The organism is Streptomyces sp. NPDC086549, from assembly GCF_044746205.1.
Classification (GTDB): Bacteria; Actinomycetota; Actinomycetes; order Streptomycetales; family Streptomycetaceae; genus Streptomyces.
Genome location: NZ_JBIVBS010000007.1, coordinates 229,047 through 342,216 on the forward strand (window position 1 = coordinate 229,047; position 113,170 = coordinate 342,216).

Here is a 113,170-nt window from a genome sequence, read left to right on the forward strand (position 1 = left end):
GCGTAGAAGGCCCGCAGGACGACGTACTGCACGGAGTACGGGATCAGGCCGAGGGCGAAGGCCATCAGCATGAAGCCCATGTTCGTGGCGGCCGAGGTGCCCGAGGAGCCGAAGATCAGCGTGCACATCGGGATGCCGAGGGACAGGAAGCCGAACGCGATGGGCACGATCGCCACGGCCGTCGTCCGCAGGCCCTGTGAGATGTCGTCACGGACGGCACCGCCGTCGCCCTCGGCGGCCGAGCGCGAGATGCGCGGCAGCAGGGCCGCCATCAGGGAGACGGTGATGATGGCCTGGGGCAGGCCCCAGATCAGCTGGGCGTTGGCGTAGGCGCTGAAGCCGGTGCCGGGGATATTCGTGTCCGTCACCGCGGCGGTGGCGAGCTGGGTGACCACGAGGGCGCCGGCCTGGTTGGCGAGGACGAACAGGATCGTCCACTTGGCGAGCATCGCCGCCTTGCCGAGGCCATGGCCCTTCCAGTCGAAGCGCAGCCGCAGCTTGAACCCGGTCTCACGCAGGTACGGGATCATCGCGAGCGCCTGGACGACGAGACCGAGGAGCACGCCGGCACCGAGCAGGCGCTGGCCCTCCGGGGGGATGTTCGTGACGTTCATGTGGGAGTCCGCGGAAGTGCCGTAGACCCACAGGAACATCCCGAGCGTCACGATGATGACGATGTTGTTGAGGACCGGGGTCCACATCATCGCGCCGAACTTGCCGCGGGCGTTGAGGATCTGACCCATCACCACGTGGATGCCCATGAAGAAGATGGAGGGCAGGAAGTACCGGGTGAAGGTGATGGCCACCTCGCCGGCGGCGTGGTCGTCCGCGACCTTGGTGGACAGGATCCGTACCAGGAGCGGCGCCGCGAACATGGTGAGGGCGGTGAGCACGCCCAGGGCCACCATGACCAGCGTCAGCAGCCGGTTGGCGAAAGCCTCGCCTCCGTCGTCGTCCTCCTTCATGGCGCGGACGAGCTGGGGCACGAAGACGGAGTTGAGGCCGCCGCCGACCGTGAGGATGTAGATCATCGTCGGCAGCTGGTACGCCACCTGGAACGTGTCACCGAGCAACGCCGTGCCCAGCGCCGAAACGATCAGGGCGGAGCGGACGAACCCGGTGAGGCGGGAGACCATCGTGCCCGCCGCCATCACGGCGCTGGACTTCAGCAGGCCGGAGGCGCGGCCGCCCTTCTTCGCGGCGGGAGCGGGAGCGGGAGCGGCCGGGGCCGGCTCGGGCTCGCGCGTCCGGGCGGAAGAAGCCTGGGCCGCGGGCGGGGCCGCCTGGTAGGGACCCGACGGGTACGGGGCCGCCGTGCCAGGTCCGGCGGCCTGGGAGTGCGCCTGGTACTGCCCCAGGGGCCCCTGCCCGGTCACCGGCGCGCCGGCCGGGCCGGGAACGGCAGGCGCGCCCGTCTGCGGGCGTCCGCCGCCCTGCTGCTGGTCCTGGAAGAGGTGTGCGAAGGCGTCCGGCTCGTGCTGTTCCTCACCGGAGTTCGTGACCAGGTCGTCCACACCCACGAACTGGGTCGTACGGGGGTCGTCGCCGTACGGCAGGTACTGCGTCGCAGGCCCCTCCGGCTCCGGCGCCGGGGTCTGGGCCCACACGTGCGGGTCTGGGGCGTACGGCGACTGGGCCGGCTGGGCGTACAGCGGCTGCTGCGGCTGGTACGTGCCGGGCGGGGGCGGGGGGTGCGAGGCGCGGTCGTAGAGCGCCTCGGCGACCGGGTCCTGGGCGGAGAGGTCGTGCGCCCGGTAGGGGTCCTGGTCGTAGGCGTCCTGGAGGTACATGTCAGCCGCGTGCTGCGGCGGCACCTGGCCGGGCTCGGGAGCCGGCTCGGGGTAGCCCGAGCCGGCCGCGGCCTGGCCGCGGTCACCGTCGTACGGCGCGTTCATGGTTACCCCACCTCATCGTCCCGGGCCCACCGGCCACGACATCGCTCAACGGTCCACTCTCTCACCCGTCCCGGACGGGTCGGTGTTTTCCGGTGCGGTGTCCGGTGTCGGGTCACTCGGCTGCTCCGGGTCGTCTGCCCGGGAGCGGGCGTCGGACTCCTCCTGAAGACGGTCGCCGGGCCCTTCCGGGTTCTCCGGGCCGTCGGAGTTCTCGTCCGCCTCCTCGGGGTCGTCCTCGCCCGCCTCCTCGGGGCCGTCCTCCGCGGCCTCCTTGGCGGCCGCACGCTTGCGCTGCGTGTACATCCGGAAGCCGGCGAGGACGAGCAACAGGACACCGCCGCCGATGACCAGCATCACGGTGGGAGTGACCTCGGTCACCTTCACGTCGAACTGGACCTGGCCGCCGTACTCCTGGCCGTCCTCGGTGTACAGCTGGGCGTACACCGTAACGGGGCCGTTGGCGTTGGCCGACGTGGTGAACTTCACGGACTGGCTGTGGCCCCCGTTGACCGCGACGCGCTGCTCCGAGTAGGCCTTGCCGCCGATCTTGAGGCGGGTGGGATTGCTCGAGGTGAGACGCAGGACCAGGTGGTCGACGCCCTGCACAAGGTTGTTCTGCACGGTCACCGGGATGGTGGCGCTGCGGCCGGAGAGCTTCGTCTCGGACTTGTCGATCAGCTTGACCTGGTCGGTGAGCTCGTCGAGCCAGGCCTCCACGCCCTGACGGAAGCTGTTCGCCTCACCTGCCCGGCCACGCCACGACGTGGACATCCCACGGTTCGTGGCCCGCCCGAAGGGGGTCGCCACCCGGGACTCGTCGGTCAGGATCACCTGGAAGTTGTCGAGCTTGTCCTGTGTCCGCGCGATCTGCCCGAAGGCGCCCCGGGGCATTTCCTGCTTGCGCAGCCAGGAGGGGTAGGCGGACGTCGACGGGATCCTCGTCGTGGCGTCCGGGTCGGGCTTGGCCTTGGCGGCTGACATGAGCTCCTGGGACTCGTCCCAGTTTCCTCCCTGGAGAGCCGTGATCGACTGGGCCATCGCCTGGGCCTGGCTCGAGGAGGGCATGCGCTGCGGCGCGACGACGATGTTCCGCTGCTTGGCCGTCTGGACGTTCAGCGCCAGGCTCTGGGCCAGGAACTCCTGGACGGCGAGCGTGGCCGAGTCCGCCTTCGTCAGGTCGCCCTGGAACGCCGTGGACAGCCTCGCGTCCGCGACCACCGCCGTCGTACCCCCGCCGATCGGGCGGGCCGCCGAGGGCGTGTAGGTCAGGCCGCCGGTCTCCTGGAGGCTGTCGCTGCGGGCGATCACCATGTCGGCGCCCGCGGAGGTGGCGACCTTGATGATCGACGGGTCGACGGCGCCGTTCACGGGCCAGGCGAAGTCCGTGGTCGGCTTCACATGGAGGATCGGCTCCACCGTGTTCGTGACGACGTCCGTGGCGTCCTTGAGGTGGCTCAGCGAGCCGGTGACGCTCGTGCCGTTGTGGGCGAGGGAGGCCAGGTCCGGGTCCGCGAAGGGCAGCGCGACGACCTCCCTGTCCGTCACGGCCTTCTGCAGGTCGGCGAGCCACTGCTTGGCGACCGCCTGGTGAGTGCCGGCCGTGGTGGTGCCGTCATGGCCCTGGATCCGGTAGCTGCGCGTCATCGCGTCCACGGAGGCCAGCAGGTCGGGGTCGATCACCCAGGTGACGTCGAGGTCCTTGCCCATGGCCAGCATCTGGGCCAGGCGGCCGCCCGGCGAGATGTCCTCGGCGAGGTCGTCGTTGAGGAAGACCGGGGTCTGCTGCTCACCGGCGCCCGTCTTGGCCGTCATGTGGACGGTGGAGATCAGCGGCCAGAGATATGTCGTCTTCGTCTTGGTGTCGGCCTCGTCCGGCTGCCACGGCAGGAACGTCCGCTGGATGCCCAGCACCTGCTCCCACGGCTGCGCGGTGGTCTGGCCGGAGAGCGCGACGCCGAATTCGTAGACGCCGTCCCGGCCGAGGTCGAGCTTGTCGACCGGCACGGAGACGCTGAAGTGCTGGGCGACGCCCGGAGAGAGCTTGGGGAACTTCTCGACGTAGTCGCCTCCGACCTCGGAGCCCACGGACGCCTGGAGGTCGTCGGACCGCTCGGCGACGGTGTCGATGGCCGAGCGGGTGGTCAGCAGAGGTCCCACACGCAGCCCCACGTGGGCGTCGGTGACCGCCTGCTTGCCGTTGTTCGTCACCGTGCCGGAGACGGTCAGGGTGTCCCCGTCCAGGGGGACACTGGGGCTGAGGGAGTCCAGGGAGACGGACACCGCGTCCGAGGAGGCGGCCTCCGCGGGGGTCGCCGAGGGCAGCTGGAGCAGACCGGCCAGCAGAGGCGCCCCGGCGAGCAGTGCCCCGGTGCGCCGCAGCCACCGACGGGCAGGTGAGGAACTCATCCCCTGGAAGTCTGCCGCCTCGGCCACGCGCTCGCCCGTCCCTCGTCGTCGTCAGTGGTCGTCGGAATGTGCGTCCCCGCATGGTAACGATGTGCGCTGAGGGGAAGTGCCACGGTCTGCTCCGCAAGATCGGAAGACCGGAGCCACCTGTCCCCTATTGTCGGCAGTGAGCGGAAAAAGGATATAAGTCTCCGGAGCGGTGCCTGCGCGGGTATGGGGGATGTGTTCGTGCGCATTTAATGGAGGCGCTCCCGGTCGTCCGGGCCACGTACCCTCTTTTGTTGTGCCGAACGCCAACGAAGACACTCCCACTGCCCTGAGCCAGGTGCAGCAGCGCGCGGTGAGCGAGCTGCTGCGGGTGGCTCCCGTCGCCGACGACCTCGCCCGCCGTTTCCAGGAGGCCGGGTTCTCGCTCGCCCTGGTCGGCGGCTCGGTCCGGGACGCGCTGCTCGGCCGGCTCGGGAACGACCTGGACTTCACCACTGACGCCCGACCCGAGGACGTACTGAAGATCGTGCGGCCCTGGGCGGACGCCGTGTGGGAGGTCGGGATCGCCTTCGGCACGGTGGGGGCGCAGAAGGACGGCTACCAGGTCGAGGTGACCACCTACCGGTCGGAGGCGTACGACCGCACCTCGCGCAAGCCCGAGGTGTCGTACGGCGACTCCATCGAGGAGGACCTCGTCCGGCGTGACTTCACGGTGAACGCGATGGCCGTGGCGCTGCCGGAGAAGGAATTCATCGACCCGTACGGCGGCCGTGAGGCCCTGGCGGCACGGGTGCTGCGCACTCCGGGCGCGCCGGAGGACTCCTTCTCGGACGACCCGCTGCGGATGATGCGCGCGGCGCGCTTCGCCGCCCAGCTGGACTTCGAGGTCGCCCCCGAGGTCGTCGGAGCGATGAAGGAGATGGGCGGGCGCCTGGAGATCGTCTCGGCGGAGCGGATCCGGGACGAGCTGAACAAGCTGATCCTTTCCGCGAACCCGCGCAAGGGCCTCACGCTCCTGGTGGACACCGGCCTGGCCGACTATGTCCTGCCCGAGCTGCCCGCGCTGCGCCTGGAGCGTGACGAGCACCACCGGCACAAGGACGTGTACGAGCACACGCTGATCGTCCTGGAACAGGCGATCGCCCTGGAGGAGGCCGGCCCTGACCTGACCCTCCGCCTGGCCGCTCTGCTGCACGACATCGGCAAGCCGCGCACACGCCGTTTCGAGAACGACGGCCGGGTCTCGTTCCATCACCACGAGGTGGTCGGGGCGAAGATGACCAAGAAGCGCATGACGGCCCTCAAGTACTCCAACGAGCTGGTGAAGGACGTCTCACGTCTGGTCGAACTGCACCTGCGATTTCACGGCTACGGCACCGGTGAGTGGACGGACTCCGCGGTCCGCCGCTACGTCCGTGACGGGGGACCGCTCCTCGACAGTCTCCACAAGCTGACCCGCTCCGACTGCACCACCCGGAACAAGCGCAGGGCCGCCGCGCTGTCCCGGGCGTATGACGGCCTGGAGGAGCGCATCGCTCAGCTCCAGGAGCAGGAGGAGCTGGACTCGATCCGCCCGGACCTCGACGGCAACCAGATCATGGAACTTCTGGGCATCGGTCCTGGACCCGTCATCGGTCGCGCCTACAAGCACATGCTGGAACTCCGTCTGGAGCACGGGCCGATGGAGCATGACGCGGCGGTGGCGGCGCTCAAGGAGTGGTGGGCCGAGCAAGGCTGAGTATGTGAAGCGGCGGCATGTTTCACGTGAAACATGCCGCCGCCCGGATGTGCCGAGGGGCGGTGTTTCACGTGAAACACCGCCCCTCGGCACGTCTGCCTTACTTCTTGTAGTCCTTCAGGCAGAGCAGGAAGTCACTGCCGTCACCGGTCTCGGTGTAGGTGTACTGGAAGTCCTTGGCCGCGGCCTCGCACTTGGCCGAGGCCGTGGCCTCGGTCTTGTACTCGCCCTTGACCTTGGCCAGTACCACGTACTGGGCCTTCGTCGACTTGCAGTCGACGACCTCGAGGTCCGGGTCGGTGTCGTTGGTGCTGCCGCGGTGCATGCAGTCGCCGACCTTGGCGGTGTTGGCGTCGTCCTGGCTCGATATGAAGCCGTAGATGGCGCCACCGATTGCGATCAGGATGACGATGATGAACCGGATCATCCGGAAGCTCATCTTGCGCTTGGGCTGCGGGGGCACCGCAGCGTACGGCGCGCCGGGCTGCGGCGGGTACGGGGCCTGGCCCTGCTGCGGCACGCCGTCCTGCGGCGGGTACGGAGCCTGGCCCTGGGGCGGCGGAGTCGTCACTTTGGGGTCCCCCCTAGAACGTGGGTGCGCATGGCAAACGTGGCTGCGCATGGCGCGATATAAGACGCACGTAAGTTAGCGGTTCCCACTGACAACCCTGAAACCCAGAGGGGCTCTGTGTCTTTGATGTGACACTTACCGGCGTTCAAAGCGGGCCATAGCGACAGCAACTGCTCCGTAGATAACGGCGACCGTGACCACCAGGACCGTCGAGCGTCCGTCCGGTGGGAGCATCAGTGCGGCCGCCCCCGCGGCGCCGACGAAGGCGACGTTGAACAGGACGTCGTACACGGAGAAGATCCGGCCCCGGAAACCGTCGTCGACGCAGGACTGAACGATCGTGTCCGTGGCGATCTTCGCGCCCTGCGTGATGAGCCCCAGGACGAAGGCCGCGACCAGCATGGGGCCGGTGGCGAAGGGCAGACCGAGGGCGGGTTCCAGGAGCGCGGCCGCCCCGGCGCACACGGCGATCCAGCGGCCCGGTCCGAGCCGGCCGGCCGCCCAGGGGGTCACCACGGCCGCAGTGAAGAAGCCGATCCCGGACACCCCCAACGCCAGCCCCAGCAGGCGCAGTCCTTCCTCCGGGGTCGTGGAGAGGGCGTACCGGCAGAGCATCAGCACCATGACCAGCAGCGCGCCGTAGCAGAAGCGCATCAGCGTCATAGAGAGCAGCGCCCAGACGGCTTCCCGGCGCTGGGGTTCGGCGAGATGCCGTACGGCCGCCCACAGGTCCCGCGCGGTGCCGACGAATGCGGTCCCCAGTCGTGGCTGCGTCGAGTCCCTGTCGGGACCCAGCAGTTCAGGCGCCATCGTCAGCGATGTGAGGGCCGAGCACAGGTACATCACGGCGCCGAGCAGCACCACCGCGGCGTCGGAGTCCGACACCACCAGCCGTACGACGAAGGCGAGGCCGCCGCCCGCGGTCGCGGCGAGTGTTCCGGCGGTCGGGGAGAGGGAGTTGGCCATCACCAGGCGTTCGGTGTCGACCACGCGCGGCAGGGAGGCGGAGAGGCCGGAGAGGACGAAACGGTTGACGGCGGTGACGCACAGCGCGGAGACGTAGAACAGCCAGTCCGGCACCTGGCTGACCATCAGGACGGCGGTGGCCGCCGCCAGCAGGGCACGCAGCAGGTTGCCGTACACGAGGACCTGCCGACGCCGCCAGCGGTCCAGCAGGACGCCCGCGAAGGGGCCGACCAGCGAGTACGGGAGCAGCAGCACGGCCATCGCCGAGGCGATCGAGGCGGCCGAGGTCTGCTTCTCCGGGGAGAAGACGACGTACGTGGCGAGCGCGACCTGATAGACACCGTCGGCCCCCTGGGAGAGCAGGCGTACGGCGAGCAGGCGGCGGAAGTCCCGGAAGCGGAGCAGGACGCGCAGGTCGCGAACGACGGGCATGGGGCACAGCCTCACACACGGGGAGGGTCCCCGGGTCGTGGAAACCCGGGGACCCTCTCAGCCCTGGCAGGAGCGTTCTCGTGCGAGCGGAAGGCGTCGGCCTCAGCGCTCGACGTCGCCGCGGATGAACTTCTCGACGTTCTCGCGGGCCTCGTCGTCGAAGTACTGGACCGGCGGGGACTTCATGAAGTAGGAGGACGCCGACAGGATCGGGCCGCCGATGCCGCGGTCCTTCGCGATCTTCGCGGCGCGCAGGGCGTCGATGATGATGCCGGCGGAGTTCGGGGAGTCCCAGACCTCGAGCTTGTACTCCAGGTTCAGCGGGACATCGCCGAAGGCGCGGCCCTCGAGGCGGACGTACGCCCACTTGCGGTCGTCCAGCCAGGCGACGTAGTCGGACGGGCCGATGTGGACGTTCTTCTCGCCGAGGTCCCGGTCGGGGATCTGGGAGGTGACGGCCTGCGTCTTGGAGATCTTCTTGGACTCCAGGCGGTCACGCTCGAGCATGTTCTTGAAGTCCATGTTGCCGCCGACGTTCAGCTGCATCGTGCGCTCCAGGCGCACACCACGGTCCTCGAACAGCTTAGCCATGACGCGGTGCGTGATGGTGGCGCCGACCTGGGACTTGATGTCGTCACCGACGATCGGGACGCCCGCCTCGGTGAACTTGTCCGCCCACTCCTTGGTGCCGGCGATGAAGACCGGAAGGGCGTTGACGAAGGCGACCTTGGCGTCGATGGCGCACTGGGCGTAGAACTTCGCCGCGTCCTCGGAACCGACGGGCAGGTAGCAGACGAGCACGTCGACCTGCTTGTCCTTCAGGACCTGGACGACGTCGACCGGCTCCTCGGCGGACTCCTCGATGGTGAGGCGGTAGTACTTGCCGAGGCCGTCGAGGGTGTGGCCGCGCTGGACCGTGACGCCGGTGTTCGGAACGTCGGTGATCTTGATGGTGTTGTTCTCGGAGGCACCGATCGCGTCCGCGAGGTCGAGGCCGACCTTCTTGGCGTCCACGTCGAAGGCGGCGACGAACTCGACGTCACCGACGTGGTAGTCGCCGAACTGCACGTGCATCAGGCCCGGCACCTTGGACGCCGGGTCGGCGTCCTTGTAGTACTCGACGCCCTGCACCAGCGACGCGGCACAGTTACCCACGCCGACGATGGCTACGCGAACCGAACCCATTTGGGTTGCTCCCTGTGTGTACGAGTGAGGCCCTGCGTGGGCTCTCACGTGGCGGTGTCGCCGGGCGTATCCGTGCCGGGGGCGTCCCCGGCACGGGGCAGGCCGCCCGTCGCTCCAGTTGTGGTGTTCTGCTGAGCGGACCCCCCTGAGGCGGAACCCTTCAGGTCCCGTCCGGCCCGCTCGCTCTCGATGAGCTCGTTCAGCCAGCGCACTTCGCGCTCCACGGACTCCATTCCGTGGCGCTGGAGCTCAAGCGTGTAGTCGTCGAGTCGCTCCCGCGTACGCACCAGCGAGGCGCGCATCTTCTCCAGGCGCTCCTCCAGCCGGCTGCGGCGGCCCTCCAGTACGCGCATGCGCACGTCGCGTGACGTCTGCCCGAAGAAGGCGAACCGGGCGGCGAAGTGCTCGTCCTCGTACGCGTCGGGGCCGGTCTGCGAGAGAAGTTCCTCGAAGTGCTCCTTACCTTCTGCCGTCAATCGGTAGACGATCTTGGCGCGGCGTCCGGCGAGGGGAGCGGCCAGGGCGTCCTCGTGGGTGCTGCCCGGTTCCTCGATCAACAAGCCGTTGGCGACCAGCGTCTTGAGGCAGGGGTAGAGCGTCCCGTAGCTGAACGCACGGAATACACCCAGTGACGTGTTGAGGCGTTTGCGCAGCTCATAGCCGTGCATCGGAGACTCGCGGAGCAGGCCGAGTACGGCGAACTCGAGGATGCCGGAACGTCGGCTCATCGTCGCCTCCTCTCGTCCTTATCTCGCGCTGATGTATCGACTCGATACATCACGACGATAGAACGGCGTTCCGCATGCGACAAGAGGGGGGACGGTGAACGGGATCACATCACCGATTCGTCGGAGGCGAGTTGCCCGATTTGGTACGAACTTCGGAGCTAGGAAGGTTTTGGCGGTGCGTAGTCTGTGCGGCATGCACACCACCGGGAACCAAGTGACGCTTGGGGACGTCATCGCCCTCGGTGCAGTACGGGTGAATGCTGAAACGACCGCATCCGTACTTCGGGGGGACCGGAAACCAGCCGCCGTTTCCAGGCGCGCAAGGGTGCGCCTGCCCGAGGAGTAATCGTTCGATGAGCGAGCACCGTCGCAAACCGCCGCAGCCGCAGGGAGGCGGACGTGCCGCGGGCCGACGCGGCCAGTCCGGCTCGTCCCCTGGCAGCCGTGCGGCACCGCGAGGCACCACCGGGTCGCCTTCCGACTCCTACGGGTCGGACTCCTATGGCTCGGGGGGTGAAGAGCGCCCCTACGGCAGCCGTACCGAGGCTCGTCGGGCGGCGCAGAGAAGCACAGGAGGCCGCCGCAGGGCGGCCGACGAGGGTCCCGGCGGCCGACGAGGCGGTCCGGGCGGGTCCACCGGTCCCGGGCGCGGCAGAGGCCGTGCGACCGCGCCGGCGAAGAAGCGGTTCATCGACTACCCGCGCTATGACAAGGACGGGTGGCACCGCTGGGTGCCCTCCTGGAAGCTTGTCACCGGGCTGTTCATCGGCTTCGTGGGCAGCCTCGTGGCCATGGTCGGCGTCGGCTACGCGATGGTCTCCATCCCCAGCGAGAACGACGCGGCCAAGTCCCAGAACAATGTCTACTACTGGGCCAACGGCGAGCGGATGGTCGCCACCGGCACGGGCGTCAACCGGCAGAACGTCACCATCGACCAGATCCCCGAGGCCATGCAGTGGGCGGTGATCTCGGCGGAGAACAAGAGCTTCTACCAGGACTCGGGCGTCGACCCCATGGGTATCGCCCGCGCCCTGGTCAACATGGCCCGCGGTGGTCAGACGCAGGGTGGTTCCACGATCACCCAGCAGTACGTCAAGAACACCTACCTGAGCCAGGACCAGACGCTCACCCGGAAGTTCACGGAGATGTTCATCTCCATAAAGGTGGGCACCAAGCTCACCAAGCAGCAGATCCTGCAGGGCTACCTGAACACCTCGTACTACGGCCGTGGCGCCTACGGCATCCAGGCCGCCGCGCAGACCTACTTCGGCGTGGACGCGGTCAAACTCAGCCCGAGCCAGTGTGCCTTCCTCGCCGCGCTGCTCAAGGGGCCGACATACTACGACCCGGCCGGTAACCAGGACATCGACAAGGCCGCGTCACCTGGGGCCAACCGGAAGCGTTCCGAGGAGCGCTGGTCCTGGATCCTCGGCGAGATGCACAAGGACAAGCGCATCACCGACCAGGAGTACCAGACAGCCATCAAGGCGTACCCGAAGCCTCAGGGCCGCAAGGCGACCAAGGGCATGACCGGCCAGATCAGCTACCTGGCCGACACTGCCAAGAAGTACGTGCTGGCCCACTCCGACATCAGCGAGACGCAGTTCGACCGGGGCGGCTACCAGATCTACACGACGTTCGACAAGAAGAACGTCGAAGCCCTGACCGCCGCGGTGAAGAAGATCCAGAAGCAGCGCCTCGACCCGAAGACCCGCGAGAAGGACAAGTACGTCCAGTTCGGTGCGGCCTCGGTGGTGCCCAACGACGGCGCGATCGTCGCGCTCTACGGTGGCGCGGGCTACGAGAACAACCACTTCACCAACAACGCCGACACCCAGGGTGTCCCCGTCGGTTCGACGTGGAAGCCGTTCGTGCTCGCGGCGGCCATGAAGTACGGCACGTACGAGACCAATCCAGAGGGTCTGTCGCCGCTGGCCAAGTACAACGGCGACGACAATCTCAAGGTCAGAAGGCCGGACGGCAGCTACTTCCTCAACAAGGACCAGTCGATCTTCCGGCAGCGCAACGAGAGCGACCACGCCTGGGGCTACATCACCCTGCGCAAGGCGATGGAGCAGTCCATCAACACGCCGTTCGTGCAGCTCGGCGTGGACGTGGGAATGACGCACGTGCGTGACGTCGCCAAGGCGGCCGGCATCCTGCCCAACACCATGTCGGTCGACCTCAACCCGTCGTTCGCCATCGGTACCTCGACCCCCAGCGCGATCCGCATGGCCGACGCTTACGCGACCTTCGCCGCCTCCGGCAAGCAGGCGGACCCGTACTCGGTCACCGGAGTCAAGAAGGACGGTCAGGACGTGCCCGGCTTCGCCAAGCCGAAGCGCACGCAGGCGATCCCGTCCGACGTGGCGAACAACGTCACGGACACGCTCGAGAACGTCATCCAGAACGGCACGGGCCAGAACGCCAAGGCCCTGGGCCGTACGGCGGCCGGCAAGACCGGTACCACCGACAGCAACAAGTCGGCCTGGTTCGTCGGCTACACCCCGCAGCTGTCGACGTCGGTCGCGATGTTCCGGGAGAACCCGAAGGACCACGAGCTGCTCTCCATGAACGGCACGGCCGGCGTGGAGTCCATCCACGGTGGTGACATTCCGACGCTGGTGTGGACCGAGTACATGAAGGCCGCGCTGAAGGGCAAGTCCGACAGCCCCTTCCCGCCCGCCGAGGACATCGGCAAGATCGCGGACGAGGCGGGTGCTCCCTCTCCCACCCCGTCGGCCGTCATCACGCCGAGCGAGACGCCGAGCGAGACGCCCAGCGCCTCGCCCAGCGAGACGGTCACCTCTCCGTCGCCGACCCCGAGTGATACCTGTAACAACCTGAACTGGAAGTGCGACACCACCGGAGGCCAGGACGGCGGTACGACCGACGGGGGCGTGACCACCAGTCCCACGCCCACTGATACCAGCGGTACCACCAGAGGCAACGGCAACGGAGGCAACAACATCTTCGGAGGCCAGACCGGCTAGCCGAGGATTCCGACCGGTTGGTGGTCATTTCACCCGCCAAGTGTGTTTCACGTGAAACACGGGCCGCCACACCCCACGAGGTGTGGCGGCCCTCGGCTTATTCCTAGACACGTACGGCAGGATGTGCCCCATGCCCAGTGCAGAAACGACGCCCACGAGCGTGCACGAGCCGGAGCCGGTACGGCCGACCAGGGAGGACGAGGTCGCCGCGGCCGGCAGTGAGCTGATCGGCGGCCCCATCGGACGGCGCGCCCTGCTGGGGACGTCCTGGTGGACGCCCGTAAGGGTGGTCGTGCTCGTGGCGATCGGCATGTTCGCCCTAGGTCTGGTCCAGAAGGCGCCCTGCTACAACAGCGCCTGGTTCTTCGGTGCCAGCTCCCAGTACACGCACGCGTGCTACTCGGACGTCCCGCACCTCTACCAGGGGCGCGGCTTCGCCGACGGGCTGGTGCCGTACTTCGACAAGCTCCAGGGCGACATGGAGTACCTCGAGTACCCGGTGCTGACCGGTGTGTTCATGGAGGTGGCCGCCTGGCTCACGCCCGGCAGCGGCAGCCTCCAGCACCAGGAGCAGGTGTACTGGTTCGTCAACGCCGGAATGCTGATGGTGTGCGCCGCCGTCATCGCCGTCTGCGTGAGCCGCACGCACGCCCGGCGCCCCTGGGACGGCCTCCTGGTCGCTCTGGCGCCCGCCTTCGCGCTGACGGCCACCATCAACTGGGACCTGCTGGCGGTCGCTCTGACGGCCGCGGCGATGCTGATGTGGTCCCGGGGCCGCTCCCTCGCGTTCGGCGCCCTGCTGGGCCTTGCCACGGCCGCCAAGCTCTATCCCGTCCTGCTGCTCGGCCCCCTGCTGTTGCTGTGCTGGCGCGCGGGCAAGTGGCGGGACTTCGGCAAGGCTTTGGGCGGTGCGGCGGTCGCCTGGCTCGCCGTGAACCTGCCGGTGATGATGTTCGCCTTCGAGGGCTGGTCGAAGTTCTACACGTTCAGTCAGGAGCGGGGCGTGGACTTCGGCTCGTTCTGGCTGATCTGGGCGCAGAACTCGACCAACCCGCCCACCACCGACACGGTCAACACGCTCGCCGCACTGCTGATGCTGCTGTGCTGCGCGGGTATCGCGGTGCTCACCTTCACCGCTCCGCGCCGCCCGCGCTTCGCCCAGCTCGCCTTCCTGATCGTGGCGGCCTTCATCCTGACCAACAAGGTCTACTCGCCGCAGTACGTGCTGTGGCTGGTTCCGCTGGCCGCGCTGGCCCGGCCGAAGTGGCGGGACTTCCTGATCTGGCAGGCGTGCGAGGTGGCGTACTTCCTGGGGATCTGGATGTACCTGGCGTACACGACCAGCGGAGAAGCCCACAAGGGGCTGCCGACCCAGGGCTACCACTGGGCGATCGCGTTGCACCTGCTGGGCACCCTGTACCTGTGCGCCATGGTCGTACGGGACATCCTCATGCCGGAGCGGGACGTGGTGCGCCGGTCGGGCGACGACGACCCTTCGGGCGGGGTGCTCGACGGCGCGGAGGACGTCGTCGTATTCGGCGCTGCGGCCCGCCGCCCGCGGCATGCCGCGCACTTCGACGCTCCTCAGGTGGAGTGGGGCGGCCAGGGGCCGACGTCCTCCACAGAGGGTTCGCTCTGAGCGAACAGGAGTGGCGCGGGCCAGGCCACAGGGCGTGGGCACCGCACGGAAAAGGCCGTACACGGGAGGACCGTGTACGGCCTTTCGGCTGTCGGGAGGCTTCTCAGCGGTCCACGATCCGGTCGAACTGCGTGGTGGTGTGCCGCAGATGGGCCACCAGCTCCTCACCGACCTGCGGCTCGGGCGCGTCCGCCGGCACGAACAGGATCGACACCTGCATGTGCGGCGGCTCCGCGAACCAGCGCTGCTTGCCGCCCCAGACGAACGGAGAAAGGTTCCGGTTGACCGTGGCCAGGCCGGCCCGTGCGACGCCCTTGGCGCGCGGCATGACGCCGTGCAGCGCCTTCGGGGCCTCCAGGCCCACCCCGTGCGACGTACCGCCCGCCACGACCACCAGGAAGCCGTCCGAGGCCGCCTTCTGCTGGCGGTAGCCGAAGCGGTCGCCCTTGGCGACCCGCGTGACGTCCAGGACCGCGCCGCGGTACTCGGTGGCATCGTGGTCCCCCAGCCACAGCCGCGTGCCGATGCGGGCGCGGAAGCGGGTCTGCGGGAACTGCTGCTGCAGCCGGGCGAGTTCGTCGGCCTTGAGGTGGCTGACGAACATCGTGTGCAGCGGCAGGCGGGCCGCACGCAGGCGGTCCATCCAGCCGATGACCTCCTCGACGGCGTCCGAGCCGTCGGTGCGGTCCAGCGGCAGGTGGATCGCGAAGCCCTCCAGCCGGACGTTCTCCGTGGCGGAGTGCAGCTGCGGCAGGTCCGCCTCGCTGATGCCGTGGCGCTTCATCGAGGACATCACCTCGATGACGACACGGGCACCGACGAGGCCGTACACGCCGTCGATGGACGACACCGAACGGATGACCCGGTCGGGCAGCGGCACGGGCTCCTCGCCGCGCCGGTACGGCGTCAGCACCAGCAGGTCGCCGCCGAACCAGTCCTTGATCCGTGCGGCCTCGTACGTCGTGCCGACGGCGAGGATGTCCGAGCCCAGCCGCGTGGCCTCCTCGGCCAGGCGTTCGTGCCCGAAGCCGTAGCCGTTGCCCTTGCAGACCGGGACGAGGCCCGGGAACTGATCCTGCACGTGCTTGTGGTGCGCACGCCAGCGCGCGGTGTCGACGTAGAGCGTGAGCGCCATGGCCGGACCTGGAACCTTTCTCGTGGCTGCGGTGTGTCGGTGGCTGCGGTGTATTCAGAGCTATGGAAGCACCGAACGTGACGTCAGCGACGCGACATGTAGATGTCGAGAGCCTTGTGGAGCAGCTTGTTCAGCGGGAAGTCCCATTCGCCGAGGTACTCGGCGGCCTGCCCGCCGGTGCCCACCTTGAACTGGATCAGGCCGAAGAGGTGATCGGTCTCGTCCAGCGAGTCGGAGATGCCGCGCAGGTCGTAGACCGTGGCGCCGAGTGCGTAGGCGTCGCGCAGCATCCGCCACTGCATCGCGTTCGAGGGCCGGACCTCACGGCCGATGTTGTCGGAGGCGCCGTAGGAGTACCAGACGTGCCCGCCGACGATCAGCATCGTCGCCGCCGAAAGGTTCACTCCGTTGTGCCGGGCGAAGTACAGCCGCATGCGGTTGGGGTCCTCGGTGTTGAGGGCCGTCCACATGCGCTGGAAGTACGACAGCGGGCGGGGCCGGAAGTGGTCGCGCACGGCCGTGATCTCGTACAGCCGCTGCCACTCGGCGAGGTCCTGGTAGCCGCCCTGGACGACCTCGACGCCGGCCTTCTCGGCCTTCTTGATGTTGCGGCGCCACAGCTGGTTGAAGTTCTTGTGGACCTCTTCCAGGGAACGGTTCGCGAGCGGCACCTGGTAGACGTAACGGGGCTGCACGTCGCCGAAGCCGGCGCCGCCGTCCTCGCCCTGCTGCCAGCCCATACGGCGAAGCTTGTCGGCGACTTCGAAGGCGCGCGGCTCGATGAAGTCGGCCTCGATGTCACGCAGGCGCTTCACGTCCGGGTCCTGGATGCCCTGCTTGATGGAGTTGGCCTCCCAGCGCCGGATGATCACCGGCGGGCCCATCTTCACCGAGAAGGCGCCCTGCTGCTTGAGGTGCGCCAGCATCGGCTGGATCCAGTCGTCCAGATTCGGCGCGAACCAGTTGATGACCGGGCCCTCGGGAAGGTAGGCGAGGTACCGCTTGATCTTGGGCAGCTGGCGGTAGAGGACCAGGCCGGCGCCGACCATCTCGCCGGTGCGGCCGTCGAACCAGCCGAGGTTCTCGGAGCGCCACTCCGCCTTGACGTCGGCCCAGGCCGGGACCTGCATGTGGCTCGCCGCTGGCAGGCTCTGGATGTATGCCAGATGCTGCTCGCGGCTGATGGTCCTCAGGGTCAGGCTCATGTCGGGGCGCTCCTCGGGCTGGTGTGTCCCCATGGGTACAGGGGCTCCGGCTCTCGCGCCGAAGCCTACTGCGCCTTGCGGGCGCCCCGACTGGGCGTACGGGTCCATCGCCCCGGCCTGTCGTGCACCGAGGTGGCCAGCGGTGTTCTACGGATGTTCGAGGGACGGTGTCCGGACGGTCATCCGCCGATCCCGCCGAACAGGCCGCCGTGCGCCATTCCGAGGTAGAAACCGACCGCCGAGGCACCGAGACCCAGGATCAGGCCGAGGCGCTCACGGGTGGTCTCCGAGATCCACTGCCCGTAGGCGCCGGTGAAGATCCCCACCAGGCCCGCCCAGGAGCTGATCAGGTGGAGGTTGTGGAACATCGCCGTGATGAAGGACGTCACCCCCAGAACCAGGGTCACCACGGTCAGCGCGTCCTGGAGGGGATGGGACCTGCCGTCCGTCGCGAGGAACGATCCGGCGGTGTTGGGTCGCAATGCCTGCTGTGCCATGGGGCACCTCCTGCGGAAGGCGGCGCATCGTAGCGCCATACACACCCGACGTGTACAGATTGACGGTCCCTACGGCCGGATTTCAACCGGAAGCAGGTGTGCGGGTACTCTGTACCGTCTGCACCGGTGTCTGCCCAGGCCATGGCAGGGACTCCCGACGGGAGCCCCGATTGTCAGTGGCGGCTGATTTACTGACAGACACTGTTGCGTACGCATCACAACCCTCCTGCCACGGAACGACCGTGGCCGCTGAGTCCAAAGGAGGTGGGTTCCACATGCGTCACTACGAGGTGATGGTCATCCTCGACCCCGATCTGGAGGAGCGCGCTGTCGCCCCCCTGATCGAGAACTTCCTCTCCGTCGTCCGTGAGGGCAACGGCAAGGTGGAGAAGGTCGACACCTGGGGCCGTCGTCGTCTCGCGTACGAGATCAAGAAGAAGCCCGAGGGCATCTACTCGGTCATCGACCTGCAGGCCGAGCCTGCGGTCGTCAAGGAGCTCGACCGCCAGATGAACCTGAACGAGTCGGTCCTCCGGACCAAGGTCCTCCGCCCCGAGACCCACTGAGCTCTCCAGCTCAGCTGATCCCGGGATTCGAGTAGCAGCAACCAAGCAGCCAGAGCAGCAAACCCGCCGAGAGGTTCCCCCATGGCAGGCGAGACCGTCATCACGGTCGTCGGCAATCTTGTCGACGACCCCGAGCTGCGCTTCACCCCGTCCGGTGCGGCGGTCGCGAAGTTCCGTGTCGCGTCCACTCCCCGCACCTTCGACCGTCAGACGAACGAGTGGAAGGACGGCGAAAGCCTCTTCCTCACCTGCTCTGTCTGGCGTCAGGCGGCGGAGAACGTCGCCGAGTCGCTCCAGCGAGGCATGCGCGTCATCGTGCAGGGCCGGCTGAAGCAGCGGTCCTACGAGGACCGCGAGGGCGTCAAGCGCACGGTCTACGAGCTGGACGTCGAGGAAGTCGGCGCCAGCCTGCGCAATGCCACGGCCAAGGTCACCAAGACCGCCGGTGGCGCTCGCGGTGGCCAGGGTGGTTACGGCGGCGGTGGCGGTGGCGGCCAGGGTGGCGGCGGCTGGGGCGGAGGCCCCGGTGGCGGCCAGCAGGGCGGCGCTCCTGCCGACGACCCGTGGGCGACCGGCGCTCCCGCCGGTGGCAACCAGGGCGGTGGCGGCGGCTGGGGTGGAAACTCCGGCGGCGGCGGTGGCGGCTACTCGGACGAGCCCCCCTTCTAGGTCTTCGGACCGAGGGTGGGTCGTACCCAAACTTCTTGATCACACAGGAGAATCACCATGGCGAAGCCGCCTGTGCGCAAGCCGAAGAAGAAGGTCTGCGCTTTCTGCAAGGACAAGGTCACGTACGTGGACTACAAGGACACGAACATGCTGCGGAAGTTCATTTCCGACCGCGGCAAGATCCGTGCCCGCCGCGTGACCGGCAACTGCACGCAGCACCAGCGTGACGTCGCCACGGCCGTCAAGAACAGCCGTGAGATGGCGCTGCTGCCCTACACGTCCACCGCGCGCTAAGGGAAGGGTGACCGACTAATGAAGATCATCCTCACCCACGAGGTCTCCGGCCTCGGTGCCGCCGGCGAAGTCGTCGACGTCAAGGACGGTTACGCTCGCAACTACCTCATCCCGCGGAAGTTCGCTATCCGCTGGACCAAGGGTGGCGAGAAGGACGTCGAGCAGATCCGTCGTGCTCGCAAGATCCACGAGATCCAGACCATCGAGCAGGCCAACGCTGTGAAGGCCCAGCTCGAGGGCGTCAAGGTCCGCTTGGCCGTTCGCTCCGGCGACTCCGGCCGTCTCTTCGGTTCCGTCACCCCGGCCGACATCGCTTTCGCGATCAAGGCTTCCGGTGGCCCCGAGGTCGACAAGCGTCGCATCGAGCTCGGTTCGCCGATCAAGACCCTGGGCGCCCACGAGACGTCCGTGCGTCTGCACCCCGAGGTTGCCGCCAAGGTCAACATCGAGGTCGTCGCGGCCTGATCGCCGCGTGATCACTGTGCTCGCTTGAGCCGGTGAAAGGGGCCGCATCCCTGAGGGGTGCGGCCCCTTTTCCATGCCCGCGGTCGGTTGCGGCACGTGCCCGGGGGCAGTTGCGGCACGCTCATGTTTCACGTGAAACGGTCAGCGCGTCGCACCCGTCACGATCCAGTGACCCGATCGGGCACGCAGCCAGAGGGTCAGCATCCTGACCGTCATCATGAGGGTCATGGCCGCCCAGAGCGCGGTGAGACCTCCGCCCAGCGTGGGGATGAGCAGCGCGACCGGGGCGAACACCGCCAAGGTCAGCACCATGGCCCAGGCCAGGTAGGGCCCGTCCCCGGCGCCCATCAGGACACCGTCCAGGACGAAGACGATCCCGCAGACGGGCTGTGAGAGGGCCACCATCAGCAGTGCGGGCAGTGCCGTGCTCTTGACCACGGAGTCGCTGGTGAACAGCGGGAGGAACAGCGGCCGGGCGGCCACCACGAGCAGGCCCAGTACGACACCGGTGGCGATGCCCCACTGGACCATGCGGCGGCAGGCCTCGCGGGCGCCCTGGGCGTCGTCCGCGCCCAGGTAGCGCCCGATGATGGCCTGACCCGCGATCGCGATGGCGTCCAGGGCGAAGGCCAGCAGGCTCCACAGGGACAGGATGATCTGGTGGGCGGCGATGTCGGCATCTCCGAGGCGGGCCGCGACGGCCGTGGCGATCATGAGGATCGCCCGGAGCGACATCGTGCGGACGAGCAGGGGGATCCCGGCCTGTGCGGAGGCCCTGATGCCGGCGGCGTCGGGCCGCAGTGACGTCCCGTGCGCACGGGCGCCCCGGACGACGACGGCGAGATAGACCAGCGCCATGCCGAACTGGGTGATGACGGTGCCCCAGGCGGAGCCGGCGATGCCGAGACCTGCGCCGTAGACGAGCCCGGCGTTGAGGGCGGCGTTGACGACGAAGCCCGCGACGGCGACGTACAGCGGGGTCCTGGTGTTCTGAAGCCCGCGCAGCACCCCGGTCGCGGCCAGCACGACCAGCATCGCCGGGATACCCAGTGCGGAGATGCGCAGATAGGTCGTCGCGTAGGGAGCGGCGGTGTGCGAGGCGCCGAAGAGAGACACGAGACCGTGGGCCAGGGGCAGCACGGCGGCGATGACTGCGGCTCCGAGCAGCAGCGCCAGCCAGATGCCGTCCATGCCCTGGCGTATGGCTGCCTGGAGGTCGCCCGCGCCGACGCGGCGGGCGACGGCGGCCGTGGTGGCGTAAGCGAGGAAGACGAACACGCTCACGGCGGTCGTGAGGAGGGCCGACGCCACGCCGAGACCGGCGAGCTGAGCCGTGCCGAGGTGGCCGACGATCGCGCTGTCGGCCATGACGAACAGCGGCTCGGCGACGAGTGCGCCGAAGGCCGGGACGGCCAGCCCGACGATCTCACGGTCGTGACGTCGCCGGGTGGTCCTGGGGATCGTGGGAGCCAATGGCATGAGCGCTAATCTAATCGTCCACAGGTAAGAGGTGCAAATGCCGACTGGTCCTTACTGTGTGTCTGACGTCGCGTGGCCTGGCGCGCCGTTCGAAGAGATCTTGATCCGACTGGGGAAGTTTTTCTTCTGCACAGACGGTGGACGGCAAAACTCCAGGTCAGGGCATTTTCCGCAAGGGAATCGAGGCCTTGTTCACAAGGCTGTCCACCGGGTCGTGCACAGGTTTTGCCGAGTTCTCCACAGCATCGGGGCCGCCGTCCACATGGCCTGTGGATAACCAGATTGGCTGACGGTGCCGACGGGCCTAACGTAGTCCGGCGCCCGCTCCGTCCACCGTGCTCGGAAAACGTCACAAATCCGACGCGTCAGCAACGGAGTTGGGCCTCTCAATTGTCAGTGCCGTGCCGTAGAAAAGAGAGGCACGGCGAGGTCCGCTGGGCGGACGGGAGGAGGTGGCTCGGTGAGTATTTCCGAGCCCTTGGACGACCCGTGGGCCGACAGCGGTCCCAGTGATCGTCTGCCCGTCTCCCGTCGGCGCGGCGACGGCGGCCGGAGCCGTGACGAGCAGCACGACCGGGGCCGGGAGAACGGGGAATGGGACGGCGGCGGCTCGGCCTTCGAGCGGGTGCCGCCACAGGATCTCGACGCCGAGCAGTCCGTTCTCGGCGGCATGCTGCTGTCCAAGGACGCCATCGCGGACGTCGTCGAGGTCCTCAAGGGCCATGACTTCTACAAGCCCGCCCACGAGACGATCTACCAGGCCATCCTCGACGTCTACGCGAAGGGCGATCCGGCCGACCCCATCACGATCGCCGCCGAGCTCACCAAGCGCGGCGAGATCAACAAGGTCGGCGGCGCTTCGTATCTGCATACCCTCGTCCAGACGGTGCCGACCGCGGCCAACGCGGAGTACTACGCCGAGATCGTCCACGAGCGGGCCGTACTGCGCCGCCTGGTCGAGGCCGGCACGCGCATCACACAAATGGGATACGCGGCCGACGACGACGTCGACGAGATCGTCAACCGGGCCCAGGCCGAGATCTACGCCGTCACCGAGCAGCGCACCAGCGAGGACTACCTTCCGCTCGGCGACATCATGGAAGGCGCCCTCGACGAGATCGAGGCGATCGGCTCACGCAGCGGTGAGATGACGGGCGTACCCACAGGGTTTACGGACTTCGACTCACTGACCAATGGTCTGCACCCCGGCCAGATGATCGTCATCGCGGCGCGTCCCGCCATGGGTAAGTCGACGCTCGCGCTGGACTTCGCGCGAGCCGCCTCGATCAAGCACAACCTGCCGAGCGTCATCTTCTCGCTCGAAATGGGCCGCAACGAGATCGCCATGCGCCTGCTGTCCGCCGAGGCACGCGTCGCCCTGCACCACATGCGCTCGGGCACGATGACCGACGAGGACTGGACGCGACTGGCCCGCCGTATGCCCGACGTCTCGGCCGCCCCGCTCTTCATCGACGACTCCCCGAACCTGTCGATGATGGAGATCCGCGCCAAGTGCCGCCGCCTCAAACAGCGCAACGACATCAGGCTGGTGGTCATCGACTATCTCCAGCTGATGCAGTCCGGCGGCTCCAAGCGTGCCGAGAGCCGTCAGCAGGAGGTCTCGGACATGTCCCGTAACCTCAAGCTGCTCGCCAAGGAGCTGGAGGTCCCGGTCATCGCGCTCTCCCAGCTGAACCGTGGCCCCGAGCAGCGCACCGACAAGAAGCCGATGGTCTCCGACCTGCGTGAGTCCGGCTCCATCGAGCAGGACGCCGACATGGTCATCCTGCTGCACCGCGAGGACGCGTACGAGAAGGAGTCCCCGCGTGCGGGCGAGGCCGACCTGATCGTCGCCAAGCACCGTAACGGTCCGACCGCGACGATCACGGTGGCCTTCCAGGGCCACTACTCGCGGTTCGTGGACATGGCGCAGACCTGAGAAATGAACTCGACGCATATCGCCGCAACGGGTGGACTGGGCTCATGACGACATCGCAGGAAGAGCTGCTTCCCGGTACGCGACGAGCGCTGCTGCACCGGATCGCCCTGGCGCAGGCCGAGGGACGGGCGCCGTCGCTGGTGGCGGCGGTGGTGAGGGACGGCAGGGCCGTGTGGCACGGGGCGCGGACGTCGGTGGACGGGCACGCCCCGGACGAGAACGTGCAGTACCGGATCGGCTCGATCACCAAGACCTTCACCGCCGTCCTTGTGCTCCGGCTGCGCGACGAGGGACTGCTCGACCTGGGTGACCCCCTGGAGAAACACCTGCCGGGAACCGGCGCGGGGGAGGCCACCGTCGCCGAACTGCTCGCGCACACCGGTGGGTTGGCGGCCGAGTCGCCCGGGCCGTGGTGGGAACGCACACCCGGGTCGCTGCGCCCCGAACTCGCCGACGTCCTCGGCGAGCAGCCCTTCCTGCACCCCGCCGGCCGCCGCCACCACTACTCGAACCCAGGCTTCACGCTGCTGGGTGCGCTGGTGGAGGAGCTGCGAGGGGCTCCCTGGGAGGCTGTCCTGCGGCGCGAGATCCTCGAGCCGCTGGGTCTGAGCCGCACGAGTGCTCAGCCGCAGGCGCCGCACGCGGGTGGCTGGGCCGTGCATCCCTGGGCCGATGTGATGCTGCCGGAGCCCGCCGAGGACCTTGGAAGGATGGCTCCCGCCGGTCAGCTCTGGTCCACCTCCGGTGACCTGGCCCGGTTCGCCGCCTTCCTGGCCAAGGGGGACGACCGGGTGCTGAGCGCGGAGTCCGTACAGGACATGCGGACGCCCGCTGCGCCGGCCGAGGCCGCGGATGTGGTGGACGGCGCCTCGTACGGACTCGGTATGCAGATCCAGAACCGGGACGGCCGCCTGTTGGTGGGGCACTCGGGTTCACTCCCGGGCTTCCTGGCGAACCTCGTCATCAGCGTGGTGGACGATGTCGCGGCCGTGGTGCTGGCCAACTGCACCTCAGGCCCGCTGTTGTCCGCGGTCGGCGCCGATCTCGTACGCATCGTCGCCGAGGCCGAGCCACGCATCCCGGAGCCATGGCGGCCACTGCGGGCAGCAGATTCCTCCGTGGTGGAGCTGGCGGGCCAGTGGTACTGGGGCACGCAAGCCTTCGCCCTGCGGGTGACTGCCGACGGACTCATCTCGCTGGGGCCGCTGTCCGGCAACGGCCGCCGGTCGCGTTTCCGGGCCAACGGTGACGGCAGCTGGACCGGCCTGGAGGGCTACTACGCCGGAGAGCTCCTGCGGCCCGTACGGCGCCCGGACGGGGCGCTGAGCCACCTGGACCTCGGGTCGTTCGTGTTCACGCGCCAGCCGTACGAGCAGGGGGCTCCGGTGCCCGGCGGGGTGGACCCCGAGGGGTGGCGCGGCATCGGCTAGACGGGTCCCGCACGGGAAGCGGCCTGTTTCACGTGAAACAGGCCGCTTGATGGGACCTGGATGGGACTCAGAGCTGGAGCTTGAAGCCCACATGAGAGGCCGTGAAGCCGAGCCGCTCGTAGAAGCGGCGGGCGTCGGTGCGCGAGGTGTCGGACGTCAGCTGCACCAACTGGCAGTTCTGGCGACGGGATTCCTCGATCGCCCACTCGATGAGCTGCGCGCCCAGGCCGCCGCCGCGCTCGTCCGCGTGGATGCGTACGCCCTCGATGATCGACCGGGTGGCACCGCGCCGTGACAGTCCGGGAATGATCGTGAGCTGGAGGGTGCCGACGATACGGCCCTCGCGTACTGCCACGACCACGTGCTGGTTCGGGTCGGCGGTGAGCCGTTCCAGCGCGGCCAGGTATGGAGTCAGGTCGTCCGGTGACTCGCGCTGAGCGCCCAGCGGATCGTCGGCGAGCATGCCGACGACGGCGGGGATGTCGGCGGCGACAACGGCGCGCACTTCAAGATCTCCCATGGCCTCACCCTACGCAGGTGCGTGCAGCGACTCCACGGCCCTTACCAGCGGTGCGAGTTCGGGGTTCCTGGCCGCTTCGTCGAGAGCCTCGCGCAGGGCGGCGTCATTGGTGGGGCGGGCATCGTCGAGCAGCTTGAGTCCCGCTTCGGTGACGTTCGTGTAGATGCCGCGGCGGTCGGTGGGGCACAGATAGCGCTCGAGCAGGCCGCGGTCCTCGAGACGGGTGACCAGCCGGGTGGTGGCGCTCTGGCTGAGGACGACCGCGTCGGCGACCTGCTTCATCTGCAGATGCCCCCCTTCGCCGTCGTGCTGGCGGCTGAGCACGTCGAGCAGGGAGTACTCGCGCACGCTCAGGTCGTGCTTCGCCTGCAGGGCCCGTTCTATGTGCGCCTCGATCCTCCCGTGCAGCAGGGAGAGGGCGCACCAGCCCTGGGAGAGGGCGGTGAGCGCGGGGTCCGTCGCTGTCATTGGCGTTTCCTCCGTTCCGGAGCGGCTGAAACCAGGATAGAGCAGGTTCGCAATATCCAGCTGTTGCATGTAGCCAGCGTCTGCAACTATTGTGGACGCACGCAAAGCGCTCCTGCAATCATCTGGGAAGGTGCACCCCCACATGCCTCTCGCGCTTCTGGCCCTCGCGATCGGGGCCTTCGGAATCGGAACCACAGAGTTCGTGATCATGGGCTTGCTGCCCGAGGTCGCGAGTGACTTCGGGGTCTCCATCCCCACCGCGGGCCTGCTCGTCACGGGCTACGCGCTAGGCGTGGTGATCGGCGCTCCGCTGATGACCGCGCTCGGCACCAAGGTCTCGCGCAAGCGGATGCTGATGCTGCTGATGGGCCTGTTCATCGCCGGAAACCTGCTGTCCGCCGTCGCCCCCGCCTTCGCGGTCATGCTGATCGGGCGTGTGATCGCATCTCTCGCCCATGGCGCCTTCTTCGGCATCGGCTCGGTCGTCGCGGCCGAACTGGTCGCCCCGGACAAGAAGGCCGGAGCCATCGCGATGATGTTCACCGGTCTGACCGTGGCCAACGTCGTCGGCGTCCCGCTGGGCACGCTCATCGGGCAGAACGTCGGCTGGCGCGTGACCTTCGGCATCGTCGCCGCCCTCGGGGTCGTCGGCCTGGCGGGTATCGCCAAGCTCGTCCCCGAGCTGCCCAGGCCGGAAGGTGTACACCTGCGCCACGAACTGGCCGCCTTCAAGAACGCCCAGGTCCTGCTCGCCATGGCGATGACCGTCCTCGGCTTCGGCGGCGTCTTCGCGGCCATCACCTACATCGTGCCGATGATGACTCACGTCGCCGGCTTCGCCGACGGCTCCGTGACCTGGCTGCTCGTGCTCTTCGGCCTCGGCATGGTCGGTGGGAACCTCGTCGGCGGCAAGTTCGCCGACCGCGCCCTGATGCCCATGCTGTACGTCTCCCTGGGTGCCCTGGCCGTCGTGCTCGCGCTCTTCACGCTCACCGCACACAACAAGATCGCTGCGGCCGTGACCATCGCTCTCATCGGAGCCCTCGGCTTCGCGACCGTCCCGCCGCTGCAGAAGCGCGTCCTCGACCAGGCGCACGGCGCACCCACCCTGGCCTCCGCCGTGAACATCGGCGCCTTCAACCTCGGCAACGCCCTCTCCGCCTGGCTCGGCGGCATCGTGATCACGGCCGGCCTCGGTTACACCGCCCCCAACTGGGTCGGCGCCGCTCTCGCCGCAGCCGCCCTCGTCCTTGCCGTCCTCTCGGCTGCCCTGGAGCGCCGCGACGGCGTCCCCAGCGCCGTGGTGGCGGGTGCCGCGCCCGCCGCGCGGCGGACGCCCGTGCGTCACTGAGCCCCGCCCCACCGAGTTCGACCTCCGCAGAACCTCAAGGCGAAACACCCATGAGCACCACCGCCGTCGCCCCGCTCACCACCCGCGACGCCGAGATTCTCGTCACGGAGGCCCGCCGTGCGGCCGAGGTTGCCGGAGTCATGGTCAGCGTCACCGTCCTGGACGCGGGCGGTCATCTGCTCGCCTTCCGGCGGGACGACCAGGCCGTGCTGATCTCAGGGGAGACCAGCACCCGCAAGGCCTACACGGCGCTCCAGCTGAACACTCCGACGGCAGACCTCGTCGACGCCGTCCAGCCGGGCGGACTCTTCCACACCCTGCCCACCGCGCTCGACCGGCCGCTGCTGTTCATCGCGGGCGGTGTCCCGGTCCATCGCGACGGTCGCCTGATCGGCGCGATCGGCGTCGGCGGCGGTGCACCGGAGCAGGACCACGGCTTCGCCCTCGCGGCCCTGGAGGCACTGGCCTGATCCCGTGCGTCCCCGGCCGGCAACGCCGGCTCCCGCCATGCGGTGGGAGCCGGCGTTCGTCCTACGGGTGAGCGTTCCTCAGCCCGCCGCAACCGTCACCGGTGCGAACCGCCTGGTCCAGTCCCCGGGCAACTCCGTGATGCCGTACGTCATGACGGCATTGGACGACACGGACTTCAGCCCGTGTTCCTGAGCCCAGGCCAGAAGCTCCTCGTGTCGTACGTCGATGTCGATGCGCAGTGGACGCTCGGTCCGGGGAGCGAACGAGGCCAGGAGAGCCTTCGCGGTCTCCGTGTCGCGGGCGATCAGCGGGCCGACGACATGGGTGTCCATGTTGGGCCAGGCGGCCGCGTAGCCGACGATCCGGCCGTTCTCCTCGGCGACGCGCAGCTGATCGGCGAAGGCGGGCAGCCGCGTGATGATGTGGGTGCGATCGGTGCCGAACACCTCCTCGTCGAGCCGGAGGATCGAGGTGAGGTCCTCGGCCGTGGCCGCACGCGTTTCCGTCCGGGGCTCCGCCCCTTCCGGGCTGAAGTGGCCACGGAGCATCTCGGCGCGCCCGGTGACCTTGAAGCCGAGCTCCTCGTACAGCGGCCGGCCGTACGGCGTCGCATGCAGGGTCAGCGGGGTGGTCCCCATCATCGAGACGACGTGCCGCATCAGTCGGCGTCCGACGCCCTGGCGGGCGTGCCGTTCGGCGACCAGGACCATACCGATGGCCCCCAGAGCCGGACGGTCCCGAGGGCCGTATTCCGTCACGACGCACGCGGCGACGAGGCCGCCGTCGGGGTCGTCGATGCCGTAGCCCTTCCCGGACGTGAGGAGGAAGCCCCACTTGTGCTCCTCGCGTGGCCACCCCCGATCCTCTGACAGGTCGGCGCAGGCGATGAGGTCGCGAGGCGTCAACCGGCGGATGGGCAGAGTGGCGAGAAAAGGAGTTGGCACGCAGGTCAGGCTGTCCGACCAGTACCCGTGGCGTCCACCTGTTTCGGGGTGGACGCACGTGCTTTTGGCCATGTCATAGCTATCCGACAGCGTGCGGACAGGGGCGGGGTGTTTCACGTGAAACATCCGGCCGCCGGTTAGCCTCAAGGCCCATGGCGAGACTTCACCTCTTCGATCTTGACGGCACTTTGCTGCACGGCACCTCCGCTCCCCTGGAGATTTCGCGCCAGCTGGGACTGGAAGCAGAGACAGTGGCGCTTGAGCGGGCGATCTCGGAGGGGCGGATAGGCCCACCGGAGTATGCGGCCCAGGTGCACGCTCTGTGGGCCGATCTGACCGAGGCGCATGTCGGTGCGGCCTTTGAAGGTGCTCCCTGGCTGGCGCGCATTCGTGACGTGTGGGCGGAGATCAGAAACTCGGGTGAGTACTGCGCCGTGGTGTCGCTCTCGCCGTCATTCTTCGTGGAACGGCTCCTGGACTGGGGGGCGCACGTGGCATTTGGATCTCGTTTCCCCGACCTGCCGTTCACCGAGCCCGTGGACCCGGCCGGAGTTCTCAACTCCGCGGCCAAGGTGCGGATCGCGGACCGGCTGTGCCGGGAGTTCGGACTGACACGAGTCGACTGCATCGCCTATGGCGACTCGATGTCGGACAGCGACCTGTTCGCTGCGGTCCCGGTATCCGTCGCGGTCAATGCGGACGGGTATCTGGCCGGTCTCGCGACGCACTCCTACACGGGACGGGATCTGTGGGATGCCTACGAATTGGCTTGTGGCGCCCGGTAATTGAAGGAATGGATGGGGCACCCCCTGCGTGACTCGTGGGGGAGCACAGGGGGACTTGTGTGTACGGCGACGGCCGGTATGGTCGACTCCGGTTCACGTCCGGGATGAGGCGCAGACTGTCCCGTGCGTGTCGAGATCAGGGGCAATGCAGCCTAACGGGACGGAGAGATCGAAGACCCGTATTTCCGGGTATGCGGCCGAGGTATCCGCTCGGGTGGGATGCTGCGGGTTGAATGCGGCCGCATTGGCCCTTTGGCCGGAACCGGAAAGGTGAACCGTCCGCGGGGGAAAGCAGGCACTTTCCGGACCAGGAAGTGCGCAGACCGACCGAGAGATGTTCGAGGCGAGGCACACCATGGACGCTCCGACCACCGCGTCGGCGGACAACGGCACGGCCGGCGGGGGCGGCTGGTTCATGCCGCGCAAGATGCCACCGGATGCACCGCCGACCGATGGCCGGGAGGCGCCCGAAGCCCGTCCGCCGACTGCGGTACGGCCGGTGGGGCGACCCGCGGCGGAGGGGGCTCCAGGCCCCTGGACGGACCCTTCCGGCCCTGCCGCCGGGAGCGACCGCCCCGCCCCCATGAGCGGGGCCCCGGCCGCTCAGGAGCGAATACCGCCGTCCGGACCGTCGGTCCCCGCGCCCGCGGCCGCGCACACGGCTTCCGCCGCACTGCCGTTCGAGCAGCGCGTGCCCGTCCAGCGTCCGGCTCCCGTGACCGAGGAAGCCTCCCCGGACGCCATCCTCGTCCGCCGCACCATGGCCGAGGTCGCTCCCGTGGCCGACAAGGTCACCTCGTACTTCTACGCACTCCTCTTCGTCCGCCACCCCGACCTGCGGTCCCTGTTCCCGGCCGCGATGGACACCCAGCGGGACCGGCTGCTCAGAGCACTGCTCACCGCGGCCGAACACATCGACAACACGCCCGTCCTCGTCGACTACCTGCAGAACCTGGGGCGCGGTCACCGCAAGTACGGCACGCGGGCCGAGCACTACCCGGCCGTCGGTGAGTGCCTCATCGGCGCGCTGAGCAGGTACGCCTCCGCCGTCTGGGACGCGGAGACGGAGGCGGCCTGGGTGCGGACGTACACGACGATCTCGCAGGTGATGATCGACGCGGCGGCCGCGGACGCACTGCGGGCCCCCGCCTGGTGGTACGCGGAAGTCGTCAGCCACGACCTCAGGACGCCGGACGTAGCCGTCATCACCGTCCGCCCCGACCAGCCCTACCCCTTCCTCGCCGGGCAGTACACGAGCGTGGAGACACCCTGGTGGCCGCGGATCTGGCGGCACTACTCCTTCGCCTCCACGCCCCGCCCGGACGGGCTGCTGACGTTCCATGTGAAGGCAGTCCCCGCCGGCTGGGTCTCGAACGCGCTGGTGCACCGTGCCCGCCCCGGGGACATCATCCGGCTCGGCCCGCCGACCGGTTCGATGACCGTCGACCACACCACCGACAGCGGTCTGCTCTGTCTGGGCGGCGGCACCGGCATCGCCCCCATCAAGGCGCTGGTCGAGGACGTCGCCGAGCATGGCGAGCGCCGCCCGGTCGAGGTGTTCTACGGCGCCCGCACCGACCACGACCTCTACGACATCCACACGATGCTCCAGCTCCAGCAGTCCCACCCGTGGCTCGCGGTCCGTGCGATCGTCGACCAGCAGGCGCACCTCCAACTCCCGGACGCCGTACGCGAGTATGGCCCCTGGAACGAGTACGACGCCTATCTCTCGGGCCCGCCCGGAATGATCCGCAGCGGTGTCGACGCGCTGCGGGACGCCGGCATCCCGTCCGAGCGCATATGGCACGACTCGGTCGAGGAACTCGTCGTGATCGGGAACTGACCCGTCAGCCGAGGTCGGGGGCGTGCATGGCGCGTACGCCCTCGATATTGCCGTCGAGGTAGTGGCGCAGCGACAGCGGTACGAGATGGACGGAGGCGATGCCGACCCGGGTGAACGGCACGCGGACGATTTCGTACTCGCCGGCCGGCTCCTCCATTTCGGGGCCATGGCGCAGGGCCGGGTCCATGGACTCCAGCCGGCAGACGAAGAAGTGCTGCACCTTCACTCCGGTCGCGCCGCCGTCCTCACCGATGTGCTCGACGGTGTCCACGAAGCAGGGCACCACGTCGGTGATCTTGGCGCCGAGTTCCTCGTGCACCTCGCGGTGCAGGGCGTCGACGACGGTCGTGTCCTCCGGTTCGACTCCGCCACCGGGAGTGACCCAGTAGGGATCGACGCCGGGCTTGGTGCGCTTGATCAGGACCAGGTCGTCTCCGTCCAGGAGGACGGCACGGGCGGTGCGCTTGACCACGGGTCGGACGGTCATGGATGAAATGTGGCCCGGCTGGTTCCACGTGAAACATCGCAAAGCGCCATCGGCCGACCGCATGGCGTGATCCGGACGAGGGGGCGCTCAGCACCAGCCCGCGGCCGCGCGCAGGAGCCATTCATGCGCCCGTGCCACATGGGGCATGGCGAGCGTGCCGGTGCGCACCACCAGGAAGTACGTCCGCAGGGGCGGCACCGCGGGGTCGTGCAGCGCGACGACCTCTCCGAGGCCCAGGGCGGGGGCGCACAGATAGCGGGGAAGCACCGCGAGTCCGGCGCCCGCGATCGCGCACGAGAGGACGGCACGCAGGTCGGGGACGATGACGGTGCCCGAGGCGGCCGGCCGCGAGTCGAACACGGAGGCCCAGTAGCGCGAGACGAACGGCAGCGACTCATGGACCTCGACGACGGGCAGGTTCTCCAGGGCGGGCGCGCCCTTGCGGCGCAGCATCCCGGAGCCGATCTCCTCGGCCCAGCGCGGGGCGGCGACCAGCACGTGCTCCTCGTCGCACAGTGCGGTCGCCGTGAGCAGGGCGCCGCGTGGACGGGCTGTGCTGATGGCCAGATCATGATGTCCGGCGGCCAGCCCCTCCAGGGTCTCCTCCGCGTTGCCGAAGGAGGCGCGCAGGGCGAAAACCTGGCCGTCGTCGCCGGTGAGCTCGGTGAGGACGGGCAGTGCGCGTTCGGCGGTGAACTCGGGTGGACCCGCGAGATGCAGGGTGCGTAACGAGGACTCGTCGTCGAGTCCGGTCTCGGTTATCTCCACCAGGGCGTCCAGGTGCGGCGCGGCCTTGTGGGCGAGCTCGTCGCCGATGGTCGTGGGAGTCACTCCCCGTGCCTGCCGCAGGAACAGCGGGCGGCCCAGCTGTCTTTCCAGGGTGCGGATCTGCGAGGTGACGGCCGGCTGCGAGAGGCCGAGCAGTGCGGCGGCGCGGGTGAAGGAGCCGGCCCGGTGCACGGTCACGAAGGTGCGCAGCAAGGCCAGATCCATGGCACGCCCTCCCCTTTCCCTGCCCTTCTCCGGCCCCAGGCAGGGACCAACTATAAATAAGTCGATAGGTCTCTGTCGCTACAGTGATTGGACACTGACACAGAGTCAACTAGCCTTGGTCGCGCGGTTCTTCGCGCGCGGAACCGGGGCGGTCCGAGCCACGAGGGGGGAGGCTCGGACCGTCCGTTGTACGTAGCCGGACCCCGATCCGGTGTCCGCAATCCGGTCAGTCCGCCGACTCGTCGAGCGCCCGGAGCACATCGGTCACCAGATCCTCGGCGTCCTCGGCACCGACGGACAGCCGAATGAAGCCCTCCGGCACTGCGTCGCCGCCCCAGCGGCGGCGCCGCTCGGCCGTGGAACGCACTCCGCCGAAACTGGTCGCGTCGTCCACGAGGCACAGCGCGTCGAGGAAACGCTCGGCACGCGCGCGCGTGGGCAGCGTGAAGGAGACCACGCATCCGTAGCGGTGCATCTGCTGCGAGGCGGTCTTGTGCGCCGGGTCGTCGGGCAGACCGGGGTACCGCAGCCCGCACACCTCGGGCCGCTCGCGCAGGGCCTGGGCGACCGCGAGGGCGGTGGCGTTCTGCCGGTCCACGCGCAGCTGGAGCGTGGCGATGGAGCGGTGTGCCAGCCACGCCTCCATGGGCCCGGAGATCGCCCCGACGATCTTGCGCCAGCGGCGTACGGCGGCCATGGTCCCCGCATCGCGGCCGACGACGTACCCCAGGAGGATGTCCCCGTGCCCGGTGAGCTGCTTGGTGCCGCTGGCCACGGAGAAGTCGGCGCCCAGTTCCAGCGGCCGCTGACCGAGCGGCGTCGCGAGGGTGTTGTCGACGGCGACCAGGGCTCCACGCGCGTGTGCCGCCTCGACCAGCCGCCGGATGTCGCACACGTCGAGCCCGGGGTTGGACGGGGACTCGATCCACAGCAGCCGCGCGCCGTCGAGGACCTCCAGCTGTGCGTCGCCGCCGGTCGGCGCGGTGCGGACCTCGATGCCGTACGCCTCCAGCTGGGCACGCACCATGGGCAGCACCTGGTAGCCGTCGCTCGGCAGCACCACCGCGTCCCCGGCGCGCAGCTGGGAGAACAGCACCGATGAGATGGCGGCCATGCCGGAGGCGAACACGAGCGTCTCGACGCCGTCCTGCCCGGGCGCCTCCAGCTCACCGATGGCCCGTTCCAGCAGGGTCCAGGTCGGGTTGTCGTCACGGCCGTAGGCGTACGGACCCGTCACCTCGCCCGGCAGATGGAAATGAGCGGCGAACACCGGACCGGGCAGGGTCGGTTCGTTCCTGACCGGCTCGGGCAGGCCGGCGCGCACCGCGCGCGTGCCCTCGCCCCTACGACCGTCGTTCTCGGCGGAATCACTCATGCCGCCTGTCCCTCCACGTGCTCGCGGACCGCGGCGAGCAGACCCGTGCTCGCCGCTTCCACCATCTCAAGACACTCCTCGAAGCCGTCCAGACCGCCGTAGTACGGGTCCGGTACGTCGAGGTCGTCGTCGGCGGCGGGGTCGTACGAACGAAGCAGCCGCACCTTCCGGGCGTCCTCCTCCGTGGGCGCCAGGCGGCGCAGGGCCTTGAGGTGGCCGGAGTCCAGGGCGATCACGAGGTCGAGGTGCGAGAACCACAACGCCTGGAACTGCCGGGCCGTGTGGTCGCCGTCGTAGCCGTGTTCCGCCAGGACGGACACGGTGCGCGGGTCGGCGTCGTCGCCCTCGTGCCAGTCGCCCGTACCGGCGCTGTCGACCTCGACCAGATCCTCCAGGTCCGCCTCCGCGACGCGGGCGCGGAAGACGGACTCGGCCATCGGGGAGCGGCAGATGTTGCCGGTGCAGACGAAGCAGACGCGGTACCTCATCGGGTCAGTCCTTGCCGTCGGGCAGGACGACGTTCAGCGCCCAGGAGACGATCGAGATGATCAGACCGCCGACGACGGCGGCCCAGAAGCCGTCCACGTGGAAGCTCAGGTCGAACTTGTCGCACAGCCACGAGGTCAGCAACAGCATCAGGGCGTTGACCACCAGGGTGATCAGGCCGAGGGTCAGGATGAACAGCGGGAAGGTCAGGACCTTCACGATCGGCTTGACCAGCGTGTTCACGAGGCCGAAGAGCAGGGCGACCAGTATCAGCGTGCCGACCTTCTTGCCCGTGCTGTCACCGGTCAGAGTGATCTTGTCGAGCAGCCACACGGCGACCGCCAGGGCGCCGGCGTTGGCGATCGTCTTGACTACGAAATTCTTCATGTGTCTGATCGTGGCAGACGTGACCGGATCTGAGCAGTGAGGCAAAGGCGGACAAGGGCGATGAAGGCATTCCGGCTGGACGAACTGGAGGCGGAGCGCGCCGCCAACGAGGGGGCTTACCTTCAGTTTCTGCGTGAGCGGAACATGTCGGTCGGTCTCTACGCCCTCAACGCGGGCGAGCACGATCCGCAGAAGCCCCACAGCCAGGACGAGGTGTACTTCGTCGTGAGCGGCCGCGCCTCGATCACCGTCGGCACGGAGACCACCCAGGTCGCGCGTGGCAGCGTGGTGTACGTGCCCGCCGGGGTCGCCCACAAGTTCCACCACATCAGCGAGGACCTGAGGGTCCTGGTGGTCTTCTCTCCGCCTGAGGCCTGATCCCGCGTCTCAGGGTTCCCTAGGGGAATGGTCAGGGGAGGACAAGGGACGCGAGACCTCCGCCGGGCCCCTGGGGGCCCTAGCATCGACTGCAGGACACAGAGAACGCACGAGACTGCAAAGGACAAGGGCAATGGGAGAGATCTTCGCGGGGCTGCCGTGGTGGGTGAAGTGGGTCGCGGTGCCGGTCATCGCCCTGGTCGTGTTCGGCGGCCTGATAGCCAGCGTGGTCGGGTTCGTGATCGGCCTGCTCTTCAAGGCGCTGGTCTTCGTGGCCCTGGTCGGCGGACTGATCTACATCGTGCGGAGGTTCATCTCGGGCTCCTCGTCGCGCAGCGACTGGTGAGCACCGCGGGAAACCGGTGACGGTAACAGGAATCACCGGTTCCCTCGCGCGAGGGAAGTTTTCCGGGCAGGTCGCCTGAGAGCGGTGACAGACGGTTAAAGTCCGGAATTCGACGCGGGGTCCAGCCCCGCGGGCGGCGCACACCCCACCCGTGTTCCTTCGCACGGGCTGCCCCCTCGCGCTTCGGGAGTTAACCCTTGGCCACGGCTGACACCGCACCCGCAGTACCGCTCGCGCCACCCGCGCAGCCGCGCTCCTCCGGGTCTCCCGGGCGGCGGCCGACCTCGGCGGCGGTTCCCGAGCAGCCGCACTCCGCCACCCTCATCGGCTCCGTGCAGCGGGCGATGCGCCTGCTGGAATCGGTTGCCGAGCACGAGTACGGCGCTCCCGCCAAGCAACTGGCCCGCGAGACCGGCCTCGCGCTCCCGACGGCGTACCACCTGCTGCGCACCCTTGTGCACGAGGGCTATCTACGCCGTGACAAGGGCCTGTTCTTCCTCGGCGAGGCGGCCGAGCGGCTGGGCAGCAGCGGGGCACAGCAGAAACGTCGCAGCACGGTCGTGGACACGCTCGCGCATTGGCGCGATTCCATCGGTGCACCGGTGTACTACGCGATGTACCGGGACGGCGAGATCGAGGTCCTGTGCGTCTCCGACACCCCCGGCAACCCGGCGGTCGAGGAGTGGGCCGACTTCCGCGAGACCGGGCACGCGCACGCCATCGGGCAGTGCCTTCTGTCCCAGATGGACGAAAGCGCCCGCCGCGACCACCTCGACCGCTACCCCGTGCAGTCCCTCACCCCGTACACGGTGCGTGACAGCCAGAGCCTGCTTCGGCGCCTGGACCGGATTCGCCGGATGGAGCCCGTCACGGAGCGCCAGGAGTACGCGCTGGGGACGGTGTGCGCGGCGATCCCGATCACGGTCGGCACCACGGCGGCCACCATGGCCATGTCCCTGCCCGCTCATCAGGAGCACCGGCTGCTGCCCGCGGCCCGGCAACTGCAGACCGAGGTCGGGCGGCATCTCGGAGCGCTCGCGATCTCTATCAGTATCTGAAAACTCACTCCTTGTGATCTCCCGTGTACTTTCAGCAAGATTTGACCAGTGTCAAAGGGATCAATCCCGGCCAGTCGGTGTCATAAGACGGGGTAGGCGATGCGTGAGTCCGTACAGGCAGAGGTCATGATGAGCTTTCTCGTGTCCGAGGAGCTCTCCTTCCGTATCCCAGTGGAGCTGCGATACGAGACCTGTGATCCCTATGCCGTGCGGCTGACCTTCCATTTGCCCGGAGACGCGCCGGTGACCTGGGCCTTCGGACGCGAGTTGCTGATCGACGGGGTGGGTCGACCCTGCGGGGACGGCGATGTGCACATCGCTCCCGCCGACGCGGACGTGCTGGGCGAGGTGCTGATCCGACTTCAGGTCGGTGGCGACCAGGCGGTGTTCCGCTCCTCGGCGCCGCCGCTGGTGGCCTTCCTCGACCGTACGGACAAGCTGGTGCCGCTCGGTCAGGAGGGAGCGCTCGCCGATTTCGACGCCCACCTCGACGAGGCCCTGGACCGCATCCTGGCCGAGGAGCAGAGCGCCGGCTGAAGCGTTACGGCGACGAGCGCAGGGTGTTCCACCGCGCCGCGTGGGGCGGCGCAGTAACGCTTCTCCTCGAATGCCACCCGTTCTGCCGGAACGTCACCTCTTGCGGCGCCGGCCTCTCCCGCCGCGCGCCGCGACCGGCTGGGCCCCGGCGGGCGTCGCCGTCTCCGGGGCCGGCCGGTCGGCCGACACCACCAGGGCGGCGAGGGCCGTGGTGACCGGCACCGAGGCGACGAGACCGATCGAGCCGACCAGGGTGCGCACGATCTCCTCCGACACGAGTTCGCTGTTCGCGACGGTCGCCACGCTGCTCTGAGCGATCGAGAAGAGCAACAGCAGCGGCAGCGCGGCACCGGCATAGGCGAGGACGAGCGTGTTGACGACGGACGCGATGTGGTCGCGGCCGATACGGATGCCCGCCCGGTACAGCCCGCGCCAGCCCATCGACGGATTGGCCTCGTGCAGTTCCCAGACGGCCGACGTCTGTGTGACCGTCACGTCGTCCAGAACGCCGAGTGAGCCGATGATGACGCCGGCCAGCAGCAGTCCGCTCATGTCGATCGACGGATACAGCCCGTGGATCAGACCGGTGCTGTCGTCCGTGTTGCCCGTCAGCGCCGCCCAGTCGATGAACTCCGAGCCCAGGATGCCGATCAGCACGAGCGAGACCAGCGTGCCGAGCACCGCGACCGATGTCCGGGCCGAGAGGCCGTGGCACATGTAGAGCGCGATCAGCATGATGGCACTCGCCCCGACCACCGCCACAACCAGCGGGTTCGAGCCCTGCAGGATCGCGGGCAGGATGAAGAGGGTCAGCACCAGGAAGCTGACGGCCAGCGCGACGAGCGCCATGATGCCGCGCAACCGGCCCACCACCACGACGGCGAGCGCGAAGATGCCGGCCAGCAGCGCCATCGGGAACTTCCGGTTCACGTCGGCGACCGAGTACTGCAGATCCTTCGGCGCCGAGGGCTCGTACGCGGCCACGACCTTCTCGCCCTGGTGCAACTGCCGCGGCTGGTCGGGCTGGACGATCTCCGTGAACGTACGGCCCTCGTCCTTGCCGGTGTCCACCCGGACGGTCGCCTTCTTGCAGGTACCGTTCGCCTCCTGCTGCGCGGAGTTGCCCTCGGCGGTGGAGGTGTCACCGGTCGGGGCCCCTCCCGAGGCGTTCACCGACTTGCAGCTCACCTCGACGACCTTGGTGACCGTGGCCTGCTGTGTCTGCCGGTCGAAGCCGACCCCCGTGCGCGCGTGGGACGGGGCTCCGCCGGGCCAGAGGACCACGAGCCCGACCACGACTGCCGCGGTGAACGGGATCAGGATCGCCGCGATGACCTTGCGCAGGTGCCTGGAGACGGGCGTTGCGGGGCCGTGACTGTGACTGTGCGAGTGGCCGTGTCCGCCGCTGCCGGATCCGGAGCCCTGACCGTGGTCGTGGCCGGGCCCCTCACTGTGCTCCGGCCTGTGCCCTTGGCCCTGCCCGTGGCCGTGGCCGTGCGGATCCTGCTGCATCGTGGTCACCGACCGATCATCGCAAGAACCACAGGGGCCCTCTGTTCACCGCGGCCGAATTGACGCTAGCGTGGAGGCACCTTTGCACACGCGGGAGCTCGGAGCACCGGGCTGAGAGGGCGCTGACCTCCGTATTCACGGTGTTTCACGTGGAACATGAGTTGTTTCACACGAAACACCGCCAGAGACGGAAACCGCTGCGTCGACCGCTGAACCTGTTACCGGGTAATGCCGGCGTAGGGAGTAGGTCTCATGACCAACAAGGACGCACGCACGCCTGCCTCCACGCAGAACGCGGCCAGTGGAAACGCGGCCGACGCAACCAGCGGGGAGGCCGGGAAGTCCATCGGCTGGCACAAGGGGTACATCGAGGGCTCACGCCCCGATCTGCGCGTGCCGGTCCGTCAGGTGCATCTCACCAACGGGCAGTCGGTCACGCTCTACGACACCTCCGGCCCGTACACCGATCCACTCGCCGAAACAGATGTCCGCAGGGGCTTGCCACCGCTGCGGGAGAACTGGATCATCGCCCGCGGCGACACCGAGGAGTACGCGGGACGTCCCGTCCGCCCCGAGGACGACGGGATCAAGCACACGTCTCCCCGCGGGGGCCTGCGCAACCTCGACGCGGTGTTCCCGGGCCGTCCCCGGCAGCCGCGCCGCAGCCGTGATGGCAAGGCGGTGACGCAGCTGGCCTATGCCCGCCGGGGCGAGATCACGCCGGAGATGGAGTTCGTGGCCGTCCGGGAGAACGTTTCTCCCGAGGTGGTCCGCGAGGAGATCGCGGCGGGCCGGGCCGTGCTGCCCGCCAACGTCAACCACCCGGAGATCGAGCCGATGATCATCGGCAAGCGGTTCCTGGTGAAGGTCAACGCCAACATCGGCAACTCCGCGGTGACGTCCTCCATCGAGGAGGAGGTCGAGAAGATGACCTGGGCGACCCGCTGGGGCGCCGACACGGTCATGGACCTGTCCACCGGTCGTAACATCCACACCACCCGCGAGTGGGTGCTGCGCAACTCCCCCGTCCCCATCGGCACGGTGCCGCTCTATCAGGCCCTGGAGAAGGTCGACGGCAGGGCCGAGGAGCTGACCTGGGACATCTACAGGGACACGGTCATAGAGCAGGCCGAGCAGGGCGTGGACTACATGACGGTCCACGCGGGCGTCCGCCTGTCGTACGTGCCGCTCACGGCGAACCGCAAGACCGGCATCGTCTCGCGCGGCGGCTCGATCATGGCGGCCTGGTGCCTCGCGCACCACAAGGAGTCGTTCCTGTACGAGAACTTCGAGGAGCTCTGCGAGATCCTCGCGGCCTACGACGTCACGTACTCGCTGGGGGACGGCCTGCGGCCGGGTTCGATCGCGGACGCGAACGACGAGGCGCAGTTCGCGGAGTTGCGGACGCTCGGGGAACTCAACCGGATCGCGAAGCGTTTCAATGTTCAGACCATGATCGAGGGCCCGGGACATGTCCCGATGCACAAGATCAAGGAGAACATCGACCTTCAGCAGGAGATCTGCGATGAAGCTCCGTTCTATACGCTCGGCCCGCTGACGACGGACGTCGCGCCGGCGTACGACCACATCACCTCCGGCATCGGTGCCGCGATGATCGCCTGGTGGGGCACGGCCATGCTCTGCTATGTCACGCCCAAGGAGCACTTGGGCCTGCCCAACCGTGACGACGTCAAGACCGGCGTCATCACCTACAAGATCGCCGCCCACGCAGCCGACCTCGCCAAGGGGCACCCAGGTGCGCAGGAATGGGACGACGCGCTGTCCGACGCTCGCTTCGAGTTCCGCTGGGAGGACCAGTTCAACCTCGCCCTGGACCCGGACACGGCACGGGAGTTCCATGACGAGACACTTCCGGCCGAACCCGCCAAGACGGCCCACTTCTGCTCCATGTGCGGGCCCAAGTTCTGCTCGATGAAGATCAGCCAAAGCATCGCGGAGCGGTTCGGCGGTGATGTGGCCGAGGGCGCCTCTGCCGAGGAGATCGCCGAGGGGATGCTCCAGAAGTCCAAGGAGTTCGCGGCCGGCGGGAACCGGGTGTACCTGCCGATGGCGGACTGACGCGCGGCCACTCAGGGCGCTGCCCCTGGATGGCGCATGGCTGTCCAAGGCAGCGCCTTGCGGCGTCTCCTTGCGATGACCCGTACTGCCCGACCGAAGGCAACTGCCCTACGCTCGGCCGGGTGATCACGTACCGAACGGAGGGGGTGGGCCGTGGTCCTTACGGATCTGGTCGAGGTGACGTCACACGAGCGGCTGGGCGAATTGCTCGGGGAGCCGACGCCGACAGCGGCGGACAAGGTGCGGACCAGTCTCCACGAATACGACAAGCAGTGGTTGGCCGCGTCGCCCTTCTGCCTGGTGTCGACGTCGGCGGCCGACGGCAGTTGCGACACGTCGCCGAAGGGCGATCCGGCCGGCTTCACTCTGGTCCTCGACGACACGACGATCGCCATACCGGACAGGCCCGGAAACCGGCGCGGCGACGGGCTCCGCAACATACTGAGCAATCCGCATGTCGGGCTGCTCTACCTGGTACCCGGCCGCGGCGACACCCTGCGCATCAACGGACGGGCACGCATCCTTGAGGACGCTCCGTTCTTCGGCCGGATGGCAGTGAAGGGAAGCCGCCCGAAGCTGGCTCTGCTGGTCGAGGTCGACGAGGTCTTCTACCACTGCCCGAAGGCTCTGCTGCGGGCCGGACTCTGGAAGGCGGACAGCTGGAACCCGGACGCGGCCCCGTCGCGCTCCCGGATCGCCAAGGTCCTGGAGCAGCGTCCGGAGAGCCTGGAGGAGCTCGACAGGTACTACGGGCCGCAGTACGGCGAGCGCCTGTACGGCTGACCTCCGCCTCACGTCACCACCGCGTTCCGGGACTCTCCGGCCCGCGCTTTCGGTGCTCGGGCCGGAGGGACCGGTGCCGCGGCCCGGTCGTGGTCAGGCGGCGGTGAGGACGGTCACGACCCGGTTCGTCATCTCCTCGGCGGCGTTCAGCGGAGTCGGGGTGTAGGACAGGACGAAGCGAGTGGTCAGATCGCGGGTGGCGAACAGACGGGCGCGGTAGCCGTAGTTCTCGCCGGTCTCGCCCCAGAACGCCACACCGTTCACCGTGGCCGTCTGCAGGCCCATGCTGTAGCGGGCCGGGCTGCCGTCCAGCATGCGCACCGTGTCCGGCGGCAGGGCGAACAGCTTCTCCGTCGCACGTGGTGGCAGCAACGCCCCGGAGAACAGAGCCTGTTGGAACCGGGAGAGGTCGTCGGCGGTCGAGACCAGGTCTCCAGGGCGCCCAAGGCACAGGCACCCGTCAGGGAACGTCGGGAGAGGGAAGTCATGGTCGTCGATGCTGCCCGTGCCGGAGCGCGCGGACATCCGGGATGGCCCCGGGGTGGCCCCGGGACGGCCCCCATGCGCACCCGGAGGGGGCCCGCAGCTTTCCGGAGCGCGGTTGCCGACCCGGCCGGAGACATGCCGAGAGGCCCCGTCCGCCGTGGGTGTGGGGTTGGTTGTCCGGCTTGCGCCCCCGCCGGGGGCGCAAGCCGGGGCTATTCCGGCTGGTGTTCCGGGCCTCCGAAGTCCGGGCTCGTGTAGTCCGGGCTGGTGAAGCTCGGGCGGGGGCCCGGGGTGGAGCCGTCGTCGGGGCTGCTGAAGCCGGGGCGGTCGTAGCCCAGGCGGGGCATGCGGCTGGTCGGCGCCGGCGGGGCCGTAGGGTGCAGTGCGGTCGTGCCCGGGTCGGCGAGCGCTTCCTTCAGGAACGGCAGAATGCCGCGCTCCAGCAGGGCCTCCCGCCAGGCTTCCCTGGCCCGGGACACCTCCCCGTGCGCCTCGCCGTAGGTTCCGGCGTCCAGCGCGGGGCTGTTGCGCAGGGCGGTGAGCAACAGCCCGACGGCGGCGACGAGGATCGCGGCCGCGGTCATGGCGCCGAACACCCATCCGGCGGTCAGCATGGTCTGGGCGAACGACGGCTGGGGGTCCAGCATCTTCAGTATGTAGCCGACGAGCAGGAAGATCGCCGCGGCGGTTCCGGCAAGGACGGGGGCGAGGACCGCGACGACGGCGACGGCGCCCGCGCCGGCGGTCTCGGCGGCCTCGCCGAGGGTGGTGGCGAGCCCCATCGCGCCCGCGCCCGGCTCCTCGGAGCCGGATTCACTGGTGGACGACGGGGTGGACGACGCCTGGTGGCGCAGTTCCTCGCGGACCTTCACGTAGTGCTGGTACTCGGTCGCCGCGGCCGCCGTGATGAGTGTGGTGGCGTTGAGCGCCATGGTGCGCAGCTGTTCGGTGTTCAGCCGCTGTCCCACGGCGGCCAGTTCCGGGCGGGTCGGTGCGGAGCGCAGCGCCTCATCGAGGATCCGCTCGTATTCCTGGCGGTCCTCGCTGTGCAGGTGCTGCGGAACGCTGTTCATGTGCATCCCCCGATGCTCCGTAGGGCTTGGGGCTCGCACGCCGGCGAGCCGTCGGGCAGAAACGGAGGGGAGCCTGCTACGGATAAGCCGATGGTAGAGCCGCGACGGCACGCGGTGACAGGGGGTTGCCAGAAATTGGGTGATGGCCCACTGGTACGCCGTCGGGGGGACGCCTGCCCGCTGAACGCTCAGATATCCAGCGGAAGTTGTTGGACCAGCAGTTTTCCGGCCATGGTCACCCCGCCGTCCATGCCGATGGCGAGGCCGTCGGCGTAGACGTGCGGTCCCTCGACCACGGGACCGCCGCTCTCCTCGCCGTCCTCGGACCCGGCCTCGCCCAGGAGGTACGGAATGGGGCTGTGGCCGTGAACGATGCGGGTCCCGCCGTACGTATCGAGGAGGGAGCGCACGGCGTCGGCGCCGCCCTCGTCGCGGAAGGAGAAGCGCTTGGTGAACTTGCGGAACAGATCCCACACCTCGTCCGCGTCGTTGCGGGTGAGGGTTTCGCGGACGGTGTCGTTCACCGCCTCGATCGAGTCGCCGTAGTCGAGGTAGGCGGTGGTGTCGGAGTGGACGAGCAGATAGCCGTCGACCTCCTCGATGGCGTCGAGCCGGGCCATCCACTGCAGATGATGGTCCTGGAGACGGTCCATGTCGGTCTTCTGGCCGCCGTTGAGCAGCCAGGCCGCCTGGAAGGTTGCGGTGCCCGCGCCGGAGTTGACGGGGGTGTCGCCGAACCGCTTGGCGCCGAGCAGCAGGAGCTCGTGGTTGCCCATGAGGGCCTTGCAGTAGCCGCCGGCCGCGGCGGCCTCGGCGGACAGCCGCATCACCAGGTCGATGACGCCGATGCCGTCCGGGCCGCGGTCGGTGAAGTCGCCGAGGAACCACAGCCGGGTGGTGCCCGCGCACCACTGGCCGGCGGAGTCGATCAGGTCCTTCTCCTGGAGGGCGGCGACCAGGTCGTCGAGGTAGCCGTGCACGTCCCCGACGACGAACAGCGGACCCGGGCCGGTGGCCGCCTGCGGGGCAGGTGCGGTCGCCGGTTCCACGGGCATCTGGAGCGTGTCACCCCGGTTGATGACGGGCAGGTCGCGCTGAGTGGGCGTGTACCCCTCCGGATAGCCCTCGGTCACGGGGGCGACGGTGTCGCCGGGGTGGGTGCTCTGGGCATACGGACCGGTCTCGTGGACATACGCGGGTACCCGGAAGTCGCGCACAGTCGCCGTCCGCTCCACCTCGGGTCCCCGACCGGCCCCCTGAGTCATCAGACCCCTCCACCATCGCGCCGCATCTGCACCTGATCGGACTGCCTGGTCGCAGCGGCCCGCGGTGTCGTGGGCCCATCATAGGAATGCGGATCGCGCCGTGTGATGACCCAGGGGTGGTGAATCAGAGCAAGACTCCGGTTCGACGCGGCTTTCGCCCCGTTTGGGCAGGGCTTTCACCGCCCGATGGCCGACTGGAGAACCCCTGGCACCGAGCGGACGACCTCCTGGCGTCAGGCTGACGACCCGCTGTCGCACGCCGAAAACCCGCTGTCGCCGCGCTGGACGGCCCCTCGTCGTCGAGCGCGTCAGTGCCGGCGTAAGGCTGTCGAGTCCTGCCCCCGAGGTGTGACGCACTTGTGACCGGCTGTCTCCGTTGTCGCCGCTGCCGCTGCCGCTGCCGCTGCCGCTGCCGCCGCCCCACCCGCGGTCCGGCCGGACGACCGGGGTGTCGGGCCGACGCCTCCCTCCGCAGGGACCCTCCGCCCCTCCGCCGCCGGACCCGCGCACGGCACCGGCCGGCGACCGCTGGGCTACTTCTCCTCCGGTACCCGTGGCGGGCTGACCGTCGTGCGCGGCGGACGGCGCTGGGACGACGTGCGCACGATCAGTTCGGTCGGTATCACCTGCTCGACGGGGTGGTCCGACTCGACTCCCTCGATAGCGTCGATGAGGAGCTGGACCACCGCCGTGCCGATGCGGCGGGGCTTCAGGGAGAGCGTGGTGATGGGCGGCTCGGTGTTGGCGTACACCGTGGATTCGCTGCAGCACACCAGCAGCAGGTCGTCCGGGACGCGCAGCCCGTAGCGGCGCGCGGCGGCCAGCAGGTCGGTGCCGTTGGGGTCGAAGAGGCCGTAGACGGCGTCAGGGCGGTCCGGGCGGGCCAGCAGCCGGTCGGCGGCGACGGCGCCCGCGCACGGATCGTGCGCCGGGTAGGCCTCGTACACCGGGTCCTGGCCGACCCGCTCGCACCAGTGCAGGTACGCGGTGGTCGACAGATGGGTGTACGTGTCCGTCGTCGTCCCCGTGAGCAGGCCGATCCGGCGGGCGCCCGCGGCGGCCAGATGGTCGAGGATGCCGAGTACGGCGGCCTCGTGGTCGTTGTCGACCCACGCGGTGACGGGGAGCGACCCGGCCGGGCGGCCGTCGGAGACGACCGGCAGACCCTGCCGGACCAACTCGCTGACCACCGGGTCCTGGTCGGAGGGGTCGATGACGACCGTGCCGTCCAGGGCGACGTTCGACCACACGTCGTGGCGGGAGGTCGCGGGCAGGATGACGAGGGCGTAGCCGCGGGCTAGCGCGGCCGAGGTAGCGGCGCGGGCCATTTCGGCGAAGTACGCGAACTCGGTGAAGGTGAAAGGTTCATCCCCGTACGTCGTCACCGTCAGGCCGATGAGTCCCGACTTGCCGGTACGGAGGGTGCGGGCGGCGGCCGAGGGACGGTACCCCAGCCGGTCGGCGACCTCGCGGACATGGCGCCGGGTGGCGTCCGGGAGCCGGCCCTTGCCGTTGAGGGCGTCGGAGACGGTCGTGATGGAGACCCCGGCGGCGGCGGCCACGTCTCTGATGCCCGCCCGACCCGGCCGGCTGCCTCGACGTGAGGTTTCCGCGCGGCTCACCTGGTGCTTCCCTGCTGCTGTCATGGCGAGCCGATAGTAGGGCTCATGCGGTGGGGTAGTGCGGACGCATATGCACGCGTTGGCAGGCACGTTTCTGCATGGTCATTACGGGTCAACTTCCTTAGAAAGAAAGTCAGTTGAACGATCCAATGGCAAGACGTGACTCGTCGGCGCGCATGGGCCTGCCAAGTGTCCGATGTTTCGAAGAGGTCTCAACTCACCTTCACGAGCGATGCGCGCCACGGCGTGAGCCACCGGCGCGTAGATATATGTGCGGCACGCCCCCCGTTTCGTGCGCCTTCATGCCGTGATGCCCCTGATGCGGGTGGGGCTGATGTGGTTTGCGCCTCACTGTTTTCCGCGGCTTTTGACCCGTACGCAGGCGCGCCGAATCCTCATAAGGTGAGCAGTATTGGAAGCCGGTGGCGCTGACGGTCCGCCGGTGGTCGCGAGGAGGACTGCGGTGAGCGAGACGAGCCCCAAGCTGCGCGCCGAGCTGGAGGGGATCCCCACCTACAAGCCGGGCAAGCCAGCCGCGGCCGACGGCCCGGTCGCCTACAAGCTGTCCTCCAACGAGAACCCCTATCCGCCGCTGCCCGGGATCATGGAGTCGGTGACCGCAGCCGCCTCGAACTTCAACCGCTACCCGGACATGGCGTGCACCGGGCTGATGAACGAGCTGTCCGAGCGCTTCGCCGTCCCGCTCTCCCACCTGGCGACCGGCACCGGTTCCGTCGGCGTCGCCCAGCAGCTGATCCAGGCCACCAGCGGGCCCGGCGACGAGGTCATCTACGCCTGGCGGTCCTTCGAGGCCTACCCGATCATCACGCAGATCAACGGCGCGCGGTCGGTGCAGGTGCCGCTCACCCCGGGCGATGTGCACGACCTGGACGCGATGGCGGACGCGATCACGGACCGGACCCGGCTGATTTTCGTCTGCAACCCCAACAACCCGACGGGCACGGTCGTACGGCGGCCCGAGCTCGAGCGGTTCCTCGACCGGGTGCCCGGCGATGTGCTGGTGGTGCTGGACGAGGCCTACCGGGAGTTCATCCGCGACCCGGAGGTGCCGGACGGGGTGACGCTCTACCGCGAGCGGCCGAACGTCTGTGTTCTGCGTACCTTCTCGAAGGCGTACGGACTCGCCGGGCTGCGCGTGGGATTCGCGATCGCGCATGAGCCGGTGGCGGCGGCGCTGCGTAAGACGGCCGTGCCGTTCGGCGTGAGCCAGCTCGCGCAGGAGGCGGCGATCGCTTCGCTGCGCGCCGAGGACGAACTGCTCGGCCGGGTGGGCTCGCTGGTGTGCCAGCGCACGCGCGTGGTGGACGCGCTGCGTGCCCAGGGCTGGACCGTGCCCGAGACTCAGGCCAATTTCGTCTGGCTGCGGCTGGGGGAGCGCACGGCGGCCTTCGCGGCGGCCTGCGAACAGCACGGTGTCGTGGTCCGGCCGTTCCCGGGCGAGGGTGTGCGGGTCACGGTCGGGGAGGACGAGGCGAACGACATCTTCCTGAAGGTGGCGGAAGGGTTCCGCAAGGAACTCTGAGGCGGCCCAGGACGGTGCACGACGGTCCCGTGAGGCGGCATGCGTCGCCTCACGGGACCAGTGGTGCGCGCCATGGGCCCATCGGTCCACACCCGCGCGGACCTGCTGGTTCGCCTTGGGGACCCCCACCCCTCCGGTGTCGAACGGCTATGCGTCATAATTGCTTGTGAATGTGAACGCGTTCACAAGCGTGTCCCGGTTGCTCCGCTGATGTGTGTGACATAAGGGGCAAATTGCCGCGTTACCACGGCACGGAAGGAGACTGACGTCGTGGAGTTGGCTTTGGCGCCGGAGACACTGGCGCGTTGGCAGTTCGGCATCACCACCGTCTACCACTTCCTGTTCGTCCCGCTGACGATCTCCCTGGCCGCCCTCACGGCCGGGCTGCAGACCGCCTGGGTACGCACGGAGAAGGAGAAGTACCTCAGAGCGACGAAGTTCTGGGGCAAGCTCTTCCTGATCAACATCGCGATGGGTGTCGCCACCGGCATCGTGCAGGAGTTCCAGTTCGGCATGAACTGGTCGGACTACTCGCGCTTCGTCGGCGACATCTTCGGTGCCCCGCTCGCCTTCGAGTCCCTGATCGCGTTCTTCTTCGAGTCCACCTTCATCGGCCTGTGGATCTTCGGCTGGGACAAGCTGCCCAAGAAGATCCACCTGGCCTGCATATGGATGGTCTCGATCGGCACGTTCCTGTCCGCGTACTTCATCCTCGCGGCCAACTCGTGGATGCAGCACCCCGTCGGCTACAGGATCAACAAGGCGAAGGGGCGGGCTGAGCTCACCGACTTCTGGCACGTCCTGACCCAGAACACCGCCCTGGCCCAGGCCTTCCACACCCTCTCCGCGGCCTTCCTGACCGGCGGCGCCTTCATGGTCGGCATCGCCGCCTACCACCTGTCCCGCAAGAAGCACATCACGGAGATGAAGACCTCGCTGCGGCTCGGTCTGATCACCGTGGTCATCGCCGGCCTGCTCACCGCGGTCAGCGGCGACACCCTCGGCAAGGTGATGTTCAAGCAGCAGCCGATGAAGATGGCCGCCGCCGAGGCCCTGTGGGACGGCCAGGACTCCGCTCCGTTCTCGATCTTCGCGTACGGCGACGTGGACAAGGGCCACAACACTGTCGCGGTCGAGATCCCCGGCCTGCTGTCCTTCCTGGCCGACGACGACTTCAGCTCGCACGTCCCCGGCATCAACGACGTCAACAAGGCCGAGCAGCAGAAGTTCGGGCCCGGCGACTACCGGCCCAACATCCCCGTCACCTTCTGGGCCTTCCGCTGGATGATCGGCTTCGGCATGGCGTCCTTCGCCATCGGCCTGGCCGGACTCTGGCTGACCCGGAAGAGGTTCATGCTTCCGCAGCACCTGCGGGTGGGCGACGACGAAGTGCCGCACCTGGTCCTCTTCAAGAACAAGGCGCTCAGCCCGAAGCTCACCACCTGGTACTGGCGCATCGCGATCTGGACCCTGGGCTTCCCGCTGATCGCCAACTCCTGGGGCTGGATCTTCACCGAGATGGGCCGTCAGCCCTGGGTCGTCTACGGCGTCCTGCAGACCCGGCACGCGGTCTCCCCCGGCGTCTCCCAGGCCGAGGTCCTCACCTCCATGAGCGTCTTCACCGCGCTGTACGCCATCCTCGCCGTCGTCGAGGTCAAGCTGCTGGTGAAGTACGTCAAGGTCGGCCCGCCCGAACTCACCGAGGCCGACCTCAACCCGCCCACGAAGATCGGCGGCGACTCCCGTGACGCCGACAAGCCGATGGCCTTCTCGTACTAGGCCGAGGGAGCTGCAGTCATGGAACTTCACGACGTCTGGTTCGTCCTGATCGCCGTCCTGTGGACCGGCTACTTCTTCCTGGAGGGTTTCGACTTCGGGGTCGGCATCCTCACCAAGCTCCTCGCCCGGAACCGGCCCGAGAAGCGGGTGTTGATCAACACCATCGGCCCCGTCTGGGACGGCAACGAGGTGTGGCTGCTCACGGCGGGCGGCGCGACCTTCGCCGCCTTCCCCGAGTGGTACGCCACCCTCTTCTCCGGCTTCTACCTGCCGCTGCTGGCCATCCTGGTCTGCTTGATCGTCCGGGGTGTCGCGTTCGAGTACCGGGCGAAGCGGCCCGAGGAGAACTGGCAGCGGAACTGGGAGACGGCGATCTTCTGGACCTCGCTGATCCCCGCGTTCCTGTGGGGTGTGGCCTTCGGCAACATCGTCCGGGGCGTGAAGATCGACCGGAACTTCGAGTACGTCGGCAACGTGGGGGACCTGCTCAACCCGTACGCGCTCCTCGGCGGTCTGGTGACGCTGACGCTGTTCACCTTCCACGGTGCGGTGTTCACCGCGCTCAAGACGGTGGGGGACATCCGGGAGCGGGCGCGGAGGCTGGCGTTGTGGGTCGGTCTCGTCACGGCCGTGTTCGCGGTGATCTTCCTGCTGTGGACGCAGGTCGACAGCGGTGACGGCAAGAGCCTCGTGGCCATGATCGTGGCGGTCCTCGCCCTGGTCGCCGCGCTCGTGGCCAACCAGGCGGGGCGCGAGGGCTGGTCGTTCGCCCTGTCCGGCGTCACCATCGTGGCCGCCGTGGCGATGCTCTTCCTGTCGCTCTTCCCGAACGTCATGCCGTCCTCGCTCAACAGCGACTGGAGCCTCACGGTCACCAACGCCTCGTCGACCCCGTACACCCTGAAGATCATGACCTGGTGCGCCGGGGTCGCCACGCCGATCGTGCTGCTCTACCAGGGGTGGACGTACTGGGTGTTCCGCAAGCGGATCGGCACGCAGCACATCGCCGAAGCCGCGCACTGAGTCCGGCAGGAGGGGTGTTCGCGATGTTTCACGTGAAACACCCCTCCTCAGGCCGAAGGGTATGTTTCACGTGAAACCCATCGATCCGCGCCTTCTGCGCTACGCACGCGCCACGCGTCTCTTCCTGGTGGCGGTCGTCGCCCTGGGTGCCCTCGGCGCCGGACTCGTCATCGCGCAGGCCATGCTCATCGCCGACGTGGTGGTCGGCGCCTTCCAGCACGGCCAGTCGGCCGGTGAACTGCACACTCCCCTGCTGCTGTTGGCGGCCGTCGCGGGCGGCCGCGCGCTGGTCTCCTGGCTCACCGAGCTGGCCGCGCACCGGGCGAGCGCGGCGGTGAAGTCCGAGCTGCGCGGACGGCTGCTGGAGCGGGCGGCGGCGCTCGGCCCCGGGTGGCTGAGCGGGCAGCGGACCGGTTCGCTGGTCACCCTCGCCACACGGGGAGTCGACGCCCTCGACGACTACTTCTCGCGCTACCTCCCGCAGTTGGGCCTCGCGGTGGTCGTGCCGGTCGCGGTGCTGGCGCGGATCGTCACCGAGGACTGGGTGTCGGCGGCGATCATCGTCTGCACCCTGCCGCTCATCCCTCTCTTCATGGTGCTGATCGGCTGGGCCACCCAGTCCCGGACCGACCGTCAGTGGCGGCTGCTGTCCCGGCTCTCGGGGCACTTCCTGGACGTCGTCGCGGGGCTGCCCACCCTGAAGGTGTTCGGACGTGCCAAGGCGCAGGCCGAGTCCATTCGCCGCATCACCGGCGAGTACCGGCAGGCGACCATGCGGACCCTGCGGATCGCCTTCCTCTCCTCCTTCGCGCTGGAACTGCTCGCGACGCTGTCCGTCGCCCTGGTCGCGGTGACGATCGGCATGCGGCTCGTGCACGGCGACATGGACCTGTACATCGGGCTGGTCATCCTGGTGCTGGCGCCCGAGGCGTATCTGCCGCTGCGCCAGGTCGGGGCGCAGTACCACGCGGCCGCGGAGGGGCTTGCCGCGGCCGAGGAGATCTTCGCCGTGCTGGAGACTCCGGTGCCGGAGTCCGGGACCGGAGCGGTGCCCTCGGGCGCGCTCGCCTTCGAGGGGGTGACGGTCCGGTACCCCGGGCGGTCCGGGGACGCCGTGACGGACGTGTCCTTCGCCGTCGAACCCGGTGAGACCGTCGCCCTGGTCGGGCCGAGCGGTGCGGGCAAGTCGACGCTGCTGACCGTCCTGCTGGGATTCGTACGGCCCGCCGAGGGTCGGGTGCGGATCGGGGGAGCCGATCTTGCCGACGTCGACCTGGAGCAGTGGCGGTCGCGCATCGCGTGGGTGCCGCAGCGGCCGCACCTGTACGCCGGGACGATCGCGGAGAACGTACGGCTGGCGCGCCCCGAAGCGGACGACGACGCCGTACGGCGGGCGCTGCGCGACGCGGGGGCGCTGGAGTTCGTGGACGCGCTGCCCGAGGGGCCCGGGACCGTGCTGGGCGAGGACGGAGCCGGTCTCTCCGCCGGGCAGCGGCAGCGGCTCGCGCTGGCCCGGGCGTTCCTCGCGGACCGGCCCGTACTGCTGCTGGACGAACCGACGGCCGCGCTCGACGGGGCGACCGAGGCCGAGGTCGTGGCGGCGGTGCGGCGGCTGGCGGTGGGGCGGACCGTGCTGCTGGTGGTGCACCGGCCGGCGTTGCTCGGCGTTGCCGACCGCGTGGTGCGGCTGGAGGCGGCCGAGTTCTCCGGCACCGCGGCCACCGCCTTCCCCGGTTCCGCCGTTGCCGGGTCCCAGGACGCGCGCTCCGTCGAGGCGGTGCCGGCCGACGGTGTTGCCGAGGACGGGCCCGAAGCGGGCCCCACGAAGCCCAAGGGGCGGATCCTCGCTCGTGTTCGCGTTCTCGCCGGCCCCCGGCGCGGACGCCTGGCCCTCGCGCTGCTGCTCGGGAGTCTGGCGCTCGGCTGTGCCGTCGGGCTGATGGCCACCTCCGGATGGCTCATCTCGCGGGCCTCGCAACAGCCGCCCGTGCTGTATCTGATGGTGGCCGTGACCGCAACGCGGGCCTTCGGGATCGGGCGCGCCGTGTTCCGGTACGCGGAGCGACTGGTGTCGCACGACGCCGTGCTGCGGATGCTGGCCGACACCCGGGTCGCCGTGTACCGGCGGCTGGAGCGGCTGGCCCCCGCCGGGCTCCGTACGGCCCGCAGGGGCGACCTGCTGTCCCGCCTCGTCGCGGACGTGGACGCGCTGCAGGACTACTGGCTGCGCTGGCTGCTGCCCGCCGGGGTCGCGGTGGCCGTCTCCGCCTGGTCGGTCGCGTTCACGGCATGGCTGCTGCCCGGGGCCGGCGCCGTGCTCGGCGCGGGACTGCTCGCGGCCGGGGTCGGCGTACCTCTGCTGACCGGTGCCGTGGCGCGGCGTGCCGAACGCAGGCTGGCCCCCGCCCGCGGAGTGCTCGCGACACGCGTGACCGACCTGCTCACCGGCACCGCCGAACTGACGGTCGCCGGCGCGCTGCCCGCCCGCACCGACGCCGCCCGGCGGGCCGACGGCACACTCACCCGGATCGCCTCGCGCGCCGCCACCGCCACAGCGCTCGGTGACGGGCTCACCGCGCTCGTCTCCGGCCTGACCGTGGCGGCCACCGCCCTGCTGGGCGCCCAGGCGGTCGCCGGGGGCCGGCTGGACGGTGTGGCGATGGCCGTGGTCGTCCTCACCCCGCTGGCCGCCTTCGAGGCGGTGCTCGGGCTGCCGGTCGCCGCGCGGTACCGGCAGCGGGTGCGCAGGAGCGCGGAGCGCGTGTACGAGGTACTGGACGCCCCCGAGCCGGTATGGGAGCCGGAGCGGCCTCGGCAGGCGCCCGCGGCACCGTTCCCGGTCGTCGTGAAGGGGCTGGGCGCCCGTCACCCCGGGCAGCACCGGGAGGCCCTTGCCGGGCTCGACCTGACGCTGGAGGAGGGGCGCCGGATCGCCGTGGTCGGGCCGTCCGGGGCCGGCAAGACGACCCTCGCCCAGGTACTGCTGCGCTTCCTCGACCCGGACGCCGGCTCCTACACGCTGGCCGGTGTGGACGCGTACGCGCTGGACGGCGACGACGTACGGCGGCTCGTCGGGCTGTGTGCCCAGGACGCGCACCTCTTCGACAGCTCCGTGCGCGAGAACCTGCTGCTCGCCAAGAAGGACGCGACCGAGGCCGACCTGCGGGACGCGCTGGCGCGGGCCCGGCTGCTCGACTGGGCGGACGGGCTGCCCGACGGGCTCGACACGCTCGTCGGCGAGCACGGAGCCATGCTGTCCGGCGGGCAGCGGCAGCGGCTGGCGCTCGCCCGCGCGCTGCTCGCCGACTTCCCGGTCCTCGTGCTCGACGAGCCCGCCGAACATCTGGACCTGCCCACGGCCGACGCGCTCACCGCCGATCTGCTGGCCGCCACCGAGGGCCGTACAACCCTGCTCATCACCCACCGCCTCGCCGGACTGGAAGCGGTGGACGAGGTGATCGTGCTGGACGGGGGACGCGTGGTGCAGCGGGGACCCTACGCCGAGCTGGCCGCCGTGGAGGGGCCGTTGCGGGGCATGGCGGAACGTGAGGCGGAGGCGGAGCTACTGGTGGGGCTCGGCTGACGGCCCGCCGAAGCCCCCGTACCCGCCGCGCCCGGGGCAGCTACGGCCGATCCGCCAGCAGCTGCTCGATGACGACGGCCACCCCGTCGTCGTTGTTGGCGACCGTACGTCCCGATGCCGCGGCGATCACGTCCGGGTGTGCGTTGCCCATGGCGTACGACCGGCCTGCCCAGGTCAGCATCTCCACGTCGTTGGGCATGTCCCCGAAGGCTACGACCTCCTCGTGCGAGATGCCGCGCTCGGCGCAGCACAGGGCGAGGGTGCTGGCCTTGGAGACATCGGGGCCGCTCAGCTCCAGCAGAGCGCTGGGGCTGGAGCGGGTGACGTTCGCGCGGTCGCCGACGGCGAGGCGGGCGAGGGTGAGGAAGGCGTCGGGATCGAGGTCCGGGTGATAGGCGAGGATCTTGAGCACGGGCTCGGTGGCACCCGGGCCGTCGGGGGCCAGGAGCTCCTCGGCGGGCGCCAGATTGTCCGGTATCTCCATGTGCAGCTTCGGGTACGCCGGTTCCTGGTGGAAGCCGTACGTCTGCTCCACCGCGTAGACCGTGCCCGGCACCGCGTCGCGCAGCAGGCGTACGGCGTCCAGGGCGTTCTCCCGGGCCAGTTCGCGCACCTTCACGAACCGATGGGTGCCCGGGCCGCCGTGCAGGTCGACCACGGCGGCGCCGTTGCCGCAGATCGCCAGGCCGTGTCCGTGGACGTGGGCACTGACGACGTCCATCCAGCGCGCCGGGCGGCCCGTCACGAAGAAGACCTCGATGCCCGCTTCCTCGGCGGCGGCCAGAGCTGCGACCGTACGCGGGGACACCGACTTGTCGTCACGCAGCAGCGTGCCGTCGAGATCAGTGGCGATCAGGCGCGGCTGGAGGATGGGGGAGGCCGGGGTCTCGGGCGTTCGGGTCGCTGAGGTCACCGCGCCATTCTCCCGCATATGCCAGCACGGCCATGCGGGAGTGCGCACAGATGAGACACAGATGACTCGTAGCCGATGCCGGCGTGGCCCGGTGATCGGGGGCCGGGTCAGCGCAGCTGTACCGGGGCCTCCATGGCGATCTGCTCGAAGACCTTCTCGTCCGCGGCGAAGTCCGAGTCGGGGATGGGCCAGTGGATCACGATCTCGGTGAAGCCCAGCTCCTGGTGGCGGCCCGCGAAGTCCACGAACGCGTCCAGGGACTCCAGCGGCCGGCCGCGGTCCGGGGTGAAGCCGGTGAGCAGGATCTTGTCGAGGCCGTCCACGTCCCGCCCGAGCGTGGCGCAGGCGTCGGCCAGCTTTTCGGTCTGGCCGCGCAGTGCCTGGACGGACTGCTCCGGCGTGCCGTTCTCGTACAGCTTGGGGTCGCCGGTGGTCACCCACGCCTGCCCGTACTGCGCGGCGAGCCTCAGCCCGCGCGGACCGGTGGCGGCCACGGCGAAGGGCAGCCGGGGGCGCTGTACGCAGCCCGGGATGTTGTGTGCCTCGTGCGCCGAGTAGAAGTCGCCCTGGTGCGACACCGAGTCCTCGGTGAGCAGCCGGTCCAGCAGCGGCACGAACTCGGCGAACCGGTCCGCGCGCTCGCGCGGGGTCCACGGGTCCTGACCGCTGCTCAGAAGAGCTGTGGCGTCGAAGCCGGTACCGCCCGCGCCGATGCCCAGCGTGACCCGGCCGCCGGAGATGTCGTCGAGGGAGATGAGTTCCTTGGCGAGGGTCACCGGGTGCCGGAAGTTCGGCGAGGTCACCAGCGTGCCCAGACGAAGCCGGTCGGTGGTGGCCGCGGCGGCGGTCAGCGTCGGAATCGCGCCGAACCATGGGCCGTCGCGGAAGCTGCGCCAGGACAGGTGGTCGTAGGTGTAGGCGGTGTGGAAGCCGAGCTGCTCGGCACGTGTCCAGGCCGAACGGCCGCCTTCGTGCCAGCGGCGGTACGGGAGGATCACGGTGCTCAGACGCAGACTCATGCGTCCGAGACTAAGGGGGCCCGCGCGCAACGGACGAAACGGTCACCGTACGAGGCCGCTCGGCCACGGGGCGCGGTGGCCGTGGGCGGGGCGCCGGACTCGGTGTACGCGGACCGGTTCGGCGTGCGTGGATCAGTGGGGCTCGGAGAACCGCAGGTAGCGGGGCGGTACGGCCTTCGTCAGCCATACCCCGTTGGCGCTGACGTGGAAGACGTGGCCGTCGCGGTGCATGGCGGCCGCGTCGACCGTGAGCACGACGGGGCGGCCGCGGCGTGCGCCGACCCGGGTGGCGGTCTCACGGTCGGCCGAAAGGTGCACGTCGTGCCTGTTCATGGGCTTGAGGCCCGCGGCGCGGATCGACTCCAGATTGCGGGCGACGGTCCCGTGGTACAGATACGGCGGCGGAGTCGCCGGGGGCAGTCCCAGGTCGACCTCGATGCTGTGGCCCTGGCTGGCGCGGATCCGCGTGCCCTCGATCGCGAACCGCTTCTTGTCGTTGGCGGCCACCACGTGGTCGAGCTCTGCGCGGCTGAACCGGAATCCGTGCGCGGCCGCCGCGGCGATCAAGGTGTCGATCTCGACCCAGCCGCCCTCGTCGAGGGTGAGGCCGATTCGTTCGGGCTGGTGGCGCAGGTGCTTCGAGAGGTACTTCGACACCTTCACGGTGCGCCTCTCGTCCATCTCTTCGTCCGTCTCTCTTTCGTTCACCCCTCCAGCGTGCCGGGAGAGACGCGGATCACGCAGCCAATTTTCGTCTGGAGGTTTGGTCCACAAGCAAGTCCCGTTATCCACAGGTGAATTGGCGAAGTTGTGGACAACTAGTGGGCGGTTCAGGGGGTTTCGTCAAGATCGGTAATGCTGCCGTGACTTGCTGGCAGGGCGTCCAAGGGCCTTGCGCGGACCTCGGGTTCACTCATGGGCCGTCAAGTCCCGTGTGGATGAAGGAAGATGAATCGGCCGTCTCACAGCCGCGGTTCCACCCGGGCGATCGCCCTCAACGCCCCCGGCAGGACACGGGACATGAGATGTGCACCCCGGGCCTCCGGGGTCACCGGTACCACCGCCTCATTGCGTGCCACCGCCCGCAGGATCGCCTTCGCCACCTTCTCCGGCGGATAGTTCCGCAGCCCGTACAGGCGAGCCGTCCGCTTCTGGCGGCGCCGTTCCTCCTCCGCGTCAACTCCCGTGAAGCGTGCGGTGGATGTGATGTTGGTGTTGACGAAGCCGGGGCAGATCGCCGTCACGCCGATGTCCCGTCCGGCGAGTTCGGCACGCAGGCACTCGGACAGCATCAGTACGGCCGCCTTGGAGGTGCTGTAGGCGGGCAGCGCCCTGGAGGGCTGGTAAGCGGCCGCCGACGCGATGTTGACGATGTGGCCGCCCTGGCCCCGCTCGGCCATCTGCCCGCCGAAGAAGAGGCAGCCGTGGATGACGCCCCACAGGTTGACGTCCAGAACCTTGCGCCAGTCGTCCGGTGTCGTGGCGAAGAAGGAGCCGGACAGCCCGATGCCCGCGTTGTTGACCAGCACGTCCACGACGCCGTACTCGGCGGCGACCTTCTCGGCCAGCTTCTCCATGGCCTGCTCGTCGGAGACGTCGACGGTCTCCGCCCAGGCCTTCGGGGCGCCGAGCAGCAGGGACAGCTCCGCGGTGCGGGCGGCGGACTCCGTGTCCCGGTCGACGGCCACCACGCGCGCGCCCGCCTCCGCGAAGGCGAACGCCGTCGCGCGGCCGATACCGCTGCCCGCGCCGGTGACCAGCACGAGCCGGCCGCCGAAACGGTCGGAGTAGCGCCCACCGGGCTTCACCACCGGGCGACCCTCCTCGACACCGGTGACGAACTCTTCGATCCAGGCGGCCAGTTGATCGGGGCGGGTGCGTGGCACCCAGTGTTTGGCGGGAAGCGTCCGCCGGGTCAACTGCGGCGCCCACCGCTCCAGTTCGTCGTACAGCCTCTCGGAGAGGAACGCGTCTCCCAGGGGCGTGATGAGCTGCACGGGCGCGTGCGCGTACGCGTCGGGACGAGGCCTGAGCAGCCGGGGCCGCACGTTGTCCCGGTACAGCCAGGCGCCGTGTGCGGCGTCCGTGGGGAGTGACGAGGTCGGGTAGTCGCCGCCGGGGACCTTTTCGACCCGTTCCAGGATCTTCGGCCAGCGTTTGCCGAGGGGGCCGCGCCAGGCCAGTTCGGGCAGGGCGGGGGTGTGCAGGAGGTAGACGTACCAGGACTTGGCACCCTGGCCGAGGAGCTGGCCCACACGGCGGGGCGTCGGGCGCTTCACGCGCGCGTTGATCCAGTGACCGAAGTGGTCGAGGGACGGGCCGGACATCGAGGTGAAGGAGGCGATGCGACCCTCGGTGTGCTTGACCGTGACGAACTCCCACGACTGCACCGAACCCCAGTCGTGCCCCACCAGGTGCACCGGCCGGTCCGGGCTGACCGCGTCCACGACGGCCAGGAAGTCGTCCGTGAGCTTCGCCAGCGTGAACCCGCCGCGCAGTGGCTTCGGTGCCGTCGAGCGGCCGTGGCCCCGGACGTCGTACAGCACGACGTGAAAGCGGTCGGCGAGGCGGACGGCGACCTCCGACCACACCTCCTTGCTGTCCGGGTAGCCGTGCACGAGAACCACCGTCGGCTGGGCCGGGTCCCCGAACTCCGCCACGCACAGCTCGACCCCGCCTGTGCGCACCCGGCGCTCCCGCGCGCCCTTCAGAGCCGTCACCTGTCCTCCGTCCAGCGCCGCACGTCTCAATGCCGTCGTCATGCCACCCGTCCCGTCGACTGCGGTACGTGTCCGGAACGTGACACTGGTGAATGTGGCAGTTGTTAGAGGAAGCGTCAATAGGGGGGATCAAGGGCTGTGGACAACGCCCGGTGTGCGGGTGCGGATAGCTCTCAGGCAGGGGATCCCTCAGGGTCCCGTAATACTCGAGTCTGATGCGAAGACGGCTCTGCGGTCTGACGACCGGCGTGTTCTGCGTCACTACCTTCGAAGACGTGACTGTGATCGCGACCGAAAGCCTGAGCAAGCGGTTCCCCCGGGTGACCGCACTTGACCGGCTCTCCGTGGACGTGGGGCCCGGTGTGACGGGGCTCGTGGGTGCCAATGGAGCCGGCAAGTCCACACTGATCAAGATCCTGCTGGGTCTGTCCCCCGCCTCCGAGGGCCGTGCCGAGGTGCTCGGCCTCGACGTCGCCACCGAGGGCGCCGCCATCCGCGAGCGGGTCGGCTACATGCCGGAGCACGACTGCCTGCCGCCCGACGTCTCGGCCACCGAGTTCGTCGTCCACATGGCCCGCATGTCCGGCCTGCCGCCGACCGCGGCACGTGAGCGCACCGCGGACACCCTGCGGCATGTCGGCCTGTACGAGGAGCGCTACCGCCCCATCGGCGGCTACTCGACCGGCATGAAGCAGCGGGTGAAGCTCGCCCAGGCACTCGTCCACGACCCGCAGCTGGTGTTCCTGGACGAGCCGACCAACGGCCTCGACCCGGTCGGCCGCGACGAGATGCTCGGCCTGATCCGCCGCATCCACACCGACTTCGGCATCTCGGTCCTGGTCACCTCGCACCTGCTGGGCGAACTGGAGCGCACCTGTGACCACGTCGTCGTCGTCGACGGCGGAAAGCTCCTGCGCTCCAGCTCCACCAGGGACTTCACCCAGATCACGACGACCCTCGCGCTCGAGGTCACCGACACCGACGAGCACCCGGACGGCACGCGCGCGATGCGCGAGGCGCTCCACGCGCGCGGGGTGACCGTCGAGGACGGCAGCGGCCTGCCGGGCGCCGGCCACATCCTGCTGCTGACCGCGGAGGGCGAGGAGACGTACGACCTGGTGCGGGACGTCGTCGCCGACCTGGGTCTCGGCCTGGTGCGCATGGAGCAGCGAAGGCACCACATCTCGGAGGTCTTCACGAACGAGGACGAGCAGCGGAAGGAGGCGGTCGGCCATGGCCGTTGAGCAGCCAGTGCGGACATCTGTCCCACCGTCGGGTGACCAGACCCGCATCCACAACATCGGCTACCGCACCTACGACGGCCCCCGCCTCGGCCGCTCCTACGCCACTCGCTCGCTCTACTCGCAGTCCCTGCGCGGCTCCTACGGCCTCGGCCGCTCGGTCAAGTCCAAGGTGCTGCCGATGCTGCTGTTCGTGGTGATGTGCGTGCCCGCGGCCATCATGGTCGCCGTCGCGGTCGCCACGAAGGCGAAGGACCTGCCTGTCGACTACACGCGTTACGCGATCATCATGCAGGCCGTCATCAGCCTGTACGTCGCCTCGCAGGCGCCCCAGTCCGTCTCGCGCGACCTGCGCTTCAAGACCGTGCCGCTGTACTTCTCGCGGCCGATCGAGACCGCGGACTACGTGCGCGCGAAGTACGCGGCGCTGGCCTCCGCGCTGTTCATCCTCACCGCGGCTCCGCTGCTCGTGCTCTACATCGGCGCGCTGCTGGCCAAGCTCGACTTCGCCGACCAGACCAAGGGATTCGCACAGGGACTCGTCTCCGTGACACTGCTCTCGTTGCTGTTCGCCGGTATCGGACTGGTCATCGCCTCGGTCACCCCGCGGCGGGGCTTCGGTATCGCGGCCGTCATCGCCGTCATGACGATCTCCTACGGCGCGGTCTCCACGCTCCAGGCCATCGCCCAGGCGCAGAACAGCACCAGCGCCATCCCCTGGATCGGCCTCTTCTCGCCCGTCACACTGATCGACGGAGTCCAGTCCGCGTTCCTCGGCGCCAGCTCGGCGTTTCCCGGCGGGATCGGTCCCACGAAGGGGGAGGGCGTGGTCTACGCGCTCGTCGTCCTGGGCCTCATCGCCGCGAGCTACGGCCTCCTCGTGCGCCGCTACAAGAAGGTGGGCCTGTGACCACGCCCAGCCCGTCGCCCGCCACCACCCTTCCAAGGAATGGGCTGCGCCCATGAGCACTCTTACCATCGACCACGTCTCCCGTTGGTTCGGCAATGTGGTCGCCGTCAACGACATCACCATGACCATCGGCCCCGGCGTCACCGGCCTGCTCGGCCCCAACGGCGCCGGGAAGTCCACCCTCATCAACATGATGGGCGGCTTCCTGGCCCCCTCCACCGGCACCGTCACCCTCGACGGGCAGCCGGTGTGGCGCAACGAGGCCATCTACAAGCACATCGGCATCGTCCCCGAGCGTGAGGCGATGTACGACTTCCTCACCGGCCGTGAATTCGTCGTCGCCAACGCCGAGTTGCACGGTCTCGGCGCCAAGGCCGCCGGGCGGGCCCTGGCCACGGTCGAGATGGAGTACGCGCAGGACCGGAAGATCTCCACGTACTCCAAGGGCATGCGGCAGCGCGTGAAGATGGCGAGCGCCCTCGTCCACGACCCGTCGCTGCTCCTGCTGGACGAGCCGTTCAACGGCATGGACCCGCGCCAGCGCATGCAACTCATGGAACTGCTGCGGCGGATGGGCGACGAAGGCCGCACGGTGCTGTTCTCGTCCCACATCCTCGAAGAGGTCGAGCAGCTTGCCCGGCACATCGAGGTCGTGGTCGCGGGACGGCACGCGGCCAGCGGTGACTTCCGCAGGATCCGCCGTCTGATGACCGACCGGCCGCACCGCTACCTGGTGCGCTCCAGCGACGACCGTGCCCTCGCGGCCGCGCTGATCGCCGATCCGTCAACGTCCGGCATCGAGGTCGACCTCGCGGAGGGCGCGCTGCGCGTCCAGGCCGTCGACTTCGGCCGGTTCACGGCCCTGCTGCCGAGGGTCGCCCGCGACCACGGCATCCGGCTGCTCACGGTCTCGCCCTCGGACGAGTCCCTGGAGTCCGTCTTCTCGTATCTGGTCGCGGCGTAGGAGGCCGAAGATGTACGACCCCACAGTCGCCCGGCTCACCTACCGGGCCCTGCTCGGCCGTCGCCGGGCCCTCATCCTCGGCGCGCTGCCGCTGCTGCTGATCGCGATCTCCGTGGTGGTGCGCGGCCTGGCCGGCGCCGACGACCAGACGGCGGCCGACCTGCTCGGCGGGCTGGCGCTCGCCACGATGGTGCCGATCATCGGCGTCATCGCGGGCACCGGCGCGATCGGCCCGGAGATCGACGACGGCTCGGTGGTGTACCTGCTGTCCAAGCCGATCAAGCGGCCCACGATCATCGTCACCAAGCTGATCGTGGCGATCGCGGTGACGATGGTGTTCTCCGCGGTGCCGACCCTGATCGCGGGCTTCGTCCTCAACGGCAACGGTCAGCAGATAGCCGTCGCCTACACGGTCGCGGCCCTGGTCGCCTCCATCGCCTACGCGGCCCTCTTCCTGCTCCTGGGCACGGTGTCGCGGCACGCGGTGGTCTTCGGGCTCGTCTACGCCCTCGTCTGGGAGGCACTGTTCGGTTCTCTCGTCTCGGGTGCGCGCACGCTCAGCGTCCAGCAGTGGTCGCTGGCGGTCGCCCACAAGGTGACGGGCGGGGACCTGGTCACCTCGGACGTCAGCCTGACGACGGCCACGGTGCTGCTGGTCTCGGTCACCGTCCTGGCCACCTGGTACGCGGGACAGAAGCTGCGGTCGCTGACGCTCGCGGGCGAGGAGTAGGCGACGCCGGTCCTGACGGGGGCTTCACCCCCGTCCGGGCACACTCGATCCAGGGGACGCACCGCTGGGAGGCATGGGAATGGCTGACGAGGCGCTGCCGTACGACGAGTGGGACGGGGTCGTCCTCGACGAGGCGTTCATACGCTCCGCCGGGACCACCGAGCCGTCCGCCCGTGCCCGGATGCTCGCCGCCCGCTGGCGCGCCGAGTCGCCCGAGCCGCAGCCCTGGCGGTCGGACGAGCCGCCGGCGGGATGGTTCTTCAGCAAGGCGCGTCGTCGCAGGTGGCGGCGCCGGTAGCGGCTCATAAATCAGTGGCGTCCAACTCGGCGTACCGGCACAGTGGTTGTGTTCGCACCGCCGGTCCGGGAACCGGCGCCACATTCTGGGAGAGGAGCCGGGCGATGTCCATGCACGACAGTACGTCCGGCTCCCGACAGGGCAGCCAGCGGCGGGCTCCGGAGTACTCGCTACCCCTCCGTTGAGTCCGCCCCGCACGGGGTGCTGCCCGGGGCGGCCGCTTCGAGCACGCGATGTGTCTCTCGCGTGGGTCGCCCACCCGGAGGATTGGCCGAGTGGTAAGGCACTGGCTTGCTAAGCCAAGGTCGGGGGAAACCCCCGCGCACGTTCGATCCGTGCATCCTCCGCAAGACGTTGTCACTGGGAAGACGTTGTCACTGGGACTTGGCCGAGGAACCGACAGGCCGTCGCACGGGTGCGGGAGCGCTGTGGCTGGTCGCGCCCATGCGGCGGAGCCGCACAGTGATACAGCCCCGCGCCCCTGATCGCCTGCGGCGATCGCGCGCCCCGGCCACCCGATCCGACAGGGCTCAATCCAGCAGTCGCTCCAGTACCGTTGCGATGCCGTCCTCCTCGTTGGAGGTTGTCACCTCGTGTGCCACGGCCTTCAGTTCCTCGTGGGCGTTGGCCATGGCCACGCCCCGGGATGCCCAGGCGAACATCGGGATGTCGTTGGGCATGTCGCCGAAGGCGATCGTGTCGGCGGCCTTCAGGCCCAGGCGGCGGGCCGCGAGGGAGAGCCCCGTCGCCTTGGACAGGCCCAGGGGCAGCAGCTCCACGATGCCCTCGCCCGCCAGGGCGACCGTGACGAAGCCGCCCGCGGCCCGGCGGGACGCCTCGGCCAGCTCGTCGTCCGAGAGCGTGGGGTGCTGTATGTAGATCTTGTTCAGCGGGGCGGCCCAGAGATCGGACACATCCGTGAGCGGGGTCGCCGGGAGGGTTCCGGTGACCGCGTACCCGGGGCCGACCAGCACCTCCCCGTCCAGGCCGTCACGGCTCGCCGCCAGGAACAGCGGGCCCACCTCGGCCTCGATCTTGGCCAGGGCCACACCCGCGAGCCGGCGGTCCAGGGTGACGGAGGTCAGCAGTCGGTGCTCGCCGGCGTCGTACACCTGCGCGCCCTGACCGCACACCGCGATGCCCCGGTAGCCGAGGTCGTCGAGGATGTGCCGGGTCCAGGGGACCCCGCGCCCCGTGACCACGATGTGCGCGGCGCCCGCCGCGGTGGCCGCGGCGAGCGCGTCACGGGTGCGCTGCGAGATCGACTCGTCGGAGCGCAGGAGCGTTCCGTCGAGGTCGGTGGCGACGAGTTCGTACGGGAAGCCGTCGCTCACCTGGCCAGCGGCTCCAGGACCTCCCGGCCGCCCAGGTAAGGACGCAGCACCTCGGGCACGCGGACCGAGCCGTCGGCCTGCTGGTGGTTCTCGAGGATCGCCACGATCGTGCGCGGTACGGCGCACAGCGTGCCGTTCAGCGTCGCCAGCGGGCGGACCTGCTTGCCCTCACGGACGCGGATCGACAGGCGGCGGGACTGGAACTCGGTGCAGTCCGAGGTCGACGTCAGCTCGCGGTACTTGCCCTGGGTCGGGATCCACGCCTCGCAGTCGAACTTGCGGGAGGCCGAGGCGCCCAGGTCACCGGTGGCGACGTCGATGACGCGGAACGGCAGCTCCAGCGAGGTCAGCCACTGCTTCTCCCAGTCCAGCAGGCGCTTGTGCTCAGCCTGCGAGTCCTCGGGCGTGACGTACGTGAACATCTCGACCTTGTCGAACTGGTGGACGCGGAAGATGCCCTTGGTGTCCTTGCCGTGCGAGCCGGCCTCGCGGCGGAAGCAGGGCGAGAAGCCCGCGTAGCGCAGCGGGAGGCGGTCCGCGTCGATGATCTCGTCCATGTGGTAGGCCGCCAGCGGCACCTCGGACGTGCCGACCAGGTAGAGGTCGTCCTTGTCGAGGTGGTAGACGTCCTGGGCCGCCTGGCCGAGGAAGCCGGTGCCCGCCATGGACTGAGGGCGGACCAGGGCCGGAGTCAGCATCGGCGTGAAGCCCGCGGCCGTCGCCTGGGCGATCGCCGCGTTCACCAGGGCCAGCTCCAGCAGGGCGCCGACACCGGTGAGGAAGTAGAAGCGCGAGCCGGAGACCTTGGCGCCGCGCTCGACGTCGATCGCGCCGAGCAGCTGGCCGAGCTCCAGGTGGTCCTTGGGCTCGAAGCCCTCGGCGCCGAAGTCGCGGATCGTGCCGTGCGTCTCCAGCGTGGCGAAGTCCTCCTCGCCGCCGACGGGCACGTCGGGGTGGACGAGGTTGCCGAGCCTGAGCAGAAGCTCCTGGGTCTCGGTGTCGGCCACGTCGCGCTCGGCGTCAGCGGCCTTGACGTCGGCCTTCAGCTGCTCGGCGCGCTTGAGCAGCTCGGCCTTCTCGTCCGCGGGGGCCTTGGGGATGAGCTTGCCGAGCTGCTTCTGCTCGGCGCGCAGTTCGTCGAAGCGGACGCCGGACGACCTGCGCCGCTCGTCGGCAGACAGGAGGGCGTCGACGAGCGCGACGTCCTCTCCACGGGCGCGCTGGGACGCGCGCACACGGTCGGGGTCCTCACGGAGCAGGCGAAGGTCAATCACGGGCTCAAGGCTACCGGTGCGGGGTGGCCGCCCACGAATCACTATCCCGACCCGTTCCGAATCGCGGCATACGTTGCGTTATGCGGTAATTGCCGAGCGTGTCAATAAAAAGTGTCTCACTCCCTGGGACGGAGCATGCGGCGGGCGCCGGGTTGACTCGATTTCCTTGCGGAGAGCGGGACTTGGCGGCTCGGTTGTCCACAGGAACCCACGCCCCGGGAGGAGTTATCCACAGGCTGTGCGAAGGATCTGTGGACTTCGGAATTGATCACTCCGGAAGCGTTCGACGGGCCGAAGAATTCCCGGTTCAAACCACCCTGACGCCTACTTTCGGGTGGAAATGGATCGCCCCAAAAGATGAACCAAAGGAAACGGGTGGACGAAGGGTGACGTGCGTGGCGGCGGCCCCATCTGGGGGCTGGAGGACGATTTGTCGACTGAGTGGTACTTCGTTGTCGACTTGTCCCCAGGTCGAGAGGGCAGCCTGTGGATAACTTCTGTGGATAACGAAGGTATGCAGGTAGGACTGGCTAGAAACGGCCGTCCTGGCACCGCGCGACCCAGTCCGCCGCCGCCACGAACTCCTCGTCGGACGTCCCCGGCAGGGCGGGCTGGACGTCGTCCGGCTGGATGTCGGCACGCGGGTACGAGCCGAGGAACCGTACCTGCAGACAGATTCGCTTCAGTCCCATGAGGGCCTCGGCCATCCGCCGGTCGGAGATATGCCCCTCGGCGTCGATGCAGAAGCAGTAGTTGCCGATGCCGGCGCCGGTGGGCCGGGACTGGAGCAGCATCAGGTTGATGCCCCGGCTGGCGAACTCGCCGAGGAGGTCGCGCAGCGCGCCCGGGTGGTCGTCGCGCTGCCACAGCACGATGGAGGTCTTGTCCGCACCGGCCGGGGCCGCGGGCCGGGCGGGCCGCCCCACCAGCACGAACCGCGTCTGCGCGTTCTCCGCGTCGTGGATTCCGGTCTCCAGGGGCACCAGGCCGTACCGGGCGGCCGCGAACTCACCGGCGAAGGCGGCGTCGTACCGGCCCTCCTGGACCAGGCGGGCGCCGTCCGCGTTCGAGGCGGCCGACTCCCAGGTGGCGTCGGGGAGGTTGGCCTTGAGCCAGTTGCGGACCTGCGGCTGGGCGGCCGGGTGGGCGGTGACCGTCTTGATGTCGGACAGCTTGGTGCCGGGCCGCACCAGCAGTGCGAACGTGATCGACAGCAGCACTTCGCGGTAGATCATCAGCGGCGCGCCCGCGACCAGCTCGTCGAGGGTGGTCGTGATGCCGCCCTCGACCGAGTTCTCGATCGGCACGAACGCGGCCTCGGCCTCACCGGCGCGCACCGCGTCGAGGGCGGACTGCACCGACACATACGGGATCAGCTCGCGGGTCGCCGCCTCCGGAAGCGTACGCAGGGCGACTTCGGTGAAGGTTCCCTCGGGGCCGAGATACGCATAGCTCGCTGGCATGCTCCTCACCCTAATCGCCCTGGGGCGACACGGCTGACGTGTCTCACGACAGCCCCACCCGGGGGTGAATCCGGGCGCTCTCAGCCCTCCAGCAGCCGCTGTCCCACGTACTCTCCGCGCACCGCCCCGCCCGGCACCGCGAACAGTCCGCTCGCCTCGTGCCGGATGTACGTCGACAGCGCGTCCCCGCGGTCGAGCTTGCGCTGCACGGGCACGAAGCCGCGCAGCGGGTCGGCCTGCCAGCAGACGAAGAGGAGCCCCGCGTCGGGCACCCCGTTCGTGTCGAAGCCGTCGTGGTACGAGAACGGGCGCCGCAGCATGGCCGCGCCCCCGTTGCGGTCGGGCCGTGTGATCCGGGCGTGCGCGTTTGCCGGGACGACGTAATTGCCCTTGGGGTCGGCCTTCTCCAGGTCCATGGCGGTGGTCTCGGTGCCCCCGGACAGCGGCGCCCCGTCGGACTTGCGCCGGCCGATGACGTCCTCCTGGGCCTTGAGCGACAGCTTCTCCCAGTCGTCGAGGAGCATGCGGATGCGGCGTACGACGGCGTAGGAGCCGTTCGCCATCCAGGCCGGGTCCTTCGAGCCGGATGCGGGGACGAAGATCCGCTTGTCGAAGTCGGAGTCGGCCGGCTTCGGATTGCGGGTGCCGTCGAGCTGGCCCATGAGGTTGCGGGCCGTCATGGGGTGGGCGGTGGCGCCCGGGGTGCGGTTGAAGCCGTTCATCTGCCAGCGGATGCGGGCCGCGCCGCCCGCGTCCTTCTGGACGGCGCGCAGGGCGTGGAAGGCGACCAGGGCGTCGTCGGCGCCGATCTGCACCCAGAGGTCGCCGTTGCTGCGCGTCTTGTCGAGGTGGTCGGAGGAGAAGTCGGGCAGCGGGTCGAGGGAGGCCGGGCGCTGCTTGTCCAGTCCGGTCCTGGCGAAGAAGCTGTTGCCGAAGCCGAAGGTGATCGTCAGCGAGGACGGGCCGGCGTCCCGGGCCACGGCCGTGTCGTCGTGCGCGGCCGTCTCGCCCGCCATCAGCCGCTCGGCCGTCGTGGACCAGCGGCGCAGCAGGGCGGCCGCCTCCTTGCGGCCCGCGCCCGCCGCGAGGTCGAAGGCGACGAGGTGGCCGCGGGCCTGGAGGCCCTCGGTGATGCCGGGTTGATGTTTCCCGTGAAACATCGCCCGGCCGGAGCCCAACGAGGTCAGCGGGGTGGCCTGGGCGGGCGCGGCCGCGTACCCCGCGGCCGTGCCCGCCCCGCCGAGCACGAGCCCGGTCGCACCGGCGGTGCCGAGCAGCTTCCGTCGCGATATCCCCGGTCCGGAGTCGCCGGTGTCGGAGGCGGTCGCCTCGGGGTTGATCACTTCGGAGGGGGTGGACTGGTCAGCCATGGTGCGGTTCAGCCGATCTGCGCGTTCTTGGAGACGGTCGCCTGGTCGATGTCGGAGGTCCGGACGGTCACGGCGATCTTCCATTCGCCGGCCATGGGGATCTGCACTCCGGTCGCCGTCCAGTGTCCGGTGGAGACATGGTCGGGGGTCACGGGAAGTGGCCCGATCTTCTTGGCTTCGAGGGTGAAGGCGACCTTCACCTCGGGGATGTCGAAGGCGCGGCCGTTGGGCCGCTGGACGTAGACCTGCATTTCGTTGCCGCCCACGCGCGCGGGGTCGAGGTCGAACCGTACGACGCCCTTGCCGTCCTTGCCGCCCGTGTCGAACGGCATGTCCAGGGTGAGCGCCCCGGAGGACGAGGTCGATGACGAGGACGAGGCGGCGGACGACGTGGCGGCCTTGGCCTCCTGCTCGGTGCGCCCCGGCTCGGTCTGTGTCAGCACGGTGGTGACGGCGAGCAGGACGACCGCCACGCCCGCCTCCGCGAGCACCGAGCGGCGCAGACCGAAGCGGTGGGGGTCGGCCTCCCGCAGCCGCTTCTGCCGTGCCGTGTCCACGGCGGCCTGCTGCCGGGAGAGCTGGGCGGCACGCTCGGAGTCGCCGGCCGCGGCCGGGGCCGTGACGTGCTCCTTGGCGGGCAGCTCGGCCTCGGCCTCGGCCTCCTCCGTGGCGACCGCCGTGTCCGCGAGCCGGGCCGTCCACCGGCGTGAGATCCAGGCGATGCCGACGAGCAGCAGGACGAGCCCGATCTTGACGAGCAGCAGCTGTCCGTACCGGGTGCCGGTGAATGCCGCCCAGGAGCCGAGCTGGCGCCAGGACTGGTAGGTGCCGGTGGCGACCAGCGCGAGCACGGAGCCGAAGGCGACGCGCGAGAAGCGGCGTACGGCGGCGGTCTCGACGGGGGTGTCGGCGGGCGCCCGGTAGAGCGCGACGAGCAGGGCGACGAGTCCGCCCAGCCAGGCGGCGACCGCCAGCAGGTGGATCACGTCGACCGGCATGGCGATGCCCGGCTGGAGCCCGGTCGAGGCGTGCTCGGCCATCGCCCAGCTCGCCGCGAGCCCGGCGGCGACGACGCTCCCGCCGATCGCGAGCCCGAAGGTCAGGTCGCGCTTCTCCTCGTCCTCGCTTGAATCAAGCTGTCGGCGCGTAGCGCCGTCGTTCAGGGGGGTGGTGGGAGACGGGCGGGCGTAGGCGCCGAAGAGCACGGCGATGAAGAGGGCGGCCGCGGCGAGCAGCAGCAGCCGGGAGACCAGTGCGGCGCCGGTCTTGGTCTGCAGCACCTGGCCGAGCAGGTTCAGGTCGAAGACGTCGCCGAACGAGCCCGAGGTCGTGTAGGAGCCGCGCAGGAGCAGCAGCCAGAGCGTGGCCGCGGTGAGGGTGAGCCAGCCGCCGACGACGAGGCGTTGCATGGCCCGTACCCCGGAGCCGCGCTGCCAGCAGGCGAGCACGAAGGCGGCGCCGCCCGCCAGCACGATGAATCCGGCGTACGACGCATACCGCCCGAATCCATACAGCCAGCCCACGGCTCCGCCGCCCGCGGTCTGGTCGGAGACCGAGACGGTGGTCAGGGAGGGAGCGCCGACGGAGAAGGTGTAGGCGCCGGCGACGGGATGGCTGTCCGCGGAGACGACCTGGTAGGTGACGGTGTACGTGCCCTTGGCCAGGCCGCTCTTGAGCTGCACGGCGTAGGTCGTCCCGCTCACCTCGGACGGCTTGCCGACGTCGACCCGCTTGCCCTTGGGGTCGAGGACGCGCAGCGAGTCGTCGTTCATCGCGACCTTCTCGGAGAAGGTGAGCGAGACCTGGTCGGGCGCCTTGTCGACCACCACCCCCTGCGCGGGGTCGCTGCCGGTCAGCGCGGCGTGCGCGGAGGCGGGCCCGGCACCGGCGAGGAGCGCGCAGGTGACGGCCAGGAACAGCAGCACCAGGGTCCGCAGGCGGGGGGTGATGGTCCGCGTCAAGGTTGGTCCCTCCCTCAGTGTCAGGTCGACGGGTTGTACGTGGCGGACCTCACCGGCATCTCGACGGTGACGGGTCCGGACTTGGCGAACTTCAGCTCGACGGTGACCGTGTCGCCCTGCTTCGGCTTGCGCTTCAGCTTCTCGAACATCAGATGGTTGCCGCCGCTTTTGAAGACGAGTTGACCGTGTGCGGGTACGGCGAAGGAGGTGACCTCCCGCATCGCTCCGCCGACCGTGTCGTGCATGGTGACCTCGCCGGCGACGTCGCTGGTGACCGAGGTCAGCTCGTCCTTGGTGCCGCCCTTGTTCGTTATCGTCAGGAAACCGGCCGCCATGTCGGCCGAGACGGGCTGGGGCATGTAGGAGGCCGCGACCGACAGTTCGGCGTCGGAGTCGTCGGAGCCGCCGCAGCCGGCGAGGGCGAGCGCGCCCGCCAGTGCGGCGGCGGGGACGGCGAGACGCCTCACGGGTTCGCTCCCTTGATGATCTTGGGGAGGTCCTTGGTGTAGTCGTCGACCGTGGTGTCCTCGCCGTAGATGAGGTAACCCCCGTCGGTCTTCGGCGAGAAGGCGACGACCTGGGTGCCGTGGACGGAGACGATCTTGCCCTTCTTGTCCTTCTTCGTCGGCTCGATTGAGATGCCGAGGGAGCGGGCGCCGGCCTGGATGGTGGAGAAGTCGCCGCTCAGGCCGATGAACTGGGTGTCGATGCCCTTGAGCCACTTGGCGAGCTCGGTCGGTGTGTCGCGGGCCGGGTCGGTGGTGACGAACACGACCCGCAGCTTGGCCTGCTCGGCCTCGGGCAGCGACTTCTTGGCGACCGCGATGTTGTTCATCGTCAGCGGGCAGATGTCCGGGCAGTGCGTGTAGCCGAAGTAGATCAGCGTCGGCCGGCCCTTGGTCTCCTGGCGGAGGTCGTACTTCTTGCCGTGCGTGTCGGTGAGAACCAGGTCCGGCTTCTCGAACGGCTGGTCGAGTACGGTCGCGGCCTTGGCCGAGCCGGACTCCTCGGAGACCACGGCGATGGGCGACTTGTCGTCGCCGCTGCCGCAGGCGGAGAGGGCCAGGGTGGCGGCGGCGAGCAGCGCGGCCGCGGCGAACGTCTTCTTGCGCATAGAAAAATGTCCCAGATGTGATTGCTCCGGCGCGCACCGGGGTCGTACGCAAGAGTCGCACGACCCCCTGTGCGCGGTGTGGGCGAGCGGGCCTCAGGCGTCGGACCGGCGGCGCCCGGCGAGCACGCCGTACGCGACTCCCGCCGCGCCGACGACGATGCCGACCACGCCGAGCACGCGGGCGGTGGTGTCGCTGCCGCCGGAGGAGTCGGACGCGGTCGTGGTCCCGGCCTTGGAGGTCTTGTCCGAGGCGTCCTTCGCGGTCGTGGAGCCGTGCCCGTGCTCATCGGTGGAGGCGGCGGACAACTCCAGTACCGGCGCCGGGTTCTCGGGCTCCTCCTGGCCGTCCTGCTGCACCTCGATCCAGCGCACGACCTCCTTGTCGGAGTACGTCTGGACCGCCTTGAAGACGAGTTCGTCGGTGTCCTCGGGCAGGGCGCCGACGGAGAGCGGGAACTTCTGGAAGTAGCCCGGCTCGATGCCCTTGCCGTCGGCCGTCCAGGTGACCTTGGTGACGGCCTCGGAGATCTTCTTGCCGTGCATCTCCAGCGGCTTGTCCAGCTTGGACTTGGTGACCTTCACGGTCCAGCCGTCGATCGGCTGCGGCATCACCGAGGCCAGCGGGTGGTCGGCCGGGAAGTTGACCTCCAGCTTGGTGGTCGAGGTGTTGTCGCGCTCGTTGGGGACCTTGAAGTCGACGACCGCGTAGCCGCCCTTGGCAGCCGTTCCCTCGGGCTGCACGGAGACGTGCGCGAACGCGGGGGCGGAGACGGCGAGGACGGCCGAGCCCGCGACGGCAGCGGCGGCGGCGATACGAGAAGCCTTCATGGCAGGAAGCACTCCACTCCGGGTGAGTTCCGGTGAGTTCCGGTGAAAGAAGATGAGGAAGAGGGGCGCGCACGAGGTGCACGCGTGCGTGCCGCACGACGGCGGCGCGGCCCCTCCCTCCCGGTCCGGGCGGAGTGGTGCGGTCGCGTCGCGTCAGGCGGCGAGGACGAGCGCGGCGGCGGGCGGGCCGCGCCGTGTCACCGCGTGCTGGAGCGCGGTGGTGTGCGGGGCGGGCGGTTCGTCGAAGGCGGTACGCCGCTGTCGCGGGCCCGCCTCGGCGGCGGCCGGGAGCCCGGCGCACAGGGCGCGCACCAGTGCGAGCGCCCCGCGCAGGGAACGTACGAGCGCTCCCTCGGCGACTCCGTGCGCCGACAGCTCGATCAGACGCAGCAGGGCGAGGTCGCCTCGGCGCATCAGCCAGCCGACGGTGACCGCGGCGAGGACGTGGGCGAGCAGCATCGGCAGGGACGGCAGCAGCGACTCCGAGGAGCCGGTGGCGTCCCCCGCGTGCTGCATGGCGCTCATGTCCGTGCCGGAGCCGGGGAGGAGGCGCGCGGCGGCGAGGAGCCGGTAGGCGTGGGCCGGGGTGATCGCCGTTGCGCCGGTGCCGCACACGAGCCGCGCGGCGCGTTCGACGAGCATGGCGTCGCTCATGGAGCCCATCGAGCCCATCGAGCCCGTCGAGCCCATGGTCATCGTGCCGGACGACATGGCGGCCATACCGTGCTGGCCCAGTCCGAACAGCGTGTGCAGCACGGTCTGGCCGAGCGCCAGCAGTGCCGCGATCCCCGGCAGTGAGCGCTCCCGCCCCGCGAGCGGTGCCACCAGCGCGAGGGCGCCCAGGAATCCGGCGCCGAGCGTCCACAGCGGGATGGTGCCGCAGGAGGCCAGTGTGTGCCCCGCCGCGGCCAGCACGACACAGACCGCGGCGAACACCGCGGCCCGCAGGATCCGGACCGGGTGTCCGGAGCGCGCCGTGCGCGGGTGGGGGGCAGTCATGGCGCGCTCATCATCGCACTGGGCGCGCCGGGGACCGACGGCAGGCCCGCAAAGTTCTGTAGCGACCGGAAGGTCGCACTCTGCCGCGAGCGCCCCCTCATACACCGATTTCCGCCCGCGCGCATCGTCCCTATGGGCGGCGTCACGCCAACGGAGTGCTTACACACGGGTACGGGCGGCAATAGGTAACGGTATGTCGAGCCGCGGCCAGGAGGCTGGAGCATGAGCATCTGGTGGTCACTCCATCTGCGGCGCGAGGCCGCGAGCGTGCCGCTCGCCCGGCGGCTGCTGCTCGGCACGATGGAGACCGCGGGCGTCGACCCCGACGTCTGCTACGACCTGTCGGTCGCCCTCAGCGAGGCCTGCGCGAACGCCGTCGAGCACGGCGGGGACGCGACACGGGGAGGCTCGTCGGAGGCGTACCGGGTGACCGCCTACCTCGACGGCGAGAAGTGCCGTATCGAAGTGGCCGACTCCGGACCGGGGTTCACCCGCGCCCAGGGGCTGCGGCCCCCGCGCGCGGACGCCGAGCACGGCCGCGGGCTGTGTCTGATCAGGGAACTCGCCGATCATGTCCACATCGGCAACAAGCCGGGCCGGGGCGGGACGGTGGTGAGCTTCGACAAGATTCTCAAGTGGAAGAAAGATCCTTCCCTGCTTACGGCATGACGGCTGCGCAGGGATAACGGCCGCGCTAGGGTGCGCGCATGAATATCGAAACCGAGAAAATATTCGGCGGTGTGATACTGCGGCCGCTCGTTCAGGAAGATGCTTCGGTGCTTTGTGCCGCATACGTCGAGAACCGGAAACATCTCGAACCGTGGGAGCCGTGCAGACCGGACTCCTTCTTCACCGTCGAGGGTCAGAGGGAGCGCCTGGACGGGCTGCTGCGGCAGTACGCGGAGGGCGGTCTCGTGCCCTGGGTCCTCCAGGCGGACGGCGGGCGGATCGTGGGGGCGATCACGCTGTCCGGGATCTCGATGGGACCCTTCTGCAGCGCCTATCTGGGTTACTGGGTCGCCGCCGACCAGCAGAACCGCGGGCTGGCCAGCGGTGCCGTGGAGCGGGTCTGCCGTATCGCGCGGGACACGGTCGGACTGCACCGGATCGAGGCGTCCACGATTATCGAGAACACCGGTTCCCAGCGTGTGCTGAAGAAATGCGGATTCGAATCCATCGGCATGGCTCAGAGCTATTTGCACATCAATGGAGAATGGCGTGACTGCCATCTTTTCCAGCGGGTCCTGCACAACGCGGATCCGGCCGGGTGACCGGGTGTTCTCGGCCGACTTCGGCTGACTGGGCCTTCACAGCTCGTTGAGAGCTCATGCTCATGCGCCTGACAAGCGGCGTTCCTAACTTCCTCGACCATGACGGGAAACCACAGAAACACCTCCATCACCCGGCGCCGCGCCATCGCGGTGACCGGGGGCACGGTCGCGGCCGGCGGCCTCGCGGTCGCCGGTTACCAGTCGGCCTTCGCCGACACGGTCACCGACACCGAGACGACCGCGTCGGCCTCGGCGACCTCGACCGGCAGCACCTGCATGACGCTGATGTCGAGCGTCACGGAAGGGCCGTACTACCTCGATGGCGCCTTGGTGCGCAAGGACATCACCGAGGGCAAGAGTGGCGTCCCGCTGACCCTGCGCCTGACCGTCGTCGACGCCACCGACGGCTGCACCCCGGTCTCCGGCGCCGCCGTCGAGATCTGGCACTGCGACGCCTGGGGCTACTACTCCGGCTACACCACCGCCAACCCCGGCGGCTCGGCCCCGGCGGAGAGCGAGGACGGCTCGACCGCGAACGACAAGACCTATCTGCGCGGCTACCAGATCGCCAACGCCAACGGGGTCGTCAAGTTCGAGACGATCTTCCCCGGCTGGTACACACCGCGCACCTGCCACATCCACGTGAAGGTGCACACGGGCGGCGAGAAGGAGGACGGCACCTACGAGGGCGGCAAGGTCAACTACACCGGCCAGCTGTTCTTCGACGACGACATCGCCGAGGCGATCTTCGCCCTCGAGCCGTACTCCAAGCACTCCGGCAGCTACACCGTCCTCGCCGACGACATGGTCTACGACGGCGGCGGCGCCTCCAGCGGCCTGCTGACCCTCAAGGCCGTCCACAAGAGCGACCCGTCGAAGGGCTACAAGGGCTCCCTCACCCTGGGCATCGACCCCGACGCCGAGAACACCGGCGCGGGCAGCGGCGGCGGAGGCACCCCTCCGAGCGGCGCCCCGACGGGCACACCGCCCAGTGACGCCCCCACGGGCACACCGCCCAGCGACAGCCCCTCCCCGTCGGCCTCGGCGTCCTCGTAAGGTACGGCCATGAGCAGCCGCGAGGACGACGCGCTGGCGCAGGCCGCAGTGGAAGCGCTTACCGGCCAGCTGGCGCTGGCCCCCAAACCGGGGCTGCCCGACCCGCGCGACCTGGACGCCCGTACCACCCGCCGGGACCACAGCTCCCTGCGCTGGTCGGCCAGGGCTCTTGCGCCCGGCCTCGCGGCGATGGCCGCCTCCGCCCGCCGCACCGGCGAACCCACCCAGGCGTTACGGGCGGAACTGGGAGCCATCGGGCGGTGCGCCGAGCACTCGGTGTACCTGGCGGGCGGCGGGCACCGCGGTGCCCTGTGGGCACTCGGCCTGCTGGTCGCCGCGACCGCCCTCGACCCCCGTGCCAAGCACCGGGAGATCGCCTCGACCGCCCGGAAGATCGCCGCGTTCACCGACCGCGGCGCCCCGCGGCGGGCGTCGCGCGGGTCCTCCATCTCGGCCAAGTACGGCGCGGCCGGCGCACGGGGCGAGGCCAGGGCCGGATTCCCGCACGTGCGGCGGGCGTTGGACGCGCTGGCAGTGGCCCGCTCGGCCGGCGCCACCGAGGCGCAGGCCCGCCTCGACGCCCTCCTCACCGTGATGTCCACCCTCCAGGACACCGAACTGCTGCACACCGCGGGCCCGCTCGGCCTGCGCCATGTGCAGACGGGCGCCCGCGAGATCCTGGAGGCGGGCGGTACCGCGACGGAGGCGGGCGCGGCGGCGCTGACCGCGTTCGACGCCGACCTGCACGCGCGCGCGTGGAGCCCTCGCGGCAGCGCGGGGCTGCTCGCGGGGGCCCTGTTCCTGGACTCGCTGCCGGTCAGCCCACGAGCACGGGCCGTGTGATCCCTTCGGGAGTACGGCCGGCGGCCCTCCGCGCCGTCGGCCCCGTCGCGTAAGCCGCCGGCGTGGCCCCGTCGCGTACGCCGCCTGCGTGGCGCCGTCCGGCAGCGGCCGGCCCGGGGTGCCCCGCTCCACCGGCAGGGACGTCAGCACCAGCGGGCCGAGCGTGCGCGCCACCGTGCCGCCGGTGCCGAAGAAGCCCTGCCACCAGGCCTTTCCACGGTCCGGTTCCACGGTCCGGTTCACACCCCGTCCAGCACCTTCGTCAGCACCTCCAGCGCCTCCGGATACACCCGCTCCCGAGGCGTGCCGTACCCGACGATCAGCCCCTGCTCCGGTCCCCCGCCGGGTGCGCCGGGTGTGTGCCAGTGGTCCCCCAGGCGGCCGAGGGCGAGCCCCTCCGCCTCCGCGCGCGCGAGCACCTCCGCCTCGTCGGCGACCTCCACCAGGGCGTGCAGCCCGGCCGCGATCCCGCGCACCCGCCGACGGGGGCCCAGCCGGTCCAGGAGCTGGTCCCGGCGGCGCCGGTATCTGAGGCGGCACGCGCGCACGTGGCGGTCGTACGCATGGCTGCCGATGAGCTCGGCGAGCGCCAACTGGCCGATGGACTCGGTGTGGTGGTCGCTGTGCAGCTTGGCGTCCGCGACCGCGTCGACCAGCTGGGGCGGCAGCACCATCCAGCCCAGCCGCAGCGCGGGGCCGAGGGTCTTGGAGGCGGTGCCCAGGTACGCCACCTGGCCCGGCGCCATGCCCTGCAGCGCGCCGACGGGCTGACGGTCGTAGCGGAACTCCCCGTCGTAGTCGTCCTCGACGATCAGGCCCCCACGCGCGCGTGCCCAGTCGCTGAGCGCCCGCCGCCGCTCCGGGTGGAGGGTCACGCCGGTCGGGTACTGGTGGGCGGGCGTGACGACCACGGCGGCCGCGTCGCCCAGCTCCTGCGCGCGGGCCCCGCGATCGTCGACCGGTACGGGCACCACGCGCCCGCCGTTGCGCCGCACCACCTCCCGGTGGAAGGGCAGTCCGGGATCCTCCATGGCGACGGCGGCGCCGTCCAGCACGCGCGTGAGGAGCGCGAGGCCCTGCACATACCCGGAGGTGATCACGATCCGCTCCGGCGGTGCGATCACCCCGCGCGCCCGCCCCAGATAGCCCGAGAGCGCCGTGCGCAGTTCGATCCGGCCGCGCGGATCGCCGTAGTCGTACGCCAGTGACGGCGCCGTCGCGATGGCGCGGCGCAGCGCCCGCAGCCAGGCGGCCGCCGGGAACGCCCCGACGTCCGGGCTGCCGGGCCGCAGATCGAAACGGGGCACACGCGCGCGTGCGGCCGCCTCCGGCGTGCCGGCGTCGACGGAGGGCAGCGAGGCCACCTGGGTGCCCGAGCCCTGTCGTGCCGTCAGATACCCCTCGGCGACCAGCTGGTCGTACGCCGCCTTGGCCGTGCCGCGTGAGATCCCGAGCTCGGAGGCGAGCCGCCGGGTCGCGGGCAGCCGGGTCCCGGGTGCCAGCCGGCCGTCGCGCACGGCGTCGCGCACCGCCCGTTCCAGCCCGACCCGGCGTCCGTCCGCCGCGTCGGGTTCCAGATGCAGGTCCACACCGACACCGGACCAGAAGTCGTCCACGAAAAGCCTCCCCCTAGGCACGTGAATGGCCGGGCACCTTCCCGGTGCCCGGCCATCAGTGTGACGTCAGCCCTTCAGCGAGGCCATCCACGCCTCGACCTCGTCGGACCGCCGGGGCAGTCCGTCCGAGAGATTCCGGTTCCCGTCCTCGGTGACCAGGATGTCGTCCTCGATCCGGACGCCGATGCCCCGGTACTCCTCCGGCACGGTCAGGTCGTCGGCCTGGAAGTACAGGCCCGGCTCGACCGTGAGCACCATGCCGGGCTCCAGCACGCCCTCGACGTACGTCTCCGTCCGCGCGGCCGCGCAGTCGTGGACGTCCATGCCGAGCATGTGCCCGGTGCCGTGCAGGGTCCAGCGGCGCTGCAGGCCGAGCTCCAGGACGCGCTCGACCGGGCCCTCGACCAGCCCCCACTCGACGAGCTTCTCGGCGAGCACGCGCTGGGCGGCGTCGTGGAAGTCGCGGTACTTCGCGCCCGGCTTCACGGCCGCGATGCCGGCCTCCTGCGCCTCGTACACGGCGTCGTAGATCTTCTTCTGGATCTCGCTGTACGTGCCGTTGACGGGCATCGTGCGCGTGACGTCGGCGGTGTACAGGGTGTGGGTCTCGACGCCCGCGTCCAGCAGGAGCAGGTCGCCGGAGCGGACCGGGCCGTCGTTGCGGACCCAGTGCAGCGTGCAGGCGTGCGGGCCGGACGCGCAGATGGAGCCGTAGCCGATGTCGTTGCCCTCCACGCGCGCGCGGAGGAAGAAGGTGCCCTCGATGTAGCGCTCGGAGGTCGCCTCGGCCTTGTCGAGGACCTTCACCACGTCCTCGAAGCCGCGCACGGTCGAGTCGACGGCCTTCTGCAGCTCGCCGATCTCGAACTCGTCCTTGATCAGCCGGGCCTCGGAGAGGAAGACGCGCAGCTCCTCGTCGCGCTCGGCGGTCACCTTGTCGGTGAGGGCCGCCTCGATCCCGGCGTCGTAGCCGCGCACCACGCGGACCGGGCCGGTGGCCTCCTTCAGCTTCTCGGGCAGCTCGCGCACATCGGCGGCGGGGATGCCGTACAGCGCCTCCGACTCGGTGAGCGAGTGCCGGCGGCCGACCCACAGCTCGCCCTGGCCGGAGAGCCAGAACTCGCCGTTCTCGCGGTCGGAGCGCGGCAGGAGGTAGATCGTCTCCTGGTGGCCGTCCGCGGTGGGCTCCAGGACGAGGACGCCGTCCTCCGTCTGGTTGCCGGTGAGGTACGCGTACTCGACCGACGACCGGAAGGGGTACTCGGTGTCGTTCGAGCGGGTCTTCAGGTTGCCCGCCGGGATCACCAGGCGCTCGCCCGGGAAGCGGGCGGACAGCGCGGCACGGCGGCGTGCGGTGTGCTCCGCCTGCTCGACCGGCTTCAGATCGTGCAGCTCCGTGTCGGCCCAGCCCGACTGCATGCTCTCGGCCAGCTCGTCGGAGACGCCTGGGTACAGGCCGTTCTTCCGCTGCTTGGGCTGCTCGGACTCAGTTTCCGGGGTCTCCGGAGTGAGCTCGTCGGCCACTGTCATCCTCCTCGATACGGCGCGGGACCCCTATCATCGTACGGTCGCACCGGGGAGGCCCTGGGCGGGAAGAGCTGTTATGCCCACTCATGCGAACCGTGGCGGCCGCCCGGCAGGAGCGGACAGTGCCGCCCGCTCAGTCGAAGCGCGCCGCCAGCAGGACGACGTCCTCCTCGCTGTCGGCCGCGTCCAGGCCGTCCGGGAGCACCGTGCGCAGCACGTGGTCGGCGACGGCTCCGGGGTCGCGGCGCAGGGCGCGCGGCACGCTCACGGCCGCCGCGTGCAGCCGGGCGAAGGCGCGGTCCGTGGGGTCGCCGGTGCGGTGCAGCAGCCCGTCGGTGTAGAGCAGAACCGTCTCTCCAGCCTCTGCCTGGAACTCCACGCTGGGCGCCTCCCAGCAGGCGAGCATGCCCAGGGGCGCGGACACGGAGGTCTCCGCGAACTCGGTGCGCCGCTCGCCGATCAGCAGCGGCGGGCTGTGTCCGGCGCCGGCCAGGGTGACCTTGCGCAGCGCGGGTTCGCAGTAGGCGAACAGGGCGGTGGCGGAGCGGGCGGGCTCGGTCAGGCGCAGCAGCAGTTCCAGGTCGGACAGGACGGCGACGGGGTCCTCGCCCTCCATCACGGCGTAGGCCCGCAGGGACGCTCTGAGCCGGCCCATGGCGGCAACCGCGCTGGGCCCTGATCCGGTCACCGAGCCGACCGCGAGGCCGAGCGCGGCGTCGGGCAGCGGCAGCGCGTCGTACCAGTCTCCGCCGCCGCGGGGGCCGCTGCGGTGCCGGGCGGCGAGCTGGACGCCGGCCACCCGGGGCAGCCGGGTCGGCAGCAGTTCTTCGGAGATGGTGGCCATGCACGCGCGCGTGCGCGCGACCTCCACCAGCCGGGCCAGGTGTTCGGTGGCGTAGCGGACGTACAGGCCGACGAGGTGGCGCTGGCGCTCGTTCGGCTCGGCGGGCTCGTCGTAGAGCCATGCCGTTGCGCCCAGGCGCCCTGCCGTCTCGGTGGACAGGGGGAGGGCGTAGCTGGCGGCGTAGCCGAGGCGGGAGGCCACCTCGCGGTGGCGGGGGTCGAGGCCCTCCTCGGCGAACAGGTCGGGGTGGCGGATCTCACCGACGCCGCCGGGGAGTCCGGCGGACGTGTCGAGCAGCCTGCCGTACGACGTGGCGCCGCGCGGCACGGTCTCGATGTGGCCGAGATCGGCGCGGCCGAGACCCAGGCCGATGGTGCTGTCGGGGCCGAGGCCGTCACCGGGTTCCAGAACGACGAGACCGCGCCGGGCGCCCACGAGGGCGGCTCCGGCGCGCAGCAGTTCCTGGAGCGCTCCGTCGAGTGAGTCCGTGCGGGCCAGACGTTCGGTGAGTTCGTGGAGGGTCGTGAGATCCGAGACCCAGGCGGCCAGCCGGTCCTGCAGGAGGGTTCCCGGCGCGGGGGCGTGGGGGGCTGGAACGGGAGTGCTGCCCGGGGCGGGGGGTGCGGGCGCGACAGTGTGTGCGGGCGTGGGAACCGTTGAATCGATTCCGGCCACTTTCGGAGGGTGGGGGGAGTTCATGGTGTCCGGCCTTCAGACCGGTGCGTATTGCTCAAAAGCATCGCAAACCCCCATGTCATTCTGCGCCGCTAGCGGTGTCTCCACATGTACACGCACTCGTGAGGGGATGTCCAGCATTGTCCTGCTGGGATTCCTGGTGTCCGTGGGCCTCTTGTGAGTTCCTGCCGGACCTCTTGCGCAAAGGCAAAGTTGGCTTAAAACTGCCTCGGGTATCGGTTCATTGCGGTCGACTGGGCTTGCTCCACAGAGCGTCACGACGGTCGAGATGGGTACGTACTCGGAGAAGGCCAGGGGTGGTTGGGAGCCACCCGGAACCTGGCAACGGACCCGGGCGTCTTAGCCACCGACGACCGTGCCCCATCCTCCCGTGGCGGAGGCGGAGAGAAATACGCGGAACGGCAAAACGCCAGACTTCGCCACCCCCACCCCGCGGCCGTGCTTTTGATAGACGCAGTATGGACGCGGGTGCGGCCAATGTTCGGCCCTTTGGGGTTCCCCCTGCTCAGGGCAGGGGTGTGATGCGCCAACAGGTACGCACAGTGAAGTGATCGACACATGATGTGATGTGGTCCACGGTGTTGCCAGCGGTGCAACGGAAAGGAACGAGCGCTCATGCGCGAGATCCTCGGAAGGCGACGCAGGCTCCTGTCCAGGCGGAACGGCGGGCGGCCTGAGATGATGCTCAGCGCGGCCCTGGCCTTCGCGACGGAATGGCAGTGGCCCGTACTCCCGGGTGTGGCCCCGGACCCGCAGGGGCGGGCCCGCTGCGCGTGCCCCGACCCGGAGTGCACGGTGCCCGGCGCGCACCCCTTCGACCCCGGCCTCCTCGCGGCCACCACCGACGAGCGCATGGTCCGCTGGTGGTGGACCAACCGGCCGAGCGCGCCCGTCGTCCTCGCCACCGGCGGCAAGGCCCCCTGCGCGGTCAGCCTGCCGGCCCTCGCGGCCTCCCGTGCCCTCGACGCGCTCGACCGTCGCGGCATGCGCCTCGGCCCGGTGATCGCCTCGCCTACACGCTGGGCGCTGCTCGTGAAGCCGTACTCGATGGAACAGCTGGGCGAACTGCTCTACGCGAAGGACTTCGTCCCCGGCTCCCTCCGCTTCCACGGCGAGGGCGGCTATCTCGCCCTGCCCCCGTCCGAGACCGGCCAGGGCGCCATCCGCTGGGAGCGCGCGCCGCTGCCCGGCTCGGCCTCGCCCTGGGTGCCGGACGTGGAGGCCGTGGTGGACGCCGTGGTCGACGCCCTCACTCGTACGGGTGTGAGCGCGCCCGAGTTGTAAGGGTGTCGGGCGCGCGTGGAACCGGCCGCCCGCTTTAGGTCGTTATCTTCCGGTACATGAACGTTCGTTTGCTCGCCCTCGCGGGCGTCGTGGCCTGCGCGGTCGCGCTGCCGCTGACCGTGGCGTCCGCGGGGCCGGTGGGCGACTCCGCGCGGCCGGTGCCCGACGAGGCGCGGGCGGCCGCACCGGCCTCTCCGCGCGGCGACGCCAAGGACCGCTCCGCCGTGACCGGCGGCTCCCCGCGGGTGCTCGGCCTGGGCCTGGCCACCGCCGCCCGCTGTGGTCCCGAACTCACCTCCCCCGACGGTGTCGAGGCCCAGACCTGCGTCATGACACAGGGTGAGGACACCTGGGCGCGCGCCTACTACCGCAACGTCACCGGCAAGGCCCTGGACTCCGCGCTGAGCCTCATGGGGCCCGGCGGCCGCACCGTGCGGATGCGCTGCGCCGGGGACGCCGACGACGAGCCCGCCACCTGCGAGACGCCCCGGGAGCACGCACGGGGCGGTCTGGACGCGTACACGGCCGTCGCGGAGTTCGCGGCGAGGGGCGAGGACGGACCGCTGCTGCTGCGCTCGATGAGCAACTCCGAAGAGTCCAACGGCAGTTGACGAACGCCTGCGTTCCGTACAGCGGCGCCGGACATGGAAAGACCCGGTTGCTGGCGACGGGGGATGCACCAGCAACCGGGCTATTGGAACGGTAACAAGAGATCGGCTGTTAGCAAATTCGATCTCGGCTATTCGGACACCGATTTGCCTGTCCCGTTCGGGAGTTGTGACAGGAGTCACCCGCTTCGGCGAGATGACAGCGGCTGACCGGTCGGTCAGCCGCGTCCCTGGGTGAACCCGGCGCGTCAGCTCAGCGTGACCTGCCGGTTGGTCAGGCCGCCGCGCGCTCGGCGCTCGTCGGCGGTGAGCGGTGCGTCCGAGGCCAGAGCGGCGGCGAAGCGCTCGGCGAACTCGGCGGCCGGCTTCTCCACGTCCTCCGCCGTGACACCGCTCGGCAGGTCCCAGACCGGCACGGTGAGCCCGTGAGCGCGGAAGGAGCCGACCAGCCGGGTGCCCTCGCCGAGGTTCGAACGGCCCGCCGCGTGCAGCCGTGCGAGGGCGTCCAGAAGCTGCTCCTCCGGATACGGCATGACCCAGCGGAGGTGGTTCTTCTCCGGGGTCTCGCACCAGTACGCGGAGTCCACGCCGGTCAGCTTCACCGTGGGGATGGCCGCGGCGTTGGCCCGCTCCAGGGAGGCGGTCACCTCCGGCGTGGCGTTCTCCGGGTCCGGGACCCAGAACTCGAAGCCGCTGTGCACAACTGGCTCGAACGCGCCTTCGGGGTCGAGCAGGTCCTGCAGCCGCGGACCGTCGGCCGGGGCACGCCGGCTCTGGACGGGCGTGCCCGGTTCCGCGGTGAGGGCGCGCTGGAGGGTGTCGGCCAGGTCGCGGCTGATGTCGCCGGAGGCCGTGTCGTTCTGCAGGCCCAGCAGGACCGAGCCGTCGTCGCGGCGCAGGGCCGGCCACGCCATCGGCAGCACCGTGGCGAGCGTGACCGACGGGACGTCCTCGGGGAGGCCGTCCTTCAGGGGCAGCTCGACCGTGGCGGCGGGCACCAGCTCGCGCAGCGCCACCCAGTCGCCCTCGCCCGGCAGGCCCTCGAAGGGGCGGTGCACCAGCTCGGTCGCGGCGTGCGCGGCGGCCCGGCCGTGGCATGCCTTGTAACGGCGGCCGCTGCCACAGGGGCAGGCCTCGCGGGCGCCGACCACCGGGATCTCTGCATCGCTGAGCTGCGGGCGCTCGGCCTTCGTCTGAGGTCGCTTCTTGGCCATCGTGGGTGTCTCCCGGTTACGGCTCGTCTCGTACGGGCGGGAGCCTAGCCGTTCGCGCCATGATCGACGGGGACCTGTGGACAACGGGCACGTGCGGTCGTCGCGCGGCTGTGGACGACGGGGCCCACGGCCGGTCCTCAGTCCAGGTCGTCGAACGCGTCTACGAAGTCCAGGCCGGAGACCGAGGGCGCCGTGACGCGCGTAGCGAAGTCGTCGCGGCGGTGCCCGGCATCGGGATCGTGAACGTCGTCGTGGACCACGACCCACACCGTGACCTCGCCCCGGGCGTCGTCCCGTACGCCCCAGTCGTCCGCCAGCGCCGTGACGATGTTCAGCCCGCGGCCGCCGTGCGCGGTGACCGACGGGGTGGCCGGAGCCGGGCGGGTCGGGCCGCCGCCGTCCGTCACCTCGACGACGAGCCGGCCGCGTGCGTCCACACGCCAGGCCGCCCGGATGTCGCCGTCCCCGACCGGCGCGTCGCCCAGGGGGCGCCCGTGCCTGCAAGCATTGCTCAACAGTTCGGAAAGGATCAGTACGGCATCGTCGATGACCGATTCCGATACGCCACCTATGCGCAGCTGATCGCGCATGCGATGTCTTGCTTCCCCCACGCCCGCAGGGCCATGGGGTACGGCCATGCTCGACGACGTGGGCACCTCCTGTGCCACCACCAACGCCACCCCCGAGACCTCCTTTGCCCCACGCCACGGTGTGAATGCCCCATTGGCCTGTACCGGAAACCGGCCAGTCCAGGCACGGTGACGCATTCGCAACGATCGAACACGGAACGAACGCGCCGGAGCACTCCCTGTAATGGTGTGGCTTGATTTCGCCGGTATGGCCGAGAATGGAGGATGGTGCAGGAGTCCGGCCGGGTCAAGGGGTGCGTACCGGTCCTTACGGGGCTCTTTACCGGCGCACCGGTTGCATCTGCGCACCGGCGGGCACGCTTCGCGTCAGAGGCCGAGCTGGCGCAGCACCGCGCGCGGGCGGTTGGTGATGATGGCGTCGATCCCCAGCTCGACGCAGAGGTCGACGTCCTCGGGCTCGTTCACGGTCCACACGTGCACCTGGTGGCCGGCCCGCTTCAGCCGCTCGATGTACGCCGGGTGGTTGCGCACGATCCGGATGGACGGACCCGCGATCCGGACGCCCGCGGGCAGCCGCCCGTCGCGCAGCCGGGGCGAGACGAACTGCATCAGGTAGACCGTCGGCAGAGTGGGCGAGCCGGCCCGCACCCGGTGCAGCGAGCGTGCCGAGAAGCTCATGACCCGCACCTGTGACTCGGCCGCCGAGGCCGGGGCGTCCAGTCCGAACCGCTTCAGGAGCAGCAGCAGCCGCTCCTCGACCTGTCCGGCCCAGCGTGTGGGGTGCTTCGTCTCGATGGCCAGCTCCACCCGCCGTCCCGCGTCCGCGACCAGCTCCAGCAGTCGCTCCAGGGTCAGTACGGAGGTGTCCGCGTGGTCCTCCGGGCGGTACTCCCAGTCGGGCTCCTCGTCCCGGCCGCGCCAGGTCTCGCGCTTCTTCCAGGAGCCGAAGTCCAGGGCGGCGAGTTCCGCCAGTTCCAGGGCGGACACCGCACCGCGGCCGTTGGACGTGCGGTTGACCCTCCGGTCGTGCACGCACACCAGGTGGCCGTCCGCGGTCAGCCGTACGTCGCACTCGAGAGCGTCCGCACCGTCCTCGATCGCCTTCCGGTATGCGGCGAGGGTGTGCTCGGGGGCGTCCTCGGAGGCTCCTCGGTGGGCGACGACCTGGATCTGGTGCTGGCGTGCGTGTGTCACCGCGTCATGGTGCCACCATGACGGGTTGCGCGGGGCGGCACGGGTGCGCACGTGCGGCGAACGGCGGCAGGGACCCTGCTCCGGAATGGAACTTTTGCCATAAAGGTCCTATATAAAGATTGACGCCGGACCCACAGCCACCGCTTATGGTGCTCTGACGGCCCGTGGGAAAAGCTGACAGCAGACAAAAGCACATGCACAGCTGAATCGCGCCGGAGACCGTCGACAAGCGTGAAAGAGCGTGACCGAGTGCGACCGAGACAAACAGCCGTGGACCGAGGAGAAGAGCTGTGAGCACCGAGAACGAGGGCACCGAGGTACCTCCGGCCCCCTCCGCGCCTCCCGTGCCGGTGGCATCTCCCGCTGCTTCCGCGCAGGCAGCCGCAGCCGACGGGGGCGCGCCGACCACTCCGCTCCCACCGGTGCATCCGGGCGCCCCCAGCGCGCCGGAGCAGGGCGTGGCCCCGGCCGCGTACGCCTCCGTGGGCGCGCCCGACGGGCATCAGGGCCCTGGCACCGCCGCGGACGGCTCGTGGCCGCCACCGCCCCCCGTCACACCCGCCTACGCGGACGGCGGCGCCGGAGGCGGCACCGGCTGGGGTGCGTCGTACCAGCAGCCCGCACCGAAGCCGCGCAGCGGGCGCGGCGGGCTGGTCGCCGCAGTCCTGGCCGCTGCACTGCTCGCGGGCGGCCTGGGAGGCGGCCTCGGCTACACCCTGGCCAAGAACAACGACGACTCCGGCTCCACCACCGTCTCCGCCTCCGACAGCAGCGCCACGCAGGTCAAGCGCGCCCCGGGCACCATCGCGGCGGTCGCCGCCAAGTCACTGCCCAGCACGGTCACCATCGAGGCGGAGAGCACCAGCGGCGAGGGCGGCACGGGTACCGGATTCGTCTTCGACAAGCAGGGCCACATCGTCACCAACAACCACGTGGTGGCGGACGCGGTGGACGGTGGCAAGCTGACCGCCACCTTCCCGAACGGCAAGAAGTACGACGCCGAGATCGTCGGCCACGCCCAGGGCTACGACGTGGCGGTCATCAAGCTCAAGAACGCCCCGTCGGACCTCCAGCCGCTCGCGCTCGGCGACTCCGACAAGGTGGCCGTCGGCGACGAGACGATCGCCATCGGCGCCCCCTTCGGCCTCTCCAACACGGTGACGACCGGCATCATCAGCGCCAAGAACCGCCCGGTCGCCTCCAGTGACGGCAGCGCCTCCAGCAAGGCGTCCTACATGAGCGCCCTGCAGACCGACGCCTCCATCAACCCGGGCAACTCCGGCGGCCCGCTGCTCGACGCGAGCGGGGCGGTCATCGGCATCAACTCCGCGATCCAGTCCAGCAGCAGCGGCGGTCTGGGCGGCTCCGGCCAGTCCGGTTCGATCGGTCTCGGCTTCGCCATCCCGATCAACCAGGCCAAGTACGTCGCCCAGCAGCTGATCAAGACCGGCAAGCCGGTCTACGCGAAGATCGGCGCGTCCGTCTCCCTGGAGGACTCCACGGGCGGGGCGAAGATCACCGACACGGGCGCCAGCGGCTCCTCCGCGGTCGAGTCGGGCGGTCCCGCGGACAAGGCGGGCCTCAAGCCCGGTGACGTCATCACCAAGCTCGACGACCACGTGATCGACAGCGGCCCGACCCTGATCGGCGAGATCTGGACCCACAAGCCCGGCGACAAGGTCACGATCACCTACCAGCGGGGCGGCCAGGAGCACACCGCCCAACTCACCCTGGGCTCGCGCAACGGCGACAACTGACCCACGCGCGCGTGACCAGACGTTACCCTTGTCCCCGCGCCGCACTGATCGGCGGCGCGGGGTGGGTTGCCCGAGCGGCCTAAGGGAACGGTCTTGAAAACCGTCGTGGCGCGAGTCACCGTGGGTTCAAATCCCACACCCACCGCGCAGGTGAACGGCCCCTGACCAGGCGAATTGGTCAGGGGCCGTTGCGTTGTGCGGTGCCCGCTCGGCACCGTGGTTCCCCGCGGTTCCCCATGCGATCGGGCACGGATGGGGCACGGGCACCGTCTGATCCGTAGCTCTCTGTGGATCGGTCGACGGCGTTCATCGCGGTCGCGTCGAAGTCTCCAAGGGACGCTACAGGCCATGGGCCATTGCTGGGGTTGCTGTACCGCAACCGAGCTCCGTCGACCCCCTTCGCGGGCCGCCGTCCACCGTTTCCAGCGGGAACCCTGCCGTCGTCACTCGACGCAGGCGGTCAGACACACCCTTCACCGAGACATCGCGACAAAATGCGCGAATATGAGTGAAGGGGCTGTATTGGTATGTGCCAGGGAGCCACTGGATGGACGCCTCGGACGAACTTCTTCGAAGGGCCGACCCGGCGGCTCTTCTGACGCCAGATGGCGCCATCCGCAGCCTCAACGCTGCGATGGCCACGGCGGTGGGCAGGTCGGCGGAGCAGTGCCTGGGCCGTAACTTCGGTGAGCTGTGGCCCGCAAGCCAGCGGACGTCGGCCGAGAGTCTTGTGGCCCACGCCGCCAAGATGAAAACGGTCGCGATGCGGGTGCTGGAGTTCCCCGGGCGCGGCGGAGCATCCGTTGCCTGCTTGTTCGAGGCGCAGCCGGTGACGGATCCCGCAGGTGACGAGCAACTGGTCTGGGTGCACGCCCTGGACGCGCGCAACGACCTGGCCAGCCTGCTGATCCCATTCCGGCTGGCCACCGAGGCCGCCGACCTCGGCCTGTGGATGTACTCGCGCGATGACCACCAGCTGGAGTGGCTCGGTGGCCTACCAGCCCTGGTCGCGCTCTACCCGGATCTCACCGCGCCGCTGTCCAGAGTGATCTCGGCAGTGCACCCCGACGACCGGGAGGCTTTCCGGCAGCTCCTGCGCTCGGGTTCCGCCCAGTCCCCCTCCCCCTGGGTGAGGTACCAGTACCTCACCCGGCACGACGGCTGGCACCGGCTGGCCGCCCAGACCCGTCGGGTCCAGCTGGGCTACGACGGCCCCGAACGGATCTTCGGGGTGGTCCGCGACGACACCAAACAGGAGAAGCGCAAGAAGAAGGCGCAGGCCGCACTGACTGCCGAACGACAGCGCGCCAAAGACACCGCCGACTTCTCCTCCGCCTTGATCGCCGCAGCCACGGAGCAGGAACTGCGGCAGGTCGTCCTGACCCGGCTCGCCGCGACGTTCGGCGCCACCGGCGCCCTGCTCGCCCTCGTCGACCACGGCCGGCTGCGCGTCTCCACCGACGCCGGGATATCCGTGGGGGAGGCGCAGGCCCTGCACGGCATGTCACTGGACCATCCCAGCGCGCTGCCCGAAGCGATTCGCACCGGCAAGCCGCAGTTCGTCCCCGACCAGGAGGACTACATCCGCCGCTGGCCGCACGGGACATCCTCGCCGTGGCTCGCTCGGCTCGGCTCCGACTACGCCGTCTCCATCACGCCCCTCAGCGAGACCGGCAATCCGCCACTCGGAGCATGGGAGATGACCCACGGCAGTGGATTCCGGCCGTCCCTGGACGAGCGGACCCTCATGGGCACGCTGGCCGACCTGGCAGGCCAGGCACTGAGGCGCATCAGGTTGCAGCAGGCACGCGTCGAGCTGGCCACGGCGCTGCAGCAGACCATGCTGCCCACGCTGCCCGAGCACCTCCCGGGTCTGCAGGTTGCCGCCCGCTACCGACCCAGCCGGGACGGGCTGGACATCGGCGGAGACTGGTACGACGCCTTCGTCACGCCCGACGGCGCGATCGCCCTGGAGATCGGCGACGTACAGGGGCACGACGTGGACGCCGCCGCCTTCATGGGACAGGTCCGCCTGTCCATGCGTGCGATCGCCGCCCAGGAACCGGATCCGGCAACCGTGCTGATGCGGACCAACGAGCTGCTCGTCACGATGGATCCGGCACGATTCGCCAGCTGCACCATCCTGCGTGTCGACCCGCACGACGGACGGGTCACCGGCACCAGTGCCGGCCATGTGCCGGTGCTCTGCGCGCACAGGGACGGCAGCCACGAGGTCCGTGAGCTGCCGGGCGGCCCGGTCCTGGGAGTCGTGCCCGGCACCGAGTACCGTGAGGAGACCTTCACCCTGGACGAGGACAGTGCGCTGGTCATGGTCACCGACGGCGTGGTCGAAGGACCGGGCCTCACGCTGGAAGCCGGACTGGAGCGAGCCGGAGAGCTGGCCGCCCAGGCCGTCCACGACGGGCTGAATGCCGAGGAGACCGCCGACCGCATCCTCGACGCCGCGGTCGCGGTCGACCACCTCGACGATGTGGCGCTGCTGGTCATACGACGTACGTGACTGCATCACGCTGGCGGGGCGCCATCAATCGGTCGATGACGACACCCACGCTGGCACAGGCTTTGAGATCCCTTCCGGTCTGGTCGTCGAACTGTCACGGGCGAAGGTCAAACCCGGCGCCGAGGCCGAGGCCGACAGGTGGATGCGCATGCTCAACGACCGTCTCGACGACTGCGTGGCCACTCTGGACCGCGAACGGATGGCCATCGAGATCGTGTTCCGGCTGCGGGAACACGACGAGGACTATCTGTTCTGGGTCACCGTGAGAGGTGAGGACGGGGCAGGCCTGGATCGCGATCTTCCCATCGATCGCGATCACATGGAGCAGGCCAGGCGGACGAAGGAACCCGGCTGGGTGGAGGCTGAGCCGCAGGTGCTCATGCTTCCGGAACCCGTGCGTCAAGCGGTGTTGAGCTGGGCGCTGCGAGCCCAGTAGCTGTTCGCTCACTCGTGCCGAGCTGCAGGGTCTCGAAGACGCGTACCTGTGTGTGCGGAGTTGTACGCGGATTTTGTGTGCGGACGCTCCTCGATATCGGCATGTCACATGATCCATGCCCTGTGACGGCATTGTCCCGAGTCGGTGACACGGGGCGCCGCGGTGGTGCGGCGGTGACCAGGGCGTTGTTACGGTCCGGATCCGGGTGCGGCCGGTCGGGCCGCCCGTGACCAGGGGGGACGTCCCAGATGAATGCCCATCGCCTCAGACCCGCCGTCGTCGTGCTCGCGGCCGTCGCGCTGGCCGCCGTGCTCACCGGATGCCAGGGGGGCGGCTCCGCCGCCGGAGCCGCCGGAGCCGCCGGCACACCGAGCACCGGCGCCACGGCGAGCTCGGCGCCCGGCACGTCCGGCGGCAAGGGCGGGGCCGCCGCGAGCGCGGATGCCACCGCCGGCGCGCATGCCACCGCGACCGTGTCGCCCGGCACGACAGGCGGCGGGACGGCCACGGCGAAGCCCGCCTCCAAGACCACCGCACCGGCCGCCGACTGCGTCAGTTCGGCGCCGGACCCGGACCATGTCGACCCCGACGAGATCGCCCTCTACCGCGTCGAGGAGCTTCCCGGCAGCACCGGCAAGGTGAACCTCGTCATCCAGCACGGGGCCTGGGGATGCCCCGACAAGGACACCGACGGCGCGCCGTTCGTCGTCACCGGTGAGGACGCCCGCTGGGCCATGGACCAGGCCGCGTACGTCACCGCGACCAACCCCATCACCAGCAGCAGCAAGAACCAGCGCATCGGCGTGGGCGAGCTGATCGACTGGGTCGACGCCCACCCCGACTCCGGTCTGGTGTTCAGGTACGAGACCGGCGCCGACGGCTCCATCGACCGACTGGAGCAGGTCTACACGCCGTAGTACGGCTCGACGGGCCACACCCTGGGGACGCGCGCGGTCGCCGTTCCCGGGGCCCGGGTGATTCACCGCCGCTGATGGCCCGTCATCCGCGCCGCCGACGCGATCGTCGCGCGTGCCTCGCGTTCGGTCAGGCCGGTGTCCAGGGCCGCGTCGATCAAAGGGGCGACGAGGGCGGAGCCGATGCCGTTCTCGTAGGCGCGGCAGGCGGCCCAGAACAGGCGGGTGTTGCGCTGGCCCTTGTGGGCGGCGAGGACGAACTGGACCAGGCCCTGGCCGCGGTCGCCGACCGAGGGGTGCGTCGCGGGGTGGGGTGGGCTCGGCGGCGGGAGCAGCAGGCGGAGCAGGGCGGGCGGGCAGGGGGCCGGGGCCAGGTGCGCGGTGCCGGGAGCGGTGCCGTAGACACCGTGGTCGGTGCGTGAGCCGGGTCCGACGAGGTAGCCGCCGGCGCCCCGGATGTCGATGCCGGGGGCGAGCCGGCCGGCCGAGTTGGGCACGGCGACGTCCGGCGGGCCGCTCAGCCAGAGGTGGCGGCCGCCGCTCGGGGTCAGTACGACGACGGTCTCGGGGATCGTGAACAGGTGCCGCAGGGCGAGTTCACGCAGGGCGGCCGAGGAGTCCGTGCCGGACTTGGTGTCGAGGTCGATGCCGATCAGATGGTGCGGTGGCAGTCCGCAGGCGATGCCGTAGCCGGTGGACCAGGGCGCGGCGGCGAACAGCTCGCGGATGCGTGCCGGGTCGGACGAGGCGTCGTACACGCCGTGGCCGAAGCGGCCGCACTCGCCGTGGCAGGGCGCGGGGGCGGGGTCGTCGCGGTGGGGGGAACGCAGGGCCGGGAGTTTCGTCCGGGTCAGGGGGATGACGGCCAGTCCGCGTTCGGCGGCTGACAGGGCGTGTGCGAGGGCCAGCGTCGTGGCCTGCCGGTCGGTGGTGGCCATGGCTCCATGTTCGTACGCATGTTCGAAAAAAGGAAGAGGGGCTGGCGGTGGCTCGCCGAGGTGGGGAGGTTGGCCGGAAATGCGCCGGAACGATTCCTCGCTTGCGGCACTTGAGGTGAAGTGCCCGAGCTGTGACTTGTTGGGGCTGAGATCACCAAAGATGGCGAAAAGGGTTTATCGACTTGTCCTCACGCTTGAGGGCGAATCACGGCTTCCGGGGTGGTTCGACGGGGATTCGATGGGCAACTCTGGATTCGCGACGTCGTGCACAACCGCCGGGGTGGTCGGCCAACTCCCCTGGTCATAGCCGTACTTGACGTACTCCGGGGCCTTGCGGCCGATGGGTACTCGTTCTGGAGGAACAACATGGCAAGCATCCGTACCGCCCGCGTTCTCGCCGCCGTCTCCGCGCTCCCGCTCGCGGCCGCCCTCTTCACCGGCGTCGCGGCCGCGGACAACGGCGGCTTCGCGGCCGACGGATCGAACGCGGGCGTGGCGAGCGTCGTCGGCAGCGGGGTCGGCCACAACAACAGCGGAAACTCGTCCACCACGCAGCAGAACGCGGTCGGCCACGGTGCCTCGAACCAGAGCAACACCGCGCAGGTCAACGGCTCCGCGTTCACGGCCATCAACCAGGGGAACGAGAACGTCCTGATCCACTTCACCAGGCTCTGGTGACCCGCGTCTGAAGTTCCTTGCGGGGTGTGCTCTTGGGGGTCGTAACGCGTCTGCGCGGCGGTGCTTCGGTACCGCCGCGCAGGCGTTTTCGCGTTCCCGGGCCGACCTTGACACCCGACGGAATCTGACGGACAGTCAGAAACGGTCATTCGTACGAGGTCGGGAGGCCCCCGCCGTGCACCTCGCCCCCACCGAGCGCCAGCAGCGGCTGCGTGCCGAACTCCGCTCCCACTTCCGGACCTTGATGGCGGGCGGCCCCTTCGACGCGGCACAACAGCGGGCGCTGCTGCGGCGCATCGGTGCCGACGGCCTGCTCGGGCTCGGCTGGCCGGTCGAGTACGGCGGACAGGGCCGGGGCGCGGACGAGCAGTTCGTGTTCTTCGACGAGGCGTACCGGGCAGGCGCACCCGTCTCGATGGTCACGTTGAACACGGTCGGGCCCACGCTCATGAAATACGGGAGCGAGCGGCAAAAGGAATACTTCCTGCCCCGGATCCTGCGCGGGGAGCTGGTCTTCGCGATCGGTTACAGCGAGCCGTCCGCCGGGACCGACCTGGCCTCGCTGCGGACGCGGGCGGTGCGGGAGGGCGACGGCTGGGTGGTGGACGGCCAGAAGATCTTCACCTCGGGCGCCCAGCACGCCGACTGGATCTGGCTCGCCTGCCGCACCGACCCCGAGGCGCCGAAGCACCGGGGCATCTCGATCGTCCTCGTCCCCACCGACGCGCCCGGGTTCTCCTGGACGCCCATCGAGACGGTGGGCGGACAGACCACGACGGCCACCTACTACGACGGCGTCCGGGTCCCCGCCGGGAACCTCGTCGGCACCGAGAACGACGGCTGGTCGCTCATCACCAACCAGCTGAACCACGAACGGGTCGCCCTCGCGGCCGTCGGGTTGCAGGCCGAGGACTACTACGCGGCCGCCCTCGCCGCCGCCCGCGCCCCCGATCCGGTGACGGGCAGGCGCCGGGTTGACGATCCGTGGGTGCGTTTTCGGCTGGCCGAGGCACATGCCCGGCTGGCGGCGAACCGCCTGCTCAGCTGGCGTTTGGTGGCGGACGCGGGGGCGGGCCGGCCGGCCCCTGGCGAGGCGAGCGGGGTGAAGTTCGCGGGAACGGAATCGACTGTCGCGACGTATCGCATGTGTCAGGAAATCGTCGGCGAGGCGGGACTGGTCCGCTCCGGCTCCCCGGGCGCGTTCGGGGACGGCGAACTGGAGCGGCTGAACAGGGCGGCACAGATCAACACGTTCGGGGGCGGGGTGAGCGAGGTGCAGCGGGAGATCGTCGCGACGATGCGGCTCGGGATGACGAGGGGGCGGCGGTGAGTGACGGGCCGGACGAGCTGTGGAAACGGCTCAAGGCGTACGAGGGTCAGGCGGCCGCCGTCGCCTGCGTGGGCAAGGACCCGGTCAACGCGCCGATGATCCGGCACTGGTGCGAGGCGATGGGCGACGCGAACCCGGCGTACGAGGGGCCGGACGCCGTGGCCCCGGCCACCATGCTCCAGGCGTGGACGATGGGCGGCCTCTCCGGCCACGAGGGGCGCACGGCGGCGTTCGACGAGCTGATGACCCTCCTCGACGAGGCGGGCTGCACCTCGGTGGTCGCCACCGACTCCGAGCAGGAGTATCTGCGGCCACTGCGGCCCGGGGACGAGGTCACGTTCGACACGGTGATCGAGTCGGTGTCGGAGCGGAAGACGACCAAGCTCGGCACGGGGTACTTCGTCACGACCCGCATGGACGTGCGGGTGGGCGAGGACCTCGCGGGCACACACCGCTTCCGCATCCTCAAGTACGCACCGTCACGCGGGAAGCAGAAGGCCCGGCGGGCCCGGCGCCCCCGCCCGGTGGTCAACCGGGACAACGCCGGCTTCTGGGAGGGCGTGGCCCGGCACCGGCTGCTCATCCAGCGCTGCACCGACTGCCGCACGCTGCGCCACCCCTGGCTGCCGGGCTGCAACTCCTGCGGCTGCCCGGAGTGGGACACGGTCGAGGCGAGCGGCGCGGGCACGGTCTATTCGTACGTGGTGATGCACCACCCGCCGTTCCCCGCCTTCACGGAATCCGATCATGCCGCTGACGCGGCGGGTCCCTACGCAGTCGGGCTGATCGAGCTCGCGGAGGGCGTGCGGATGGTGAGCAACGTGGTGGGGGTGCCGTACGACAAGGTGCGCATCGGGCTGCCGGTGCGGGTGGAGTTCCGGACTCACGAGGACGAGGAGGGCGCACTGGTCCTGCCGGTGTTCCGGGTCACCGAGGGCGAGGCCTGACATGGACTTCACGCCCACGGAGGAACAGGCCGAGGCTCGCGATCTCGCCGCACGGATCTTCGGTGACCTGGCGACGCACGAGCGGCTGGCGGCCGCCGGCACCGGCAGCGACCCTGAGCTGTGGAAGGCCCTGTGCGGGGCGGGTCTGGTGAGCGCGGTGGCGGACCTGGGCCTGCTCGGGTTGGTGCTGCTCCTGGAGGAACAGGGCCGCACGACGGCCCAGGTGCCGTACGCGGCGACCTGTGTCTACGGGCTCCTCGCCGTCACCGCCCACGGCACCCCGGAGCAACGGGAGCGGCTGCTGCCGGGCATCGGGGACGGCTCGGTCGTGGTGAGCGGGGCGTTTCCGGCGCAGGGAGGGGTACGGGCCTCGGCCCGGGGCGAGTTGACCGGCACCGTGCCCGTCGTCCCCTGGCTGCGGGACGCCACACACGTACTCGTCGCTGACGGCGGCCGACGGCTGTGGCTGACACCGCTCGCGGAGGGCATCACGGTCACTCCGGTCGAGCTGACCGCACCCTGGTCGGCCGGACGTCTCACGCTCGACGGCGCGCCCGCGGAACGGCTCGGCGATCCTGACGCCTACGCCTACGCCGACGTCCTGGCCGCCGCCCGCACCGCCTTCGCCGGTCTGCAGGCCGGGGTGTGTGCGGGATCGCTCGCGCGGGCGGTGGCGCACGTGAACGGCCGGGAGCAGTTCGGCCGGCCGCTCGCCACCCGGCAGGCGGTCCAACTCCGCGCCGCCGACGCACACATGGACACCGAGGCGATACGGGTGACGGCGTACGAGGCGGCCTGGCGGCGCGACACGGGGCTCCCTTGTGCCACGCACGCGCTGACCGCCGCGTGGTGGGCGTCCGAGGCGGGGCAGCGGGTCGTCCACACGGGCCAGCATCTGCACGGCGGTGCGGGTGCCGACCTCGGCCATCCGGTGCACCGGCACTTCCTGTGGGGGCGGCAGCTGGACGCCTATCTGGGATGCGGGAGCGAAGTGCTGCAGGAACTGGGGGAGTTGATCGCGAGTGCGGAGTGAGGGCATGACGGTGCCGACGGCGGGCGCGGAGCTGCCGCCGCTGGAGATCCCGATCACACGGACGCTGATCGTGGCCGGCGCGATCGCGTCCCGGGACTACCAGGACGTGCACCACGACGCGGAACTGGCCCGACAGAAGGGCTCCCCGGACGTCTTCATGAACATCCTGACGACGAACGGCCTGGTCGGCAGATACATCACGGACCACTTCGGCCCGACGGCCGTGCTCCGCAAGGTCGCCATACGGCTGGGGGCACCCAACTACCCGGGAGACACGATGGTGTTGACGGGCCGGATCGAGCGGGTGGACGGCGACACCGCCACCGTCCGGGTGACCGGGGCCAACGACATCGGCAGACACGTGACGGGCACGGTCACGGTCACCGTCCCGCCCGGGGGTGGTGCGCGATGAGCGTACGGACCCGGGACACGCTCGGCGGACGCGCGGCGATCGTCGGCATCGGGGCCACCGAGTTCTCCAAGGACTCGGGCCGCAGTGAGCTGCGGCTGGCGGTGGAGGCGGTGCGGGCCGCGCTCGACGACGCGGGGCTGACCCCCGGGGACGTGGACGGGCTTGTCACGTTCACGATGGACACCAGCCCGGAGATCACCGTGGCCCAGGCCTGCGGAATGGGCGAGCTGTCCTTTTTCTCCCGGGTCCACTACGGCGGCGGGGCGGCCTGCGCGACCGTCCAGCAGGCGGCGCTCGCCGTGGCCTCGGGCGTGGCGGAGGTGGTGGTCTGCTACCGGGCGTTCAACGAGCGGTCGGGGCGGAGATTCGGCTCGGGCGTGCAGCACCGGGAGCCGTCGGCGGAGGGCGTGGCGCTCGGCTGGTCGCTGCCGTTCGGGCTGCTCACCCCGGCGTCCTGGGTGGCCATGGCGGCACAGCGCTATCTGCACGCCTACGGGCTGACCCCGGAGGCGTTCGGGCACGTGGCGGTCGTGGACCGCGGGTACGCGGCGACCAACCCGGCGGCGTACTTCCACGGCCGTCCGATCACGCTCGCCGACCACGCGGCCTCGCGGTGGATAGTCGAACCGCTCCGGCTCCTCGACTGCTGTCAGGAGACGGACGGCGGACAGGCGCTCGTCGTCACGTCCGTGGAGCGGGCCCGTGACCTGCCGCATCCGCCCGCGGTGATCGCGGCCGCCGCCCAGGGCGCGGGCCGCGCCCAGGAGCAGATGACCAGCTTCTACCGCGACGACCTGACCGGCCTGCCGGAGATGGGCGTGGTGGCCCGGCAGCTGTGGCGCACCTCCGGGCTGGCCCCGGCCGACATCGACGTGGGGATCCTGTACGACCACTTCACCCCTTTTGTTCTGATGCAGTTGGAGGAGTTCGGGTTCTGTGGAAGAGGGGAGGCGGCGGACTTCGTGGCCGAGGAACGGCTGCCGGTCAACACACACGGGGGCCAGCTCGGGGAGGCGTACCTCCACGGTATGAACGGGGTGGCGGAAGGAGTGCGCCAGGTGCGGGGCACGGCCGTGAACCGGATAGCGGGGGCGGGCCGGATCCTGGTGACGGCGGGGACGGGGGTGCCGACGTCGGGGCTCGTCCTCGCCGCGGACGGCTGAGCCCGCAGGGGCGAACCCGTAGTACCGGTCTCCGGGTAGTCCACCTTCAGGAGGTGTAGGCCGCCCCCCTTCTACAACCTGAGGGGGACTCTGCTTCGGGACCTGGGGCCGATCCGCCGGAACAGGGTCGCTCATAGCGTGGGGCCATGACCACACTCGTCTGCACCAGCGCTTCGGACGCCGCCACATCGGCGAGGCAGACCCGTCCGTACCCGTCGTTTCCGTCGTTCTCGTCGTACGTGAGGGCCCGCCAGCCGGTGCTGCTGCGCACCGCACGGTCGCTGACCGCGAACCCGAGCGACGCGGAGGACCTGCTGCAGACCGCGCTCACCAAGACCTACGTGGCCTGGGAGCGGATCGAGGACCACCGGGCGCTCGACGGCTATGTGCGCCGGGCGCTGCTGAACACGCGGACCTCGCAGTGGCGCAAGCGCAAGGTCGACGAGTTCGTGTGCGACGAACTGCCCGAGCCCGAGCCCGTGCCCTGCGGGGGCGACCCGGCGGAGCGGCAGGCGCTGCACGACGCGATGTGGCGGGCGATCGGCAAGCTGCCCGCGCGGCAGCGGGCGATGGTCGTCCTGCGGTACTACGAAGATCTGAGCGAGGCCCAGACGGCCGAGGTGCTGGGGGTGTCGGTGGGGACGGTGAAGTCGGCGGTGTCGCGGGCGCTCGGCAAGCTGCGTGAGGATCCCGAGCTCGGCCTCGTTCGGTAGGCGCGCGCGGCCCCCGAAGCGGGCGAGTTTTCCTGCCCCTAGTGACATACCGAGCGGTATGTGCGCAGAATCAGCGCAGCCCTTACTACCGCGTAGGCAGTGTCGCCCCGGGAGGACGCCGTGCTGAGCACCATGCAGGACGTACCGCTGACCGTCACCCGCATCCTTGTGCACGGTGTGCTGGTGCACGGACGGTCCCAGATCACCACCTGGACCGGGGAGGGCGAGCCGCAGCGGCGCAGCTTCGCCGAGGCCGGGATCCGCGCGGTGCAGCTGGCCAACGCCCTGCGCGACGACCTCGGCGTCCGGGGCGACGACCGGGTCGCCACGCTGATGTGGAACAACGCCGAGCATGTCGAGGCGTACTTCGCGATCCCCTCCATGGGCGCGGTGCTGCACACGCTCAACCTCCGCCTGCCCGCCGAGCAGCTGGCCTGGATCGTCGACCACGCCGCCGACCGCGTGATCATCGTCAACGGTTCGTTGATCCCCCTGCTCGCCCCGCTGCTGCCCCGGCTGACGACGGTCGAGCACATCGTCGTCTCCGGCCCCGGCGACCGCTCCCCGCTCGCCGGCGCCACGGCGCAGGTGCACGAGTACGAGGAGCTGATCGCCGGCAAGCCGACGACGTTCGACTGGCCGGAGATCGACGAACGCCAGGCCGCCGCCATGTGCTACACCTCCGGCACCACCGGCGACCCCAAGGGCGTGGTCTACAGCCACCGTTCCATCTACCTGCACTCCATGCAGGTCAACATGACCGAGTCCATGGGCCTGACCGACCAGGACACCTCGCTCATCGTGGTCCCCCAGTTCCACGTCAACGCCTGGGGCCTGCCGCACGCCACCTTCATGACCGGCGTCAACATGCTGATGCCGGACCGCTTCCTGCAGCCGGCGCCGCTCGCCGAGATGATCGAGAGCGAGCGCCCGACCCACGCGGCCGCCGTCCCCACCATCTGGCAGGGCCTGCTCGGCGAGCTGACCGCCAAGCCCCGGGACGTCTCCAGCCTCACCCAGGTCACCATCGGCGGCGCGGCCTGTCCGCCCTCCCTCATGAAGGCGTTCGACAAGCTCGGCATGCGGGTCTGCCACGCCTGGGGCATGACGGAGACCTCCCCGCTCGGCACGGTCGCGCGCCCTCCGGCCCACGCGGTCGGCACGGAGGAGGAGTTCGCGTACCGCCTCATGCAGGGCCGCTTCCCGGCCGGCGTCGAGGCACGGCTCACCGGACCGGGCGGCGAGCGGCTCCCCTGGGACGGCGAGTCCGCGGGTGAGCTGGAGGTACGCGGCGCGTGGATCGCGGGCTCCTACTACAACGGCCCCGACGCCGAACCGCTGCGCCCCGCCGACAAGTTCAGCGAGGACGGCTGGCTGAAGACGGGTGACGTCGGCACCATCAGCCCCGACGGCTTCCTCACCCTCACGGACCGCGCCAAGGACGTCATCAAGTCCGGCGGAGAGTGGATCTCCTCGGTCGACCTGGAGAACGCCCTGATGTCCCACCCGGACGTCGCCGAGGCCGCCGTGGTCGCCGTCCCCGACGACAAGTGGGGCGAGCGCCCGCTGGCCACGGTCGTCCTCAAGGCGGGCGCCACCGCCGACTTCGAGACCCTGCGCACCTTCCTCGCCGAGGAGGCCAGGATCGCCAAGTGGCAGCTCCCGGAGCGCTGGACGGTCATCGAGGCGGTGCCGAAGACGAGCGTGGGCAAGTTCGACAAGAAGAAGATTCGTGAAGCGCATAGGTTGGGCCAGCTCGACGTGACCAAGCTCAGCTGACCTTGCTGAGCTGCGTAGAGCCCCTGGCACCCCGCCGGGGGCTCTCGCCGTTGCGGCTGCTCTCACCCCGACAGAGCCCTTCCAGTGGCTCACTCCGGAGCCGGGCCGCTGCTGCGCCCCTCTCCCGGCTAAGGCGAAAACGCGCATAGCCGCGAGTGCGCAAGGATGGCCGTGCATGGCCCTCGTACCGTCGCGCTCTGCGGTTCAACGAGGGCCGCACCACTTCCGCACCAGCCCGCACCAGCAAAATCACGATCTACGAGTGTTCCGTGAGCAACTCCGCCAGGCGGTCCGCGAATGCGGTGAGCCAGTCCAATCGTGGTCCGCTGCGGGCAATGCGGAATCCGTGGTGACGGCCCCAGGACGCAGCCTGGACGGCATGGAACTGGGCCCAACGCTGGACGCGTTCGCGATCGAGTTCCGCGGCCTCGGTGAAGACGTCCAGAGTGCGGTGGACGGCCTTGCGGAGGTCGTCCGCTTCGAGGAGCGCCAACGCGCGCGACTTGAGCAGCGTGCCGCCGTCGTACGCGGGGTCTCCTACGTACCCCTTGGGGTCGACGGCCAGCCATGGCTCACGGTCGGCGCGCAGGATGTTCCGGGCGTGAAGGTCACCATGAATGAGCATGTCCGGCTGGACACGGCCCAGCTCGCGGACGGTCGCCACGGCGGCGTCCACCACATAACGCGACAGCGTGTGCGTCAGCTCCTCAGCATCCTTGCGTAGCTGCTCCTCCCAGGCGTCGGCCTGCTCCCGCAGCCGAGGCAGGCCAGGCGGTGCGGGAACGGCCAGCCGGCGATTGATCCACCCTGCGACCGTCACAACCTCATCGCCGTCTGCGACCTCCGCCAGAGTCGACGTCTGGACCCGTTCGAGCAGCATCGCGAAACGCTCGTCGTCGCGCTCGCGCAGCAGAACAGCTCCGCGCCCACCCCACGCCGCGAATGCGTCCGGCTCATGAACGTTGCCGGGATGCGGAAACGACACCTTCAGCACAGCGGGCCCCTCGCCCCGCCGTCGCACCGGGACGATGACCCCGACACCACCGTGCATGACCTCACCGTCCGGCATGCACCCCCAGCGCCCCAGCAACTCGTCCACAATCCACGGCAGTTCGGCAAGCCACCCCGCTCCGGGCTCTCCTTCACGCTCGACAGTGCCCCGTGCGAAGACCTCTGGTACCCCGATCATTTCGGGCACCTTACGCGCCAGCCCAACGCCGCCACCAGGCCCGAGCCAGCCGCAGGAAGACCTCCCCTCATAAGGCCCCCTGCTCGACGAGCAAGGGGGCCTTTATCCGTGACAGGGCTCTCACGCGGCCCAAACGACTTCGCCGTCCTTGTCGAGACTGATCCGGGCGTACCCCCCGAGCCGCACAACCAGGTTCTTGAAGAAGGTGCCGCGCAGGCGGTACGCGGACGGGGAGCTGGACGTCACCAGGCTCTGAGCGACACGGGAGCGCCCAGGGGATGAACGGATATCAGGAGGCCCCCGCCGGGACGGTGTGGGAGATCGTCGTCAACGACACCGCTTATCAGGTGATGAAACTCGATGACGGGTCCTACGTGGTCCAGGGGGGCGAATGGGTCGTCGGCGGGTGCGTCAACGAGCTGGCCGCGATGGCGGCGATCATCGATCGTGAGGAAGCGCGCCAAGAGGGTCCGTAGAGGCCTTCGGCCGCAAGGTCCTGGAAGAGCGGGCCGGGGTGCCCTCGCACCCCGGCCCGGTGGTCTTCCGCGTCAGCCGCCGAGCACCTGCCCGAAGCTCTGGTCGTCCCAGGCCCGCCCGAGTTCGTGGGGGCCGAAGCTCTTGGCGCTGGTGCTGGTCAGACCGGTGGACGCGCCGCGCAGCCGCCACACGGCCCCGGAACGCACGCTGGTCCCGGCGGGCGCCTCGCCGATAGCGGCGGCGGTGAGGTCGGCCTTCCGGTTGCCGTCGATGTCGGACAGCAGGACGTAGGAGCCGAACTTGTCGCCGCTCTCCGCGGTGCCGGGGACGCCTGACGTGTTCTGGGTCAGGCTCTGGTTGCCGCTGGTGGCGATGCCGGTCGCCGAGCCCCGCAGCAGGACGATCGAACCCGCGTCGGACAGGCTGCCGAGGTTCTCGCCCGGCAGTCCGACCGCCAGGTCCGCCCGGCCGTCGCCGGTCACGTCGCCGAGGGAGAGCGAGGCTCCGAACTTGTCCCCGCTCTCCGAGGCGCCCGGAACTCCGGGCGAGTCCTGGGTGAGGACCGTCGACGCCCGGCCGGTGCCCGGACCCGCCGAGGCGCCGTACAGGACGGTCACGGCGCCGCCGAGGGCGGTCGTCTCGTAGGAGTCGGCGACCGCGATGTCGTCGTACCCGTCGCCGTCGATGTCCCCGACCGCGGAGGTGTGCGAGTTGGGCAGTACGGCCTTCTGGACCAGGCCCGCGCCGGAGGCCGACCCCTCGAAGTACCAGGCGCGCTCGGTGCCGCCGCGCCCCGCCCGGTACTGCACCACGAGGTCGTCCGCCGCGTCGCCGGAGACGTTCCCGGAGGACACGAACCCGGCGGCGTACTGCGAGGGCTCCGGCAGGGTCACGGTCGCGGCCGAACTCCAGGCGCCGGTGCGGGCGAACGGGCCCTTGAGCACGGAGACGGTGGACGTCAGGGAGTTGAAGGCGGCGAGGTCGGCGTGCCCGTCACCGTCGAAGTCGCCCGCGGTGAGCGCGCCGCCGAAGCTGTTGCCGTCCTTCGCCACCGGATCCTTCACCATCACGGCGGAGGACCCGAGCCCGCTCGGACCGCCCCAGTACAGGGTGACGGAGCCCTGGTAGGAGTTCGGGCTGTAGGTCTCGCCGGGCGCGCCGACCGCGAGGTCGCTGTAGCCGTCGCCGTCGAAGTCGGCCACGGACAGCCCGCCGCCGAACTTGTCGCTGCCCTCGGGCGCACCGGGGTTGACGCTCCCGGACTGCGTGAGGATCTTGCGCTTGGCCGGGTCGATACCGGCGGACGTGCCGTAGACGACGCCGACCCAGCCGGCCTCCCATTGGGTGTCCGTTCCCCCGGGCACACCGATCGCGACGTCGCGGTAGCCGTCACCGTTGAAGTCGCCCTGCAGGCCGTTGCCGACGGCGGCGGCCGGGGCCGCCGTCCCGACGGCGACCAGGCCGCCGGTCAGTGTCAGAGCGGCGGTCGTGGCGAGGGCGAGACTGATGCGTCTGTACATGCGGGCGTCCCCTGGGCATGCGCGGGATCCGGGGCATCCGGATCCGACGATGGGTGGTCCGTCGCGTTCATCCCGGGTTCACCCGGGTGTGGCGCGGAGGTTGGCGCAAAGTAGACCCCCGGGCCGGTGCAACGGTTGTACGAGTGACGGGTGATACCCGCGATCCCGCCGGCCGTCCGTCGACCGTGTGCCGGCCGTGTGCCGACCGTCACCGCCGTACGGCCGTGGTCACCCACCCCAGCGCCGGCCACACCCCCCGCGACGGCTGGTGGCCCGCCAGGGTCTGTCGCGACAGGCAAGGCCCTGCGACAGGCCCCAGGGCTTGCCCCAGGTCAAGCCGTGGGGCAAGCCCTGGTGGTGACTCAGTTGGTGCCGATGCGGGCGAGCAGGTCGACGATCAGGCTCTGCACCTCGGCGCTGGTCGACCGCTCCGCCAGGAACAGCACCGTCTCACCGGAGGCCAGCCGCGGCAGGTCGGCCTGGTCGACGGCGGCGGTGTAGACGACGAGCGGAGTGCGGCTGAGCTGCCCGTTCGCGCGCAGCCAGTCCACGATCCCGGTCTGACGCCGGTGCACCTGCAGCAGGTCCATCACGACCAGGTTCGGCCGCAGCTGCCCGGCCAGCGTCACCGCGTCGGCGTCGCTCGCCGCCCGTGCGACCTGCATTCCGCGACGCTCCAGCGTCGACGTCAGCGCCAGCGCGATCTCCGCGTGCTCCTCGATGAGCAGCACGCGCGGCGGGTGCTGCTCGCTGTCCCGCGGGGCGAGCGCCTTCAGCAGTACGGCGGGATCGGCGCCGTACGCCGCCTCGCGCGTCGCCTGCCCGAGCCCGGCCGTGACCAGGACCGGTACCTCCGCGGCCACGGCGGCCTGCCGCAGCGACTGCAGCGCGGTACGGGTGATCGGTCCGGTCAGCGGGTCCACGAACAGCGCGGCCGGGAAGGCGGCGATCTGCGCGTCGACCTCCTCGCGGGAGTTCACGATCACGGGACGGTAGCCGCGGTCGCTCAGCGCCTGCTGGGTGGTGATGTCCGGCGCGGGCCACACCAGCAGCCGCCGCGGGTTGTCCAGCGGCTCCGGCGGCAGCTCGTCGTCCATCGGCTGCGGGCGCGGGGGGTCCGCGACCTCGATCGCCCCGCCCGGACCGTCCAGCGGCTCGGGACCCTCGGCGGCGTTCTCGTCCGGGGCGCCTATGGCGTACGACCGTCCGGGGCCCTCGGCGGCCGGGGCGAGCCGGGACTGCCCGGCCAGGGACGGCTGTGCGGGCGGCTGCTCGGCCGGCGGATGCGGACGGGCCGCCTGCTCCGGGGGCTGCTCAGGGCGCGCGGCCGGGTCGGGCGGGGTGCCCAGCTTGCGGCGGCGGCCGGAACCGCCCGGCGCATGCGGGGGCGGGGTGGCCGTCGGCTGCTGCACCTGGGCCGCCTGCCGGCTGAACGGCACGCCCTGGCCCAGCGTCCGCACGCTGATCGCCCGTCCCTGGGTCGAGTTCGGGTCGACGGGCGCGGCCGCAGCGGCCGGGGCGGCCGCCTCGGCGGGCAGGGGCTGGGCGGCACGCGGCTGTGCGGCCGCGTGCTCCGGCGGGAGGGGGGTGCCGGGGGCCGGGGTGGCGGTGCCGTTCGGCGGCACGACGGCGGCCGCGGGCGTCGCGGGGGCCGGGAGACCCTGGGGCGGGACCGTCTGTGCGGGGGCAGCCAGTACGTCGGCCCTCTCCGCGGGGAGCGGCTGGGCGGCGGGGAGTAGGCCGGGGGCGACCGCCTGTGCCGGGACCGGCTGCTGCCCCGGGGCCACCATGCCCGTGGGGGCCACGATGCCGGACGGAACGGGCGCACCGGCCTGAGCCGCGGCGGCGGCCTGCGCGGGCACTCCGCCCACGGCGCTCGCCTGCGCCGGAACGCTCTGCGCGGGAATCCCGTGCGCGGGCGTCCCGGAAGCCTCGGCAGGCTGGGCCACGGCCCGTCGGCGTCGGCCGGTCGGCGCGCTGGTGGGGTGCGGCTGCGGCGGAGTGTGGTCCTCGGCCTGGTCGTGCGCCACGGCGTCATGCCGCCCGTCGTCGCCCGGGACCCCGCCCGGAACGGCGACCGCGGCACCCTCGCCCGGCATGGGAGCCTGCGCCTGAGCCGGGACCGCCACCTGCCCGCCCACACCCTCGGACACGGCCGCAGCCGCAGCCGCAGCCGCAGTCGCAGTCGCGGGCTCGGATTCGGGCGAACGATCGGCCTCGGCGGGCGGCAGCGCGAAGACCGTACGGCTCCCCGCCTCCTGTGCGGCGGCACGCTCAGCCGCGGCGGCCAGGGCGCGACGACGGCGCCCGGTGGGCTGGTCATCCTCGGCCAGGACGCCCTCCGGGCTGCCCTCCGGGGCAGCGGAGGCCGCGGGCAGCGCCGGCGGCAGCGCCTGCTGTTCGCCGCTGTCGCGCCGGGCGCGCCGTCCGGTCGGTGCGGGCACGCCCTGCGGCGGTACGGTCCCGCCGAGTCCCGTACCCGAGGCGGCGGTCCCCGCCGCGTGCTCGGCCGCCGTCATCACTGCACCCTCGGCCACGCCCTCGCCACCAGCCACGTCCTCGCCACCGGCCGCGCCGTCGGCCGGCCGGCCGCGCCGTCGCCCGGTGCCGCCGGAGGCATCCGTGCCCTCGGCAGCGGTCGGCTCCAGCTCCTCGGCCGCACGCCGCCTGCGCCGTCCGGTCGGTGCGGGCGCCCCCGCCTCGGCCTCGGCGGCGCCGGACTCGCCGGGAACCTCGCTCTCCAGGAAGGCGTCCACGGAGGACCGCCGGGCCCGCCGCCGCCCGCCGTTGCCCGAGGGCAGCGCGGGCAGGGCACCCGCGTCGGAGCCGCTCTCCTCCGCGGCCGCGGAGGAGTCGGGAACCGGAGCCGCGACGGCCCCGGCGCCACCCCCGAGCGGGACCTCGAGCACATACGCGCTGCCGCTCATGCCCGGCACCTCGTGCGTCTGCAGCACACCACCGTGCGCCCGCACGATCCCGCGCACGATCGGCTCGTGCACCGGGTCTCCCCCGGCGTACGGGCCGCGCACCTCGATGCGGACGACCTCGCCGCGCTGGGCGGCCGCCACGACGACCGTGTTGTCCATGTAACCGCCCGCCGACACGGGCGCGTTGCCGGTCGCGTCGACACCCGCCACGTCGGCGACGAGATGCGCGAGCGCAGTGGCGAGCCGCTGCTGGTCGACCTCGGCCTCGATGGGCGGCGCGTGCACGGCGAACTGCACCCGCCCCGGTCCGATGAGCTCGACGGCCCCCTCGACCCCGGCGGCGACGACGGCGTCGAGCATCACCTTCGTACGGGTGATGTCCTCCGTGCCCGCGTCCAGCCGCTGGTAGCCGAGGACGTTGTCGATGAGCTGGGTGATGCGTGAGTAACCGGCGGAGAGGTGGTGGAGCACCTGGTTGGCCTCGGGCCACAGCTGCCCGGCGTCGTCCGCGGCGAGGGCCGCCAGCTCGCGGCGCAGCTCGTCCAGCGGTCCGCGCAGCGAGCGCCCGAGCAGCGTGAGCAGCTGCTCGTGCCGCCCGGCCAGGGCCTCGTAGCGGTCCTTCTCCCGCTCGGCGAGCGCGGCGTACCGGTCCTCGCCGGCCGCCAGCTCCTCCTCGTGCTGCTCGCGCAGCTCCTCCAGCTCGGTCACGTGCTTCTGGCGCAGTGCGGTGAGGTCGGAGGCGTGCTCCTCGGAGAGCCGCTCCAGCTCGTCCGCGTGCCCCTTCTCCAGCGCCTCCTTCTCGTCGGCGAGGGTGTCGTACGGCCGCCGGTCGGCGAAGGTCATCACGGCGCCGACGAGCTGGTCGCCGTCGCGCACGGGCGCGGTCGTCAGGTCGACCGGCACCTTCTTGTCGCCCTTGGCCCACAGCACCTGCCCGCGCACCCGGTGCTTGCGCCCGGAGCGCAGGGTGTCGGCGAGCGGGGACTCCGCGTACGGGAAGGGGGAGCCGTCGGGGCGGGAGTGCACGACGAGGTTGTGCAGCTCCTTGCCGCCGAGCTCGCCGGCCCGGTAACCCAGGATCTGGGCGGCGGCCGGGTTCACGAGGACGATCCGCCCGTCGGTGTCCGTGCCGACGACGCCCTCGGACGCCGCCCGCAGGATCATCTCGGTCTGCCGCTGCGAACGGGCCAGCTCGGCCTCGGTGTCGACGGTGCCGGACAGGTCGCGCACGACGAGCATCAGCAGCTCGTCGCCGGTGTAGCCGTAACCGTCGTACGCCTGCTGCCCGTTCTCCAGGTTCGCGCTGGTGACCTCGACCGGGAACTCGGTGCCGTCGGTCCGCCGGGCGATCATCCGCGTCGGCTTGGTCCGTCCGCGCGGGTCCATGTGGTCGGGCCGTCGCATCGAGCCAGGGATCAGCTTGGAGTCGAACTCGGGCAGCAGATCGAGCAGCCCGCGCCCGACAAGAGCCGTACCCGGAGTCTCGAAGGCCTCCAGTGCGATCGTGTTGGCGTTGACGACCGTCCCATTGGCGTTCACCAGCACCAACGCGTCGGGAAGCGCGTCGAGTATGGCTGCGAGGCGAGCAGCGCCTCGGGATGGCCTGCTGCTCACGAGACGCTTCCTCCCTGTTACCGCACCTTGCCGACCGCTCGGGCCATCTTGCCAACCGGCCCGCAGCGTGTCACGCGAGCGAGTCTAAGGGCAGCGGTTGCGTTCGCGACGCCGGATGAGAGGGAGGTCGCACGACGAAGTGGCGGGGAACGTGTGACCACCTGCTCAGGCTTCGCGGGACCTTCGCGGGACTTTTACGGGACCGGGGATTCCGCCATGAAATGCCTATGAACGCCGAGTGGCGCCATCAGCCGACGGGCACCCGCGGGCCGCCGGACACCATGGGCCGCCGGACACCTATGGACCGACGGGCACCTACGAGCCGAGATCCGGCAGGAGCGGCACCATCCGGTTCCACCGCCCGATCTCGCAGCCGTTGCTGCGGTCGTACGTCGCGTCGACCGGGCGTCCGGCCCAGGTCCCGGTGACACGGGCGGTGGCCGGGCCGCCGTAGATCATCGTGCAGACGCTGCCCGGCGCCACCTGCGCGAAGGTCTCCCGGCCCCAGCGCGTGTTCCGGTCGACGGCACGGCAGGCGCCGCCCACGTCCGGGTGAGTGCCGGCGCCAGGGTGACAGGACAGCTCGTACGTCCCGTCGTGCCCGGCACCCGCGTGCCGGACGGTGACGGTCAGGTGGTCACCGGACCCGCCCGCCCGGTCCTCCTCCCGCACGGGCGGCGGTACGGCGGTGGAGGCGGCGGCGGGAACGGCGGCGACTGCGGACAGCGAGGCGATCACGGCGGCGGACGCCGCGACGGCTCGTGAGAAGACCAGCGACATGCCCTGATCAACGCCCGTGGCCCCCGGACGTTGCGCAGCCGCCCCGCCGAGCGCAAGGACTTTGCCCTGCGGCCCTGGTGCCTAGTACCGTGGGGGGCGATTGGTGACAGCACGCTCGACTGTGTCATCATCTGCACGCACCACTCACGCGCTCGCGGGAGAGGTTGTGCTGGAGGCGTCGCCTAGTCCGGTCTATGGCGCCGCACTGCTAATGCGGTTTGGGCCTTAAAGCCCATCGAGGGTTCAAATCCCTCCGCCTCCGCGCTTGATCACCGAAGCCCCGGTCCATCTGGACCGGGGCTTCGGTGTTCTCGTCCGTTCTGGACGTTTTCGCAGGTCACAAGGGGTGCGCCAAACGGATTTCACATGACGGCGGCAGTCATGTAATGTTCTTCCTGTCGCCGCGAGCGGGCCGGAAGGGCCGGGAGCGGGGACAAGAAAAAAGAAAAAAAACAAGCACTCGTAGCTTAACGGATAGAGCATCTGACTACGGATCAGAAGGTTGCAGGTTCGAATCCTGCCGAGTGCACACAGAGTAGAGGCCCCGGAGAGATCCGGGGCCTCTGGCGTTTGGCTCAGGGGAGGGGCTTCGGTGAGGGGTGGGGGTGCGGGGGTGCTCGCCGCGTTGGCGTTGGTCGGCGTGGCTGTGACGGGCTGCGGGGGTGAGGCCGGCTCCGGCTCCGGAACCGGCTCTGGAACCGGCTCCCGAGCGGGCGGCAAGGCGGAGGGGGACGCGAAGTCGCCGTCGGCCAGGTCGGAGGCGGTGCGGCTCTCCCCCGCCGAGCTCCAGAGCCGCTGGTGGACCTGGGCCGCGTCCGAACCCGAGGCGACGAATCCCGTGGCCGACGAGGACGGCGGCGACTGCGCGCGCAATCAGCCGGACGACGTCTGGTTCCTGGCGGGCACCTTCGGGACGACGGGAAACAGGCGCGCCTGCTCCGTGCCCGACGGTGTCCCCCTGGCCTTTCCGCTGGTGAACCTGATCGGCGATGAGGGGGACTGTGCGGACTTCATGAGCACGGCCGGGGGATCGGCGGTGCTGGACGGGAAGAAGGTCGCCGAGGTGACCCGTAAGGGGGACGCGATCACGGTGACGGCCGTCGACGGCAACCCCGTCACCCAGTCGAGCGGGACCTTCGCGACCACCGGGTGCGGACTGTGGGTCCAGGTGCCCGCGCCGGAACCCGGCCGGCACACGCTGACGATCCGCGGCCGGTCCGGGGACTTCGCCACGGGCGTGGACTACGTCCTGACGGTGAAGGGCTCCTGAGGCCGCGGCCCGCCGGTCAGCACTCCTCTTCCGGGTCGTTCCGGTTGAGCTCCTCCAGGTACTCGTGAGCCAGTGCGGTCGCGCGGGTGAACCAGTCCGTGAGGACGGCGATCTCCTCGGGGGAGTAGTCGGCGAACAGCTCCGTGAGGCGTCTGTGGTGGCCCGCGTGAACGGCCGTGACCCGTTCGACCGCCTCGGGGACGGGGGCCACGCGGACGCGGCGGCGGTCCGCCGGGTCGGGGCGGCGGGTGACGTAGCCCGCGCGTTCGAGACGGTTGAGGATCCCGGTGACCGCGCCGGTGGTGACATGCGCGCGGGCCGCCAGGTCGCCTGCGGTGAGCAGGTCCTCACCGGCCTCCAGGACGAAGCCGAAACAGGTGAGGTCGGTGACGTTCAGTCCCAGCCGCCGGGCCAGTTCCTGCTGCCCGATCAGGTGGGCGGCGATCAGGTGGTCCATCGCCGACAGTGCCTGGCCCGGAGTGGCGGCCGGTCGCGGCTTGCCGTGCATGCGTCTCAATTCTCTTAGTGCGTAAGAGACTTAGGGAGTAAATTCCTTCCGTGGTGAGGGAGTTTAGGCACCCTCACGCCGGACGCGGAGTTTTTCGGAGGCGGGTACGTGAGCGGTCATCTGTACGACGAGGGTCACACGGTCGCCGGCTGGACCGGTTTCTTCATCGCGACCATCGGGTCCGCGGTGGCGGGAGCGGGGGTGGTCATGGCCTCGGTACCTGTGACGGGTGGCGGTGTCGCCATCGTCGCCGTGAGTGTCCTGGTCACCTGGGCCCTCCACCTCAACGGCTGGGGCAAGCCGCCGGGGCGCCGGCCCAGGGGGGAGTGGGGGCTGCGGGTGCGGGACCGCGGTGCGCGCGAGGGGCATCCCGGGTGTGTCGGGTGCCGCCTGGCGGGGCGGGGGCGGGGCACGGCCGCCGTCGTCCGCTCTGCGTCCACCGCCGGGGATGCGGAGCCGGTCACCGCCGAGAGCGGGGGCTGATCCGGGGCGGGGTGCCCGTGCGCCCGAAGTGGGCAGAATCGATAAGTCTGTCACCTTTCGAGTGAACGTGCCTTCTGTAAACCCGAGTTGCGTGGGGGCGTCCCTAGTTTCCGGTGTGGAGGTGATGCTCGATGTACGAGCAGAACGACACGCCGCCGGAGCAGTCGGCGGTACGGAAGCTGGACGCGATCGAGATCAGTGACTTCGTGTACGCGGCGACAGGGGCGCGAGTACGGAGGCTGACCATGCCGGACGGGACGCACTGGTTCCCTGCCGTGGATGTGTGCAAGCACCTGGGGTACGCACACGTGGGTTCCACTCTGCGGAACATCGCGGATGCGACCAACTTCGCATCTGCCGAGAGGGTGCTTCAGACGCACGGTCTCGGCATTCCCGCAGGTCGAGAGTGGCGACGAGACATGAACCTGGTCAACCTCCAGGGGCTGATCAGGTTGGTCAACGGCTGTACGAAGCCGGAGGCCCAACCCTTCAAGGCTTGGGCCTCCGAGGTTCTTGCCACCATCCAGCGGGACGGTTTCTACAGCCTCGAACCGGCTCCCGTTCAGCCCGCGCCCAGCGGAGACACGGCGTATCTCATGCCGCAGCAGGTCGCCGACGCGATCGTCCGCCTCGAAGAGCGGAACATCCGGGCGGACGAGCGCTGGTGGCCGCGCAGGCTCGGAGGAGCGAGCAGCTGGACCGCGCCGTCGACCTGCTGACCGAGTCGGGCCGCGCCCAGAACTCCATGGCCCACGCCCTCCACCGCATCGCCGACAAGCTCGATCTCATCGCCGACCGGCTGAAGCCCGCCCCTCCGGCGGAGGAGTCCCCGGCCATGAGCCCCCAGGAGCTCCTCGCCACCTGGCGGGCGAAGAACCTGGTCGTCACGGACGACGTGCACGCGGTGGCCGCGTACCTCGCTCCCTCGCTGGTGCGGGGTCCGGTCCGGTGTCGGCTGGAGGAGGTCGCCACCCGTACGGGGCTCACGCTCGACCGTGTCCACGACTGTGTGCGCATGCTGCTCAAGCGGGGCTGCGTGCGGCAGACCGGGTGCGCTGCGGATGGCGCGCCGGTGTACGTGCTCCCGTAGCGGGCGACAGGAGAAGGCCCGAAGCCGCAAAACGAAGTTGCGGCTTCGGGCCTTTGCGTACCGTACCGCTCCCCCCGCCGCCCAGGGCACTGTCAGTGCCACGGCCTACCCTCAAGAGTGATGGCACAGGTGTGGAAGTGCACGGGACTGCGGTGGTCGGGGGACGGTCCCGCGCTGGTCTGGGACGGTGGGCGGCGTAGCGCGCTGCCTCGGGGGAAGCGGGTGGCCTTCGGGGTCGTGGACGGGGGCGTGCGGACGTGTGTGGGTGCGCGGGGGCATGCGTGTCCCGTGCGGGCGGTGGTGTCGGGGCGGAGCACCGGCGCGCGGTGCGAGGAGTGCGCACGGCTGGACCGGGCGCACTCCGTGGCCGCGGACACCATCGCCGACGACCCTCGGCCGTACCGCGTATACCTGGCCTGGTTCGGGCCCGGCATGGTCAAGGTCGGGATCACCGCCGTCGAGCGGGGATCCGCGCGGCTGCTTGAGCAGGGGGCCGTCTGTTTCAGCTGGCTCGGAGCCGGGCCGCTGATGGCCGCGCGCCGGACGGAGGAGCTGCTGCGGGCCGCGCTCCACGTGCCCGACCGGATCCCGTACGCCGAGAAGCGGGCCGTACGGTCCGCGCTGCCCGGGACGGAGGCGGAGCGGGCGGCCGAGATCGAGGAGCTGCACGCGCGGGCTCTCGCGCTCGACGGCTGGCCCGAGTCCCTTTCCCGCGAGCTGTGCCAACCGGTCGACCACGTGGGGGTGTTCGGGCTCCAGGGGCTGCCCGCCGCCGTCGGCGAAGTGGCCGAGCTGGTCCCGGGCGGGACCGTGAGCGGTGAACTGGTCGCGGCCGCCGGGCCCGACCTGCACATCGCGGCCGGGGCGCGCGGGGTCGTCGTCCTCGACACTCGGCTGATGACGGGGTGGGAGCTGTGCCCCGGCCCCGGTGCCGGTGGTGGATTCAGCGTTCCCGTAAGGGAGTTCAGGGAGGAGGCGGGCGTCCAGGACGGGCTGTTCTGAAGGTCAAGACTTGGATCCCTCACGGATCCCTTTCGGCAAGGTCCATGGACGCGAACTCCTCCGCGGCCGATCGTTGACGACATGAGCGATCAGCGAATTGCACCTGTCCCCGCCCATGAAACCCCTTACTATGCAGTCGTGTTCACCTCCGTTCGCACCGACGAGGACGACGACGGATACCGGCGCACCGCCGAGCGGCTGAGCGAGCTGGTCAAGGAGATCCCCGGCTTCCTCGGCGAGGACTCGGCCCGCACACCCGGCGGCCTCGCGATCTCCGTGGCCTACTTCCGGGACCTGGCCGGTATCGACGCGTGGCGGCGTGACGCGCGCCACCGGGCGGCCAAGGAGTACGGCCGGGAGCATTGGTACGAGCGCTACTCGATCCACATCGCCCGGGTCGAGCGGAGTCAC

Annotated in this window: 100 protein-coding genes, 4 tRNA genes, 1 pseudogene and 1 riboswitch (2 of these 106 only partly in view); of the genes and pseudogenes, 56 read left to right on the plus strand and 49 right to left on the minus strand. The window is 70.2% G+C overall.

What is annotated here, in order from left to right:
* Together murJ and ACIPSA_RS23605 are read right to left on the minus strand one after the other, a co-directional pair.
* Positions 1-1,895: the 5' portion of a murein biosynthesis integral membrane protein MurJ gene (gene murJ / locus ACIPSA_RS23600; RefSeq protein ID WP_402637946.1), read on the minus strand. It extends 442 nt beyond the left edge of the window; the window shows 1,895 of its 2,337 coding nt (coding positions 1-1,895); its start codon is at positions 1,893-1,895; its stop codon lies beyond the left edge, outside the window.
* A 45-nt stretch (positions 1,896-1,940) separates the two neighbouring features.
* On the minus strand, positions 1,941-4,328 hold the full coding sequence (locus ACIPSA_RS23605; RefSeq protein ID WP_402637947.1) for a DUF6049 family protein: 2,388 nt from the start codon (positions 4,326-4,328) through the stop codon (positions 1,941-1,943).
* A 256-nt stretch (positions 4,329-4,584) separates the two neighbouring features.
* Between ACIPSA_RS23605 and ACIPSA_RS23610 the strand changes: the two genes are divergently transcribed.
* Entirely contained in the window at positions 4,585-6,027 is a 1,443-nt protein-coding gene (locus ACIPSA_RS23610) for a CCA tRNA nucleotidyltransferase (protein WP_402637948.1), read from the plus strand.
* Positions 6,028-6,127: 100 nt separating this feature from the next.
* On the opposite strand, the gene ACIPSA_RS23615 is transcribed toward ACIPSA_RS23610, so the two are convergent.
* The 4 genes from ACIPSA_RS23615 to ACIPSA_RS23630 all read right to left on the minus strand — a co-directional run bounded on the left by ACIPSA_RS23615 (position 6,128) and on the right by ACIPSA_RS23630 (position 9,909).
* Positions 6,128-6,598 (minus strand): hypothetical protein, encoded by a 471-nt coding sequence (locus tag ACIPSA_RS23615; RefSeq protein ID WP_402637949.1) that lies wholly within the window; start codon positions 6,596-6,598, stop codon positions 6,128-6,130.
* A gap of 135 nt (positions 6,599-6,733) precedes the next feature.
* Complete coding sequence (locus tag ACIPSA_RS23620; RefSeq protein WP_402637950.1) at positions 6,734-7,996, minus strand: MFS transporter; 1,263 nt, start codon at positions 7,994-7,996, stop codon at positions 6,734-6,736.
* A 102-nt stretch (positions 7,997-8,098) separates the two neighbouring features.
* Entirely contained in the window at positions 8,099-9,181 is a 1,083-nt protein-coding gene (locus ACIPSA_RS23625; RefSeq protein ID WP_402637951.1) for an inositol-3-phosphate synthase, read from the minus strand.
* 44 nt (positions 9,182-9,225) lie between these two features.
* A complete protein-coding gene (locus ACIPSA_RS23630) occupies positions 9,226-9,909 on the minus strand; it encodes a PadR family transcriptional regulator (protein ID WP_402637952.1) in 684 nt (227 codons plus the stop codon).
* A gap of 353 nt (positions 9,910-10,262) precedes the next feature.
* Here ACIPSA_RS23630 and ACIPSA_RS23635 point away from each other — a divergent pair, with 353 nt between their 5' ends.
* A complete protein-coding gene (locus tag ACIPSA_RS23635; protein WP_402637953.1) occupies positions 10,263-12,902 on the plus strand; it encodes a transglycosylase domain-containing protein in 2,640 nt (879 codons plus the stop codon).
* 130 nt (positions 12,903-13,032) lie between these two features.
* Positions 13,033-14,541, plus strand: coding sequence for a glycosyltransferase family 87 protein (locus ACIPSA_RS23640; RefSeq protein WP_402637954.1), 1,509 nt, complete (start codon positions 13,033-13,035; stop codon positions 14,539-14,541).
* Between the two features lie 103 nt (positions 14,542-14,644).
* On the opposite strand, the gene ACIPSA_RS23645 is transcribed toward ACIPSA_RS23640, so the two are convergent.
* The 3 genes from ACIPSA_RS23645 to ACIPSA_RS23655 form a co-directional block, all read right to left on the minus strand.
* A complete protein-coding gene (locus ACIPSA_RS23645; RefSeq protein WP_402637955.1) occupies positions 14,645-15,676 on the minus strand; it encodes an alanine racemase in 1,032 nt (343 codons plus the stop codon).
* A gap of 83 nt (positions 15,677-15,759) precedes the next feature.
* A complete protein-coding gene (gene femX, locus ACIPSA_RS23650; RefSeq protein WP_402637956.1) occupies positions 15,760-16,881 on the minus strand; it encodes a peptidoglycan bridge formation glycyltransferase FemX in 1,122 nt (373 codons plus the stop codon).
* Between the two features lie 179 nt (positions 16,882-17,060).
* Positions 17,061-17,378 (minus strand): hypothetical protein, encoded by a 318-nt coding sequence (locus tag ACIPSA_RS23655; RefSeq protein ID WP_402637957.1) that lies wholly within the window; start codon positions 17,376-17,378, stop codon positions 17,061-17,063.
* A gap of 275 nt (positions 17,379-17,653) precedes the next feature.
* Here ACIPSA_RS23655 and rpsF point away from each other — a divergent pair, with 275 nt between their 5' ends.
* The 4 genes from rpsF to rplI all read left to right on the plus strand — a co-directional run bounded on the left by rpsF (position 17,654) and on the right by rplI (position 19,372).
* Positions 17,654-17,944: a 30S ribosomal protein S6 gene (gene rpsF, locus ACIPSA_RS23660; RefSeq protein WP_003956532.1), complete on the plus strand. Its 291-nt coding sequence runs from the start codon at positions 17,654-17,656 to the stop codon at positions 17,942-17,944.
* Positions 17,945-18,025: 81 nt separating this feature from the next.
* On the plus strand, positions 18,026-18,613 hold the full coding sequence (locus ACIPSA_RS23665) for a single-stranded DNA-binding protein (RefSeq protein WP_402637958.1): 588 nt from the start codon (positions 18,026-18,028) through the stop codon (positions 18,611-18,613).
* A gap of 57 nt (positions 18,614-18,670) precedes the next feature.
* Complete coding sequence (rpsR, locus tag ACIPSA_RS23670; protein ID WP_003949403.1) at positions 18,671-18,907, plus strand: 30S ribosomal protein S18; 237 nt, start codon at positions 18,671-18,673, stop codon at positions 18,905-18,907.
* A gap of 18 nt (positions 18,908-18,925) precedes the next feature.
* Positions 18,926-19,372 (plus strand): 50S ribosomal protein L9, encoded by a 447-nt coding sequence (rplI, locus tag ACIPSA_RS23675; RefSeq protein WP_402637959.1) that lies wholly within the window; start codon positions 18,926-18,928, stop codon positions 19,370-19,372.
* A 141-nt stretch (positions 19,373-19,513) separates the two neighbouring features.
* On the opposite strand, the gene ACIPSA_RS23680 is transcribed toward rplI, so the two are convergent.
* Entirely contained in the window at positions 19,514-20,851 is a 1,338-nt protein-coding gene (locus tag ACIPSA_RS23680) for an MATE family efflux transporter (RefSeq protein ID WP_402637960.1), read from the minus strand.
* Positions 20,852-21,311: 460 nt separating this feature from the next.
* Between ACIPSA_RS23680 and dnaB the strand changes: the two genes are divergently transcribed.
* Positions 21,312-22,790, plus strand: coding sequence for a replicative DNA helicase (gene dnaB / locus ACIPSA_RS23685; protein ID WP_402637961.1), 1,479 nt, complete (start codon positions 21,312-21,314; stop codon positions 22,788-22,790).
* 44 nt (positions 22,791-22,834) lie between these two features.
* Entirely contained in the window at positions 22,835-24,220 is a 1,386-nt protein-coding gene (locus ACIPSA_RS23690) for a serine hydrolase domain-containing protein (RefSeq protein ID WP_402637962.1), read from the plus strand.
* Between the two features lie 67 nt (positions 24,221-24,287).
* On the opposite strand, the gene ACIPSA_RS23695 is transcribed toward ACIPSA_RS23690, so the two are convergent.
* Positions 24,288-24,740 carry a GNAT family N-acetyltransferase gene (locus ACIPSA_RS23695; RefSeq protein ID WP_402637963.1) on the minus strand — a complete coding sequence of 151 codons (453 nt, stop codon included), beginning with the start codon at positions 24,738-24,740 and terminating at the stop codon, positions 24,288-24,290.
* Between the two features lie 9 nt (positions 24,741-24,749).
* Positions 24,750-25,208 carry a MarR family winged helix-turn-helix transcriptional regulator gene (locus ACIPSA_RS23700; protein WP_402637964.1) on the minus strand — a complete coding sequence of 153 codons (459 nt, stop codon included), beginning with the start codon at positions 25,206-25,208 and terminating at the stop codon, positions 24,750-24,752.
* Between the two features lie 142 nt (positions 25,209-25,350).
* On the opposite strand from ACIPSA_RS23700, the gene ACIPSA_RS23705 reads away from it, so the two are divergent.
* Positions 25,351-26,559 (plus strand): MFS transporter, encoded by a 1,209-nt coding sequence (locus ACIPSA_RS23705; protein WP_402637965.1) that lies wholly within the window; start codon positions 25,351-25,353, stop codon positions 26,557-26,559.
* A 50-nt stretch (positions 26,560-26,609) separates the two neighbouring features.
* Complete coding sequence (locus tag ACIPSA_RS23710) at positions 26,610-27,029, plus strand: heme-binding protein (RefSeq protein ID WP_402637966.1); 420 nt, start codon at positions 26,610-26,612, stop codon at positions 27,027-27,029.
* Positions 27,030-27,107: 78 nt separating this feature from the next.
* Here ACIPSA_RS23710 and ACIPSA_RS23715 read toward each other — a convergent pair whose 3' ends face one another.
* Positions 27,108-27,974 carry a GNAT family N-acetyltransferase gene (locus tag ACIPSA_RS23715; RefSeq protein ID WP_402637967.1) on the minus strand — a complete coding sequence of 289 codons (867 nt, stop codon included), beginning with the start codon at positions 27,972-27,974 and terminating at the stop codon, positions 27,108-27,110.
* Positions 27,975-28,126: 152 nt separating this feature from the next.
* On the opposite strand from ACIPSA_RS23715, the gene ACIPSA_RS23720 reads away from it, so the two are divergent.
* Together ACIPSA_RS23720 and ACIPSA_RS23725 are read left to right on the plus strand one after the other, a co-directional pair.
* Positions 28,127-28,759, plus strand: a complete 633-nt coding sequence (locus tag ACIPSA_RS23720; protein WP_402637968.1) for an HAD family hydrolase — start codon at positions 28,127-28,129, stop codon at positions 28,757-28,759.
* Between the two features lie 334 nt (positions 28,760-29,093).
* Positions 29,094-30,602 (plus strand): globin domain-containing protein, encoded by a 1,509-nt coding sequence (locus tag ACIPSA_RS23725; protein ID WP_402637969.1) that lies wholly within the window; start codon positions 29,094-29,096, stop codon positions 30,600-30,602.
* A gap of 4 nt (positions 30,603-30,606) precedes the next feature.
* Here the strand turns inward: ACIPSA_RS23725 and ACIPSA_RS23730 are convergent, their stop codons facing one another.
* From ACIPSA_RS23730 to ACIPSA_RS23750, 5 genes are all read right to left on the minus strand, one after another.
* Entirely contained in the window at positions 30,607-31,089 is a 483-nt protein-coding gene (locus tag ACIPSA_RS23730; RefSeq protein ID WP_402637970.1) for an NUDIX domain-containing protein, read from the minus strand.
* 87 nt (positions 31,090-31,176) lie between these two features.
* Complete coding sequence (locus ACIPSA_RS23735; protein WP_402637971.1) at positions 31,177-32,082, minus strand: LysR family transcriptional regulator; 906 nt, start codon at positions 32,080-32,082, stop codon at positions 31,177-31,179.
* A gap of 226 nt (positions 32,083-32,308) precedes the next feature.
* On the minus strand, positions 32,309-33,457 hold the full coding sequence (locus tag ACIPSA_RS23740) for a cystathionine gamma-lyase (protein ID WP_402637972.1): 1,149 nt from the start codon (positions 33,455-33,457) through the stop codon (positions 32,309-32,311).
* Positions 33,454-33,945, minus strand: a complete 492-nt coding sequence (locus ACIPSA_RS23745; RefSeq protein WP_402637973.1) for a low molecular weight protein-tyrosine-phosphatase — start codon at positions 33,943-33,945, stop codon at positions 33,454-33,456. Before ACIPSA_RS23745 ends, ACIPSA_RS23740 begins: the two co-directional genes overlap by 4 nt.
* A 4-nt stretch (positions 33,946-33,949) precedes the next feature.
* Positions 33,950-34,330: a phage holin family protein gene (locus ACIPSA_RS23750; protein WP_402637974.1), complete on the minus strand. Its 381-nt coding sequence runs from the start codon at positions 34,328-34,330 to the stop codon at positions 33,950-33,952.
* 60 nt (positions 34,331-34,390) lie between these two features.
* On the opposite strand from ACIPSA_RS23750, the gene ACIPSA_RS23755 reads away from it, so the two are divergent.
* The 4 genes from ACIPSA_RS23755 (at position 34,391) to ACIPSA_RS23770 (ending at position 36,649) form a co-directional block, all read left to right on the plus strand.
* Positions 34,391-34,708, plus strand: coding sequence for a cupin domain-containing protein (locus ACIPSA_RS23755; protein WP_402637975.1), 318 nt, complete (start codon positions 34,391-34,393; stop codon positions 34,706-34,708).
* A gap of 133 nt (positions 34,709-34,841) precedes the next feature.
* Positions 34,842-35,054, plus strand: coding sequence for a DUF5326 family protein (locus ACIPSA_RS23760; protein WP_402637976.1), 213 nt, complete (start codon positions 34,842-34,844; stop codon positions 35,052-35,054).
* A gap of 197 nt (positions 35,055-35,251) precedes the next feature.
* Positions 35,252-36,112, plus strand: a complete 861-nt coding sequence (locus ACIPSA_RS23765) for an IclR family transcriptional regulator (protein ID WP_402637977.1) — start codon at positions 35,252-35,254, stop codon at positions 36,110-36,112.
* Positions 36,113-36,211: 99 nt separating this feature from the next.
* Entirely contained in the window at positions 36,212-36,649 is a 438-nt protein-coding gene (locus ACIPSA_RS23770; protein ID WP_402637978.1) for an SsgA family sporulation/cell division regulator, read from the plus strand.
* A gap of 93 nt (positions 36,650-36,742) precedes the next feature.
* On the opposite strand, the gene ACIPSA_RS23775 is transcribed toward ACIPSA_RS23770, so the two are convergent.
* The gene (locus ACIPSA_RS23775) at positions 36,743-38,161 is read right to left on the minus strand and encodes a YibE/F family protein (RefSeq protein ID WP_402638134.1); all 1,419 of its coding nucleotides are present in this window, start codon (positions 38,159-38,161) and stop codon (positions 36,743-36,745) included.
* Positions 38,162-38,241: 80 nt separating this feature from the next.
* A riboswitch (TPP riboswitch) is annotated at positions 38,242-38,421 on the plus strand.
* Here ACIPSA_RS23775 and thiC point away from each other — a divergent pair.
* Both thiC and ACIPSA_RS23785 read left to right on the plus strand, forming a co-directional pair.
* On the plus strand, positions 38,414-40,240 hold the full coding sequence (gene thiC / locus ACIPSA_RS23780) for a phosphomethylpyrimidine synthase ThiC (protein ID WP_402637979.1): 1,827 nt from the start codon (positions 38,414-38,416) through the stop codon (positions 40,238-40,240). It overlaps the preceding riboswitch by 8 nt.
* A 153-nt stretch (positions 40,241-40,393) precedes the next feature.
* Positions 40,394-41,023 carry a pyridoxamine 5'-phosphate oxidase family protein gene (locus tag ACIPSA_RS23785; protein ID WP_402637980.1) on the plus strand — a complete coding sequence of 210 codons (630 nt, stop codon included), beginning with the start codon at positions 40,394-40,396 and terminating at the stop codon, positions 41,021-41,023.
* A gap of 93 nt (positions 41,024-41,116) precedes the next feature.
* On the opposite strand, the gene ACIPSA_RS23790 is transcribed toward ACIPSA_RS23785, so the two are convergent.
* The 4 genes from ACIPSA_RS23790 to ACIPSA_RS23805 form a co-directional block, all read right to left on the minus strand.
* The gene (locus ACIPSA_RS23790; protein WP_402637981.1) at positions 41,117-41,548 is read right to left on the minus strand and encodes a hypothetical protein; all 432 of its coding nucleotides are present in this window, start codon (positions 41,546-41,548) and stop codon (positions 41,117-41,119) included.
* Between the two features lie 173 nt (positions 41,549-41,721).
* On the minus strand, positions 41,722-42,588 hold the full coding sequence (locus ACIPSA_RS23795; RefSeq protein ID WP_402637982.1) for a hypothetical protein: 867 nt from the start codon (positions 42,586-42,588) through the stop codon (positions 41,722-41,724).
* 182 nt (positions 42,589-42,770) lie between these two features.
* Entirely contained in the window at positions 42,771-43,847 is a 1,077-nt protein-coding gene (locus tag ACIPSA_RS23800; RefSeq protein WP_402637983.1) for a metallophosphoesterase, read from the minus strand.
* Between the two features lie 533 nt (positions 43,848-44,380).
* The gene (locus tag ACIPSA_RS23805) at positions 44,381-45,493 is read right to left on the minus strand and encodes a LacI family DNA-binding transcriptional regulator (protein WP_402637984.1); all 1,113 of its coding nucleotides are present in this window, start codon (positions 45,491-45,493) and stop codon (positions 44,381-44,383) included.
* A 439-nt stretch (positions 45,494-45,932) separates the two neighbouring features.
* Here ACIPSA_RS23805 and hisC point away from each other — a divergent pair, with 439 nt between their 5' ends.
* From hisC to cydD, 4 genes are all read left to right on the plus strand, one after another.
* Positions 45,933-47,012: a histidinol-phosphate transaminase gene (gene hisC / locus ACIPSA_RS23810; protein WP_402637985.1), complete on the plus strand. Its 1,080-nt coding sequence runs from the start codon at positions 45,933-45,935 to the stop codon at positions 47,010-47,012.
* 270 nt (positions 47,013-47,282) lie between these two features.
* Positions 47,283-48,791: a cytochrome ubiquinol oxidase subunit I gene (locus ACIPSA_RS23815; RefSeq protein ID WP_402637986.1), complete on the plus strand. Its 1,509-nt coding sequence runs from the start codon at positions 47,283-47,285 to the stop codon at positions 48,789-48,791.
* Between the two features lie 18 nt (positions 48,792-48,809).
* Positions 48,810-49,814, plus strand: a complete 1,005-nt coding sequence (cydB, locus tag ACIPSA_RS23820; protein ID WP_402637987.1) for a cytochrome d ubiquinol oxidase subunit II — start codon at positions 48,810-48,812, stop codon at positions 49,812-49,814.
* A gap of 70 nt (positions 49,815-49,884) precedes the next feature.
* Positions 49,885-53,397: a thiol reductant ABC exporter subunit CydD gene (gene cydD / locus ACIPSA_RS23825; RefSeq protein WP_402637988.1), complete on the plus strand. Its 3,513-nt coding sequence runs from the start codon at positions 49,885-49,887 to the stop codon at positions 53,395-53,397.
* 40 nt (positions 53,398-53,437) lie between these two features.
* On the opposite strand, the gene ACIPSA_RS23830 is transcribed toward cydD, so the two are convergent.
* The 4 genes from ACIPSA_RS23830 to ACIPSA_RS23845 all read right to left on the minus strand — a co-directional run bounded on the left by ACIPSA_RS23830 (position 53,438) and on the right by ACIPSA_RS23845 (position 58,049).
* Complete coding sequence (locus ACIPSA_RS23830; protein ID WP_402637989.1) at positions 53,438-54,328, minus strand: HAD hydrolase family protein; 891 nt, start codon at positions 54,326-54,328, stop codon at positions 53,438-53,440.
* Positions 54,329-54,417: 89 nt separating this feature from the next.
* On the minus strand, positions 54,418-55,329 hold the full coding sequence (locus ACIPSA_RS23835) for an LLM class flavin-dependent oxidoreductase (protein WP_402637990.1): 912 nt from the start codon (positions 55,327-55,329) through the stop codon (positions 54,418-54,420).
* A 132-nt stretch (positions 55,330-55,461) separates the two neighbouring features.
* Positions 55,462-56,010 (minus strand): RNA 2'-phosphotransferase, encoded by a 549-nt coding sequence (locus ACIPSA_RS23840; protein WP_402638135.1) that lies wholly within the window; start codon positions 56,008-56,010, stop codon positions 55,462-55,464.
* Positions 56,011-56,291: 281 nt separating this feature from the next.
* On the minus strand, positions 56,292-58,049 hold the full coding sequence (locus ACIPSA_RS23845) for an SDR family oxidoreductase (RefSeq protein ID WP_402637991.1): 1,758 nt from the start codon (positions 58,047-58,049) through the stop codon (positions 56,292-56,294).
* A 281-nt stretch (positions 58,050-58,330) separates the two neighbouring features.
* Between ACIPSA_RS23845 and ACIPSA_RS23850 the strand changes: the two genes are divergently transcribed.
* The 6 genes from ACIPSA_RS23850 to ACIPSA_RS23875 all read left to right on the plus strand — a co-directional run bounded on the left by ACIPSA_RS23850 (position 58,331) and on the right by ACIPSA_RS23875 (position 62,539).
* Positions 58,331-59,293 carry an ABC transporter ATP-binding protein gene (locus tag ACIPSA_RS23850; RefSeq protein ID WP_402638136.1) on the plus strand — a complete coding sequence of 321 codons (963 nt, stop codon included), beginning with the start codon at positions 58,331-58,333 and terminating at the stop codon, positions 59,291-59,293.
* Complete coding sequence (locus ACIPSA_RS23855) at positions 59,283-60,200, plus strand: ABC transporter permease (protein ID WP_402637992.1); 918 nt, start codon at positions 59,283-59,285, stop codon at positions 60,198-60,200. Before ACIPSA_RS23850 ends, ACIPSA_RS23855 begins: the two co-directional genes overlap by 11 nt.
* A 52-nt stretch (positions 60,201-60,252) precedes the next feature.
* Positions 60,253-61,164 (plus strand): ABC transporter ATP-binding protein, encoded by a 912-nt coding sequence (locus tag ACIPSA_RS23860; RefSeq protein WP_402637993.1) that lies wholly within the window; start codon positions 60,253-60,255, stop codon positions 61,162-61,164.
* A gap of 10 nt (positions 61,165-61,174) precedes the next feature.
* Positions 61,175-61,894 (plus strand): ABC transporter permease subunit, encoded by a 720-nt coding sequence (locus tag ACIPSA_RS23865; protein ID WP_402637994.1) that lies wholly within the window; start codon positions 61,175-61,177, stop codon positions 61,892-61,894.
* 79 nt (positions 61,895-61,973) lie between these two features.
* On the plus strand, positions 61,974-62,192 hold the full coding sequence (locus ACIPSA_RS23870; protein WP_402637995.1) for a hypothetical protein: 219 nt from the start codon (positions 61,974-61,976) through the stop codon (positions 62,190-62,192).
* A gap of 261 nt (positions 62,193-62,453) precedes the next feature.
* Positions 62,454-62,539, plus strand: a tRNA-Ser gene (locus ACIPSA_RS23875).
* Positions 62,540-62,722: 183 nt separating this feature from the next.
* Here ACIPSA_RS23875 and ACIPSA_RS23880 read toward each other — a convergent pair.
* The 9 genes from ACIPSA_RS23880 to ACIPSA_RS23920 form a co-directional block, all read right to left on the minus strand.
* Complete coding sequence (locus tag ACIPSA_RS23880; RefSeq protein ID WP_402637996.1) at positions 62,723-63,526, minus strand: HAD family hydrolase; 804 nt, start codon at positions 63,524-63,526, stop codon at positions 62,723-62,725.
* Complete coding sequence (gene serS, locus ACIPSA_RS23885; RefSeq protein WP_402637997.1) at positions 63,523-64,800, minus strand: serine--tRNA ligase; 1,278 nt, start codon at positions 64,798-64,800, stop codon at positions 63,523-63,525. The genes ACIPSA_RS23880 and serS overlap by 4 nt, the downstream gene beginning before the upstream one ends.
* Positions 64,801-65,330: 530 nt before the next feature.
* Positions 65,331-66,263, minus strand: coding sequence for a prephenate dehydratase (gene pheA, locus ACIPSA_RS23890; protein WP_402637998.1), 933 nt, complete (start codon positions 66,261-66,263; stop codon positions 65,331-65,333).
* Between the two features lie 80 nt (positions 66,264-66,343).
* Positions 66,344-67,633 carry an iron uptake transporter deferrochelatase/peroxidase subunit gene (gene efeB, locus ACIPSA_RS23895; protein ID WP_402637999.1) on the minus strand — a complete coding sequence of 430 codons (1,290 nt, stop codon included), beginning with the start codon at positions 67,631-67,633 and terminating at the stop codon, positions 66,344-66,346.
* A gap of 8 nt (positions 67,634-67,641) precedes the next feature.
* Positions 67,642-69,594, minus strand: a complete 1,953-nt coding sequence (locus ACIPSA_RS23900) for a copper resistance CopC/CopD family protein (protein ID WP_402638000.1) — start codon at positions 69,592-69,594, stop codon at positions 67,642-67,644.
* Between the two features lie 20 nt (positions 69,595-69,614).
* Entirely contained in the window at positions 69,615-70,061 is a 447-nt protein-coding gene (locus ACIPSA_RS23905) for a copper chaperone PCu(A)C (protein WP_402638001.1), read from the minus strand.
* Positions 70,058-70,708 carry an SCO family protein gene (locus ACIPSA_RS23910; protein ID WP_402638002.1) on the minus strand — a complete coding sequence of 217 codons (651 nt, stop codon included), beginning with the start codon at positions 70,706-70,708 and terminating at the stop codon, positions 70,058-70,060. Before ACIPSA_RS23910 ends, ACIPSA_RS23905 begins: the two co-directional genes overlap by 4 nt.
* Positions 70,709-70,801: 93 nt before the next feature.
* Positions 70,802-71,536 carry a YcnI family protein gene (locus tag ACIPSA_RS23915; protein ID WP_402638003.1) on the minus strand — a complete coding sequence of 245 codons (735 nt, stop codon included), beginning with the start codon at positions 71,534-71,536 and terminating at the stop codon, positions 70,802-70,804.
* 153 nt (positions 71,537-71,689) lie between these two features.
* On the minus strand, positions 71,690-72,535 hold the full coding sequence (locus tag ACIPSA_RS23920; RefSeq protein WP_402638004.1) for a hypothetical protein: 846 nt from the start codon (positions 72,533-72,535) through the stop codon (positions 71,690-71,692).
* Positions 72,536-72,757: 222 nt separating this feature from the next.
* Between ACIPSA_RS23920 and ACIPSA_RS23925 the strand changes: the two genes are divergently transcribed.
* The 4 genes from ACIPSA_RS23925 (at position 72,758) to ACIPSA_RS23940 (ending at position 75,705) form a co-directional block, all read left to right on the plus strand.
* Entirely contained in the window at positions 72,758-73,204 is a 447-nt protein-coding gene (locus ACIPSA_RS23925) for an ATP-binding protein (protein WP_402638005.1), read from the plus strand.
* Between the two features lie 38 nt (positions 73,205-73,242).
* Positions 73,243-73,806 (plus strand): GNAT family N-acetyltransferase, encoded by a 564-nt coding sequence (locus ACIPSA_RS23930; protein ID WP_402638006.1) that lies wholly within the window; start codon positions 73,243-73,245, stop codon positions 73,804-73,806.
* A 99-nt stretch (positions 73,807-73,905) separates the two neighbouring features.
* Positions 73,906-74,862 (plus strand): intradiol ring-cleavage dioxygenase, encoded by a 957-nt coding sequence (locus ACIPSA_RS23935; protein ID WP_402638007.1) that lies wholly within the window; start codon positions 73,906-73,908, stop codon positions 74,860-74,862.
* Positions 74,863-74,871: 9 nt separating this feature from the next.
* A complete protein-coding gene (locus tag ACIPSA_RS23940) occupies positions 74,872-75,705 on the plus strand; it encodes a triphosphoribosyl-dephospho-CoA synthase (protein ID WP_402638008.1) in 834 nt (277 codons plus the stop codon).
* A 239-nt stretch (positions 75,706-75,944) separates the two neighbouring features.
* Here the strand turns inward: ACIPSA_RS23940 and ACIPSA_RS23945 are convergent, their stop codons facing one another.
* From ACIPSA_RS23945 to ACIPSA_RS23955, 3 genes are all read right to left on the minus strand, one after another.
* Positions 75,945-77,321 carry a PLP-dependent aminotransferase family protein gene (locus ACIPSA_RS23945; RefSeq protein WP_402638009.1) on the minus strand — a complete coding sequence of 459 codons (1,377 nt, stop codon included), beginning with the start codon at positions 77,319-77,321 and terminating at the stop codon, positions 75,945-75,947.
* Positions 77,322-77,387: 66 nt separating this feature from the next.
* Positions 77,388-78,851: an aminopeptidase P family protein gene (locus ACIPSA_RS23950; protein WP_402638010.1), complete on the minus strand. Its 1,464-nt coding sequence runs from the start codon at positions 78,849-78,851 to the stop codon at positions 77,388-77,390.
* A 130-nt stretch (positions 78,852-78,981) separates the two neighbouring features.
* A complete protein-coding gene (locus ACIPSA_RS23955) occupies positions 78,982-80,391 on the minus strand; it encodes a PP2C family protein-serine/threonine phosphatase (protein WP_402638011.1) in 1,410 nt (469 codons plus the stop codon).
* 612 nt (positions 80,392-81,003) lie between these two features.
* On the opposite strand from ACIPSA_RS23955, the gene ACIPSA_RS23960 reads away from it, so the two are divergent.
* Both ACIPSA_RS23960 and ACIPSA_RS23965 read left to right on the plus strand, forming a co-directional pair.
* Entirely contained in the window at positions 81,004-81,672 is a 669-nt protein-coding gene (locus ACIPSA_RS23960; RefSeq protein ID WP_402638012.1) for a bifunctional DNA primase/polymerase, read from the plus strand.
* Between the two features lie 56 nt (positions 81,673-81,728).
* Entirely contained in the window at positions 81,729-82,283 is a 555-nt protein-coding gene (locus tag ACIPSA_RS23965; protein ID WP_402638013.1) for a hypothetical protein, read from the plus strand.
* Positions 82,284-82,528: 245 nt separating this feature from the next.
* Here ACIPSA_RS23965 and ACIPSA_RS23970 read toward each other — a convergent pair whose 3' ends face one another.
* From ACIPSA_RS23970 to ACIPSA_RS23980, 3 genes are all read right to left on the minus strand, one after another.
* Complete coding sequence (locus tag ACIPSA_RS23970; protein ID WP_402638014.1) at positions 82,529-83,494, minus strand: DUF5926 family protein; 966 nt, start codon at positions 83,492-83,494, stop codon at positions 82,529-82,531.
* Between the two features lie 137 nt (positions 83,495-83,631).
* Positions 83,632-84,261 carry an ATP-binding protein gene (locus ACIPSA_RS23975; protein WP_402638015.1) on the minus strand — a complete coding sequence of 210 codons (630 nt, stop codon included), beginning with the start codon at positions 84,259-84,261 and terminating at the stop codon, positions 83,632-83,634.
* Between the two features lie 189 nt (positions 84,262-84,450).
* Positions 84,451-85,278, minus strand: a complete 828-nt coding sequence (locus ACIPSA_RS23980; protein ID WP_402638016.1) for a glycerophosphodiester phosphodiesterase — start codon at positions 85,276-85,278, stop codon at positions 84,451-84,453.
* Between the two features lie 290 nt (positions 85,279-85,568).
* Here ACIPSA_RS23980 and ACIPSA_RS23985 point away from each other — a divergent pair, with 290 nt between their 5' ends.
* From ACIPSA_RS23985 to ACIPSA_RS24005, 5 genes are all read left to right on the plus strand, one after another.
* A complete protein-coding gene (locus tag ACIPSA_RS23985; protein WP_402638017.1) occupies positions 85,569-87,035 on the plus strand; it encodes a S1C family serine protease in 1,467 nt (488 codons plus the stop codon).
* 60 nt (positions 87,036-87,095) lie between these two features.
* Positions 87,096-87,180 (plus strand) — tRNA-Ser (locus ACIPSA_RS23990).
* 402 nt (positions 87,181-87,582) lie between these two features.
* Entirely contained in the window at positions 87,583-89,556 is a 1,974-nt protein-coding gene (locus ACIPSA_RS23995; protein WP_402638018.1) for a SpoIIE family protein phosphatase, read from the plus strand.
* A complete protein-coding gene (locus tag ACIPSA_RS24000; RefSeq protein WP_402638019.1) occupies positions 89,525-89,992 on the plus strand; it encodes a DUF6176 family protein in 468 nt (155 codons plus the stop codon). The genes ACIPSA_RS23995 and ACIPSA_RS24000 overlap by 32 nt, the downstream gene beginning before the upstream one ends.
* Before the next feature lie 248 nt (positions 89,993-90,240).
* Complete coding sequence (locus tag ACIPSA_RS24005) at positions 90,241-90,909, plus strand: hypothetical protein (RefSeq protein WP_402638020.1); 669 nt, start codon at positions 90,241-90,243, stop codon at positions 90,907-90,909.
* Between the two features lie 62 nt (positions 90,910-90,971).
* Here the strand turns inward: ACIPSA_RS24005 and ACIPSA_RS24010 are convergent, their stop codons facing one another.
* A complete protein-coding gene (locus ACIPSA_RS24010; RefSeq protein WP_402638021.1) occupies positions 90,972-91,844 on the minus strand; it encodes a bifunctional DNA primase/polymerase in 873 nt (290 codons plus the stop codon).
* 366 nt (positions 91,845-92,210) lie between these two features.
* Between ACIPSA_RS24010 and ACIPSA_RS24015 the strand changes: the two genes are divergently transcribed.
* The 8 genes from ACIPSA_RS24015 (at position 92,211) to ACIPSA_RS24050 (ending at position 99,899) form a co-directional block, all read left to right on the plus strand.
* Complete coding sequence (locus ACIPSA_RS24015) at positions 92,211-92,522, plus strand: hypothetical protein (RefSeq protein ID WP_402638022.1); 312 nt, start codon at positions 92,211-92,213, stop codon at positions 92,520-92,522.
* A gap of 175 nt (positions 92,523-92,697) precedes the next feature.
* Positions 92,698-93,852: an acyl-CoA dehydrogenase family protein gene (locus tag ACIPSA_RS24020; RefSeq protein WP_402638023.1), complete on the plus strand. Its 1,155-nt coding sequence runs from the start codon at positions 92,698-92,700 to the stop codon at positions 93,850-93,852.
* On the plus strand, positions 93,849-94,799 hold the full coding sequence (locus ACIPSA_RS24025; protein WP_402638024.1) for a bifunctional MaoC family dehydratase N-terminal/OB-fold nucleic acid binding domain-containing protein: 951 nt from the start codon (positions 93,849-93,851) through the stop codon (positions 94,797-94,799). Before ACIPSA_RS24020 ends, ACIPSA_RS24025 begins: the two co-directional genes overlap by 4 nt.
* A gap of 1 nt (position 94,800) precedes the next feature.
* Positions 94,801-95,832 (plus strand): acyl-CoA dehydrogenase family protein, encoded by a 1,032-nt coding sequence (locus ACIPSA_RS24030; RefSeq protein WP_402638025.1) that lies wholly within the window; start codon positions 94,801-94,803, stop codon positions 95,830-95,832.
* 4 nt (positions 95,833-95,836) lie between these two features.
* On the plus strand, positions 95,837-96,244 hold the full coding sequence (locus tag ACIPSA_RS24035; RefSeq protein ID WP_402638026.1) for a MaoC/PaaZ C-terminal domain-containing protein: 408 nt from the start codon (positions 95,837-95,839) through the stop codon (positions 96,242-96,244).
* Complete coding sequence (locus ACIPSA_RS24040; RefSeq protein ID WP_402638027.1) at positions 96,241-97,407, plus strand: lipid-transfer protein; 1,167 nt, start codon at positions 96,241-96,243, stop codon at positions 97,405-97,407. Before ACIPSA_RS24035 ends, ACIPSA_RS24040 begins: the two co-directional genes overlap by 4 nt.
* A 146-nt stretch (positions 97,408-97,553) precedes the next feature.
* Positions 97,554-98,120, plus strand: a complete 567-nt coding sequence (locus ACIPSA_RS24045; protein ID WP_402638028.1) for a SigE family RNA polymerase sigma factor — start codon at positions 97,554-97,556, stop codon at positions 98,118-98,120.
* Between the two features lie 120 nt (positions 98,121-98,240).
* Positions 98,241-99,899 (plus strand): long-chain fatty acid--CoA ligase, encoded by a 1,659-nt coding sequence (locus ACIPSA_RS24050; RefSeq protein ID WP_402638029.1) that lies wholly within the window; start codon positions 98,241-98,243, stop codon positions 99,897-99,899.
* Between the two features lie 256 nt (positions 99,900-100,155).
* Here ACIPSA_RS24050 and ACIPSA_RS24055 read toward each other — a convergent pair whose 3' ends face one another.
* Both ACIPSA_RS24055 and ACIPSA_RS24060 read right to left on the minus strand, forming a co-directional pair.
* Complete coding sequence (locus ACIPSA_RS24055) at positions 100,156-101,088, minus strand: aminoglycoside phosphotransferase family protein (protein WP_402638030.1); 933 nt, start codon at positions 101,086-101,088, stop codon at positions 100,156-100,158.
* Between the two features lie 120 nt (positions 101,089-101,208).
* Positions 101,209-101,334, minus strand: a complete 126-nt coding sequence (locus ACIPSA_RS24060; protein WP_402638031.1) for a hypothetical protein — start codon at positions 101,332-101,334, stop codon at positions 101,209-101,211.
* Between the two features lie 32 nt (positions 101,335-101,366).
* Between ACIPSA_RS24060 and ACIPSA_RS24065 the strand changes: the two genes are divergently transcribed.
* Complete coding sequence (locus ACIPSA_RS24065) at positions 101,367-101,564, plus strand: hypothetical protein (protein ID WP_402638032.1); 198 nt, start codon at positions 101,367-101,369, stop codon at positions 101,562-101,564.
* A gap of 72 nt (positions 101,565-101,636) precedes the next feature.
* Here the strand turns inward: ACIPSA_RS24065 and ACIPSA_RS24070 are convergent, their stop codons facing one another.
* The 3 genes from ACIPSA_RS24070 to ACIPSA_RS24080 all read right to left on the minus strand — a co-directional run bounded on the left by ACIPSA_RS24070 (position 101,637) and on the right by ACIPSA_RS24080 (position 108,406).
* Positions 101,637-103,085, minus strand: coding sequence for an FG-GAP repeat protein (locus tag ACIPSA_RS24070; RefSeq protein WP_402638033.1), 1,449 nt, complete (start codon positions 103,083-103,085; stop codon positions 101,637-101,639).
* Between the two features lie 362 nt (positions 103,086-103,447).
* A complete protein-coding gene (locus ACIPSA_RS24075) occupies positions 103,448-107,626 on the minus strand; it encodes a PAS domain-containing protein (protein ID WP_402638034.1) in 4,179 nt (1,392 codons plus the stop codon).
* A gap of 315 nt (positions 107,627-107,941) precedes the next feature.
* Positions 107,942-108,406 carry an SSI family serine proteinase inhibitor gene (locus ACIPSA_RS24080; RefSeq protein WP_402638035.1) on the minus strand — a complete coding sequence of 155 codons (465 nt, stop codon included), beginning with the start codon at positions 108,404-108,406 and terminating at the stop codon, positions 107,942-107,944.
* Positions 108,407-108,577: 171 nt separating this feature from the next.
* Between ACIPSA_RS24080 and ACIPSA_RS24085 the strand changes: the two genes are divergently transcribed.
* The 3 genes from ACIPSA_RS24085 (at position 108,578) to ACIPSA_RS24095 (ending at position 109,676) form a co-directional block, all read left to right on the plus strand.
* Positions 108,578-108,668 (plus strand) — tRNA-Ser (locus ACIPSA_RS24085).
* A 194-nt stretch (positions 108,669-108,862) separates the two neighbouring features.
* Positions 108,863-108,935 (plus strand) — tRNA-Arg (locus tag ACIPSA_RS24090).
* Between the two features lie 63 nt (positions 108,936-108,998).
* The gene (locus ACIPSA_RS24095; RefSeq protein ID WP_402638036.1) at positions 108,999-109,676 is read left to right on the plus strand and encodes a signal protein; all 678 of its coding nucleotides are present in this window, start codon (positions 108,999-109,001) and stop codon (positions 109,674-109,676) included.
* A gap of 16 nt (positions 109,677-109,692) precedes the next feature.
* On the opposite strand, the gene ACIPSA_RS24100 is transcribed toward ACIPSA_RS24095, so the two are convergent.
* On the minus strand, positions 109,693-110,184 hold the full coding sequence (locus ACIPSA_RS24100; protein WP_402638037.1) for a MarR family winged helix-turn-helix transcriptional regulator: 492 nt from the start codon (positions 110,182-110,184) through the stop codon (positions 109,693-109,695).
* A gap of 108 nt (positions 110,185-110,292) precedes the next feature.
* Here ACIPSA_RS24100 and ACIPSA_RS24105 point away from each other — a divergent pair, with 108 nt between their 5' ends.
* The 4 genes and pseudogenes from ACIPSA_RS24105 to ACIPSA_RS24120 form a co-directional block, all read left to right on the plus strand.
* Positions 110,293-110,667 (plus strand): HGxxPAAW family protein, encoded by a 375-nt coding sequence (locus ACIPSA_RS24105; RefSeq protein ID WP_402638038.1) that lies wholly within the window; start codon positions 110,293-110,295, stop codon positions 110,665-110,667.
* Between the two features lie 131 nt (positions 110,668-110,798).
* Positions 110,799-111,757 (plus strand): annotated as a pseudogene (locus ACIPSA_RS24110) (Bro-N domain-containing protein).
* Positions 111,758-111,877: 120 nt separating this feature from the next.
* Positions 111,878-112,759 (plus strand): DUF2797 domain-containing protein, encoded by an 882-nt coding sequence (locus ACIPSA_RS24115; protein WP_402638039.1) that lies wholly within the window; start codon positions 111,878-111,880, stop codon positions 112,757-112,759.
* Positions 112,760-112,897: 138 nt separating this feature from the next.
* Positions 112,898-113,170 carry the 5' portion of an antibiotic biosynthesis monooxygenase family protein gene (locus tag ACIPSA_RS24120; protein ID WP_402638040.1) on the plus strand. It continues 18 nt past the right edge of the window, so only the first 273 of its 291 coding nucleotides appear in the window; its start codon is at positions 112,898-112,900; its stop codon lies off the right edge, out of view.

What these genes read in the sequence shown, in the direction of transcription:
- ACIPSA_RS23620 (WP_402637950.1), bottom strand. Translation starts at nt 7,996, where the DNA reads ATGCCCGTCGTTCGCGACCTGCGCGTCCTGCTCCGCTTCCGGGACTTC.
- ACIPSA_RS23625 (WP_402637951.1), bottom strand. Translation starts at nt 9,181, where the DNA reads ATGGGTTCGGTTCGCGTAGCCATCGTCGGCGTGGGTAACTGTGCCGCG.
- ACIPSA_RS23630 (WP_402637952.1), bottom strand. Translation starts at nt 9,909, where the DNA reads ATGAGCCGACGTTCCGGCATCCTCGAGTTCGCCGTACTCGGCCTGCTC.
- ACIPSA_RS23635 (WP_402637953.1), top strand. Translation starts at nt 10,263, where the DNA reads ATGAGCGAGCACCGTCGCAAACCGCCGCAGCCGCAGGGAGGCGGACGT.
- ACIPSA_RS23640 (WP_402637954.1), top strand. Translation starts at nt 13,033, where the DNA reads ATGCCCAGTGCAGAAACGACGCCCACGAGCGTGCACGAGCCGGAGCCG.
- ACIPSA_RS23645 (WP_402637955.1), bottom strand. Translation starts at nt 15,676, where the DNA reads ATGGCGCTCACGCTCTACGTCGACACCGCGCGCTGGCGTGCGCACCAC.
- femX (WP_402637956.1), bottom strand. Translation starts at nt 16,881, where the DNA reads ATGAGCCTGACCCTGAGGACCATCAGCCGCGAGCAGCATCTGGCATAC.
- ACIPSA_RS23655 (WP_402637957.1), bottom strand. Translation starts at nt 17,378, where the DNA reads ATGGCACAGCAGGCATTGCGACCCAACACCGCCGGATCGTTCCTCGCG.
- rpsF (WP_003956532.1), top strand. Translation starts at nt 17,654, where the DNA reads ATGCGTCACTACGAGGTGATGGTCATCCTCGACCCCGATCTGGAGGAG.
- ACIPSA_RS23665 (WP_402637958.1), top strand. Translation starts at nt 18,026, where the DNA reads ATGGCAGGCGAGACCGTCATCACGGTCGTCGGCAATCTTGTCGACGAC.
- rpsR (WP_003949403.1), top strand. Translation starts at nt 18,671, where the DNA reads ATGGCGAAGCCGCCTGTGCGCAAGCCGAAGAAGAAGGTCTGCGCTTTC.
- rplI (WP_402637959.1), top strand. Translation starts at nt 18,926, where the DNA reads ATGAAGATCATCCTCACCCACGAGGTCTCCGGCCTCGGTGCCGCCGGC.
- ACIPSA_RS23680 (WP_402637960.1), bottom strand. Translation starts at nt 20,851, where the DNA reads ATGCCATTGGCTCCCACGATCCCCAGGACCACCCGGCGACGTCACGAC.
- ACIPSA_RS23690 (WP_402637962.1), top strand. Translation starts at nt 22,835, where the DNA reads ATGACGACATCGCAGGAAGAGCTGCTTCCCGGTACGCGACGAGCGCTG.
- ACIPSA_RS23695 (WP_402637963.1), bottom strand. Translation starts at nt 24,740, where the DNA reads ATGGGAGATCTTGAAGTGCGCGCCGTTGTCGCCGCCGACATCCCCGCC.
- ACIPSA_RS23700 (WP_402637964.1), bottom strand. Translation starts at nt 25,208, where the DNA reads ATGACAGCGACGGACCCCGCGCTCACCGCCCTCTCCCAGGGCTGGTGC.
- ACIPSA_RS23705 (WP_402637965.1), top strand. Translation starts at nt 25,351, where the DNA reads ATGCCTCTCGCGCTTCTGGCCCTCGCGATCGGGGCCTTCGGAATCGGA.
- ACIPSA_RS23710 (WP_402637966.1), top strand. Translation starts at nt 26,610, where the DNA reads ATGAGCACCACCGCCGTCGCCCCGCTCACCACCCGCGACGCCGAGATT.
- ACIPSA_RS23720 (WP_402637968.1), top strand. Translation starts at nt 28,127, where the DNA reads ATGGCGAGACTTCACCTCTTCGATCTTGACGGCACTTTGCTGCACGGC.
- ACIPSA_RS23725 (WP_402637969.1), top strand. Translation starts at nt 29,094, where the DNA reads ATGTTCGAGGCGAGGCACACCATGGACGCTCCGACCACCGCGTCGGCG.
- ACIPSA_RS23730 (WP_402637970.1), bottom strand. Translation starts at nt 31,089, where the DNA reads ATGACCGTCCGACCCGTGGTCAAGCGCACCGCCCGTGCCGTCCTCCTG.
- ACIPSA_RS23735 (WP_402637971.1), bottom strand. Translation starts at nt 32,082, where the DNA reads ATGGATCTGGCCTTGCTGCGCACCTTCGTGACCGTGCACCGGGCCGGC.
- ACIPSA_RS23740 (WP_402637972.1), bottom strand. Translation starts at nt 33,457, where the DNA reads ATGAGTGATTCCGCCGAGAACGACGGTCGTAGGGGCGAGGGCACGCGC.
- ACIPSA_RS23745 (WP_402637973.1), bottom strand. Translation starts at nt 33,945, where the DNA reads ATGAGGTACCGCGTCTGCTTCGTCTGCACCGGCAACATCTGCCGCTCC.
- ACIPSA_RS23750 (WP_402637974.1), bottom strand. Translation starts at nt 34,330, where the DNA reads ATGAAGAATTTCGTAGTCAAGACGATCGCCAACGCCGGCGCCCTGGCG.
- ACIPSA_RS23755 (WP_402637975.1), top strand. Translation starts at nt 34,391, where the DNA reads ATGAAGGCATTCCGGCTGGACGAACTGGAGGCGGAGCGCGCCGCCAAC.
- ACIPSA_RS23760 (WP_402637976.1), top strand. Translation starts at nt 34,842, where the DNA reads ATGGGAGAGATCTTCGCGGGGCTGCCGTGGTGGGTGAAGTGGGTCGCG.
- ACIPSA_RS23770 (WP_402637978.1), top strand. Translation starts at nt 36,212, where the DNA reads ATGCGTGAGTCCGTACAGGCAGAGGTCATGATGAGCTTTCTCGTGTCC.
- ACIPSA_RS23775 (WP_402638134.1), bottom strand. Translation starts at nt 38,161, where the DNA reads ATGCAGCAGGATCCGCACGGCCACGGCCACGGGCAGGGCCAAGGGCAC.
- thiC (WP_402637979.1), top strand. Translation starts at nt 38,414, where the DNA reads ATGACCAACAAGGACGCACGCACGCCTGCCTCCACGCAGAACGCGGCC.
- ACIPSA_RS23790 (WP_402637981.1), bottom strand. Translation starts at nt 41,548, where the DNA reads ATGTCCGCGCGCTCCGGCACGGGCAGCATCGACGACCATGACTTCCCT.
- ACIPSA_RS23795 (WP_402637982.1), bottom strand. Translation starts at nt 42,588, where the DNA reads ATGCACATGAACAGCGTTCCGCAGCACCTGCACAGCGAGGACCGCCAG.
- ACIPSA_RS23800 (WP_402637983.1), bottom strand. Translation starts at nt 43,847, where the DNA reads ATGACTCAGGGGGCCGGTCGGGGACCCGAGGTGGAGCGGACGGCGACT.
- ACIPSA_RS23805 (WP_402637984.1), bottom strand. Translation starts at nt 45,493, where the DNA reads ATGACAGCAGCAGGGAAGCACCAGGTGAGCCGCGCGGAAACCTCACGT.
- cydB (WP_402637987.1), top strand. Translation starts at nt 48,810, where the DNA reads ATGGAACTTCACGACGTCTGGTTCGTCCTGATCGCCGTCCTGTGGACC.
- ACIPSA_RS23830 (WP_402637989.1), bottom strand. Translation starts at nt 54,328, where the DNA reads ATGCGGGAGAATGGCGCGGTGACCTCAGCGACCCGAACGCCCGAGACC.
- ACIPSA_RS23835 (WP_402637990.1), bottom strand. Translation starts at nt 55,329, where the DNA reads ATGAGTCTGCGTCTGAGCACCGTGATCCTCCCGTACCGCCGCTGGCAC.
- ACIPSA_RS23840 (WP_402638135.1), bottom strand. Translation starts at nt 56,010, where the DNA reads ATGGACGAGAGGCGCACCGTGAAGGTGTCGAAGTACCTCTCGAAGCAC.
- ACIPSA_RS23855 (WP_402637992.1), top strand. Translation starts at nt 59,283, where the DNA reads ATGGCCGTTGAGCAGCCAGTGCGGACATCTGTCCCACCGTCGGGTGAC.
- ACIPSA_RS23860 (WP_402637993.1), top strand. Translation starts at nt 60,253, where the DNA reads ATGAGCACTCTTACCATCGACCACGTCTCCCGTTGGTTCGGCAATGTG.
- ACIPSA_RS23865 (WP_402637994.1), top strand. Translation starts at nt 61,175, where the DNA reads ATGTACGACCCCACAGTCGCCCGGCTCACCTACCGGGCCCTGCTCGGC.
- ACIPSA_RS23870 (WP_402637995.1), top strand. Translation starts at nt 61,974, where the DNA reads ATGGCTGACGAGGCGCTGCCGTACGACGAGTGGGACGGGGTCGTCCTC.
- pheA (WP_402637998.1), bottom strand. Translation starts at nt 66,263, where the DNA reads ATGCCAGCGAGCTATGCGTATCTCGGCCCCGAGGGAACCTTCACCGAA.
- efeB (WP_402637999.1), bottom strand. Translation starts at nt 67,633, where the DNA reads ATGGCTGACCAGTCCACCCCCTCCGAAGTGATCAACCCCGAGGCGACC.
- ACIPSA_RS23910 (WP_402638002.1), bottom strand. Translation starts at nt 70,708, where the DNA reads ATGCGCAAGAAGACGTTCGCCGCGGCCGCGCTGCTCGCCGCCGCCACC.
- ACIPSA_RS23915 (WP_402638003.1), bottom strand. Translation starts at nt 71,536, where the DNA reads ATGAAGGCTTCTCGTATCGCCGCCGCCGCTGCCGTCGCGGGCTCGGCC.
- ACIPSA_RS23920 (WP_402638004.1), bottom strand. Translation starts at nt 72,535, where the DNA reads ATGACTGCCCCCCACCCGCGCACGGCGCGCTCCGGACACCCGGTCCGG.
- ACIPSA_RS23925 (WP_402638005.1), top strand. Translation starts at nt 72,758, where the DNA reads ATGAGCATCTGGTGGTCACTCCATCTGCGGCGCGAGGCCGCGAGCGTG.
- ACIPSA_RS23930 (WP_402638006.1), top strand. Translation starts at nt 73,243, where the DNA reads ATGAATATCGAAACCGAGAAAATATTCGGCGGTGTGATACTGCGGCCG.
- ACIPSA_RS23935 (WP_402638007.1), top strand. Translation starts at nt 73,906, where the DNA reads ATGACGGGAAACCACAGAAACACCTCCATCACCCGGCGCCGCGCCATC.
- ACIPSA_RS23940 (WP_402638008.1), top strand. Translation starts at nt 74,872, where the DNA reads ATGAGCAGCCGCGAGGACGACGCGCTGGCGCAGGCCGCAGTGGAAGCG.
- ACIPSA_RS23950 (WP_402638010.1), bottom strand. Translation starts at nt 78,851, where the DNA reads ATGACAGTGGCCGACGAGCTCACTCCGGAGACCCCGGAAACTGAGTCC.
- ACIPSA_RS23955 (WP_402638011.1), bottom strand. Translation starts at nt 80,391, where the DNA reads ATGAACTCCCCCCACCCTCCGAAAGTGGCCGGAATCGATTCAACGGTT.
- ACIPSA_RS23960 (WP_402638012.1), top strand. Translation starts at nt 81,004, where the DNA reads ATGCGCGAGATCCTCGGAAGGCGACGCAGGCTCCTGTCCAGGCGGAAC.
- ACIPSA_RS23965 (WP_402638013.1), top strand. Translation starts at nt 81,729, where the DNA reads ATGAACGTTCGTTTGCTCGCCCTCGCGGGCGTCGTGGCCTGCGCGGTC.
- ACIPSA_RS23970 (WP_402638014.1), bottom strand. Translation starts at nt 83,494, where the DNA reads ATGGCCAAGAAGCGACCTCAGACGAAGGCCGAGCGCCCGCAGCTCAGC.
- ACIPSA_RS23975 (WP_402638015.1), bottom strand. Translation starts at nt 84,261, where the DNA reads ATGCGTCACCGTGCCTGGACTGGCCGGTTTCCGGTACAGGCCAATGGG.
- ACIPSA_RS23995 (WP_402638018.1), top strand. Translation starts at nt 87,583, where the DNA reads ATGGACGCCTCGGACGAACTTCTTCGAAGGGCCGACCCGGCGGCTCTT.
- ACIPSA_RS24000 (WP_402638019.1), top strand. Translation starts at nt 89,525, where the DNA reads ATGTGGCGCTGCTGGTCATACGACGTACGTGACTGCATCACGCTGGCG.
- ACIPSA_RS24005 (WP_402638020.1), top strand. Translation starts at nt 90,241, where the DNA reads ATGAATGCCCATCGCCTCAGACCCGCCGTCGTCGTGCTCGCGGCCGTC.
- ACIPSA_RS24010 (WP_402638021.1), bottom strand. Translation starts at nt 91,844, where the DNA reads ATGGCCACCACCGACCGGCAGGCCACGACGCTGGCCCTCGCACACGCC.
- ACIPSA_RS24015 (WP_402638022.1), top strand. Translation starts at nt 92,211, where the DNA reads ATGGCAAGCATCCGTACCGCCCGCGTTCTCGCCGCCGTCTCCGCGCTC.
- ACIPSA_RS24030 (WP_402638025.1), top strand. Translation starts at nt 94,801, where the DNA reads ATGGACTTCACGCCCACGGAGGAACAGGCCGAGGCTCGCGATCTCGCC.
- ACIPSA_RS24035 (WP_402638026.1), top strand. Translation starts at nt 95,837, where the DNA reads ATGACGGTGCCGACGGCGGGCGCGGAGCTGCCGCCGCTGGAGATCCCG.
- ACIPSA_RS24040 (WP_402638027.1), top strand. Translation starts at nt 96,241, where the DNA reads ATGAGCGTACGGACCCGGGACACGCTCGGCGGACGCGCGGCGATCGTC.
- ACIPSA_RS24045 (WP_402638028.1), top strand. Translation starts at nt 97,554, where the DNA reads ATGACCACACTCGTCTGCACCAGCGCTTCGGACGCCGCCACATCGGCG.
- ACIPSA_RS24055 (WP_402638030.1), bottom strand. Translation starts at nt 101,088, where the DNA reads ATGATCGGGGTACCAGAGGTCTTCGCACGGGGCACTGTCGAGCGTGAA.
- ACIPSA_RS24065 (WP_402638032.1), top strand. Translation starts at nt 101,367, where the DNA reads ATGAACGGATATCAGGAGGCCCCCGCCGGGACGGTGTGGGAGATCGTC.
- ACIPSA_RS24070 (WP_402638033.1), bottom strand. Translation starts at nt 103,085, where the DNA reads ATGTACAGACGCATCAGTCTCGCCCTCGCCACGACCGCCGCTCTGACA.
- ACIPSA_RS24080 (WP_402638035.1), bottom strand. Translation starts at nt 108,406, where the DNA reads ATGTCGCTGGTCTTCTCACGAGCCGTCGCGGCGTCCGCCGCCGTGATC.
- ACIPSA_RS24100 (WP_402638037.1), bottom strand. Translation starts at nt 110,184, where the DNA reads ATGCACGGCAAGCCGCGACCGGCCGCCACTCCGGGCCAGGCACTGTCG.
- ACIPSA_RS24115 (WP_402638039.1), top strand. Translation starts at nt 111,878, where the DNA reads ATGGCACAGGTGTGGAAGTGCACGGGACTGCGGTGGTCGGGGGACGGT.